This window comes from Planomonospora antibiotica (assembly GCF_014647955.1).
Lineage (GTDB): Bacteria > Actinomycetota > Actinomycetes > Streptosporangiales > Streptosporangiaceae > Planomonospora > Planomonospora parontospora.
In genome coordinates, this window is sequence record NZ_BMQE01000013.1 from 1 (window position 1) to 114571 (window position 114571).

Sequence of the window (114571 nt, forward strand, 5' to 3'; positions counted from 1 at the left end):
CTCCCGGGGGCCACCCGAACGTCCCGCTTCGCCGACCTGGAACTCGCAGCATGACCCACCACCGAATTAGACAACAGAGTCCTGAAGGCCGGGGCATCCTCCGGAGGTTCAGGTGAGCCCGGGTGGACCGCCGGACGACGGAAGCCCGGGCTTCGCGCCATTCGGGTGACAGAACGCTGTCATATGGGTACAGTGACGTTGCCGCCTCCTGCTGGGGGGAATGGAAGTGAGCCCGGGTGGACCGCCGGACGACGGAAGCCCGGGCTTCGCGTTGTCCCGCTTCAATCCACCGCAAAGCGCTCGGCATCCAGATCGCAGCCCAGCCCTTTCCAATAGGCCTCCTGCCCTGCTTCCGCCAGCAAAGCAGCACCAGCGACGATGTCCGGCAACCAGAGCAAAGGCTCCTCATCCGGCGCTTCCCAGGAAGCACGCAGCCGAGGCGCCATCGCGTGGCGACCTCTCAGCGCTTCGACCATGTCCCTGTCTCGAACATCCAGTTCACTGTGCCGGCGCTCGAAGACGACATCCCCCACATGACGTCGGCCGAGTTCCCAGAGCAGGCGCTCCATGCATTTCCTGCGGGCGCGCTCCTGGCGGCCGCGGTCCAGGCCCGTGCCGATGATGACGATGCCGCAGGGCCGGAGGGCGCCGATGGCCTCGACCAGCTGGACACGGCGCTTATCCTTCTCGTCCCGCCAGTGGAGCCGCCGCTGGTTGCGCAGGAGCAGGCCCCGCAGGACCGCCCGGTAGCCTTCCGCGCACGCCGAGGGAACCAGTACGGCCGCCATCAGGTACAGACCGGACGACACACGCATGGATTCGTCTACATAGGCGGAGTGCGGGGGATTCACGACGGATCATGCTAGTCCGATCGATGACCTAGCGTGATGGATTCATCACTCGAGGTTCGCAGTCGCATGCGACAGGCCGATGAGCAGCGGGTCCGCGCCGAATCTTCACCTCGACGGCCGCCCCGCCCTCTTGTCACTCCTATCGAATATCGATAGATTCTCATCGTTGCTCGATAGAAGGAGAGACGATGGGAAAGCTGACCGTGCACACGCTGCGCGCCGTGCTCGTGGCACTGCTCGCCGGCTCGGTGTTCGTACAGGCGGTGATGGTGCCGCTGCTCGCCTCCGACCTGGAAGGGCTGCGCCCGGAGTTCGCCTACCTGCGCCCCCCGCTGCTCGCGATCGTCTTCCTGGGCGTCGTGGCCGCCCAGGTCGTCCTGGTCTGCGTGTGGCGGCTGGTGACGATGGTGCGGCGCGGGACGGTGTTCTCGCACGCCGCCTTCCGCTACGTGGACATCGTGATCGGCGCGTTCACGGCGGCCGCCCTCCTGGTGTTCGCGCTCGGGGTCGTCCTGGCACCGGGCGACCCCGTCCCCCCGGGCGTCGTCCTGCTGATCGGCGGGGTCGGCCTGGCGGTCCTGGGGGTCGCCCTCGTCGTGCTCGTGCTGCGGATGCTGCTCGCCCAGGCCGTCGCGCGCGACGTCGAGGCGGCGCGGATGCAGGCCGAGCTGAAGGAGGTGATCTGATGCCGATCACCGTCGACATCGACGTGATGCTGGCCAGGCGGAAGATGTCCGTGGGCGAGCTCGCCGACCGCGTCGGGATCACGCCCGCCAACCTGGCGGTGCTCAAGAACGGCCGCGCCAAGGCGGTGCGCTTCACGACGCTCGAGGCGCTCTGCGAGGCGCTCGACTGCCAGCCGGGAGACCTGCTGCGCTGGGAGGCCGGGGACACCGCGTCCCAGGAGGACTCCGCGCCTCAGGAGGAGGAGGAGGCGGCCGTCGGCGACCGCTCCTGAGGAGCGCGGCCGCCGGGCGGAGCCTCCGCCCGGCGGCCGCATTCTGTTTCACCCGATCGCCCGGATTTCCCCTTTACATGGTAGATCAATCTTTTGTCCGGCGGGCCGCCCGCCGGACAGGGGATCACAGCAGGTCCACCTCCGCGTACGGCAGGCCGCCGGACAGCACGGGAAAGCCCGGCCCCCGGTCGAAGAACGGCCCCTTCTCCGGGAGCAGGCCGCGCAGCTCGGCGCGGCGGAGCCCGGTGGCCCCGGCGTCCACCTTCGGGTCGCCGGGCGGGCCGTGCAGCACCACGCCGTAGTCGTCGCGGGCACCCTCCACCGAGACCTTGCCGTCGCGGACGTCGGCGGCCACCGCCTCGGCCGGGCGGTCCAGCGGGCACCCCCAGCCCCCTCCCCCGGTGGTGCGGATCCGGATCACCTCGCCCGCGCGCACCGGCGCGTCGTCGACCAGGCCCTCCATCGGCCGCCCCTCGATCTCCACGGTGAACGGCCGCCCGGCCCGGCCGCCGTTCACACCCCAGCAGGACAGGATCGAGCGGTCGGCGACGGACATGAACGAGGCGTCGCGGAGCATCCGGATGTGCTTGTCGTAGCCGAGGCCGCCCCGGTGCAGCCCCGGGCCGCCGGAGTCGACGGCCAGGCCCAGGCGCTCGACCCGCAGCGGCCAGCGGGACTCGGCGAACTCGACCGGGATGTTGCGCGAGTCGGGCACGACGTGGATCGTGTCCTCCCCGTCGGCGTACCAGCGCCCGCCGGAGCCGCCGCCCAGGACCTCCCGCATCAGGTACGGCGCGCCGTCGGCGCCGGTGCCGTGCACGCCGGTGTAGCGGATCGTCTCCTGGTCGGCGGGCATGCGCCCGCCGGTGGCCTTGGCCAGCACCCCGGCCAGCACGCCCAGCAGCCGCAGGATCACGAACGTGCGGGCGTTGGTCGGCGCGGGGAAGACCGGGGTGAGCAGCGTGCCCTTGGCCGGGAAGCGCATCTCGATCAGCGGGACGACGCCCTCGTTGACGTCGAGCTCGGCCATCCGTTCGGGGGTCTCGGCGAGGTTGCGCAGGATCGGGGCGAGCCACTTCTTCAGGAACACCCCGTCGGCGTAGTCGCCCGCGTGGTTGATCGGCCCCCTGGCCTGCGGGGAGGTCCCGGTGAAGTCGATGACGAGGGGGCGGTCGGCGGAGTGGTCGACGGTGAGGGTGATGCGCTGGGCGTGCAGCCGGGGCGCGTCCACCCCGTCGTGCTCGGCGTAGTCCTCCCACACGTGCGTACCCTCGGGGATCCTCGCCAGCAGCTCCCGGCGGAACGTCTCGGTGGTCTTGGCCAGGATCGCCTCGAAGCAGTCCTCGACGGCCTCGCGCCCGTAGCGGTCGAACAACTCCTCCAGCCGCCGCGCGCCCATCAGGCAGGCCGAGCACTCGGCGTCCAGGTCGCCGGCGAGCGAGTCGGGCGTCCGGGAGTTGCGCGTCATGATGGTCAGGGCGGCCCGGTTGGGCACGCCCCGGTCCCAGAGTCTGATCGGCGGGACCATCAGCCCCTCCTCGAACACGCTCCGCGCGCCCGACGGCATCGACCCCGGGCAGGAGCCCCCGATGTCGTCGTGGTGCCCGAAGGCCTGCACGAACGCGACGACCTCGCCGCGGTGGAAGACCGGGACGGTGACGCACAGGTCCGGCAGGTGGCCGATGCCGCCCTCCGACAGGTAGACGTCATTGTGGAAGAACACGTCGCCCGGGTTCATCTCCGCCACCGGGAAGTCGCGGACGACCGGCTGGACCAGCGCCGAGTAGGACCGGCCGGTCAGCTTGCGCAGCCGTACGTCGTGGATGCCCGCGCGGAAGTCGTGCGCGTCGCGGATCATCGGGGAGCGGGCGGTGCGCGCGATCGCGGTCTCGACCTCCCGCTCCACCGAGGCGAGCGTGCCCTCGACGATCTCCACCAGCACCGGGTCGGCGGCCGTCATGCTCCTGCCCTCCCGTTCGGCTCGCGGCGGACCACGAGGTTGCCGCGGCCGTCGGCCGCGGCGGTGAAACCCGGGTGCACCGGGAGCGTGGAACCGTACTCCTCGACCACCGCGGGGCCGCGGACCGCGTCGCCGGGGCGCAGGTCGGCTCGGCGGAAGACCGGGGTGTCCCTACTGCCGTCCTCCCCGGGGGCCCGGTCGTCGTCGAAGTGCACGGGGCGGGTGCCGGCCGGGGCGAGGGGCGGATCGTGCGGGCCGCGCGGCGGGCGTTCGGCGATCACCGGGCGGGCGATGGGGCCGATCCCGGAGACGCGGAGGTTGACCCATTCGACGCCGTGCCGGGGATCGTCGCGGTAGCCGTACCCGTAGAGCGCGCGGTGCGCCTCGTGGAAGCGGTCCAGCACCTCGGCGCGCCAGGCCGCGTCCGGCGGCCCGGCCGGGGCGGGCACGCGGACCTCGTAGGCCTGGCCGTAGTAGCGCAGGTCGGCGCTGCGCGCGAAGACGGGGTCGGTGAAGCCCTCACGCGCCAGCGCCTCGGCCGCCCGGCCCTCCAGCTCGCCGAAGATCTCCGCGGCGGTGTCCAGGGGCAGGTCGCGGGTGACGAAGGTGCGCACGTAGTCGTTCTTGACGTCCACGGTGAGCAGGCCGAACGCCGAGACGTTGCCGGGGTCGGGCGGGACGATCACCGACGGCAGGCCGAGGATGTCGATCAGGCGGCAGACCAGCAGCGGCCCGGAGCCGCCGAAGGCCACCATCGGGAAGTCGCGCACGTCCAGGCCGCGTTCGACGGTCAGCCGCCGGATGGCGTTCGCCTGGTTGAAGGCGCTGATCTCCAGGACGCCGGTCGCCGTGCGTTCCGGGGTCAGCCCGAGCTTCGCCGCCAGCGCCTCCACGGCCCGCCGGGCGGCCCCGGCGTCGAGCGGGACCTCCCCGCCGAGCAGGTGCGCGGGGACCCGGCCGAGGAAGACGTGCGCGTCGGTGACGGTGACCTCGGCGCCGCCCCGGCCGTAGCAGACGGGCCCCGGGTCGGCGCCGGCGGAGGCCGGGCCGACCTTGAGCGCGCCCTCGGGGGAGGTCCGGGCGACCGACCCGCCGCCCGCGCCCACCGTCACGATGTCGATCATCGGGATCCTGCACGGGTAGCGGCCGACGCCGCCCTCGGTGGTGAGCGACGGCTCCCCGTCGAGCACGACCGCGACGTCGGTGGAGGTGCCGCCGCCGTCCAGCGTGATCACCGACGGGTGCCCGGCGGTGGAGGCGACCAGCGCGGCGCCGAGCGCGCCCGCGGCCGGTCCGGAGAGCACGGTGGTGATCGGCTGGTGCACGACCTCCGCGGCCGAGAGCACGCCGCCGTTGCTCTTCATCACCGAGAACGGCATGCCGAGGCGCTCGGACAGCCGGGCCAGGTAGCGGCGCATGGTCGGTTTGACCGCGGCGTCCACGAGCGTGGTGACCGACCGCTCGTACTCGCGGTACTCGCGCAGCACGTCGCTGGAGATCGAGACGACCGCCTCGGGGTGCTCGCGCTCCAGGACCTCGCGCATGCGCAGCTCGTGCGCGGGGTCGGCGTAGGAGTGCAGGAAGCACACTCCGATCGCGGTGATCCCCCGCTCCCGGAACCAGCGGGCGGCGGCGACGGCCCCCTCGGTGTCGAACGGCCGGACCTCGGCGCCGGTGTGGTCCAGTCGCCCGCCGACGGTCCTGACCCGGTGCGCCGGGACGATGCGGGGCGGCTTGACCCAGAAGTAGGAGTTGCCGTAACCGTCGGGGACGCTCTGCCGGGCGATCTCCAGGACGGACTCGAAGCCCTCGGTGGTGACGAAGCCGAGGTCGGCGATGCGGTCCTCGAGGAGCTGGTTGGTGGCGACCGTGGTGCCGTGCACCACCGCCGAGACGGCCGCCCCCTCGGCCCGGCCGAGCACCTTGCGGATGCCCGCCATGAAGCCCTCGGCCGGATCGGCCGGGGTGGAGGGGGTCTTGGTGGTGGTGATCTCACCGGTCTGCTCGTCCACCATGACCACGTCGGTGAACGTGCCCCCGGTGTCGACGCCGATACGGACGCTGCGCATGCCCCCGTGTCTACCCAGTCGCGCCGAGCCCGCAAATCGGCGCACACTGCCGAAACCCGTCCCGGTCCTTGGGCAACTCGCCGCCGCACCCGTCCGCGCTCCGCCGCACGGCCCTCCGCCGGCCGGTGCCGTACGGCGCGCACGCCGGTGCACGGCGACCGGCGGCGCACGGCGACCGGCGGCGCACGGCGACCGGCGGCGCACGGCGACCGGCGGCGCACGGTGCACGGCGGCGCACGGTGCACGGCGGCCGGGCCGCACCGGGGAACTCTCCGGCCTCCCCGATCGCTGAACAGATGACAATCCCGTACGAAACGGAAGAGGCTCCCTTCTTGCGCAGCTCGTTCTTCGGCAACCAGGACCAGGGCCAGGTCCCCGGCCACTTCACCCTGCAGACCCCCAAGATGCTGCGCGTGCAGCTGAACGGCGAGGACGTGCTGGCCCGGCAGGGCTCGATGGTCGCCTTCCAGGGGCGGATGGACTTCGACTACGAGGGCGGCGGCGTCGGCAGGTTCCTGAAGAAGATGGTCACCGGCGAGGGCGCGCCGCTGATGCGGGTGCGCGGGCAGGGCGTGCTCTTCCTCGCCGACGACGCCCAGGACGTGCACCTGTTCTACCTGGAGAACGAGGCGATCACGGTCAACGGCAGGAACCTGCTGGCCTTCGACCCGCACCTGTCCTGGGACATCAACCGGGTGCAGGGCGCGGGCATCGCCGCCGGCGGCCTGTTCAACACCACGGTCTCCGGCACCGGCTGGGTGGCGGTCACCGCGCACGGCACGCCGTCGATGCTCGACGCCGCCTGGGGGCCGACCTACGCCGACGGCCAGTCGGCGGTCTGCTGGAGCGCCTCGCTGCAGGTGGGGGTCAACCGCACCTTCAAGGCGGGAGCGCTCATCGGGCGCGGCAGCGGCGAGGCCCTGCAGCTCGCCTTCCAGGGGCAGGGCTTCGTCCTGGTCCAGGCCAGCGAGGGCCCGGTCGTCCCGCAGGCGCGGGGCTGACGCGGTCAGCAGGACCACCCGGCCGCCGCGCGGTGTCCGGTCGTCCCGCAGACGCGGGGCCGACCCCGGCCCGCCCCTCGGCACCGGCCCGCGGATGCGGACCGGTTACCGGGACGCGGGCGGCCCGTGAACCGGCGCGACGCCGGAGCGCCGCCGGCCCGGCCCGCGGATGCGGGTCCGGCCGACGGTGCTCCGGCGGTGCTCCGGCGAGGCGGATCAGCGGCGGCGGTTGCCCATGATGGAGCCGATCACCGCGTCGGCGTCGTGCGCGTGCACCTTGGCGGCCAGCCGGATGGCCATCTCGTTCGTACGGCGCAGCTCGGCCTCGACCCGGTCCTTGCCGGACTGCCCGACCTGGACGCCGAAGTAGGCTCCGATGATCGCTCCGGAGACCCCGACGAGACCGGCGAACGGCGCACCGCCGCCGCCGTCGCGCATCGCGACGACGACGAACCCGACCAGGATGACGATCAGGCCCGTCAGGACCACGTAGAACCCGTACCTCCAGCGGGCCGCCTCGGCCTTGGCCGCGACGGCCTCGTCCTCGGTCATCATCGCCGCGAGCGCGGGCGGCATCTCGCCGTGGTCCGGCGCCGCGGAGATCTTGGTCAGCGGCGCCGTGGGCGCCGCCGCCGGGGGAAGGGGTGGGGTCTTGGCGGTCGTCACAGGTGTGCTCCCATGTTTCTGTCGGCCAAAAGAATCTCCCACGCTTTGTCGGAGGCAAGCCGAGTCGGGCTTGACCTACGCGGGACCTGGCATTCCTACCAGTTGTATCCCTGCTCAAACACCATGGGCAAACCCGCTAAGCTGGCCCGTCGTGACCGAATCGTCCGCGCTCTCCCCCGTCCCCGTCCCCGTCGCGAACCGGGACGGGGTCCTGCGCTTCTACTTCGGCCCCATGGACTGCGGCAAGTCCACGCTGGCCCTGCAGATGAACTACAACCACGGCCGCCAGGGCAGGCGCGGGATGGTCCTGACCAAGCACGACCGCTCCGGCGGGCCGCGGATCACCAGCCGGATCGGCCTGGGCAGCGAGGCCGTCGAGGTCGACGACGACCTGGACCTGGTCGCCCTGGTCACCGATCGCAAGCCGATCGACTACGTGATCTGCGACGAGGCCTGCTTCTACACGGTCGCCCAGATCGAGCAGCTCGCGGACCTGACCGACGACTTCGGCATCGACGTCTACGCCTTCGGCCTGGCCTCCGACTTCCGCTCGCGGATGTTCCCCGCCGCCCAGCGCCTGTTCGAGCTCGCCGACGAGATCAGCCGGCTGCAGGTCGAGGTGCTGTGCTGGTGCGGCCGTCCCGGCCTGCTGAACGCCCGCGTGGTCGACGGCGCGCTGGTCCGCACCGGTGAGCAGGTCGTCATCGGCGACACCGGCGCCGACCCGGTCCGCTACCAGGTGCTCTGCCGCCGCCACTACCGCTCCGGCGACCTCGGCGTGAGCTGAGCGGCCGATTCCGGGCCGGGCCGTACCGCCGCGCCCCGGGTCGAGGGGTCAGCTTCTCAGCCTCCGGAACCGGCGTACGGAGAGCGGGAGGAAGACGGCGGTGAGCAGCACCGGCCACGCGACCGCCAAGAGCCCCGCGTGCTGCGCCGCCCAGGTCTCCCCCGCGAAACCCGGGTTGCCGAAGAGGTCCCGGACGGCCGAGGCCGTCGCCGAGAGCGGGTTCCACGCGGCGACGGCGCCGAGCCAGGCGGGCATCGTGGCCGGATCGACGAAGACGGCGGACAGGAATCCCACGGGCCAGACCAGGATCTGGACGGCGGTCACCGCCTCCGGCCCGCTCGCGGCCAGGCCGATGAAGATCCCGGCCCACAGCAGGGCGAAGCGGAGCAGGAGCAGCAGGCCGAGGGCGGTGAGAGCGGAACCGCGGCCCTCGTGCCAGCTCCATCCCAGCAGCAGCCCGGTGCCGGCCAGGACGGCCAGGCCGACGATCGAGTTGAGCATGTCGGCGGCGCACCGGCCCAGCACGACGGCCGAGGAACTCATCGGCAGCGAGCGGAACCGGTCGGTCACCCCCTTGGCGGCGTCCGTGGTCACCGCCATCATGGTGGTCTCCAGGCCGAAGAGCATGGCCAGGGCGAACATGCCGGGCATCAGGAACTCGAAGTAACCGCCGGGGCCGGGAGTCGTGATCGCGCCGCCGAACAGGCCGCCGAACATCAGCACGGTCATCACGGGGAAGAGCCATCCGACGATGACCGCTCCCGGCCGCAGGGCCCAGTGGTTCAGGTCGCGCAGGGTGATGGTCCAGGCGTCCATCAGTGCCCGGCCGACCCGGGACGGTGCCGGAGGGGGAGCCGGGGCGGGTGGGCGGGAGGTGTCCGCAGGGACGGTTTCCATGGGGGTTCTTCTTCCTTTCGAGGGGTCGGCGGATCGTGCGTCATGCCCGTCCGGACGCTCCCGGTGGGGTGACTCGCCGGGCGCCGTGCTCACCCGGAGGCCTCCTGCGGGGCGGCCGTGACCACGCCGGCGCCGCCCGCCGGGTCCGCGCGGCCGGCGGCCGTACCGGTGGCCGGGGTGCCGCCCGTCAGGTGGAGGAAGACCTCGTCGAGTGTCGGGCGGCGGAGCGCGAGGTCCTCCGGTTCGATCCCCGCCTCGTTCAGCTCGGTGGCCAGCCGGATCAGCGCCCGGACGCGCCCGGTGACGGGAATGCCGATCCGGTGGGCGGCCCGGTCGACGTCCGGCTCCCCGGAGGCGATCCGGGCGGCGACGGCCCGGGCCGCCTCGGTGTCCTCCGGACCGGAGAGCACCAGGTCGATCCGGTCGCCGCCGAGGGCGGACTTGAGCTCGTCGGGGGTGCCCTCCGCGACGACCCGTCCCGCCGCGAGCATGCAGACGCGGTCGGCCAGCCGGTCGGCCTCCTCCAGGTACTGCGTGGTCAGCAGCACGGTGGTCCCGGCGTCCACCAGCTCGCGGATCGCGGTCCAGACCTCCTGCCGGGCGGCGGGGTCGAGACCCGTCGTCGGCTCGTCGACGAACAGCACCGGAGGCGACACGATGAGGCTCGCCGCGAGGTCGAGCCGGCGGCGCATGCCCCCGGAGTATCCGCTCGCCGGCCTCCGCGCGGCCCCGGTCAGGGAGAACCGCTCCAGCAGCTCGTCGGCCCGCCGCGCGGCCGCCGCGGCGGGCAGGCGGTTGAGCCTGCCGAACATCACGAGGTTCCGCCGTCCTGTCAGGACCTCGTCGACCGCGGCGTACTGGCCCACCAGCCCGATGCGCTCGCGGACCTGCCGCCCCTGCCTGCGGACGTCGAACCCGGCCACGCTCGCCCGGCCCGCGTCCATGTCCAGCAGCGTGGACAGGATCCGGACCGCCGTCGTCTTCCCGGCTCCGTTGGGGCCCAGCAGCCCGCAGACGGACCCCGCCCCCACCCGCAGGTCGAACCCGTTCAGGCCCGCTCCACCCGCCGTTCCCCCGTAGTTCTTGCGCACGTCGTGCGCCGTGATCGCGCTCCCGGCGTCCGTCACTTCCGCCCTCCTCGCTCCGCGGCCGCCGGGCGGCTCCTCCCCGCGGCCCGAATATCTGGTACGGCGTACCGTACAACGTACGGAGCGATTAGGATAGGGCCGGTGACGAGGATTCGGAGTTCGTTCCCATGAGCGCGAGAAGGGCCCCCGATGCGGATCCGGCCCGCAGCCTGGCCCTGCTGTGGGGCTCGCACAGCAGGCCGGGGCGGTCGGGGCTGACCGTGCGCGCGATCGTCGAGGCCGCCATCGGGATCGCCGACGCCGAAGGGCTCGACGCCGTCTCCATGCGCCAGGTCGCCGAGCGCCTGGGGGCCGGCACCATGTCGCTCTACACGCACGTCCCCGGCAAGGCCGAGCTGACCGACCTGATGGTCGACACCGCCTACGGGCGGCTTTACGACGACGTGGACGCGCCGGCGGCGCAGCCCGGCGGCTGGCGCGGCGGGATGGAGTTCGTCGCCGCGCGCAACTGGGACCTCTACCGGCGCCACCCCTGGATGCTGCAGGTCCCCGGCGGCCGGCCCGCCCTGGGCCCGAACGCCTCGCTGAAGTACGAGGCCGAGCTGCGCCCCCTGGACGGCGTCGGCCTGTCCGACGTCGAGATGGACTCCGTCCTCGCCCTGGTCCTGACCCACGTCGAGGGCACCGCCCGGCTCCGGGCGAACATGACCCGGGCCCAGCAGGACAGCGGGATGAGCGAGAGCGAGTGGTGGACGGTCAACGCCCCGCTGCTCGACAAGGTGATGGACGCCTCCCGGTTCCCGGTGGCCTCCCGGGTCGGCGAGGCGGCGGGCCGGGAGCACCAGGGGTCGGCCGACCCGGCGCACGCCCTCGCCTTCGGCCTGGCGCGCATCCTCGACGGGGTGGCGGCGCTGATCGCGGGCAGGTGACGGAGCGGGCCCGCGGCCCCCTCCGCGGCGGGCGGCCGGATCCCGCCGCGGCCCGCCCGCCGGGACCTCCCCTGCCGGGGACGGCGCCGCTCGGCGGACGCCCGGAGGACGGTCCCGCTCGGCGGACGCCCACTCGAAGAACGGTCCCGCTCGGCGGAGGCCCGGAGGACGGTCCCGCTCGGCGGACGCCCGCTCAGGAGCCCGCGGCGATCTCCGCCAAGCGGGCGTCCAGCTGCACGGGGTCGCCGTCGACGAGCGCGGAGACCGCCCGCCACCAGGCGAACCACTCCCCGCTGCGCCACATCCAGTCGACGCGTTCGATCGCGGCGACGACGTCGCCCCTGACCCGCCACTCCGGCCCGGTCTGCGCCGCGCCGGCGCCGTGGCGCAGCGCCCAGGCGCGCAGCGTCCGGGCGGCCCCGGCGTCCACCGGCGTGCCGTACGGGCTCGGGTCCTCCCCCCCGAGGGGGTGCGGGCCGAGGCCGGCCGCCACGCCCCAGCTCCACTGGGCCTCGGCCGGACGGGAGTAGCGCAGCGAGTCGAAGTCGAGGTTGGAGCCGAGGTCGCCGTCCGGGCGGCGGACCACCACGGCGTCCAGGCGCCCGCCCGCGTCGAAGGAGAGCACGATCCTGTCGCCGGGGGCGGCACCGCCGGGCAGCGCGACGCGGTCCTCCGCCTGCCAGGAGTTCAGGTCCACGGCCGCGGCGGGCTCCCCCCACCGGCGGTCGGCGGCGTCGTCGGCGATCCAGGCGGTGAGCATCTCCAGCACGGTCAGGTCGGTCCAGGGCTCCACGGCGGTCGCGGAGCGGAGCACCTCGTCGGGGACGAGCGGCTTGCCGCCCCGGGCCCGCTCCCACCAGCGCGGTCCCAGCTCGCGCGTGCCGACCAGCAGCCCGGCCAGCGAGGCCAGCTCGGCGGACCTGCGGGTCAGCGGGGCGCCGCGGGCGAGCTCCACGCAGCGGGCGACGCGGTCGGCGCCCAGCACGGCCCCCGCCTCGCGAACCAGGGCGGCCGCGGAGAGCCGCTCCTCTCCGAGGAGATCGCGGATCAGTCGTCTGGCCTCGGTCCGGGCGTCCTCCGCACGTGCCTCGCGCATACCGCCACGTTACGCCGGAAGATCTCCCGCCGCGAGGGGCCGGTCAGCCCCTGCGGCCGGTACGGCCGAGCAGCCAGCCGATCACGGCGCTGCCGAGCGCCACGCCGGCGCCCATGCCGAACGCGGTGACGACCGCCCACACGGGCACGCCCTGCCCCTGCGGCGCGGCGGGCCGCTGGAAGACCTGGACCGGCCGCCCGTCCTCCGGCGCGGTGGGACCGGGGCCCGCCGCGCCGGACGGGACCGGGGCGGCCGTGTCCGGGGACCCGGTGACGGCGAGGGCCGTGTCGGGAGCCGGGGCGGGAGCCGTATCGGAGACCGGGGCGGGAGCCGTACCGGAGGCCGGGACGGCTCCGCCGGAGACCAGGTGCCGCTCCACGGCGGCGAAGAACTCGGCCGCGGTCCGCCTGGCCACCGTGCCGAGCATGCGCTGGCCGACGCCGCCGATCATGCCGCCGACCACGGCCTCGGCGTCGTAGTCGACCCGGGTGCCGCCGTCGGCCTCGCTGAGCCGTACCTGCACGGTGGCCTCCACCGTGCCCGGTGCCCCCTGGCCCCGGGCGCGCAGCACGAAGCGGCTGGGGGCGTCGGGGTCGCGCAGGGCGACCTCGCCCTGGTAGAGGCCCCTGATCGAGGCCACCCCGGCCGTGACCGTCATCCGGTAGGTGTCCGGTCCCGTCTCCTCCAGGCGCTCGCAACCCGGGATCGTGCGCACCAGCACGGCCGGGTCCTGGAGCGCGGACCATACGCGATCTCTGTCGGCGCCGAGCACGGCGCTGCCTGCGACCTTCACCTTCAGCACCCTAGACAGTCCCCGGCCGCGGGGTTAACAGCAACATCTGCCCGGCGGCGCGCCCGCGGGTTGTCAGTCCGCCGGGGCGCCCGCGGGTCGTCACTCCGCCGAAGCGCCCGCGGTTCGTCACTCCGCCGGGGCGCCCGCCCCGACCGTGGCCTCCGGCGGGGTGACGCGGCGTCCCGCGCGCAGCGGCGCGCCCACCGCGTGCATGTGCCGCAGCGCCTGCGCGTACGAGCGCAGCAGCCCCGTCTCGAGGTACTCCACGCCCAGTTCCTCGCAGTAGGCCCGGACGATCGGCTGGGCCCGGCGCAGGTTCGGGGTCGGCATGCTGGGGAACAGGTGGTGCTCGATCTGGTAGTTGAGGCCGCCCAGGGCGTTGTCGACCAGCCAGCCGCCGCGCACGTTCCGGGAGGTGAGGACCTGGCGGCGGAGGAAGTCGAGCTCGTCCTCACCGGTCAGCATCGGCATGCCCTTGTGGTTGGGCGCGAAGGTGCAGCCGAGGTAGACGCCGAAGACGGCCTGGTGCAGGGCGAGGAAGACCAGGGCCTTGCCCACCGGGAGCACCGCGAACACCGCGCCGAGGTAGGCGGCGACGTGCACCACCAGGAGCAGCCCCTCGACCGCGCGGTTCCGCAGCGACGGGCGGCGCAGCGCCCGGAAGCTCGACACGTGCAGGTTGAGCCCTTCCAGGGTCAGCAGCGGGAAGAACAGGAACGCCTCCCAGCGGCCGATGAACCTGGCGATCCCCCTGCTGGCCCTCGCCTGCCGCTCCGACCAGATCAGCACCTCGGGGGAGACGTCGGGGTCGTGGTCCTCGTGGTTGGGGTTGGCGTGGTGGCGGGTGTGCTTGTCCATCCACCAGCCGTAGCTCATGCCGATGACGAGGTTGCCCGCCACCAGGCCGGCGACCTCGCTGGAGCGCCTGGAGCGGAAGACCTGCCGGTGGGCCAGGTCGTGGGCGACGAGCGCGATCTGGGCGAACACCACGGCGAGGAAGACCGCCACCGGGATCTGGTACCAGGAGTCGCCGATCAGGAAGAAGGCGGTCCAGCCTCCGGCGAAGAGGGCTCCGACCAGGCCGAGCCGGACGGCGTAGTAACCGGGGCGCCGCTCCAGCAGGCCCGCCTGGACGATCCGGCGCGACAGCCCGGCGTAGTCGCTTCCTCTGGTCCGGTCTCCGGTATCGGCGGTCGTGACATCGGTCATGGCTCTCCTTCGGCGTGGTGGGTGCTGGACGGGTTCACTCTCCAGGATTTCCGGACAGCCGGGATCATGAACCCCTGCCCGCACCCCGAATGATGGTCGGGCTGGCCTCACCCCTGCCGCTCCGGAGCACCCGCGTCTCAGTCCCGGGGGACGAATCGGCGGGGCGGGGTGTGGATGTCGAAGTGGATCCGCCGCTGGGCCAGGATCGAGTGGGGTTCGGAGCCGGGCGCGGTCAGGCCCAGCCGCTCGAAGACGCCGAAGCGCGCGGACTCGGCGGACGCCACGGCGAGGTGGCGCGGGCGCATGGGCGGATGCCAGATGCCGTAGGTGCCGACGCGGCCGTCCCGGCGGCGGTACCAGCCGCGGGTGGGGTGGGTGAGCGTCTCCATCCAGTGCGCCTCGCCGGTGAAGCCGTCCAGCCGGGACGGACGCCCGGGCGCCTCGGCCGCCTCGCACCGGGCGTCGTCTCCGCTCAGCCGCCAGCGTGCCGGGGCCGCCTCCCAGTCGGCGGCGATCTCGATGCGGCTGCGGTGCCACGGCATGCCCCACAGCCATCGGGGCACGACGGCCAGCGGGTGGTCCAGGCTCGTGCCGAAGAACCAGACGCCCTGCTCGCCGCCCGCCGTCACGTAGGCGCGGTAGTTGATCTGGCCGCAGTTGATCGCCGCCGGCGGGCAGAAGCGGAAGTGGAAGTCGCGGTCGCGGAAGGCCACCGCGGAGACCAGCGCCGCGCGCCCGCCGGCGAAGGCGAACTCCACCGGGGCGAAACCGCCGGGCAGCAGCCGGGCGAGCGCCTCGGCGGGCACCCGGTAGCTGACGATCGCGAAGTCGTCCAGCTCGGTCGTGGCGTGGTACCAGCGTGGACGCGGTCGCGGGGTGCCGCTGAAGGCCACCTCAGCCCTCGCCCGGGTCCGGGTGCCGGACCTCCGGCGGGAGCGCGGGAGCGTGCCGGCCGATACGGGTCTCGTGCATACCGGAGAGATCCTTAGCGGGGTGGTCGGGACGGGCCCCGCGGGCGGGGCACGACGGGAGATCACCACGTCGATGATCCACTACAGCGGAGCCTCACCTAAGATCCACGCACTCACTCCGGATGTCAACCGGCGCCGTCCGGGAGCCGAGACGCCTGCGGCGGGGCCGGCGGGGCCGGCGGGCGGACGGGAGGCGGGGAACGGGCCGGACCGCATCCGGACGCGGAGCGGCCCGCTCCCCTGCGGGAACGGGCCGCCCCTGCCTGGAGCCCGCGATCAGTTGGCGGGCCGCTCGGCGGCGTTCAGGGCGGGCACGTGGCTGCCGGCCTCACCGGGCACCCGGTCGAGGGAGTGCTCCGGCGCGTAGCCGTGGTCGCGGTCCGACGACCGGTCGAGGTTCTGCTCGGCGTCGTCCTCCAGCTCGATGCTGTTCGGCCGGTCGATGCTGTTCGGCCGGTCGATGTTGTTCGGCCGGTCGAGGCTGCTCGGCGTGTAGCCGGAGGCCGGCGCGTGGCCGGAGATGCTCGGCAGGTAGCCGGAGGAACCGGGCCGGTCGTAGCCGGGCACGTCGTCGTAGCGGTCGGAGCGGTCGTAGCCGCCGTAACCGCCCTGGTCCGAGTCGCGGAAGTAGCGCCACGAGCTGCAGTAGGTCGGCCGGCCGCCGTTCTGGCGGACCTGGCAGATCCTGATGCGGGCCCGGCTGGCGTAATCGTTGTCGTAGTCGATCGTGCGGTAGTTGTTCGTGCCGCAGTGCCGGTAGGTCCGGCCCCGGTCCCAGCCGGTGGAGCCGCCGTAACCGCCCGAACGGTACCCCTGGATCTGCGCGTAGGCGCACATGCCGCCCTGGCCGCCGGTGCGGTAGTCGCGATCGTAGAGGTAGCCCCTCACCCGGAGCCCGCCCGACACGAGGTAGGCACCGCTGCCGCCCTCGTAGTCGACCGTGCCCCGGGCATAGGCCCTGCGGTTGCTGGAGTAGTACGGACCCCACGAGTCGGCGCGGTCCGCCGCGGCCGCGGCGGGCGCTGTGGGTGCAGCGGCCTGGGCGGCGGTCGGCGCGGTGAACGCGAGCGCTCCCGCGGTGGCGGCCACGGCCAGAAGACCAGTGGTAAGTCGCTTCATCATCATCTCCCCTTCGGCCCCCGTCCCTCGTGCCGGATCACTTCTCCGGCTCCCCCGAGGACGGGGGTCGCTGGTAACGGAATGTAGTTGCAGCCCTCCCGTGTCCCTACTTATAGCCATCCGGGTCGATATTTACACCGACCTCGCTGAACAGGAAAAACGCCCGCCTCCATGAGGAGGACGGGCGTTCCCCGGAGCAGGGATGATCACTCGGACTCGGCGGTGTACGGATACTCCCAGTCACCGCAGCGGGTCGGGTGGGAGCTGCGCAGGCCGATCTGGCAGACCTGCACGCGGACGGAGTCGACGTCGTCGGCGGCGAAGTGGAACCTCTTGTAGCCGCCCGCGCCGCAGTGCCGGTAGCTCTCCCTCTCGGCCCAGCGGCCGTGGTGGTCGTCGAACCGGTGCGCCTGGACCCTGACCAGGGCGCACTTGCCGCCCTGGCGGTAGGTGCGGTGGTCGAGGTCGTAGACCTTGCCGCGCAGGTGCACCTCGTTGGAGGTCTGGCGGCGGTTCCAGTCGACGCCGATCCATCCGCCGGCCTTGGCCTTGTGGTTGCCGGAGTAGTAGGAGCCCCAGGAGTCGTCGTAGTCGTGGCCCGACGAGCCGGCCGCGGCGGACGCGGCGGCCGGCGTGGCGGCCTGCGCGGCGGCCGGGACGGCGAGCGCGAAGGCCGCGGTGGCGGCGGCGGTGGCCAGCAGGCCGGTGGTCAGTCGCTTCATCATGATCTCTCCCTGTCGCCCTCTCGGCCCGGCTCCCCGCCGGTCCCCCCTGGGCTCTCGGGTCATTGGTACGGCCAGGCGCTTGCAGGCCCCCGTACCGCCGCTTACAGCCCCCTTGCGGGCGCTTGCAGCGGGCCCGGCCGACCGGGCCCGCCCCACCCCGCGCCGGGGCGGTCCCGGTCATGTCCGCCGCCCGGCGTACCCCCGGATCACTCCCGCGGCGGACGCGCGGGCCGTCCCCCGTGACCCATGATCGAATCAGGCGCCCGAGGGGTCCGGCGGGGCGGGAGGCCCGCCGGCGAGGAGGGAGCGCGCCCGGCCGGCGGCCGGGCGCGCTCCCGGCGCCGCAGGGGGGGGAAGCCGGCGTCGCGAACCGGAGGGGGCGATCCGGCCCGGCGGGGAAGTGCGGTCCCGGCCGGGCCATGTGACGAGGATCGCAGCGGTTCGCGGCGCCTCCCCCTCCCATTGCTCTACAAGACGTAGTACTACTAAAAGTAGAACTACAGCCTGTAGAGCTGAAGTCCCGCAGGGGGAGAGGCATGGAAGCACTGGACCTGGCCCGGTGGCAGTTCGGGATCACCACCGTCTACCACTTTCTGTTCGTACCGCTGACGATCGGGCTGGGCGTCTTCGTCGCCGGCCTGCAGACCGCCTGGCACCGCACCGGCAAGGAGCACTACCTGCGGCTGACGAAGTTCTTCGGGAAGCTCTTCCTGATCAACTTCGCCATGGGCGTGGTCACCGGCATCGTGCAGGAGTTCCAGTTCGGGATGAACTGGAGCGAGTACTCGGTCTTCGTCGGCGACGTCTTCGGCGCCCCGCTGGCGCTGGAGGCGCTGCTCGCCTTCTTCCTGGAGTCGACCTTCCTCGGGCTGTGGATCTTCGGCTGGGACCGGCTGCCCAAGCGGGTGCACCTGGCCACGATCTGGGCCGCGGTCATCGGGTCCAACCTGTCGGCCTACTTCATCCTGGCCGCCAACGCCTGGATGAAGCACCCCGTCGGCTACGAGGTGGTGGACGGCAGGGCGCGGATGACGGACCTGTGGGCCGTGCTCACCAACTCCACCGCGCTCGCGCAGGTCCCGCACGTGGTGGCCGGGGCCTTCGTGGTCGCGGGCGGGTTCGTGCTGGCGGTCTGCGGCCACCGGATCCTCGCCGAGCGCAGGGCCGACCCGGACCACACGGTCCCGATGCGCCGCGGCGCCGGGGGCGCGACCGCGATGTGGCGGACCCCGGTGCGGGCCGCGCTGGTCATGACGGCGCTCGCGGGCGCGGTCGTCGCCGGGACCGGTGACGCCTCCGGCAAGCTCCTGCACGAGCAGCAGCCCATGAAGCTGGCCGCCGCCGAAGGGCTGGAGCGCGACACCGCCGGGGCGGCTTTCTCCCCCGTGCCGGGCCTCGAGGTGCCGATGCTGCTCAGCCTCCTGGCCGCGAACGACCCGGGGGCCGTCGTCCGGGGCACCGAGGACCTGCAGGCGGAGTTCGCCCGGCGGTTCGGCCCCGGCGACTACCGGCCGAACGTCCCCGTGGTCTACCTGTCCTTCCGCGTGATGATCGTCTTCGGGCTGACCGTCGTCGCCCTGTCCGTCCTGGGCCTCTGGCTGACCCGCAGGCGCCGCCGCGCTCCGGGGCCGGAGCGCGAGCTCCCCTCCTGGCTCGCCCGGACCTTCGTGCTGGCGCTCCCGCTGCCGTTCCTCGCGATGATCGCCGGCTGGCTGCTGAGCGAGATCGGCCGCCAGCCCTGGACCGTCCAGGGCGAGCTGCTCACCGCGGCGAGCGTCTCCCCCGGTGTCGGCCTGACCGAGGTGGCCGTCTCCCTGGCGGTCTTCACCCTCCTGTACGGCCTGCTCGCCGTGGCCGAGGCCGTCCTGCTCGTCCGCCACGTCAAGGCGGGTCCCGAACCGGCGCTCCCGGCGCCGCCCGCCGGACCTCCCGCCGGCGGCGCGGGCGGCCGCGACGCCGCCGCCCCGCTCCAGCCGACCCTGATGTACTGAGAGAGATCCCATGGAACTCACGACCCTCTGGTTCGCGGTCATCGCCTTCCTCTGGACGGGCTTCTTCGTCCTGGAGGGCTTCGACTTCGGCGTCGGCATGCTGGCCCCGCTGGTCTCCCGGGGCGAGGGCGAGCGCAAGCAGGCCCTCGCCACGATCGGCCCCGTCTGGGACGGCAACGAGGTCTGGCTGATCAGCGCGGTGGGCGCCATGTTCGCCGCGTTCCCCGCCTGGTACGCGGGGCTGCTCAGTGCGTTCTACCTGCCGATCGTGCTGGTCCTGGCCGGCCTGATCGTCCGCGGGGTCGGGCTGGAGTGGCGGGGCAAGGTCACCCACTCCTCCGACCGGACCTGGTGCGACCTGGGCATCGGGATCGGCAGCGCGCTGCCCGCCTTCCTGTGGGGCGCGGTCTTCGCCGCCCTGCTGCACGACGGCGCGCTCGCCGCGCTGGTCGGCGGGGTGTTCTCGCTCTCGCTCTGCCTGCTGCACGGCGCGGTCTTCCTCGCCCTCAAGACCTCCGGCCCGGTGCGCGCCCGCGCCCGCCGCGCCGCCCTGGCCGCCTCCGCGGTGGTGCTGCCCGCCGGGATCGCGGCGCTGTCCGGCATTCCCTCCACGGCCGCCGCCGAGTGGAGCGCCGACCCGTGGCCGTGGGCGTGCGCGCTGGCCGCGATGGCGGCCCTGGCCGCCGGGGCGGCGCTGACCTGGCGCGGCCGGGACGGCTGGGCGTTCACCGCCACCGCCTCGTCCATCGCGCTGACCGGCGCCGCCCTGTTCACCACGCTCTGGCCCGCCCCCCTGCCCGGACTCACCGTCGCCGAGGCCGCCTCGGGACCGTACACGCTGGGCATGCTCACCTGGATCGGCCTGATCGCGCTCCCGTTCGTGCTGGGCTACCAGGGCTGGACGTACTGGGTCTTCCGCCGCCGCCTGACCGCCGAGGCGTCCTGAGAGCGCGGCGCTGCCGCCTCTCCCGTACACTTTGCGCGGCTCCCTCCCCGACGTCTTGACGATGAGAGTCTGGGAGACACGGATTTCACGAGTGAGGTGTACGCCGTGACAGGTCCGCGTCCGAGACGCCGGGCCCTCATCGCCGTTGCCCTCGCCTCCGTCACGATGCTGGGCGCAGCGGGGATGCTGTGGTGGGTCTCGACCGAAGGTGATCGGCGACTCGACCGGCAGGTCACGGAGGCGCTGGACCGCTATGAGCTGGCCTACCGCCACAACGGCGTCCGGGCCACCCCGACGCCTCCCCCATGGAACCCGTACGACCCTCCCAGTGGCGCGCCCTCCGTCGAGAAGGCGTCCGTCCACCGCGACGACACGACGTTGACCGTCGACTTCATCGGTGGGCCGGTCGGCGAGGGCCCCTGCGGCATGACGTACGGCGCGCGGGCGGTCGAGTCCGAGCACTCGGTCCTGGTCGTCGTGGAGGGACACGCGAATCAGGCGGGAGCGGCCTGCACCTCCGAGGGGTATCCCAGGCGGGCGACCGTACGGCTGGCACGGCCATTGGACGGGCGTGCCGTTCTGGAAGCCATGCAGGGGATGCCTGTTCCCGTCACGCCCACCGAGTGATCTCCAGCGGGTCCCGGCCCGAACGGCGAGGTGCTCCTGCACGGACACCCGGCCATCGAGGCCTTCCGGACGCCGGTGGGCAGCGAACAGCGCGGCGGGCGTCCCGCCCTAGCCGTGGCCTCGGACCTGCACTGCCGCTTCCCGATCGACATGACACTCGTCGTTCCCTTGACCACCCGAGACCGCGGCCTCTCCCGCCACGTCCTCATATCCTCTCCGACCTCAGGTCTCAGACAGCGGAGCTGGGCCCGGACCGAGGACATCACGTCGATCTCGACTCACCGCCTTGTCAGCGACGGCCCCCTGGGCTGCGCCGACGAGGGTGAGATCCGCACGGCCCAACGCTGGCTCCGGCGCCTCGTCGCCGTCTGACAGGTGCACGGCCTCACGCGCGGGGCCTCCGCGGCGTACGGCATCGGAAAGTCCCTGAAGACCGGGTCTCCACGCTGGAGGTGATCGACCAGGCCGGGTTGATTCCCTACCCGGAGTCGACCACGATGCCGGGGTGAGCTCCCCCAGTCTGTTCCGGCACCGGAACTTCATGCTCCTGTTCGGCGCCGACGTGATCAGCCAGGTCGGCACCCAGATCAGCCTGCTCGCGCTCCCGCTCGTCGCGGTGGTCGCGCTCGACGCGAGCCCGTTCGAGACCGGCCTGCTGGTGGCGGCGGAGACGGCGGCGTTCCTGCTGGTGGGGCTGCCCGCCGGGGTGTGGGTGGACCGGATGCCGCGCCGCCGCATCCTGGTCGCCGCCGACGTGGCGCGGGCCGTGCTGCTGGGGTCGGTCCCGCTCGCCTGGTGGCTGGGCGTGCTGACCCTGCCCCAGCTGTACGGCGTGGCGCTCGGCACCGGCCTGGCCACCGTCTTCTTCGACATCGCCTACCAGAGCTACCTGCCCAGCCTCGTCGAGCGCGACCGGCTGGTGGACGGCAACGCCAAGCTGGAGATCGTCCGCTCGGCGGCGGGCGTCGCCGGTCCGGGCGCGGGCGGCTGGCTGATCCAGGTGCTCACCGCGCCGGTCGCGGTGCTGGCCGACGCGGTCAGCTTCCTCGGCTCCGCGCTGCTGCTGGGCCGGATCGACGCCGCCGAGCGGGTCCCGGAGCGCGCCGAGCGGCGGGGGCTGGCCAGGGAGATCGGCGAAGGGCTCCGGTACGTGGCCGGGCACCCGATCCTGCGGATGATCACCGCGGCCACCGCCACCGCGAACTTCGCCGGCGGCATCCTCACCGCCGTCTCGATGATCTTCCTGGTCCGGGTGATCGGCCTCTCCGAGGCCGGCATCGGCCTGCTGTTCTCGGTGACGGCCGCCGGCGGCCTGGCGGGCGTGGCGCTCGTGGGGCCGCTGAGCCGCCGGATCGGCTCGGCCCGGGTCATCTGGCTCTCACCACTGGTCTTCTACCCCTTCATGCTACTGGTGCCGCTGGCCGAGCCCGGCTGGAAGCTCGGGCTCTACGCGGTCGGCATGTTCATGGACTCGATCGGCATCATCGTCTACAACGTCGGCCAGGTCAGCTTCCGCCAGGCCGTCACCCCCGAGCACCTGCTCGGCAGGATGAACGCGACCATCCGGTTCACCGTGTGGGGGGTGCTCCCCCTGGGCGGCCTCGCCGGAGGCGTGCTGGGCGAGATCGCCGGCGTCCGGGCCGCGCTCTGGGTCAGCGTGGTGCTCGGGCTGCTCTCCGCCGTGCCGCTGCTGCTCTCCCCGCTCCGCCGGATGCGCGACCTGCCCGCCGCAGAGCCGGCCGCCGAGCCCGCCGGCGACCCGGCGGACCGGCCGGCGTAGCCGTACCCGTCCCGGAGGGCCCGCGTGTCAGGGCGCCGGGAGGTCTCCGGCCGCCCGGCGCAGGTCGAACAGCTCCGACGGCGAGATCGGCATCTTCGTGATCGGGATGCCCTCGGCGTCCTCGACCGCCGAGGCGATCACCGCCGAGACCGGGATGACCCCGGCCTCCCCCGCCCCCTTGATGCCGAGCGGGTTGAGCGGCGACGGGGTCTGCAGGTGCGCGGTCTCCACGTGCGGGACCTCGGTGGCGTACGGCATCAAAAAGTCCATGAAGGAGGCGTTGAGCAGCTGGCCGTGCTCGTCGTAGACCATCCGCTCGTACAGCGCGCCGCCGACGCCCTGGGCGACGCCGCCGTGGATCTGCCCCTCGACGATCATCGGGTTGACGAGGTTGCCGCAGTCGTGGACCACGGCGTAGCGCAGGATGCGGATCTCGGCGGTCAGCGGGTCGGTCTCCACGATCGCCGCGTGCATGCCGGAGGCGAAGGTCGAGCGGATCGGCGAGTAGTAGCCGCGTCCCTCCAGGCCGGGCTCCTCGCCCTCGGCGACCGGCGGCCGGTCCGGCGGCGAGGCGCCCGCGAACTGCGTGGCGCGGGCCGCCTCGTCGTCGAAGGCGTAGCGCAGCGGGTTGGCCAGCACCGCCACGGTGGCCAGCGGGACCGAGGCGCCCGGCACCCCGGCGACGTGCACCAGCCCGTCGGTGATCTCCAGGTCGCCCGGGTCGGCCTCCAGCGCGTCGGCGGCGATCCGCAGCGCCTTCTCGCGGACCTTCCGGCAGGCCAGCGCGATGGCGTTGCCGCTCATCACCGCGGCCCGGGAGGCGAAGGTGCCGACCGCGTAGCCGAACCGGCGGGTGTCGCCGGTGACCACCGAGACCCGCTCCAGCGGCACGCCCAGCTCGGTCGCGGCGATCTGCGCGAAGACGGTCTCGTGGCCCTGGCCCTGCGAGGTCAGCCCGGTGGAGACGTGCACCCGGCCGTCGGAGGTGATCTGCACGTGGCCGCCCTCGTACGGCCCGACGCCGGTGCCCTCGACGTAGCAGCCGATGCCGATGCCCAGCCGCCGCCCCTCGGCCGCGGCCCGCTCCTTGTCCGCGGCGAAGGAGTCCCAGCCGATCAGCTCCTTGAGCAGGCGCAGCGACTCGGGGTAGTCGCCGCTGTCGTAGATCAGCGGCCGGCCGTCCTGGAAGGTCAGGCCCTGGTCGTAGGGGAACTCGTCGGGCTGGATGAGGTTGGCCGCGCGCACCACCGTACGGTCGAGGCCGAGGTGGGTGGCGATGCGGTCCATCGTCCGCTCCATGCAGAAGACCGCCTGCGGGCGGCCCGCCCCCCGGTACGGCGTGACCTGCACGGTGGTGGTGTAGACCGAGGAGAACTCGACCCGGTAGGCCCCCAGCCTGTACGGCCCCGGCAGCTGGGTCGAGGTGATGATCGGCACGATGACCCCGTACGGCGTGTAGGCGCCGTGGTCGTGCAGGATCGTCACGTCCAGGCCGAGGACGCGGCCGTCGTCGTCGAAGCCGACCCGGACGGAGTGCACCTGGGCCCGCTCGTGCGCGGAGGAGGTGAAGTGCTCGCGGCGGTCCTCGGCCCACTTGACCTCCTGTCCGAGCAGCATCGCCGCCCAGGGGACGAGGACCTCCTCCGGCCAGGGGTGCATGATCTTGACGCCGAACCCGCCGCCCACGTCGGGCGCGATCACCTCGACCTTGGGCAGCGGCAGGCCGAGCTTGGCGGCCAGGGCCATCCGCACGCTGGTGGAGGTCTGGGTGCTGGAGTAGACCCGCAGGGACGCGTCGTCGGCGTCCCAGCGGGCGTAGACCCCCCGGCCCTCCAGCGGCATGGACGCGCTGCGCTCGATGTCGAGGCGGAACTCCAGCCGGTGCGGCGCGGCCGCGATCACCTCCGCCGCCTCGCGCCCGTCCGCGGCGGGCACCGACTGCACCAGGTGCGCGCCGACGTTGCCGGGCACGTCGTCGTGGACGAGCCGCTCCCCCCGTACGGCCTCCTCCACCCCGACCACCGCGGGCAGCGGGTCGTAGTCGACGCGGATCAGCGCGCAGGCGTCCTCGGCGAGGTAGCGGTCGCGGGCGACGACCATGACGACGGGCTCGCCGACGTGCCGGACCCGGTCGCGGGCCAGCGGGCGGGCGGTGCGGCCGTGGGTGAGCGCCGGGTGCGGGATGAGCAGCGGGAGCGGCTGGGCCAGCCGCTCCGGGAGGTCCTCCCAGGTGTAGATCGCCACCAGCCCGTCCACGTCGAGCGCGTCCGACACGTCGATGTCCCGGACGACGGCGTGCGCGTGCGGGGAGCGGACGAACGCCGCGGCCAGCGCGCCCGCGCCCAGGTCGTCCAGGTAGCGGCCCCGCCCGGTGAGCAGCCGCGGGTCCTCGCGCCGCTGGACGGCCTCGCCGAAGAGCCTCGTGGTCATGCCTCCTCCACCCGCTCCTCCGCCATGATCTCGGCCGCGCGGTGCACGGCCTTGACGATGTTCTGGTAGCCCGTGCACCGGCACAGGTTGCCGGAGACGCCCTCCAGCACCTCCTCCTCGGTCGGCGCGGGGTTGTCGCGCAGCAGCGCGGTCACCGTGCACAGGAACCCCGGGGTGCAGAACCCGCACTGCAGGCCGTGGCACTCGGCGAACGCCCGCTGCACCGGCGACATGCGCGCCCCGTCGGCGAGTCCCTCGACGGTGGTGATCTCGTGCCCGTCGGCGGTGACCGCGAACATCAGGCAGGAGCGGACCGGCTCGCCGTCCATCAGGACCGTGCAGCACCCGCACACCCCGTGCTCGCAGCCGACGTGCGTGCCGGTCAGCCCCAGGTCGTGCCGGAGGCAGTCCGACAGCAGCCGCCGCCCCGGCACCCGGGTCCGCCGGACCACGCCGTTGACGGTCAGCGCGATCTCGTGCTCCGCCTCACCCATGCGAACCCTCCTGCTCCGCGGTCCCGGCGGCGTGCTCCCCGGCACGTCCCGCGGCGTTTCCCCCGGCGCCCTCCACGGCGTCCCCCACGGCGTTCTCCACGGCCGTCCGGGCGGCCTCCCGGAGCGCCCGCGCGGCCAGGACCCCGGTCAGGTGCCGCCGGTAGTCCGCGGTCGCGTGGATGTCGTCCTCCGGCTCGATCCGCTCCCGCACGGCCCGCGCCGCCGCCTCCCAGTCGGCCGCGCCGGCCGGTGCGGCCCCGCACGCGGCGGTGACGTCGACGACCACCGGGACGGGCCCGGCGCTCACACAGGCCGCCTTCGCGGCGGCGACCCGCCCGTCGCCGTCCAGCCGGACCAGGGCCGCGACCCCGGCCAGGGCGTAGTCGCCGTGCCTGCGCGACACCTCCCGGAAGGCGGTGCCCGAGCGTGCGGGCAGCGCGGGGAAGAACGCGGAGACGGCCAGCTCGCCCGGGCGGAGCGCCGACTCCAGCGGGCCGGTGAAGAACTCCCCGGCCGCCACGTCCCGCATGCCCCCGCGCCGCGCGAGCCGTACCGAGCCGCCGAGCAGCGCCAGTACGGCCGGCAGCTCGGCGGCCGGGTCGGCGTGCACGAGGCTGCCGACCGCGGTGCCGCGGTTGCGGATCACCGGGTGGGCGACCAGCCGGAGCGCCTGGCGCAGCAGCGGCTGGACGGCGGCGGCCCCGGCGGAGCGCTCCACCTGCGCGTGCCGGGCCAGCGCCCCGACCCGGACCCCGTCCGGGCCGGCCTCGACCACGGCCAGCTCGTCGAGCCGGTTGACGTCGACCAGGTGCGCGGGGGCGGCCAGCCGCATGTTCATCAGCGGGATCAGGCTCTGGCCCCCGGCGAGCACCTTGCCCTGCTCTCCGGTTCCGGCCAGGACGTCGAGCGCCTCGCCGAGGGTGCGGGGGGCGTGGTAGTCGAAGGGGGGTGGCTTCACCCGGCGGCTCCTCCCGCCACGAACGAGGCGCTGGTCCCCAGGTAGCCGGGCACCTTGCCCTGCACGATGAGCAGGAACAGGATCGTCGCGACCCCGGAGAACATGATGGCGACGTTCGGGTCCAGCCCCATGACCAGGATGAAGACGAACGTCGCGCCGAACATCGCGATGACGTACTGGGCCCCGAACCCGACCGTGCGCGGCCAAGACAGCCGCTCGTCCGGCCTAACGATCTCCCCGGGCGCGAGCGTCTTTCCGTCTCCGTGTTTCGTCCAACCTGCAACCTTGGCATCCTCCCGGGCCTGGAGGCCCGGGACTCCTTCCCTCGCGGGTCGGTGTTCCTGTTTCATCGGGCCGCGCCTCCCCGGAGAACTCCGGGACCGGTCTTACCAGCCCTCCGCAGGCGTTTCACCTCTCCGCCAGCCCGGCGGCGAGGATGTTCTTCGCGGCGTTGACGTCCCGGTCGTGGACGGTGCCGCACCGCGGGCACGTCCAGGACCGGACGTTCAGCGGCATGGCGCCGTTGACATGGCCGCATCCCGGCGTGGAACACAGCTTGGAGGAGGGGAACCAGCGGTCGACGACCAGCAGTTCCCGTCCGTACCAGGCGGTCTTGTACTCCAGCATCGTCCGCAGTTCTCGCCAGGAGGCGTCGGAGACGGCGCGGGCCAGCGAATGGTTCTTGACCATGTTGCGGACGGTCAGGTCCTCCACGGCGATCACTTGGTTCTCGCGAACAAGCCGTGTGGTGAGTTTGTGCAGGAAGTCGCGGCGACGGTCGGTGATCCGGGCGTGGACGCGGGCCGCCTTGAGCCGGGCCTTGACCCGGTTGGCCGAGCCTTTCGCCTTGCGGGCGAGGGTGCGCTGCGCCCTGGCCAGGCGCTTGCGGTCGGCCCGCTCGTGCTTCGGATTGGTGATCTTCTCGCCGGTCGACAGCGTGAGCAGGGAGGTTATCCCGGCGTCCACCCCCACCGCCTGCTCTACGGGGTCGAGCGGGCGGATCGTCTCCTCCACCAGCAGGGAGACGAACCAGCGCCCGGCCGCGTCCCGGGAGACCGTCACCGTGGACGGCTCCGCGCCCTCCGGAAGCGGACGCGACCAGACGATGTCCAAAGGCGCGTCCATCTTCGCCAGTTTCAGCGCGCCGTCCCGAAACGAGAAGGCGTTGTTCTGAAACGTCGCTGAGGCCCGGGACTTCTTGCGGGACTTGAACCGGGGGTAGCGGGCGCGCTTGGCGAAGAAGCTGTTGAACGCCACCTGCTGAGCGCGAAGCACCTGCTGCAAGGGGACGTTCGAAACGTCCTTCAGGAACTCCAGGCCGGGCTCCTGCTTCCAGGCGGTGAGCCATTTGGCTGTTTCCACATACGAGGTGGAGACGCCCTCGTCCTTGTAGCGGCGGGTGCGTTCGGCCAGCGCCCTGTTCCAGACCAGCCGCACGCATCCGAACGTCCGCGTCAGCAGTGCGGCCTGCTCGGGGGTCGGATGGAAGCGGTACCTGTAGGCGCGCTTCACGATCCGGGACACGGCTGACAGGATAAAGCATGATCGTGTTAAACATGCGGGTCCGCGCCGGCCTTACCGGGCCCCGAAGGACCGGGTTTGCGGCCTTCAACTTTCTGATCAAGCCCACCTTTCCCGGGCCGTCGGTCGGTGGCCGCCCCGCAGGCGCTCCCTCCGGCGGATCCTCACTGCCGTTGCGGGCACACTAGGCCCGTCGGCACGGCCGTGCATCAGCATGATCTGCCAAATCTGGTCCGCTGACCAGGGGAGCCCTCGCGCAGCGCCGACGGAGACGCGCGGTGAGCGGGCCGTCGCGGCCACGGGCGACGGCGGTACGGTGGAGCCTCCTCAGGCGGTTCCGGAGGCGACGACGTGGATCTCGAAGCCGTCGCCGGTGACGACCTGGCCCGCGCGGATCTTGCAGGTCTTGCGGGTCTCGACCTCGCCGTCGACCATCACGTTCCCGAGGGAGATGAGGTACTTGGCCTGACCGCCGGTGTCGGTCACGGCGCAGTACTTCAGCAGGTCGCACAGGGGGATGTAGTCGGTCTCCAGCTCAAAGGTCTCGTTCACGGCCACAGCATAGGGCCGGGCGGCGGAAGGGGCCCGCGGACGGCGCGGCGGCCGCCCTCGAAGCGGACGCCCGGACACCGCACGGACACCGCCTGGGACGGGCACGGGACGGGCACAGGACCGGCGCAGTCCTGCGTCCCCGCCCGGACACCGGTCAGATGCCGCGCATGCGCAGCACGTGCAGCGCCAGGGTCAGGTTGAGCCGCAGGTGGGCGTCCTCGGTGAAGTTGCCGAGCAGCCGCTCCAGCTTGCCGATCCGGTAGCGCAGCGTGTTGTAGTGGAAGTGCAGCCGCCGCGCCGTCTCGGCGACGTTGAGGTTGGTCTCCAGCAGCACCTGGAGCGTCCGGCGCAGGTCGGCGTTCTCGGGGTCGTCGTCGGCGGCCAGCGGGCCGAGGGTCTCGCGGACGAAGGCGTGCAGCTCGGCGGTGTCGCCGACCAGTGAGAGCAGCCGGTAGACCCCGAGCTGGTCGAAGTGGGCGACCGCGCCGGGACCGTGCAGCTGGCGGCCGACCCGGGTGGCCTTCAGCGCCTGGGCGTACGCCTCGGGGAGGGCCTCCGCGCCGGAGGCCGTACGGCTGGCGCCGGTGGAGAAGGTGGCGGGCGGCCCGTCGGCGAAGGCGGCCGCGGCGTCCCTGGCCAGGCGGACGGGGTCCACGGCGGCGTCCACGACCGCGACGACCTCGTGGGAGAACCCGGCCACCGCCCCGCGCGGGTCGTGGCGGCGCAGCGCGGCGACCCAGCAGGCGACCAGGCGGTCCTGGACGAGCCGCTCGTCCCCCTCGGGGTCGAGCTCGGCCACCAGCACCGTGACCGGGCGCCGCAGGTCCCAGCCGAAGGCCCTGGCCCGGGAGGCGACCCGGTCGGAACCGCCCGCCCGGCCGGTCAGCACGTCGCGCAGGAAGTCGGCGCGGTACTTGCTCTCGACGGCGTTGACCGCCTCCTGGCGGGTGATGACGAGGGCGGCGACGGTGGCGGCGCGCTCCAGGATGCCGACGTCGCTCTCGCCCACCTGCCCGGCGGGGCCGCACGCGACGATCCGGCCGTGGTGGTGCCCTCCCGCCACGACGGGCACGACCGTGCGGCGGCCCTCGGGCGCGGTGCGCAGTGCGGCCAGGCAGTCGGCCGGCCCCGCCGACGCCAGCATCTGCCCGGCTCCGTCGAGCACGGCCACCGCCACGTCCAGCAGCCCGGCCACCTCGGCGGCCACCTCGCGCAGCCCGCCCCCGGCCAGCACGACCGCGACCAGCGCCCGGTGCGCCTCCTCGGCGCGGGCCAGCACGGCGGCCTGCCGGTTGAGGATGTCGGTGAGGACCTGGTTGAGGATGTCGTCGAAGCCGACGTCGTCGGGGAGCAGGATCAGCGGGAAGTCCAGCCGGTCGGCCTGCTCGGCCATCTCGCCGGGCAGCTCGTCCAGGTAGCGGCCGAGCTTGATGGCGAGTGCGGCCAGGCCCCGCTCGTCCAGGTCGGCCACGAGCCGGTCGAGCGACTGCGGGGTGTTGCGCAGCGGGTAGCCGGTGGTGAGCAGCAGTTCGTGGGGCTTGACCCAGGCGAGGATGTCCGGGACCTCCATCACGTTGAGCCGCTGCACGACCCGGTCCAGCCCTCCGGCGCCCGCGATCAGGCGGGCGCCGGCCAGCGTCGAGACGCCCAGGACCTCCCCCACCGAGACGCCGTGGATGATCGTGCCGGTGCTGGCCAGGCGTACAGGGGGCTCCATGTGGCGATTGTGACCGATAGGACCGTCTGTCAGGAAGAGCCAACCTTTGAGCGGACTGTTGGCAGCTTTCTCCGTACGGGGCGATCGGGCTCCGCTCTAGCGTCGGGCTCATGGATGGGGAGGTCCGATGACCGTTGGAACGCGCCCGGGGGCGCGGCGGATCCCGGCGCGGACGTACGCGACCGGCGCGGCCAGCACGGCGCTGCGGCCGCTGCTGGAGTCGCCCCGCCGCCCGGCGCGGGTGCTGGCGGCGTTTCCCGCCGGGGTCTACCTGGAGGTGCGCACCGAGCTCGAACCGCACGTGATCGCGGTGGTCACCGGGGACGCCGTCCGGCTGCCCAACGCGATGGTCGTCACCGACCCCGTGCCGCGCGTCGCGGTGGGCGGCGAGGCCTGGGTGGGGGACGGCTCGATCGAGCTCGGACGGCTCAGCCTGCGGGTCCGCCGCTGGTGGGACCCCGCTCCGCCGCTCGGCCCGGCCGACCCGCTGCGGCTGGCGCGCGCGCTGCCCCTGCTGGCCGAACTGTGCGACGCCTCCCCCCGGCGTCCGGGGCTGGAGGGCGGCGGAGCCGCGGAGCTGCTGGCCGACGGCTGCGCGGAGGGCTCGCTGCTGCGCAGCCTCACCGCCGCCGAGCAGCTCGTCGGGCTGGGCCCCGGCCTCACCCCGAGCGGTGACGACATGCTCGCCGGGCTGCTGGTGGCGCTGCGCCACCTGGGTGCGGCCGCCGGGGTGGAGCGGGCGGTCTGGCTGGCCGGCTGGCTGGCCGCCGCGGTCACGTTCGACGCCCGCGGCAGGACCACGCCCATCTCGGCGACGCTGCTGCACTGCGCGGCCCGGGGCCAGGCCAGCGGCGAGGTGCTGGCCGTCCTGCGTGCGCTGACCGGACGGCAGCCGCTGCAGCCCGCGCTGGGCCGGCTGCTCGGGCTCGGCCACACCTCCGGCGCGGACCTGGCGTGGGGGCTGCGCATCGGGCTGGCCGCCGTCCTCTGCCTCTCAGACCGCGCGGGCCGGTCGATCTCGAAGGTGGGAGCGGGTGGAAGCTGAACGGCCGGGCACCGATCTGGTGCGGGTGCGTACCGGGGTCTACCACGATTCGGTGAGCCTGATGCGGGTCAGCCGGGCCGCGGCCGCCCTGCCCGGGGTGGAGGTCGCGGTGGTGGCCATGGCCACCGGGCTCAACCTCGGCATCGCCGCCGAGCTGGGCTTCGAGCTCCCCGCCGCCGGGCCCGCCGACCTGCTGGTGGCGGTGCGGGCCGCCGACGGGGACGCGGCCGAGCGGGCCGCCGCCGAGGTCGACGGGCTCCTGGCGGCCCTCGCCGCCCGGACCGGGGGCGCGGCCGGGGCCGAGGAGCCGGCGCGCACCGTGCGCGCCGCCGTCCGGGCCGCGGGCGGGGCCGCAGGCGGGGCCGCGACGCTGGCGCTGGTCTCCGTTCCGGGGCCGTACGCGTTCGCCGAGGCGATGGACGCGGTCGAGGCCGGGCTGTCGGTGATGGTCTTCAGCGACAACGTCCCCGTGGAGCAGGAGGTGCTGCTCAAGCGGCGGGCCGCCGAGCGCGGCGTGCTGGTCATGGGACCCGACTGCGGCACCGCCGTGGTCGGCGGGACGGGCCTCGGGTTCGCCAACGTGCTCCGGCCGGGGCCGGTCGGGATCGTGGCCGCCTCGGGGACCGGCGCGCAGCAGGTGGCGTGCCTGCTGGACCTGGCGGGCGTGGGGGTGAGCCACGTGCTCGGCGTCGGCGGGCGCGACCTGTCGGCGGAGGTGGGCGGCCTGTCCACGCTCCGCGCCCTGGAGGCGCTCGACGCCGACCCCGCGACCGAGCTGATCGTCCTGGTCTCCAAGCCCCCGGACGCGGAGGTGGCGGACGCCGTCCGGAAGGCGGCCGGCAGGCTCGCCACCCCGGTGGCGACCGCGTTCCCCGGCCGGTCGTCCGGTCGCGGGCCGGACGACCTGACCTCGGCCACCGAGGACGTGCTGCGGGCACTGGGGGTGAAGGTCCCCGAGTGGCCGTCCTGGCCCGCCGCCGGGCCGCACGCACCCGGAGCGGGCGACGCCGCGCGCTCCGGGCCGGTCCCGGACGGCGGGGCGGCCGGGACCCCGGCCCGCCCGGTCCCGGACGGCGGGGCGAGCGGGGCCTCGGCGGGCGCGGCGGACGGCGGCGCGGCGGACGGGCGGGCGCGGGCGCTGCACGGGATCTACTCGGGCGGCACGCTCTGCACGGAGGCGGCGCTGGTCGCCGGGACCGGCGGCTTCACCGACTACGGCGACGACGCCTACACCCGGGGCCGCGCCCACCCGATGATCGATCCGGCGCTCCGACTGGAGGCCCTGGCCGCGGTGCCCTCCGGCGACGCGGTCCTGCTCGACGTGGTGCTCGGCCACGGCGCCGACCCCGATCCCGCCGGGCGGCTCGCGCCCGCCGTCGCCGCCGCCGTCGCGCGCGGCGTGTCCGTGACCGTCGCGCTGGTCGGCTCCGAGGGCGACCCGCAGGGGCTGGCCGCCCAGGCCGGGGCGCTGTGCGCGGCGGGAGCGGACGTGTTCGCCTCCAACGCCCTCGCCGCCCGCCACGCGGCCCGCCTGACCGGAGGTGCCCGATGAGCCTGCCGATGCTCTCCGGCGAGCCGCACGTGATCACGGCCGGAGCCGCGGTGCTCGGGGAGGCGCTGGACGCGCAGGCCGTACCGCGCACGGCGGTGGACTGGCGGCCGCCGCTGTCCGGCACCGAGGACGACCTGGTCCGGGTGCTGGCCGATCCGCGCAGGGCCGCCGCCAACGCCCGGGCGGTGGGCAGGCTGACGTCCGCGCGGCCCCTGCTGGCCGGGGTCCGGCCGGCCGGCGAGGCACTGGACCTGCCGCCGGGCACGTTCCTGCACGCCGGTCCGCCGATCGGATGGGAGCGCGCCTCGGGGCCGATGCGCGGCGCGCTGATCGGGGCGGTGCTGCTGGAGGGGCTGGCCGGCGACGCCGGGGAGGCGGAGGAGCTGCTGGCCGCCGGGCGGGTGCGGCTGGAACCCTGCCACCACCACCGCGCGGTGGGCCCGATGGCCGGGGTGGTGAGCCCGTCGATGTGGATGTTCGAGGTGCGCGACGCCGAGCACGGCGGCACCGCCTACTGCTCGCTCAACGAGGGGCTCGGCAGGGTGCTGCGCTACGGCGCCTACGGCCCCGAGGTGATCGGGCGGCTGCGCTGGATGGGTGAGGTGCTCGGCCCTGCGCTGGCCGCGGCCCTGGAGCTGACCGGGCCGCTGGACCTGCGGTCGCTGATCGCGCAGGCCCTGCAGATGGGCGACGAGCTGCACAACCGCAACCGGGCCGCGACCTCGCTGCTGGTCCGCGAGCTGGCGCCCGCGCTGGTGGAGGCCGCCGGCGGCCGCGCGGCCGAGGTGCTGCGCTTCGCGGGCGGCAACGACCACTTCTTCCTCAACGCGGGCATGGCCGCCTGCAAGGTGAGCGCCGACGCGGCCAGGGACGTGCCCGGCTCGACGCTGGTCGTCGCGATGGCCCGCAACGGCACCGACTTCGGCGTGCAGGTCTCCGGGCTCGGCGACCGCTGGTTCACCGGCCCGGCGGGCGTGCCGGACGGGCTCTACCTCGGCGCGTACGGCCCGGCGGACGCCAACCCCGACATCGGTGACTCCACGATCACCGAGACGGCAGGGCTGGGCGGCTTCGCGATGGCGGCGGCCCCGGCGATCGTCAGGTTCGTCGGCGGCGACGTGGCGGAGGCGGCGGCGGCCACCCGGTCGATGTACGAGATCACCCTCGCCGAGCACCCGGCCTACCAGATCCCCGGCTTGGGGTTCCGGGGCACACCGGTCGGCGTGGACGTGACGCTGGTGGCCCGGACCGGCCTGCTGCCGACGGTCAACACCGGCATCGCGGGCCGGGTGGCGGGCACCGGCCAGGTCGGCGCGGGCCTGGTGAACCCTCCCGCCTCGGCCTTCACCGCGGCGCTGGCGGCCCTTGCGCGGGAGGCGCCGATCCGATAAGCCGCCGTTCCCGTTGACCCGCCGGTTCCCCGGCGAGGGTTCCGCCGCGCCCGGCCGCCCCCGCGCCCCGCCATTCCGGAGCGGGTCCGAGATCGGTTCGGGCCCGGTTCACGGCGGATTCAAGGCCGGTCCGCGGCTGGTCGACGGGCCGGTCACGTCTCGGACCGGCCTTGCTCGACAAATGCCGCGAAGACCTTTCTTTGCCCCCAACTTCCATTACCGAATACAATCCGGATATCGTGTCCAACCTCACAAATGGGCTTGGACCTGGGGGCGGGGTATGTCGGCGGACCGTCTGATCGGCAAGGTACCCCCTGGACCGGAGGTCGCGAACATCACCGGAACCGCACCGACCGGCCAGGCGGGACAGGACAGGCTGATCGGCAGGCGCTACCGCCTGCTGTCACCGGTGGGCCGCGGCGGCATGGGCATGGTCTGGCACGCCCACGACGTGCTGCTCGACCGGGACGTCGCGGTCAAGGAGCTGATCCTCCCCTACGGGCTGGACCACGCGGGCAAGCAGGTGGCGCACCGGCGCATGATGCGCGAGGCCCGCTCGGCGGCCCGGCTCAGCCACCCGGGGATCGTGACCGTCCACGACGTCGTCGAGGAGGACGGGCGCCCCTGGATCGTGATGGAGCTCGTCCGCGCCTGGTCCCTGGAGCAGGCCGTGCGGGAGAGCGGGCCGCTGCCGGTGGCCCAGGCCGCCGAGATCGGCATCCGGGTGCTCGACGCGCTGCGGCACGCCCACGCCTCGGGGATCCTGCACCGCGACGTCAAGCCCGGCAACGTGCTGCTCACCTCCGACCGCGTGATCCTCACCGACTTCGGCATCGCCGCCCTGGAGGGCGACGTCACCATCACCCAGACCGGCCTGCTGATGGGTTCGCCGGCCTACATCCCGCCGGAGCGCCTCTCCGGCCAGCCGATCACGCAGGCCGGCGACCTGTGGGCCTTCGGCGCCACGCTGTACGCCGCGGTCGAGGGCCGCCCGCCGTACGAGGGGCCCGACGCGGTGGCCGTGCTCGGCGCGATCCTCACCCAGGAGCCCGTACGGCCGCAGCGGGCCGGGGCGCTGGCCGGCGTCATCGAGGGCCTGCTCCGCAAGAACCCCGCCGACCGCATGTCCGCCGCCCAGGTCTCGGACCTGCTGGAGCAGGTCCTGCGCAGCCACGGCTCCAACACCCCCTACCGGGGTCCCAACGGCCAGGTGCCCGCGGCGATGCCGGTGCCGGGCAACTCCATGCCGATGCACCTCATGCCGCCGCTGGACCTGCCCTCGGGACCGATGCCCTCGCGGATCATCGAGACCCCCTCGGGGCCGGTGCGCGTGCCGTACGACCCGCAGCAGGACTCCCCGGGCGGCGGGGCGGGGTACGACCCGCTCTCCAGCCACTCCGGGCCGTATCCCGCCGGGCCGGCGGGCGCCCCCGGCCCGCCCGCCCCGCTGAACGTCACCATCGCGCCGTTCACCTCGCTGGACAGCATGACCGGCGGGACCCGGCGCGGCTACGACGCGCTGCGCAGCACCTCCGCCGAACTGAGCCGGGCCCCGGGGACCTCCTCCGGAGACGCCTTCTTCGACGCCTCCTTCGACGCGCTGTCCAGCTTCTCCGGCGAGGTCCCGGTCCCCGGCGCCCCGTCCGGGGACCGGCCCGCCCGCGGACGGGCCGGGACCGCCGTCCGGGAACGGGCCGGCCGGTCGGAGCCCGCCGACCGGGGCGAGCGGGCCGAGGGGCGCAGGACCTCGCGCCGCAGGGCCTCCTCCGGCGGCGGCTGGATGCGCGACGGACGCCCCACCCCGCGCCTGCTGGCCGTGGGCGGGGCCGGCGTGCTCGCCGTGGTGGCGGCCGGGCTGCTCGTGCTGACGTCCGGCGACGACTCCGGCCCCGCGCGGGAGCGCACCTCGTCCGCCTCGGTCTCCGCCCCCGCCGACGGCGGGCAGAGCCGCAGGACCGGTGAGGTCCCCGAGGGGTTCAAGCGGCTGAGCGCGGGCGGGATCGCCGGCGCCGTGCCGGAGAACTGGACGGTGAAGGAGCGCGAGGACGGCGCCGTCGTCTTCTCCGGACCGAAGAGCGGCGCGCAGAGCATCGTCGTCACCCAGGTCCCCGTGGCCGACCCGGTGGCCGCGCTCGGCAAGCTCGACAGGTCCGGGCTGGACGAGTACATCGAGGTCGGCGTGACCCCGGTCTCCTACGACGGCTGGAAGGCCGCCGACTGGGAGTACACCTACGTCCTGCCGGACAGCATCGTGCAGATGCACGGGCGGACCCGGTACGTCGTGGTCGGCGCCGACAGCGCCTACCAGGTCGCGATCGTCGTCAAGGACATCGACTGGGAGAAGAGCGCCGGGATGATCGACGCCTTCTTCGCCACCTTCGACCCGGGGGTCTGAGGCCGGGCCGGGCCCCGGAGCCCGCGGTCCCGGGACGCACGGGGTCGCGGAATATCCGCTGGGGGGATCGTCACGAGTGATGACAGACTTCACTCGTGACGACAACCCCCTTGAGTCCTGACATCTCCCCTCCGGGCCCGGATCGGGTCGCCGCCGTCCAGCGGCGGACGCTGGGCGTGCTGACCGCGGCGCAGATCACCAGCGGCATGGGCGTCGCGGTGAGCTTCACCCTCAGCTCGGTGCTGGTCGCCAGGCTCTCCGGCTCGGAGGCGCTCGGCGGGCTGGCGGGCACCGCGGGCGTGCTCGGCGCCGCGCTGCTCGCCCTGCCGACCGCCAAGGCCTCGGGCCGGGGCGGACGGCGGACGGGGCTGACCCTGGCCTACGGCTGCGCGTCGCTCGGCTGCCTGATCTCCGTGATCGCCGTCACCGCCGGGTCGTGGCCCCTGCTCCTGGCCGGGCTGGTGCTGTTCGGCGGCGGCAGCGCGGGCAACCTGGCCTCGCGCTACTCGGCCACGGACCTGTCGCCCGCCGGGCACTCCGCCCGGCACCTGTCCTGGGTGGTCTGGGCGGCCACCGTGGGCTCGGTCGCCGGCCCCAACCTCGCCGAACCGGCCGACCAGCTCGGCCAGCGGCTCGGCCTGGCCCCGGGCGCCGGCCCGTTCGTGCTCGCCCTGCTGGGCTTCCTGCTCGCACTGGGCGTCCTGACCGCGGGACTCCGCCCGGACCCGCTGGTCCTGGCGCGTTCACTCGCCGCGTCCACGCGGAACACCGCGACCGGCGCGGACGCCGCGGCCCCGGCCGGTCCCGCCGCCCCGGCCGGCCAGACCGACCCCGCCCACGGCGGCCTCGCCGCACCCTCCGCCGGGCCCCCCGCGCCCGCCGCGGAGACGGTGACCCCCGTGAAGCCTGCGGGGACCCTGCGCACCGCCTGGCGGACGCTGGTCGAGTCCCCGGCGGCGCTGCGGGCGCTGACCGCGATCGCGGTCAGCCACACCGCCATGGTCTCGATCATGTCCATGACCCCGGTCCACCTCGACCACCACGGGGCCTCCGTCTCGGTCATCGGCCTGGTGATCAGCCTCCACATCGCGGGCATGTACCTGTTCTCCCCCGTGGTCGGCTGGCTCGCCGACCGGGTCGGCCGGGTCCGGGTGCTCGTGCTCGGCATGGCCCTGCTGCTCACCGCGGCCGTCCTGGCCGGCACGGCGGGCGAGCACGACGTCCCCCGGGTCACCGCCGGGCTGGTCCTGCTCGGAGTCGGCTGGTCCTGCGGCCTGGTCTCCGGGTCGGCGATGCTCACCGACGCCGTCCCGCTGGCCCGGCGCCCCGCCGTGCAGGGGCTGTCCGACCTGGTGATGAACGTCTGCGGCGCGGCCGGCACGGTCGTCGCCGGAGTGATCGTGCAGGCCCTGTCCTACGGCGTGCTCGGCACGGCCGTGGCGGTCCTGGTCACCGCCACCGGCGCCTGGCTGGCCCTCGCCCGCCGCTGAACCCCCGCCCCCGCCGGGTCCCCGCACCGGGCCGTCCCCGGTGGAACCGTCCGCGGTGGGCCGTTCCCGGTGGAACCGTCCACGCCGCCCGCCGCGCCCCGGCTCCCGCACCGCCCGCCGGCCCCGCGTCACTTGGCGTCGGCGTAGCAGCGCACGGCGACGGCCTCCATCGGGAAGCGCACGGGGGTCGGGCCGAACAGCAGGCGGGTCGCCTCCTCCGCGGCCCGGCCGACCGCCTCGGCCACCTCGCCGGCCAGCTCCTGCGGGCAGTGCACCATCACCTCGTCGTGCTGGAAGAAGACCAGCCTGGCCGGGTCGGGCAGCAGCCCGCGCAGCACGGCCATCAGGGCGAGCGCCCACTCGGCGGCCGTCGCCTGGACCACGAAGTTGCGGGTGAACCGGCCCCGGTCGCGGGCCGCCCGGCTCCCCTCCGGCCCGGAGACCAGCTCGCGCCAGCGGGCCGAGGGCGGCGGGCAGGTGCGGCCCAGCCAGGAGCGGACCAGCCTGCCCTCCTCCCCCGCGCGGGCGGCGTCCTCCACGAACCGGTAGGCCTCGGGGAAGCGCTGGCGCATCACGGCCAGCAGCTTGGGGGCGTCCCCGCTGGTCCCGCCGTACATCGCCGAGAGCATGGCGATCTTGGCGTGGTCGCGCTCGCCGTCGAACGCCCGGGCCAGCGCCCGGTAGAGGTCGGCCTCCCCCGCCGCCCTGGCCAGGCCCCGGTCCCCGGCCATCGCGGCCAGCACCCTGGGCTCCAGCTGGGCGGCGTCGGCGACGACCAGCGTCCAGCCCTCGTCGGCCACCACGACCCTGCGCATGGCCCGATGGATCTGCAGCGCGCCGCCGCCGCTGGTCGCCCACCGGCCGGTCACCACGCCGCCCACGACGTACTCCGGGCGGAAGCGGTCGTCGCGGACCCACTGGTCGGCCCAGGCCCACCCGTGGAAGCTGTGGAACCGGGCCAGCTCCCGGTAGGCCAGCAGGGGCGCGACACCGGGATGGTCGATCTTCTTGAGCTCGTGCGCCCTGGCCGAGGAGACCGGCGTGCCGGCGGCCTTGAACGCCTTGACGATCTGCTGGATGGAGTCGGGGTTGAACGACGTGCCGAACACGGCCGCCACCTCGTCGGCCAAGGCCTGGAGCCTGGCCGGGCGCATGCCGTGCACCGGGCGCGGGCCGAGCATCTCGGCCAGCAGCGCGTCGTGCAGGTCCCGCCGCCAGGGCATGCCGTCGTGGGCCATCTCCGCGGCGATCAGCGCTCCCGCCGACTCGGCCGCGACCAGCAGCCGGAACCGGCGCGGGTCGGCCGTCGCCTCGATCCGCCGGAGCTGGTCGGCGTGGACCTCGGCGACCAGCCCGGCGTCCGGCGGGGGCGGCCGCTCCTCCTCGAACAGGACGGCCTGCCGCGCCCCGGGCCCGTGGTGGCCCGCGTGGCCCTGCTCATGGGCGTCGTGGTCGTCGGGCACCGGCAGGCCGTGCAGCCGGGCGTGCGCCGCCCGGGCCGACCGGGGCTCGCCGTACCGGCCCTCGTGGGCCAGGAGCAGGCCCTCGGTCAGCGCGAGGTCGTGGCAGCGCGCGAGCCGCACCCCGCGCTCCAGCAGCGCCGGGTAGACCTCCCGCGTGTCGGCCCAGACCCAGCGCGGGGCCCCACCGCCCGCTCCGCCGCCGCCCCCTCCGGCGCGGCCCGCGCCGTGCCCGCCCCGCCCGGCGGCCGGGTCCCCGGCGGGTCCGTCCCCCGCCCGCGCCTCCAGCTCCCGCACGGCCGCCGCCAGGTCCGCCACGGTCTCGGTCCCGCCCCCCTCGGGCCGGAGCAGACCGGACCCGCCGGCTCCCGGCACGACCACGACGTTCATGCCCCCAGCGTGCCACGCGCCACCGACGGTTTCGATCAGGCGAGCGGAATGAGGACCTCGTCTTCGAGCGGGGGTTCGATCTCCTGGGGCAGGCAGCCGGTGGCGGCGAAGCAGCGGATCCGCAGGGCCTCCGGCGTCACCGAGACGTGCAGGAAGCTCTTGAAGAACGGCGGGGTGTCCCAGTCGGACAGCTCCGACAGGTAGCGGTGGAAGACCTTGCCCACGGGCAGCCGGAACGGCAGCGGCCAGGAGCCGAGCAGCCGCGCCGCCCACCGCATCCGCCGGGTGATCCGCACCCCGCCGATCGGCCGCGGCGGGGCGTTGCCGATCCGCTGGGACATCAGGCACACGGCCTCGTCCGGCGTGAGGTAGAGCCAGCGCATGCGCAGCCGCTCGCTGTAGAGCTTGCTGTAGAACGAGAGCGAGTCGCCGCGCAGCGGGTAGCACTTGTAGTCGTCCTCGTGCACGCCGCCGACCGTGATCCGGGGGATGGTGTGGGTGGCGTGCGTGAACGCCCCCGAGCCGCCGGCCACGACGTACTGGATCGTCCGGTCGCCGACCCTGACCGGGAAGCGCTGGTAGTTGTGCACGTCCCCGCCGATGGCGGCGACGTAGTTGTGCCGGGGGTCGGTCACGATGTCGTCGATCGTGCCGCCGCCCTCCAGCTTCGACGGCTTGTACTCGTTGCGGACGTAGACGGGCTTGCCGGTGACCAGCACCTTGGGGCGCGGGTCCAGCGAGACCTCCCGGAGCCAGTCGGCCTGCTCCCGGTCGATCGTGCCGGTGATCCCGGTGTCCACGCCCACGATGAGCAGGCCCGGGGCCTCCAGCACCCAGTACGGCCCCGGCTGCACCGCCTGCTGCTCAGGGGCGGAGCGGCGCTCGCGGGCGCGGGCCAGCCGCTCCTCGTCGATCGGCTCCGGCCTGCGCCAGAGCAGTCCGCGCAGCCCGGAGGGCGAGAGCCGGAACCCCTCCCGCCGCGCCTCCAGCGCCGGGGCGTCGCAGAAGACGCGCATGAAGCCGCCGAGCCCGTCGTACCAGTCGTGGTTGCCGGGGATCGCGTAGATCGGCGCCCGGTAGTCCTGGTAGGGGCGGAAGAACTTGTCGTCGTACTCGTCGCCGGCGCCGGTGGGGTAGACCACATCACTGGCGATGACCGCGAAGTCGGTGCCCTCGCCGATCCGGAGCATGCCGGGCACCACGGCGTACTGCGAGGCGTCGCCCTCGCCGGTGTCGCCGAGGAGCAGGAAGGAGAACTCCTCCCCCACCTCCAGCGGGATCCGGAAGGAGGGGTCGGCGCCCCGCGCCCGCTGCGAGGCCGTCCAGCGCGCCCGGACCTGCCCCGACGGGTCGCCGAACAGCGCGGCGAGGATCTCGTTGCGCGAGCGCCAGAGCGTGCGCGGGTTCAGCCAGGAGAACGACTTCGCGCCCGGCGGTCTCAGCGCGTCGAACATGCCGATCTCCACGCAGTCCCAGCCCGCGCCCTCCTCCGAGATCCGCGAGGAGACCTCGCGCCCGCGCTCCGCCGCCCGCTTCACGTCGACCATGGTCATATTCTGGCCGCGATCATGCACGCGTGCGCCCGTTCGGGGAAGCCGGCCACTCCGGGAAGAGCACCCGTTCAGGGGAGGCGGCCGATCCGGAAGTCGTCGAAGTAGGTGCGGGTCTCGGTTTCACCTCCCTGCCACTTGGTGACGTAGATCCCGAACAGGGGCTTGCCGTTCGCCTTCGCCACGTCCTCGTCGACCACGTCGCCCACCAGGTGGTCGTCCACCCAGAACCTCGCCCGGATCCGGCCGCCGTCCCGCTCGCACTCCAGCCGCAGCACCGCCCCGTCCTTCTTGAAGTCCGGGATCGGGATGTCGGGGGTCAGGTTCCAGGAGGCCTCGGTGGTGCTCCTGCGGATGCGCGCGCGCCCGCCGGGGCTGACCTCCGCGACGTAGAAGAAGTAGTCCTCCTCAGGCGCGTACTGGCAGTAGACCCCGCTCCACGCGCCGGACGGGTTCCCGGCGGCGAGGGCGGCCCTGACGCTGACCAGCACGTGCTCCGGAGCCTCGGCGTTGACCGGCGCGTTGTTCGACCGGGTCGCGTTCGAGAAGTCGGTGGCCATGGTGAAGCGCCCGTCCCCGGTGTAGCCGTGGGGGACGTCGCCGCCGATGCCGCTGCTGTTGTACCAGCCGGACTTGTCGTCGCCGAAGTCGTCCTGGTACAGCACGTCGGCGCTCTCCGGCGGCCCCTGCCCGAGCATCCGGGCGCCGAGCACTCCGGCCGCCGCCAGCAGCAGCGCCCCGGCCACCGCCCCGCCCACCAGGTACGGCCGGCGCGGGAGCCGGGACCGCCTGCCGGGCTCCTCCCCGGCGGGCACCCTGGCGGTCGGCCCGGCCAGGCCGGACAGGTCGAGCCGGACCGTGCCCGCCACCCGGGCGGTGTCCTCGGCCTCCTTCCCCCCGACCAGCCCGGACAGCAGTTCCCGGGCCGTCGGCCGGGCCGCGGGGTCCTTGTCCAGGGCCGCCCCGACCAGCCCGCGCAGGCCGGCGTCGAGGAAGCCGAGGTCCGGGGTGTCGTGGACCACCCGGTAGAGCGCCTCCGGCACCGTCCTGGAGGCGAACGGCGAGGCACCGGTCGCGGCCGCGGCCACCACGCAACCCCAGGCGAAGACATCGGCGGGCGGGCCCGCGCCGCCTCCGGAGACCAGCTCCGGCGCCATGTACTCCGGCGTGCCCAGGATCGCGCCGGTGACGGTCTGCCCCCTGCCCGCGTCCAGGGCGCGGGCGATGCCGAAGTCGATCACCCGCGGGCCGAGCGGGGAGAGCAGCACGTTGGCGGGCTTGAGATCGCGGTGGACCACGCCCGCGTCGTGGATCGCGGTGAGGGCGGTCGCCACCCCGACGGCCAGCGCCTCCAGGTTGGACCCGGTCAGCGGGCCCTGCTCGCGCAGCAACCGGGCGAGGTCGGGCCCCGCGACGTACTCGGTGACCACCCAGAGCGGCTCGCCCTCCAGCCGGGCGTCCAGCACCGGGGCGGTGCAGAACCGGCTGACCCTGCGCGCGGCGGCCACCTCTCCCCGGAACCGTGCCGCGAACTCCGGGTCCGCGGCCAGGTGCCGGTTGATCACCTTGACCGCCACCGGTCCGGACGGCCCCTCGGCGAGGTAGACCGTGCCCATGCCGCCGGTGCCGAGCCGCCCGGCGATGCGGTAGGGGCCGAGCTCGACCGGGTCGGAGGGCTCCAGCGTGAGCGCGGGGGGAAATCCGTAAGCCGTCACATCGGACGATCTTAGGTTGGACAGATCATCCGATGGGCGAGAAGAGATGACATGGCACATTCTCTTCGGTAACGCACCGGCCTCCCGGAAGCCCCGGACCAGGACGGAGATCGGTGATCCACCCCCGCGCCCTCCGGCCGCCCACTCTGGAATATAGTTCTGTCCGTGTACGCGCACTGGGAGACGGTCCCCACACGGTGGAAGGACAACGACGTCTACGGCCACATGAACAACGCCGTCCACTACTCGCTGATGGACACGGTGATCAACACCTGGCTGATCAGGACGGCGGGTCTCGACATCCACGAGGGCGACGCCATCGGCCTGTGCGTGGAGTCGCACTGCGTCTACAGGGCGTCGGTCTCCTTCCCCGAGCCCGTCCGGGTCGGCCTCAGGATCGGCAGGCTCGGCCGCTCCAGCGTCCGCTACGAGCTCGGCCTGTTCCGCGAGGACGGCGAGACGGTCGTGGCCGAGGGGCACTTCGTCCACGTGTTCGTGGACCGGGAGACCCGGCGGCCCAGCGAGATCCCGGCGCCGCTGCGCGCCGCGATGGAGAAACTGGTGATCATTTAGATGAGCACGTCCACCCGCGCCGCCGTCCTCGTCGAGTCGGGCCGCCCGGCCCCGTACGCCTCGTCGCGCCCCCTGGAGGTCATGCCGCTGGCGCTCGAGGCGCCCGGCCCCGGGGAGCTGCTCATCCGGGTCCGCGCGGCGGGTCTGTGCCACTCCGACCTGTCGGTGGTCAACGGCTCCCGGCTCCGGCCGCTGCCGATGGCCCTCGGACACGAGGCCGCGGGCGAGGTCGTGGAGGCCGGCCAGGGCACCGGGTTCGCCCCCGGCGACCACGTGGTGCTGGCGTTCGTGCCCGCCTGCGGGCACTGCCCGCACTGCGCGGCGGGCCGTCCCGCGCTGTGCGGGCCGGGCGCCGCGGCCAACGGGGACGGCACCCTGCTCGGCGGCGGCCTGCGCTTCACCGCCGCCGACGGCACCCGCCCCCGGCACCACCTCGGCGTCTCGGCCTTCTCGGAGTACACCGTGGTCTCGGCCCGCTCCGCGGTGAAGATCGACCCCGAGCTGCCCTTCGAGATCGCCGCCCTGTTCGGCTGCGCCGTGCTGACCGGGGCGGGGGCCGCGTTCCACAGCGCCCGGGTCTCCCCCGGCGACGGCGTCGCGGTGTTCGGCCTGGGCGGCGTGGGACTGGCCGCGCTGCTGGCCGCCAGGGCCGCCGGGGCGTCCACCCTGGTCGCGGTGGACGTCGTGGAGTCGAAACTGGAGCTGGCGCGCAGGCTCGGCGCGACGCACACCGTCGCGGGCGGCCCGGACGCCGTCGAGGCGGTCCGGGAGATCACCGGCGGCGGGGCGGAGAAGGTCGTCGACACCACCGGGGTCGTCCCGGTCCTGGAGCAGGCCTACCGGGCCACCGCGCGGGGCGGCACGACGGTCACCGTCGGCCTGCCCGACCCCTCCCGCGAACTCACCCTGCCCGCGCTCAGCCTGGTGGCCGAGGAGCGCACGCTGCGCGGCAGCTACCTCGGCTCGTGCGTCCCGCGCCGGGACGTGCCGCGCTTCGTCGGCATGTACCGCGCCGGGGTCCTCCCGGTGGACGCCCTGCTGTCGCACCGGCTTACGCTGGATGAGGTGAACGAGGGCTTCGACCGCCTGCACACCGGCGAGGCGGTCCGCCAGGTGATCGTGATGTGACAGGGACCCCGGCCGGAAGGCGGGGGCCGCCACGCCGAAGGCGATCGATGACAGGAGGGGCGATGCAGACCTTCCTCCCCTACCCGGACTTCGACGCCACCGCGCGCGTCCTCGACCCGCTCCGCCTCGGCAAGCAGCGGGTCGAGACGCTGCAGATCCTGCGCGCGCTGACCGTCCACGGGTACGGCTGGCGCAACCACCCCGCGGTGAAGATGTGGACCGGCTACGAGGAGGCCCTGGTCCGGTACGGCCTGCAGATCTGCGGCCACTGGTGCTCCACGGGCCGGGCCGACACCTGCTCGGCCACCATGGCGGGAGAGCTGGCCGAGCGCTGCGGCGTCGCCTCCCCCCGCTCCCAGCCGGAGCTGGCGGCCGCCGGCGAGCTGCCGCCCTGGCTGGGGGACCCGGCCTTCCACCGCAGCCACCGCTCGTCGCTGCTGCGCAAGGCCCCCGAGCTGTACCGCCCCGCCTTCGGCGACGAGCCGGACGACCTGCCGTACGTCTGGCCCGCCTCCGACCGGCCCCCTTCGTGCCCGCCGGACCCGGCGGGCCCGCCCGGCTGACGGGCCGGTCTGCACCGGGCCCCTACCCGGACGGGCCTGGCGGGAGCCCTCCGCAGGACCCGGCCCGGTCCCGTGACGGGCCGGGCCGGAAGACCGGCACGACGGGCGGACCGGCGCGGTCAGGGGATCAGCACCCCGGGGTTGAGCACACCGGCGGGGTCGAGCCGCTCCTTGATCCCGCGCAGGACCTCCACGCCCAGCTCGCCGATCTCGGCGGCGTAGGCCTCGCGGTGGTCGCGGCCGACGCCGTGGTGGTGCGAGATCGTGCCGCCCGCCGCGACGATCGCCTCATTGGCCGCCCGCTTGGCCGCCGCCCACTGGGCGAGCGGGTCGCCGCTCTGCGCCGTGACGACGGTGAAGTAGAGCGAGGCGCCGGTGGCGTACACGTGGGAGATGTGGCACATCACCAGCGGCGAGCCGAGCGCGCCGTGCAGCGCCAGCCGTACGGCGTCGTAGAGGCGGGGCAGGCCGGACCAGAAGGCGGCCGTCTCCAGCGTCTCCACGGTGGCGCCGGCGGCGAGCAGCGAATCGCGCAGGTAGGGGGCGGAGTAGCGGCCGCGCTCCCAGGCGTCGCCGGGCCCGGGCCCCAGGCAGGTCCCGCCGAGGCCGGCCAGCGCCTCGGCGGCCCGGTCGCGGCGCCCGGCCGCCTCGGCCGCCTCCCCCTCGTAGCCGGCGATCACCAGGCAGCCCCCCTCGGCCGCCGCGCCGCCGATCTCACCCGGCCTGGCCAGGCCGACCATCGTCTCCGTCTCGTCGGACAGGCGCAGCACGGTGGGGACGGGACCGTCCTGGGCCAGGCGTCGCAGCGCGGCCGTGCCCTCCGCGAAGGAGGCGAACCGCCAGCCCTCGTAGATCCGGGCGGCGGGGGCCGGCCGCACCCGCAGCCGGAGCGAGGTGATCACCCCGAAGGCGCCCTCCGAGCCGAGCACCACCTGGCGCAGGTCCGGACCGGCCGCGGACTTGGGCGCGCGGCCCAGTTCCAGGGTGCCGCGCGGGGTGGCCGCGGTCAGGCCGACGACCATGTCGTCGAAACGGCCGTATCCGGCGGAGGCCTGTCCGCTGGAGCGGGCCGCGGCGAAGCCGCCCAGCGTGGCGTACTCGAACGACTGCGGGAAGTGGCCCAGTGTGAGGCCCCGGGCGGCGAGCAGCTCCTCCGCCTGCGGCGCGCGCAGGCCGGGCTCCAGCTCCGCGACCATGGACTCGGTGTCCACCGCGACCAGCCGGTTCAGCCGGGCCAGGTCGAGGGCGACCACCCCGGCGAAGCCCTCCCGGGTCGCGGTCAGGCCGCCGACGACGGAGGTGCCCCCGCCGAACGGGACCACCGCGACCCGGTGCGCGGCGCAGATCCGCAGCAGTTCCAGCACCTCGGCGTGCGAGCCGGGCAGCACCACCGCGTCGGGCGCGTCGGAGCCGTCCCCGGCGCGCAGGCGCAGCAGGTCGGGCGTGGACCTGCCCCGGGTGCGCCGGATCCTCGCCTCGTCGTCGCAGCGCACGTGGCCGGGGCCGACCGCGCCGCGCAGCTCGTCGAGGACCTCCCCGGGCAGCGCCGGGGCGGGCAGCCGCACCTCGTCCAGGCGGACCGGAGGGCTCGCGGGCGGGCGCACGCCCAGCAGGTCCGCCAGCAGGCCGCGGACCGGCTCGGGCAGGTCGGCGGCCCGGGCGGGGTCGCCCCAGCCGGACCAGAGCATCGGTTCGGCGGCGGTCTTCGGAGTCTCCACCCCTACACTGTGACATATGACGTCCAACCGTCACAACGAGACCGGCCCGGCGAAGGGCTCCACCGACGCGCTCCTCGACGCGGCGCGCGAGGTCGTGCTCGCCGTCGGGGTACGGCGCACCACGCTCACCGACGTGGCCCGCCGGGCGGGGCTGTCCCGGATGACCGTCTACCGCCACTGGCCCGACGTGCGGAGCCTGGTCGCCGACCTGATGACCCGGGAGTGGGTCGAGGTCGCGGGCCGCTTCGCCGGCGACGACCCGGTCACCGCCGCCGTCGGGTCGGTCCGGGCGCTGCGCGGCCACCCGCTCTGGCGCAAGATCGTCGAGGTGGACCCCGAGCTGCTCCTGCCGTACCTGCTGGACCGCCGGGGCTCCAGCCACGACGCCATGCTCGCCCTCGTCGAGTCGGCGATCACCCGGGGCCGGGCGGCCGGCACCGTACGGCCCGGCGACGCGCGCGCCCAGGCCAGGGCCGTGCTGCTGACCGCGCAGTCGTTCCTGCTGTCCGGCGCCACCATGCTCGACCCGGCCGTCCCGGGCGGACCTGCCCCCGCCGCCCCGGACGCGCCGGACCCGGACGCTCTGGACGGCCCCGGCCCCGCCGCGCCGGACCCGGTCACCGAGGACGCGCTGGACGCCGAACTCACCGCCCTCCTGGAGAGGTACCTGTCGCCTTGACTTCCTCCCCCGCCTAAAGGCGAGGGATTCCAGTCCTCGCGGACTGGGCTTCCTGCTTCACAGCCGACCGCACCCGGGAGGACCCGGAATGTCTTACATCAGCTCCACAGGCAGACACCGCTTGACCAGCGGCCAGGATGTTCTTCGCCGCGTTGATGTCCCGGTCGTGCCGGGTGCGGCAGGTTGGGCACGTCCAGTGCCGGGTGGAAAGCGACAGCTCGGCGAGCAGGTGCCCGCACGCGCTGCAGGTCTTGGACGTGGGGTGCCAGCGGTCAATGACGACCAGGCGGCGGCCGTACCGCTCGCACTTGTACTCCAGCAGGCGGCGGAACTCACCCCACCCGCAATCGGAGATGGCGCGGGCCAGGGACCGGTTGCGGACCATGCCGCGCACGTTGAGGTCTTCGATCGCGATCACGTCGTGGTCGCGGACCAGCCGCGTGCTGGCCTTGTGCAGGAAATCCTGCCGGGCGTCGCGGACCTTCGCATGAGTGCGGGCGACCTTGGCCTTGGCCTTGGCGCGGTTGTTCGACCCGCGCTGCTTGCGGGCCATGCGGCGCTGGTAGCGGGCCAGGTTCCGGACCTTGCGCTCCAGGTGACGCGGGTTGCGGATGCGCTCGCCGTCGCTGTTGACGGCGAAGTCCTTCACGCCCAGGTCGACGCCGACGGCCCGGCCGGTGGCGGGCAGCGGCTCCGGCTCGGCGTCGATCTCGACCGCCAGGGAGGCGTACCAGCGGCCGTCCGGGTCGCGGGAGATGGTCACCGTGGTCGGGTTCAGCGTGGTCACGTCGATGTCGGGCCAGGACCACACGAACATCAGCGGGCCGTCCATCTTGCCCAGGTGCAGCCGCCCGTCGCGCCAGCGGAACGCCGAACGGGTGTAGGTGGCCGACTGCTTGCCGTGCCGGGACTTGTAGCGGGGGTAGCGGGCGCGCCCGGCGAAGAAGTTCACGAACGCCGTGTACTGGTGCCGCAGCGCCTGCTGAAGCGGCACCGAGGACACCTCGAACAAGAACCCGTGCTCCGGCTCCCGCTTGAGCGCGGTCAGGTACCGGTCGGTCTCGGCGTAGGAGGTCTTCACGCCCTGTGTGTGGTAGCGGGCGTGCCGCCACGCCAGGACCTTGTTCCAGACCAGGCGTACGCACCCGAACGTGCGGTTGAGCACCGCCGTCTGTTCGGAGGTGGGGTAGATCCGCACCTTGTACGCCGTACGCATGTTTTCATTTTACTGAAATGCAGCATGATCCGTAAGCAAATGGGGGGACGTATGCGCGCTTCGCGCTTTGGGCTGTCCCGGCTTCGCCGGGCTGCCCCTGGCGGGGTCAGGATTCCTCCCCGGCCTGAAGGCCGGGGCATCCTCCGGAGGTCTCGGTGAACTCCTCCCTCAACGCCGCCCGCCGCTCCCGCGAGCTCGCCGAGCTGGCCGGCGGCCGGACCGTCGACGTGCTGGTGGTCGGGCTGGGCGCCACCGGCGCCGGCGCGGCCCTCGACGCCGCCTCGCGCGGCCTGTCGGTGGCCGCGGTCGACGCCTTCGACCTGGCCTTCGGCACCTCGCGGTGGAGCTCCAAGATGATCCACGGCGGCCTGCGCTACCTCGCCAGGGGGCAGCTCGGGGTGGCGCACGAGAGCGCGGTGGAGCGCGGCGCCCTGCTCGCCCGCACCGCGCCGCACCTGGTGCGGGCCCAGCCGTACCTGCTCCCGCTGACCCCGGAGGTCTCCCGACGGCAGGCGGCGACGGTGATGGCCGGCTACCGGCTCGGCGACGGGCTGCGCGCCGCCGCGCGCACGCCGCGCCGCCTGCTGCCCGGCCCGTCCCGGATCTCTACCGGACGGGCGCGCGAGCTGGCCGCCCCGCTGCGGGCCGGCGGCCTGCGCGGGGCGCTGCTGTCCTGGGACGGGCGGCTGGTCGACGACGCCCGGCTGGTGGTGGCGCTGGCCAGGACGGCCGCCGCGCACGGCGCGGCGATCCTGACCCGGTGCCGGGCGCTGGAGCTGGACGGCGCCGGGGCGCGGGTCCGCGACGAGCTCACCGGGGAGACCGCCACGATCCGGGCGCGGGCGGTGATCAACGCCGCCGGAGTCTGGGCCGCCGGGCTCGACCCGCGGATCCGGCTGCGCCCGTCGCGCGGCACCCATCTGGTGCTCCGCCCCGAGACCCTGCCGGGGCTGCGGGCCGGCCTGCACGTGCCGATCCCGGGAACGGGCAACCGCTTCGCGCTGGTCCTGCCCCAGGCCGACGGGCGGGTCTACGTCGGGCTGACCGACGAGCCGGTGGAGGGGCCGGTCCCGGACGTGCCGGAGGCCCCCGAGGAGGACGTCGCGTTCCTGCTGGACGTGCTCGACTCGGTGCTGGAGGCCCCGGTCCGGCGCCAGGACGTGGCCGGGACCTTCGCCGGGCTGCGCCCGCTGCTGGCCGCCGGGGGGCGCACCGCCGACCTGTCCCGGCGGCACGCGCTGCTCGCCTCCGCAGGCGGGGCGGTCACGGTCGTGGGCGGCAAGCTCACCACCTACCGGCGGATGGCCGAGGACGCGGTCGATCTGGCGGTGCGCTCGCGCGGCCTGGACGCGGGGCCGAGCCGTACGGCGCGGCTGCCCCTGGTCGGCGCCGTCCCGGCGGGGACCCGGCCCGCCGACCGGCTGGCCGGGCGGTACGGCAGCGAGGCCGGGGCCGTGCGCGCCCTCATGGAGCGCGACCCGGCGCTGGCCGAGCCGCTGCCCACCGGGGTCACCGGGGCCGAGCTCGTCTGGGCGGTCCGGCACGAGGGAGCGCTGGACGCGGCCGACCTGCTGGACCGGCGGACCCGGATCGGCCTGGTGCCGCAGGACCGGGAGGCGGCCCTGCCCGCCGCGCGGGCGGCGCTCGCCTATCCGGAGGAGCCGGACCGGGGCTGAGCTTTTTTCAAACCCGCCGCCATACCCTCGAAACCGTTAGGTTAGTCTTACCTAAGCCCGGATAGGGGGAGCGAGAGGGCTCGGGGAAGGGGGCACGGATGACGGCGAAGGGATGTCCGCACTCCGCGTTCAGCCATACCGCACAGATGCCGGTCCATGCCAGCGCGACGGTCGGCGCCCGCTTCTGGCTGCTCATCGAGCACTCCGGGCCCTGGGCGTCCCATCTGGAGGACTGCGACCTGCCCGAGGACGTGCGCACCCTCGTCGAACGGGCGACGAACCTCGGCGTCCGCCCCCAGCTGATCCGCCGGCCGGGCCGCCGGACGGCGCCCCCGGGACCCGGCGTCCACGTCATGGTGGGCGACGCGCGCGGCCCCGAGCCGTGGCTCGCCGAGGCCGTGATCGCAGACCCGGACGATCTTGACCTGGACGCGCTGGCGGCCGGAGTGCTCCCCAAGTCCTGCATACTGGTGAGTGAGCCGGTTTTTCTGGTCTGCACGCACGCGAAGCGCAACGTGTGCTGCGCCCGCATTGGACTTCCCCTAGCTCGTTCGCTGGCCGAGGTTTGGCCGGACAGAACATGGGAAACATCACATGTTGGCGGCGATCGCTACGCCGCCAATCTCGTGTGCTTGCCACACGGCCTCTACTACGGCAGCATGTCTCAGGCTGCTGCGATCGCAGCAGCGGACGCGTACCGGTCCGGCGAGGTTGTTCTCGACCGTTTCCGGGGGCGCGCGGGCATTCCTGAGCCACTGCAAGCTGCCGAGCATTTCGTCCGTGCCCACACGGGAGAGCTCTCGGTCGGCGGAGTGGCCGTGGAGTCCTCCAGGTCGGACGGCGAAGCCACCGAGGCCATCGTGCGCGGTAGCGACGCTCGTTTTCGGGTAGTGGTTGAACCCATGACGCTCACGGCGCCATGTGGTACGGCTTGCGCCGACACGATCACCACCTATCGGCTGGTCATGCTGGACAGGCTCACGTCTGTGCGGTACGCCACGCCCGTGCCGGCCTGATCGGGGAACATCGCGGCTGATCCACGCGTTGGCACCAAGGATGTCAAAAGCGTCCAATGCGGCAGTAACCCGAAATTCTTCTCACTAGAAGGTGGTTTTCTCATGTCTCAGGTACGTCGGCAGACCGCCCGTCCTCGGCCCAGCTGGGGCTGGCAGGATGACGCCGCGTGCCGGGGCGAGGACCTCGTGCTCTTCTTCGGTCCCGATGGCGAACGTCAGCCCGAGCGTGACATCCGCGAGCGCAAGGCCAAGGCCATCTGCGCCCAGTGCCCCGTCCGCGCCGAATGCCTGGACTACGCGCTGTCCCGTCCGGAGAAGTACGGCACCTGGGGCGGTCTGAACGAGGACGAGCGCGCCTCCGAGCGTCGTCGTCGCATGCGCCGCGCCGCCAGCGCCGGCATCAGCGCCGTCGCCTGAACACCTCCACCCGGCTTCCCCCCCGTACGTGTGATCTCGCTGATCCCCTGAACCCGCAGCGAGATCACACGTCGTCGCATCCGGGCCCGTCCCCTCGGGCCCGGATCCCTTGCGTCAGGGCCGGTTACGTCCCGGCTTCCGCATCTCCTTGTGGATGACCTTCCACTTGCTCTGCAGCTCCTTGCGGAGCCGCGCGTCGGTCCGCGAGGCCATCCAGGCGGCCTCCCGCTGGAGCTTCCGCCAACTGGCCAGCCGCCGCTCGGGGAGCGTGCCGTCCTCGATCGCCGCGACGACCGCGCAGCCCGGCTCGCTGTCGTGACCGCAGTCGGCGAACCTGCACTCCCCGGCGAGCTCCTCGATGTCGGCGAAGACCGCCTCCACGCCCTCGCCCATCTCGTACAGGCCGATGCGGCGGATGCCGGGCGTGTCGACGACGAGCCCGCCGCCGGGCAGCGGGATGAGCTCGCGGTGCACCGTGGTGTGCCGGCCCCGGCCGTCGCCCGCGCGGACCTGCTGGGTCTCCATCACCGCCTCCCCGGCCAGGGCGTTGACCAGCGTGGACTTGCCCGCGCCCGAAGCACCCAGCACCACCGCGGTGCGGGAGCCCTCCAGGTAGCCGCGGACGAGGTCCACGCCCTCGCCGGTGACGGAGCAGACGGCGTGCACGTCCACGCCCGGCGCTGCCGAGGCGACCTCGTCCATCAGGAAGCCGAGGCCGTCGCCGATCAGGTCGGCCTTGGTGACCAGGACCACCGGGTGCCCCCCGCTCTCCCAGGCCAGGGCGAGCAGCCGCTCGATCCGGCCCAGGTCGGCGGTGTCGGTGGCGTGCAGGGCGGGCTCGGCGACGAAGACGACGTCGACGTTGGCGGCCAGCACCTGGCCCCGGGAGTCACCGGACAGGCCGCCCTGCGAGGTCCGGCCCACCCCTCCCCGGACGAAGGCGGTACGGCGCGGCAGCAGCGCCTCCAGTTCGAAGCGCCCCTCGGGGAGCCGGCGGAGCGCGGCCCAGTCCCCCACGCAGGGCAGGTCGACCGGGTCGGCGGCGGCGGCCCGCCGTACGCGGGCGCTGTAGTGGGCGGTCAGCTGGCCTTCGGCGCAGAGCACCTCGGCGGCGCCGCGGTCGACGCGGGCCACCCGGGCGGGCAGCGTCCCGGAGGGGAGCCCGGCGGCGAGGGAGTCGTTCCAGCCGAGCGAGGAGAGATCGTAGAAGTCAGGAAGAACTGACGAGGACAACGTGGGTACACCCTTTGTGGAAGACCGGGTGCCCCGCGCTGTGAAGTCGGCTAGGCGGACACCCGGAGGTTGACGGACGGCGGGGTCGTCAGAAAGGCCCGCATAGTCCTCACCTCCCTCTCGTGTCGTCGCCACCCGTCATCACCGGGCGGCATGTGGCCGGGTCCACTATAACGCGGACCCGGCCGGTGTCCGCAAACGCTTTTCCGCCCGCGCGCCGCGCGGGCGGTCAGGTCACAGGCCGGGGGCCGGGAAGCGCGAGGTCAGCTCGCGCACCTCGCCCTGCACGCGGGCGACGACGTGCTCGGCCTCGTCCTCGCCCTTGGCCAGGGCGGTGACGACCTGGTCGATCCAGACGCCGATCTGCCGCATCTCGTCGGTGCCCATGCCCCGGCTGGTCACGCCGGCGGTGCCCAGCCGGATGCCCGACGGGTCGAACGGCTTGCGCGTGTCGAACGGCACCGAGTTGTAGTTGGTCTCCAGCCCGGCCCGGTCCAGGGCCTGGGCGGCGGGTTTGCCGCCGACGCCCTTGGGGGTCAGGTCCATCAGGATGAGGTGGTTGTCGGTGCCGCCGGAGACCAGGTCGAAGCCGCGGGAGTTCAGCTCCTCGGCCAGCGCCCGGGCGTTGGCGACGACCTGGTGGGCGTAGGCCTTGAACTCCTCGGTGGCGGCCTCCCTGAGCGCCACCGCGATGGCGGCGGTGGTGTGGTTGTGCGGGCCGCCCTGCAGGCCGGGGAAGACGGCCTTGTTCAGCGCGGCGGCGTGCTCGTCGGAGGTGGCCATCAGCATGGCGCCGCGCGGGCCGCGCAGCGTCTTGTGCGTGGTGGTGGAGATGACGTCGGCGTGGCCGACCGGCGACGGGTGCGCGCCGCCGGCCACCAGGCCGGCGATGTGCGCGATGTCCGCGGCGAGGACCGCGCCGACCTCGCGGGCGATCTCGGCGAAGGCCGGGAAGTCGATCGTGCGCGGGATCGCGGTGCCGCCGCAGAAGATCAGCTTGGGGCGCTCGCGGAGGGCGATCTCGCGGACCTCGTCCAGGTCCACGCGGCCGGTGTCCTTGCGCACGCCGTACCGGACCGGGTTGAACCACTTGCCGGTCGCCGAGACCGACCAGCCGTGGGTGAGGTGGCCGCCGAAGGGCAGGCCCATGCCCATCACGGTGTCGCCGGGCTGCAGGAAGGCCATGTAGATCGCGAGGTTCGCGGGCGAGCCGGAGTAGGGCTGGACGTTGGCGTGGTTCACGCCGAACAGCGACTTGGCCCGCTCGATCGCCAGCGTCTCGATCTGGTCGATGACCTGCTGGCCCTCGTAGTAGCGCTTGCCCGGGTAGCCCTCGGAGTACTTGTTCGTGAGCACGGTGCCCGTGGCCTCGAGCACGGCCTTGGAGACGTAGTTCTCCGACGCGATCAGCTTGACCGTGTCGGTCTGGCGGCGCTCCTCCGCCTTGATCAGATCGGCGATCTGCGGATCGACGCTGGAAAGAGAACCACTCATGGCGCCTTCACTCCCTGCCTACGTTGACGACACGCGGAGACCCAGGCGCGCGGCCTCCGCCGTTTTCCGCTCCCCGGTGGTTGTTCCACCAAATGCGCCAGTCGCGCTTAGACGATATCGGACCGTCCCCCGCGGCTGACCCGTCCCGTGCCGTCGGCGGGCCAGAGCCGGTCCACCTCGGCGTTGAGCGTGGCGCCGATGAGCACGGCCAGGGCCGTGATGTACAGCCACAGCAGGACAGCGATCGGGGAGGCCAGCGAGCCGTAGATGGACACCGGCGTGAACCAGTCGGCCAGCACCGCGCGCAGCACCGCGGCGCAGGCGATCCAGATGATGAGCGCCAGCACGGCGCCGGGCATCTCCCGCCACCAGCGCGTGCGGACCGGCACGCTGACGTGGTAGAGCAGGGTGAGGAAGAAGACGGATCCGACGACCACCACCGGCCAGTAGAGCACGTCCACCAGCCCTCCGTAGTCGCGCGGCAGCGTGCCGCGCAGCGCCTCGGGCCCCAGCACCAGGACCGGCATGACCAGCAGGCCGCTCAGCAGGCCCGCGAGGTAGAGCCCGAAGGACATCAGGCGGGTGCGGATGATGCCGCGCTCCTCGCCGAGCCCGTAGGCCACCGTGATCAGGTCCACGTAGACGTACAGCGCCCGCGAGCCCGACCAGAGCGCGAGCACGAAGCCCAGCGAGATCAGCGAGACCTGGTTCTCCGGTCTCAGCACGTCGTCGATGAGCGGGGTGACGACGGTGTCCACGGCGTTGTCGGTGAACAGCAGGTGGGCCTGCCGGTCGATCCAGAGGCTGACGTCCTGCACGGTCTCCGGCCCGAACACCTTGGTGAGCTGGCCGACCACGCCGATCAGGCCCAGCACGAACGGCGGGAGCGACAGCAGCGCGAAGAAGGCCGCCTCCCCCGCCAGGCCGGTGACCCGGTAGGCGACGCCCGCGTTCGTGGTGGCCACCGCCAGCGCCCACGTGCCGGTGCCGCGCACCCAGGAGAGCCCGGCCCGCAGCCTGGCGCTGTGGCGGCGCAGCCTGGAGTGGCCCCGCGGCCGTCGCCGCTTCGGTCCCGGCCGCCGCGCCGAGGCATCAGTGGACGTCATGGCATCCAACGGTATTCCCCCGCGGCCCTGTCCCACGAATCCGGCCGGCGATGATCTGCGCCCTTCCGCTGCCCGTGCGACCTGCGGAGAAACCGCCGGGAGCGGGGCGGGGGGCACCCTCCGGCCGCGCCCGCGCCGCGGGGCCTCCCGGGGCGGGGCCTCCCGGGGCGGGGCCTCCCGGGGCCGGGACGGACCCGGCGGCACAATGGAGGCATGATCTGCGACTCCTGCAAGGACCGCCGCCACGAGGACTGCCGGGGCGGGTCGTGGTGCGACTGCCAGCACCAGCCCCCCGCCGAGCCCCGGGAGTCCCCGCTGGACTGGCCCCGCCAGGGCTGAGGCCGTACCTCCGGGGGCCGGTCCCCGGCTCGAGCCAAAGCCCGGACCAAGACCACGTCCAGAGTGTGGACCCGATATTGGACATCCCGGGCCGCCAAGGTATCGTCATGGACATGCCAGCGGACCCCATGCTCGTCGTGCGACGCCACGTCGACCTCCTGCGTGTCCGCAGCGCGATCTGTCGCAACGCCCGTTGACCGTCGCCCTTCGCTGACTTCACCCAGCTCGGCGCGCGACAGGCGTTCTTCCCCGGAGTAACCGCTTCCCGCGGAGCAGAACCGGCCCCCGCACTCGACGATGAGGCGGGAGGAGCCTGTGCGTGTCCGTCACGTCTTCCCACCATCCGTAAGGACGCGCACACATGACGACCCCGGCACGCCCGGCCAACCGCCACCACAAGCGCCCGAAGGGCGAAGGCCAGTGGGCTCTCGGCTACCGAGAGCCGCTGAACAAGAACGAGGAACTGAAGAAGAACGACGACGGGCTCAACGTCCGTCAGCGGATCATCGACGTCTACTCCAAGGGCGGGTTCGACTCCATCGACCCGGCCGACCTGCGGGGCCGGATGCGCTGGTACGGCCTCTACACCCAGCGCCGGCCCGGGATCGACGGCGGCAAGACCGCGGTGCTGGCGCCCGAGGAGCTCGACGACCGCTACTTCATGCTCCGCGTCCGCATCGACGGCGGCCGGCTCAGCCTGGAGCAGCTCCGCACCATCGCCGACATCTCCAACCTCTACGGCCGCGGCACCGCCGACGTCACCGACCGGCAGAACATCCAGATCCACTGGATCGAGATCGAGTCGGTCCCCGACATCTGGAAGCGGCTGGAGGCGGTGGGCCTGTCGACCACCGAGGCCTGCGGCGACGTCCCCCGCGTCATCATCGGCTGCCCGCTCGCCGGGATCGACAGCGACGAGGTCCTCGACGCCACCGACCAGGTCCGCCGGATCTACGACGACTACGTCGGCAACCCGGACTTCTCCAACCTGCCGCGCAAGTTCAAGACCGCGCTGAGCGGCTGCCCGGCGCACTGCACCGTGCACGAGATCAACGACGTGGCCTTCGTCGGCGTCGTCAACGAGCGGGGCGAGGCGGGCTACGACCTGTGGGTCGGCGGCGGCCTGTCGACCAACCCGATGCTCGCCAAGCGCCTGGGCGTCTTCGTCACCCCCGAGCAGGCCTCCGAGGTCTACGGCGGCGTGATCGGCATCTTCCGCGACTACGGCTACCGCCGCCTGCGCCACCGGGCGCGGCTGAAGTTCCTGGTCAGCGACTGGGGCGTCCAGAAATTCCGTGAAGTTCTCGAATCCGAGTACCTCGGGTACACCCTGCCCGACGGCCCCGCTCCCGCGGCGCCGCGCAGCGAGCGCCGCGACCACGTGGGCGTCTTCCCGCAGAAGGACGGCAACTTCTACGTCGGCTTCACGCCCCGGGTCGGCCGCCTCAGCGGGGACAAGCTGCACCTGATCGCCGACATCGCCGAGCGGCACGGCTCCGGCCGGGTCCACACCACGATCGAGCAGAAGATGGTCGTCCTCGACGTCGCCCCCGACCGGGTGGACGGCCTGGTGGCGGAGCTGGAGGCCAACGACCTGCAGGTCAACCCCTCCACCTTCCGCCGCCAGACGATGGCCTGCACCGGCATCCAGTTCTGCAAGCTGGCGATCGTCGACACCAAGGACACCGCGTCCCACCTGATCGACGAGCTGGAGGCCCGGCTGCCGGACTTCACCGAGCAGCTGACCATCAACGTCAACGGCTGCCCCAACTCCTGCGCGCGCGTCCAGACCGCCGACATCGGCCTGAAGGGCCAGCTGGTGGTCAACGACGCCGGCGAGCAGGTCGAGGGCTTCCAGATCCAGCTGGGCGGCTCGCTCGGCGCCGACTCCGGCTTCGGCCGGAAGGTCCGCGGCCTGAAGGCCACCGCCGCGGAGCTGCCCGACTACGTCGAGCGGGTGCTGCGCACCTTCGAGAAGCAGCGGAACGAGGGCGAGACCTTCGCCGCCTGGGCGCGGCGGGCCGACGACGCGGACCTCAAGTGAGCGGCAGAGCGGTCCCGTTCCACTGCCCGTACTGCGGTGAAGAGGACCTGGAGCCCTACGAGGGCGACGGCGGCTGGTACTGCCGCTCGTGCGCCCGCGCCTTCAAGCTGAAGTTTCTCGGAATCGGAGTGGTGAGATGACCCTGGTGGACGTGGAGATCGGATTACGCCAGCAGCGCGACGCGCTCGACCTGCAGGACATCGTCGAGTCCGCCGCGCGGTTCCTGGAGGACGCCCCCGCCATCGAGATCATCCGCTGGGCGGCGGCGACCTTCGGCGACCGGCTCTGCCTGACCGCGTCGATGAGCGACGCGCTGATGATCGACCTGGTCAGCAGGGTCAAGCCGGGTGTGGACGTGTTGTTCATCGACACCGGCTACCACTTCGCCGAGACGATCGGCACCCGGGACGCGGTCCGGCAGGTCTACGACGTCAACGTGATCGACGTGCGGCCGTCCCGGACGGTGGCCGAGCAGGAGCGCGACCTCGGGCCTCGGCTGTTCGGCCGCAACCCCGACCTGTGCTGCTTCCTGCGCAAGGTGGAGCCGCTCAACCGGGCGCTGGAGCCGTACCTCGCCTGGGTGTCCGGCATCCGCCGCGACGAGGCCAGCACCCGCGCCGGGATCAAGGTCGTGGAGTGGGACGCCAAGCGCCAGATGGTCAAGATCAACCCGATCGCCCGGTGGACCCAGGACGACGTCGACAACTACATGGCCGACAACGGGGTGCTGGTCAACCCGCTGCACTACGACGACTACCCCTCGATCGGCTGCGCCCCCTGCACCCGCCAGGTGGCCCCCGGCGAGGACCCGCGCAGCGGCCGGTGGGCCGGGATGGGCAAGACCGAGTGCGGCATCCACACGTGAGCCGCACCCCGCTCCCGCGGGTCCGGCCGGTCCCGCTGATCGCCGTGGCGCACGGGTCCCGCGACCCGCGCGCCGCCGCGACCGTGGAGGACCTGCTGGACCTGGTGAGGCAGGCGCGACCGGGGCTCCCGGTGCGGGCCGCCTACCTCGACCACGCCCCGCCGACGCTCGCCGGGGTGCTGGCCGGGCAGGCGGAGGCGGCCGTGCTGCCGCTGCTGCTCACCGAGGCCTACCACAGCCGGGTGGACATCCCCGGCGCGCTGGCCGAGGCGGCGGCCCGGCAGCCGCGGCTGCGGGTGCACCGGGGCGCGACGCTGGGCCCGCACCCGCTGCTGACCACCGCCCTGGAGCGGCGGCTGGCCGAAGCGGGCGTGGCCGCCGGCGACCCGGAGACCGCGGTGGTGCTGGTCTCGGCGGGCTCCAGCGACCACCGGGCCAACGCGACCGTCGCCCGGATCGCCCGCGACTGGGCCCGGCGCGGCTGGTGGTCGGCGACCGCCGCCTACGCCTCGGCCGCCGCGCCCACGCCGGAGGCGGAGGTCCGGCGGCTGCTGGCCGCCGGGGCCCCCCGCGTGGTCGTGGCCCCCTACCTGCTGGCCCCCGGCCACTTCGCCGACCGGATCCGCGCGAACACCCTCGCCGCGGGCGCGAAGACCGTGGCGGACGTGCTCGGCGCGGCCCCGGAGGTCGCCTCCGTGCTGCTGGAGCGGTACGAACAGGCCCTGGGGACGGCCGAGCGCTCAATCACCGCTTAGCGGGTAGCCACCCGAAGGCGCCGGCACGGACTCGTCGGCGAACCGGCAGCCGGGACCGCTCTGACACGGCTCGCTCCGGTAGACGTCCATCGTGATCCGCATGTCGGCGCGGCTGCGGCCCGCGAGCTCCACGACCCGCTGCGCGTCGTCCCCGTCGATCAGCGGGCGTCCCAGCTTCTCGACGGAGCCGGCGGGCACCACCGCGATCTCCAGCCGTTCCCGGGACGAGACCGTCGACAGGGCGGCGGTGAACTCTTCGCCCAGCCTCTGATCGCACACGTAGACGTTGTGGTACCTCCCGCCCTCCCAGAGCAGCACCTCCGCCTCCGGCGGGCAGTACACCGTGACCCAGGTCTGCTGACTCCGCGCCTGCCCGGGGACGTCGAACCTGATCCGCCTCCCCATGTCGGAGAAGCGCTCGGACAGGACGGTCGTGGTGACCAGGCGGGCGCCGTACCGCTTCTCCGGCTGGGACATGACGCCGGTCCAGACGTCCTCGGGGACCACGTCCGTGGTCCCGGCCGGCACGGTGAAGGCCGCCGCGACGGCGAGGCCCACCGCCGCGGCCCCGCCCGCCGCGCCGAGGCGACGGCGCCTGATGCGGCGGGCCCGCCGGTCGACGTCGGCCACGGTCACGCCCCTGCAGGGACCGCCGCCGCTGTCGGTGTCGAAAAGGTCGCGCAAGTCGTTCTCAGTGATCGTCATCTCAGCTCCGAGGTGAGCGCGGCCCGGGCCGCGGGATCGACGCGCAGCTTGGCCAGCGCCCTGGCGGCCTGGCTGCGCACGGTGGCCACCGAACAGCCGAGGACCTCGGCGATCTCCGCGTCGGGCAGGTCGGCGAAGTAGCGCAGGACCAGCACGGCCCGCTGCCGGGCGGGCAGCGCCGCGAGCACCGAGCGCACCTCGTCGCGCGCCCCCAGGCCGGCCGCCGGGTCGGCCGCCGGACCCCGGGCCGCCTCATCCGGGAGCGTCTCGGTCGGGATCTCGCCCTTCCACCTCCGCCGCCACCAGGTGGCGTGGGTGTTGGCCAGGATCCGGTACACGTACGGGTCGGGGTTCTCCCCGACCCTGCGCCAGGCGAACCACGCCTTGGCCAGCGCCGTCTGCAACAGGTCCTCCGCCGTGCCCCAGTCGCGGCAGAGGAGGTACGCGGTGCGCAGCAGACGGGCCGAGCGCTGCTCGACGTAGCGCTCGAAGTCGGCCCGGTCACGCATGCGGTAGTCCTCACTGATCGGTGGCAATCACCGATCACTACCGTCCGGCCCCCGCCGGGCGTTGCACGCCGCGGTGAATCCGTGCTCAGTGCTCCGGCGGGCGCGGCGGCTCGGGGGACTGCGGCGGGTGGGGCGAGTGGGACGACCGAGGCGCCCGGGGCGGCTCCGGGGGCTGCGGCGGGTACGGCCGGCCGTACGGGTCCTGCTGCGGGTGCGCCTGCCAGTGCGGCGCGTGCCCCAGGTGCCCCTCCCAGTGCGGGGCGGGCGGCGGCAGCTGCCGGTACGGCTCGCCCGTCAGCTCCCCTCGCAGCTCGCGCCACTGCTCCCGCCAGGCGGCCCAGGCCTTCTTGGACCTCCCGGCCCGGGCGTCGCCGATCACCTTGACGTCGCCCATGAGGGCGAACGCCCTGACCCGGATCAGCGGCACGTTCGCACCGGGGGGCGCCTCGAGCACGTCGACCCGCTTGTCCCCCATGATCGCGATGCCCTCGAGCTCGACGTCCACCCCGTCCGGGACGATGACCTTCACGTCGCCCATGACCGCCGTGGCGGTGATGTCCACCACGCCGGTGCGGACCTCGGCCTCCCTCAGGTCGAGCACGACGTCGCCCATCACGGCCACCGCACCGAGCTCGCCGTCGATGCGCCACTTGCCGCGCCGCTTGGAGTCGCCCATCACCGCCACGAACCAGCGCCGCGCCCGACCGCCCTTCCCCGCGGGCGCGGGCGCGTGGGCGGGTGCCGCGAGCTGACCGGCCGGCGGCAGGTCGGAGGTGATGACGGCAAGCTCGGCCTGGGTGACGGCGCTGTAGGCCGCCTCCGTGCGCTCGGTCAGCTCGCCGAGGGTCAGGCGCCCCTCGACCGAGGCGACCCGCAGCTGCTCGACGACGGCTTCCCGCTCGTCGTCCGACGCTCGAATTCCACCCGGATCACTCACAAGTCACAACATATCGCGAGTACCCCGGGCCGGTCTCCTCCCCGAGGAGGAGTCCGCCCGTCCACCGGACGGTGCAGGCACCCGCCGGCACCGCGCCGTGCGGTCCCGCTCCACCGGCGGGGACCCCGGTCCGCCTATGATCCGGAGGCATGTACCGAGAGCTTCTGGACGCCGTTACCGCCGGCGACGCCGAGCGGGCCGAGACCCTGCTGCGCAAGGGCGCGCCCGCCGATCCGGCGGACGGCGCGGAACCCACCGCGCTCTACCGGGCGGCGGCGGCCGGCCGCGCCGGCCTCGTGCGGGTCCTGCTGGAGGCCGGGGCCGACCCGGGCCGGATCAGCGGCGGTGAGGAGGAGGGGCTGCCGCTGTGCGCGGCGGCGGCCGGCGGGCACGTCGAGGCGGTCGAGGCGCTGCTGGCCGCCGGAGCCGACCCCGCCGGGCGGGAGGCCGGCGGGTGGACGCCCGTGCTCTGGGCGGCGGCCGGCGGGCGCGACGGGGCGCTGCACGCGCTCCTGGAGGCCGGAGCCGGGGCCGAGGACGCCAACGACGACGGCGACACCCCGCTCACCCTGGCGGCCCGGCGCGGGGCGCTGGGCGCGGTGCGGGCGCTGCTGGAGGCCGGGGCGGACCCGGCCCGGCCGGACGGCGAGGGCGACACGCCGCTGTCCATCGCCTACGACTGGCTCGGCACGCAGCTGGAGAGCGCCCTGCTGGACCAGGTCACCGACCAGGCCCCCGAGGACGCGGAGTTCGTCGTGGGACGCTCCCGCGCCGAGGACGGCACCGACCTGGTGACCGTCACGGCGGTGGACGGCGAGGGCAGGCCCGCCGTCCAGCTGGAGTGCCAGCGCGGCCACGCGGCCGTCGCCACCCTCCTGGAGGGCGCGACCGGCGAGTGGCTGCCCTTCGACGAGCTGGTCGAGCGGGCGCTGCCGTACCGCGACGTCGACGAGGAGGCGGAGACCTGGTGGACGGTGGCGGCCTCGCTGCAGAAGCGCGGCGACCGCCAGACCTTCGACGACGCCGTGCGCCTGTGCGTCAGCGAGGACCCGCGCCGGCGCGAGCTCGCCGTCGACGTGCTCTCCCAGTACGGCTTCACCGAGGACGCCAGGCCCTTCCTGGAGGAGAGCCTGCCCGTGCTGCGGCGGATGGCCGCCACCGAGGGCGACGAGCGGGTGCTGCGCTCGGTGCTCGGCGCGCTCGGCCACCACGCCGACCCGCGCGCGCTGCCCGAGGTCCTGGAGATCGTCACCGCCGAGGGCTGGACCCGTACCGAGGCCGATCCGGCGGCGCTGGCCGCGGTCCTGCCGCCCGGCCACGCCGAGGGACTGGCGCTGCTCGTCTCGATGACCTCCGACCCCGACCCGGACGTGCGCGACTGGGCGACCACGGGCCTGGCCGGCCTGGAGGAGGACACCCCGCAGATCCGCGACGCGCTGGCCGCGCGGCTCGACGACGAGGACCTGGGCACGGTGGCCGAGGCCGCGCGGGGGCTGGCCCGGCGGGGCGACCCCCGCGCCCGGACGGGGATCGAGCGGGTCCTGGCCGAGAGCGACGACGACTACGCCAGGGACATCGTCACCGGCCTCTGACGGCTCCTGACGACCGTGGGGTTACCCATCAGTATCCGGACGAATAGCCTCTGTCTCGGCATGCGGCCGTTCGCATGCCGAGACAGAGGCAGACGGAACCCCCGGCGACCGGCGAGGACGGGGCCGGGCGATCTCACGCGGAGGCCGCACGTGACCCACGACGTCTTCAACCAGGTCCCCCCGCTCACCGGTCACGACGTGTCCGCCGACGCCGCCCTCACCGAGGGCCTGGCCCGCGAGGGCGCCGGCTGGGCCCTGGAGGAGCTGCGCCGGCTCGGCGCGCTCGCCGGGACGGAGCAGGCCGCCGAGTGGGGGCGGCTGGCCAACGAGCACCCGCCGGTGCTGCGCACCCACGACCGCTACGGCCACCGGATCGACGAGGTCGAGTTCCACCCCGCCTGGCACGAGCTGATGACCGTGGCGGTGGCCGGCGGCCTGCACGCGGCCCCGTGGGCCGACCCCCGGCCGGGCGCGCACGTGGCCCGGGCCGCCGGGTTCTACGTCTGGAGCCAGGTCGAGGCCGGGCACGGCTGCCCGGTCTCCATGACCTACGCGGCCGTCCCGGCGCTGCGCCACGCCCCGGAGCTGGCCGCCGAGTGGGAGCCCCGGCTGGCCTCCCGCGCGTACGACTTCGGGCTCCGGCCCGCGGCGGCCAAGCGCGGCGTGCTGGCCGGGATGGCGATGACCGAGAAGCAGGGCGGCTCCGACGTGCGAGCCAACGCCACCCGGGCCGAGCCGCTGAGCGACGGGACCTACGCCCTCACCGGCCACAAGTGGTTCAACTCCGCCCCGATGTGCGACGTGTTCCTCGTCCTGGCCCAGGCGCCGGGCGGCCTGACCTGCTTCCTGCTCCCCCGCGTGCTGCCCGGCGGCACCCGCAACGCCATGCGCCTGATGCGGCTGAAGGACAAGCTGGGCAACAGGTCCAACGCCAGCTCCGAGGTGGAGTACCACGGGGCCGTCGCCTGGCGGGTCGGCGAGGAGGGCCGGGGCGTGCGGACCATCCTGGAGATGGTCAACATGACCCGGCTGGACTGCGTGATCGGCTCGGCCGCCGGGATGCGGTACGGCCTGCGCCAGGCGGTCCACCACGCCTCCCACCGCGGCGCGTTCGGCCGCCGCCTGGTCGAGCAGCCGCTGATGCGCAACGTCCTGGCCGACCTGGCCGTGGAGTCGGAGGCCGCGACCGCGCTGATGACGCGCCTGGCCGGGGCGACCGACCGGGCCGTCGCCGGGGACTCCCCCGACAGCGCCGCCGAGGCCGCGCTGCGCCGTACCGCGCTGGCCGTCGGCAAGTACTGGGTGTGCAAGCGGGCGCCGGTCCACGCGGCCGAGGCGATGGAGTGCCTGGGCGGCAACGGCTACGTGGAGGAGTCGCAGCTGCCGCGGCTGTTCCGCGAGTCGCCGCTGAACGGCATCTGGGAGGGGTCGGGGAACGTGGCGGCGCTGGACGTGCTGCGCGCCCTGGGCCGCGAGCCGGAGTCGCTGGAGGCGTTCCTGGGCGAGGTCGCGCTCGCCTCCGGAGCCGACCGGCGCCTGGACGACGCCGCCGACCGGCTGCGCAGGTCGCTGTCCGACCTGACCGACATCGAGTCCCGCGCCCGCCGGCTCGCCGAGGACATGGCGCTGGTCCTGCAGGGCTCCCTGCTGGTGCGGCACGCGCCCGCGGCCGTCGCCGACGCCTTCTGCGCCTCCCGGCTGTCCGGTGAGGGCGGCCGGGCCTTCGGTACGCTGCCCTCCGGGCTGGATCTTGACGCCGTCATCGACCGGGTCGCACACCCCGGCGCCTGAACGGCGTATGTTCGCTCATGAACATTGATCGATCGAAAGGACATCGCCATGGCGACGACCCGTACCGCGACGACCCAGTGGAAGGGTTCCCTGATGGAGGGCTCCGGCACGGTCGCGCTGGACTCCTCCGGCGTGGGCACGTTCGACGTGTCCTGGCCCTCGCGGGCCGAGCAGCCGGGCGGCAAGACCTCTCCGGAGGAGCTGATCGCGGCCGCCCACTCGTCCTGCTTCTCGATGGCCCTGTCGCACGGGCTGGCCCAGGCGGGCACGCCGCCGCAGTCGGTGGAGACGAAGGCCGACGTGACCTTCCAGCCGGGTGAGGGCATCACCGGGATCGTCATCTCGGTCCGCGCCCACGTCCCGGGCATCAGCGCCGAGCAGTTCCAGACCGCGGCCGAGACGGCCAAGGCCAACTGCCCGGTGAGCAAGGCCCTGGCCGGCACCACGATCAGCCTCAACGCCGAACTGCTGAGCTGACCGCCGCGCTCCCGCGCTCCCGCGGTCGTGTGCGCCCCCGTGCGGGCGGCGACCGCGTTCCGCGCCCCGCCCGCCGTACCGGTCCGCCGGTACGGCGGTGCAGGGCGGAAAAGGCAGGCGCACCCTGCGCGGGAGGCCCGACTGGAGGAGAATGGGGTTACATGCGCGAAGTCTGGCCGGGAGAGCCGTACCCGCTCGGTGCCACGTGGGATGGCGTGGGCACCGGTTTCGCCCTGTTCTCCGAGGTGGCCGAGCGGGTGGAGCTCTGCCTGTTCGGTGAGGACGGGCGTGAGGAGCGCGTCGACCTGCCCGAGGTCGACGGGTTCGTCTGGCACGGCTACCTGCCGGGCGTGATGCCCGGGCAGAGGTACGGCTACCGCGTCCACGGGCCCTACGAGCCGTCCCAGGGGCACCGGTGCAACCCTGCCAAGCTCCTCCTCGACCCCTACGCCAAGGCGATCGACGGCGAGCTGTCGTGGGACGAGGCGCTGTTCTCCTACCGGTTCACCGATCCGGCCGCGCGCAACGACTACGACAGCGCCCCCTTCATGCCGAAGAACGTGGTGGTCAACCCGTTCTTCGACTGGGGCGCCGACCGGCCGCCCCGCACGCCGTACCACCAGACCGTGATCTACGAGACGCACGTGCGCGGGCTCACCATGCGCCACCCCGCGGTCCCCGAGGAGCAGCGCGGCACCTACGCCGGGCTGGCCCACCCGGCGGTCCTCGACCACCTGCTGAGCCTGGGCGTGACGGCGGTGGAGCTGATGCCGGTGCACCAGTTCGTGCCGGAGCACGCGATGGTGGCCAGGGGGCTGACGAACTACTGGGGCTACAACACCATCTCCTACCTCGCCCCGCACAACGGCTACGCCGCCGGCGGCCACCGCGGCGAGCAGGTGCTGGAGTTCAAGGCCATGGTCAAGGCGCTGCACGAGGCGGGCATCGAGGTCATCCTCGACGTGGTCTACAACCACACCGCCGAGGGCGACCACATGGGGCCCACGCTCTCCTTCCGGGGCATCGACAACACCGCCTACTACCGGCTGCACGACGGCGACCGGCGCTACTACCTCGACTACACCGGCTGCGGCAACTCCCTCAACGTCCGCTCCCCGCACGCGCTCCAGCTCATCATGGACTCCCTGCGCTACTGGGTCCTGGAGATGCACGTGGACGGCTTCCGCTTCGACCTGGCCTCCGCGCTCGCCCGCGAGCTGCACGACGTCGACCGGCTGAGCGCCTTCTTCGACCTGATCCAGCAGGACCCGGTGATCTCGCAGGTGAAGCTGATCGCCGAACCCTGGGACGTGGGGCCGGGCGGCTACCAGGTGGGCAACTTCCCGCCGCTGTGGACCGAGTGGAACGGCAAGTACCGCGACACGGTCCGCGACTTCTGGCGGGGCAACGGCTCGGCGCTGCCGGAGTTCGCCTCCCGGCTGACCGGATCGGCGGACCTGTACGCCACCTCCGGCCGCCGCCCGGTGGCCTCGATCAACTTCGTCACCGCGCACGACGGGTTCACCCTGAACGACCTGGTCTCCTACGACCGCAAGCACAACGAGGCCAACGGGGAGAACAACCGCGACGGCACCGACGACAACCGGTCCTGGAACTGCGGCGCCGAGGGCCCGGTCGAGGACCCGGCGATCGTACGGCTCCGCCGCCGGCAGCGGCGCAACTTCCTGGCCACCCTGTTCATCTCCCAGGGCGTGCCGATGCTGGTCGCCGGCGACGAGATCGGCCGGACCCAGCACGGCAACAACAACGCGTACTGCCAGGACAACGAGGTCTCCTGGATCGACTGGTCGCTGGCCGGGACCGAGGCCGACCTGCTCGGCTTCGTCCGGGTCCTGTCGGAGCTCCGGCGCGGGCACCCGGTCCTGCAGCGCCGCCGGTTCTTCCACGGCCGCCCGGCCCCGGACGGCGTGCGCGACATCGTCTGGCTCACCCCGGCGGGGACGGAGATGTCGGCGGCCGACTGGCACACCGGTTACGCCAAGTCGCTGGCGGTCTTCCTCAACGGCGACGCCATCACCGAGCCGGGCCCGCGCGGCGAGCGGATCGTGGACGACTCGTTCCTGCTGCTGATCAACGCCCACCACGGGGACATGACCTTCACCCTCCCGGACGCGCGCTACGGCTCCGCGTGGCGGACGGTGCTGGACACCGCCGACGAGGCCCTCCGGGACGAGCCGTTCCCCGACGAGTTCTGGCCGCCGGAGTCCGTGATCGCGGTGACCGCGCGCTCGATGCAGATCCTCCGCTGCGCCAGGACCGCCCCGGGGTGAGCGCCCGCACCGGGCGGGGCGGCCGGTGCGGGCCGGGCGGTTCCCGGCCGCGGCCCGTCGGACCGCGGTGGAGCTAGCGGCCCGTCGCGACCGTGGCGGTGAGCAGGACCAGTACGAACGTGGTCACCCCGGCCAGGCCGTGCAGCAGCACCGCGAGCACCGGGAAGCTCTGCTCGGCGCCGCGCGCGTGGCGGCCGCCGCCCAGCCAGCGGGTGAACATGACGAAGCCCAGCAGCGCGGCGGCCGAGAGCACGCCGAAGGAGAGCCAGGCGAGGAACCGCTGGAGGGTGAGCACGTAGGCGATCCAGCAGCCCAGCGCGGAGACCGCCAGGACCGGGTGGGCGAAGACCAGCGCCGTGGGGAACCGGGTGACCTTCGTCGCCTGCTGCCGCAGGCCGCCGCCGGACAGCCACAGGTACAGCAGGTAGATCCCGACCATCGCGGTGATCGACCATGTCACGATCGCGACCAGCCCCATGCAGCCCTCCCTGATCTTCAGGAAAATCATGTGACGGCGGGTCCCCGAAGTCACCAGGGGCGCCGAATCCGTTATCGACCGGTGGCTGTGCCAGGGTGGGGGGATGCGCCTCCTGCACCCCGCTCCCCCCTCCGGGACCGACGCCGACGCCGATCTCGCGCTCGCCTACGCCTATCCCGGACCGCGGTGCGTGCGGGTCAACATGGTGGCCAGCGCCGACGGCGGGATCTGGCTCAAGGGCCTGTCCGGCGGGTTGTCCGGCACGGGCGACCGGCGGGTCTTCGGGGTGCTGCGCGGGCTGGCCGACGTGATCCTGGCCGGGGCCGAGACCGTCCGCAGCGAGGGGTACGGCCCGGCCCGGCCGCGGGAGTCCTGGCGGGCGCTGCGCGAGGGCCGTCCCGCCGCCCCGGCGATCGCCGTGGTCACCCGGAGCCTGGAGCTGGACCTGGACTCCCCGCTGTTCACCGAGGCGGAGCCGGGCGCGCGCACGATCGTCGTCACCTGCGGGGCCGCTCCGGCGGACCGGCGCGCGCGGGCGGCCGGGCGCGCCGACGTGATCGTGGCCGGGGACGACCGGGTGGACCTGGCCGCGGCACTCGGGCAGCTCGCCGAGCGGGGGCTGGGCCGGGTGCTGTGCGAGGGCGGGGCGCGGATCAACGGCCAGCTCGCCGCGGCGGACCTGGTGGACGAGCTCTGCCTGACGGTCAGCCCGATGCTGGTCGGCGGGTCGGCCGCCCGGGTCCTGGACGGCCCGGACGTGCTCACCCGCCTCCGGCTGGCCCACGTCCTGGAGGAGGACGGCTTCCTGTTCACCAGATATGTCCGGTCTTCTTCGTGAATTCCATGGACATTACCGACTACAAACGATATATCTCGACCATGGATAGATCATCACCCGGCGACGAGCTGCGCGCGGCGGTCGAGGCCCGGCGCGAGCTCGGCCCCGAATTCGAGGACTCCCTGGTCGAGGGCTTCCTGGAGAAGATGGACGCCGAGATCGACCGGCGGGTGGACCAGCGGCTCGCGGCCCACTCCCCCGCGGTCCGCCCCTCCGTGGCCGCCGGGCAGCGGCTCGCACTCGCGATCGTCTCCCTCGCCCTGGGCGTGCCGTCGACGGTGGGCCTGGCCATCGCCCTGGACGACGTCGACTCCGTGCTCGCGATCATCTGGGTCGGCATCATCGCGGTGAACTTCGCCTTCGCCAAGAGCGGACAGCAGCGCGACCGGCGGCGGTGACCCCGGCCGCCGTCGCCTCCCTGGCCGTGGAGGAGCCGCCGACCCGGCTGGCCCGGTTCGCCTCCGAGGGCCGGCTCATGCCGTACCTGCCGGAGCCGTGACCGCTCCGCCCCGCCGTGCGGGGCGGAGGTGCGCGGACGGCCTCAGGCGCGGCGGTAGACGCGCGCGAGGTGGGCGTAGACGATCGTGTTGCCGGTGTAGCTACGGGTCTCGTGGTCGAAGGCGCCGCCGCAGGTGACGAGGCGGAGGGCGGGATAGTCCACGTCGCCGTAGACGCGGGCCGTGGGGAAGGCGTCCTTGGCGGCGAGCTCGCTCGCGTCGACCGCGAAGACGGCCACGGAGCCGTCCCGGCGCAGCACCTGGATCTGGTCGCCGCGCCTGAGCCTGCCGAGGCGGGCGAAGACGGCGGGCCCGGTGCGGGTGTCGAGATGACCCGTGATGACGGCGGGGCCGCGCTCGCCGGGAGCCGGGCCGCCGGCGTACCAGCCGGCGAGGTCCGGAGGGTGCAGGGGCGGGTTCTCGATGGCGCCCCCGGCCCCGAGACCCAGCCGCATCAACCGGGCCGTCACCCCGATCCTGGGGATGTGCACGGTCAGCGGCACGGACCTCTTCAGCGGCCGGGCGAACGTGTACGCCAGCGATCCGCCGGAGGCCACCGGCACGAGCGGGCGGCGCGACACGGCCTCCGGCGGCGCGGCCGACGACACCTCCGCCGGCGGCGCCGGCTGTCCGGCCGGCCCGGAGAGGGCGCCCTCCTCGGAGAGGATGCGGCCGACGCCGAGCCCGCACAGCAGCACCCCGGCCCCGGTGGCCAGCGCCGCCGCCCCGAGCGCCGGCCGCCGCCCGGTGGACGGCACCGGTTACGCTTCGCCCGACCGGCGGCCCCGTACGGCGAGGCCCGCCAGCCCGGCTCCCAGCAGCAGCGCCGCACCGCCCGCGGCGAGGGGCCAGTCACCGGACCGGGCCTTCGGCGCGAGGCCCCCGCCGCCCGTCTGCGGGGCGCCCTCCGGAATCCTGCGCCGCTCGTCCGCCCTGGGGTCCCACGAGGCGGGCAGGGAGGCCGGGGCCCTGGAGACCGTCTCACCCGGCACGGCGGTCCAGCTCTGGCCGGACCCGCCCGAGCCGCCCCCGCCCGGAGCGGTCGGCCAGGATCCGGTGGAGGGCGCCACCGGTTTCCCCGGCCACCCCTTCGACCCCTTCTCGGTGAAGTCCTTGTCCGTGCCCTTGTCCGTGCCCTTGCCCGTGCCCTTGCCCTTGTCCGTGCCCTTGTCCATGCCCTCGTCTGTGCCCTCGTCCGCGGCCGGCTTCCCGCCGGCGGTCTTCTCCGGCCGGGACACGCCCGAGGCCTCCTTCACCCCGCCGCCGGACGCGTCCTCGGGCCGATCGCCGTCTCCACCGGGGGCGTGCGCCTCCGACGAGGTGGAACCCGAGCCCAGCGCTCCCGCCCACACGTCGTCCTGGCGGCTCGACGCTCCCCCACCGGGACCGTGCGTCTCCCGGCCGCCGTCTCCCCGGGCCCGCCCCCCGGCCTGTCCCACCGCCTGTCCCGCGGCGCCGCCCGGCCGGGAGTCGCACGGCGGCAGGATCGTCTCGCACGTGGTCGGCACGGCCCGCCCGTCCACCGGGGACGCCTGGGCGGCGGCCGTACCGATCCCGACCGCCAGGGCGGCGCCCCCGAACGAGAAGGCCGTCACCGCGCCCACCGCCGCGAGACGTCGTGCTCCTGCGATAGCCGCCACAGTTCTGCCCCCGGTGCCGATGTGTTCCTCGTGTCTTCGATGCACGGCCGAGCTTCGCGAACCGGCGGAGGGGGAGGCAAGCGCCGCCGTCGGGAGGCGGCCCATCGTTTACCCGAATCAGACGCAGACTTTGCCGTCCGGCCCGGTTATCCGTACGGTCGGCCCGGTTATCCGTACGGTGGCGCCGGACGGACGGGTCCGTCCCGGAGTCGCCGCGGCGGCGGGACCGGGCTCTCGACGGGACGGACCGCGATCATCCGTCCCGCTCTCCGCTCCCGGGCGCTGGCGCGCCGCCCGGCCGGCGGCATTCGAACCGTCCCGTTGATCCTCGGGACGGCCGGACGGATGATCTCATCCCTCATCTGGGAGGTGAAAACCCCCCACGTCAACAAGGACGCCGGATCGGGCGTCCCAGGGTGCTTCGCCCTCCAAGATTTTTCTTCCGGCGGCGGCGTTCGCGTAGAGTCATGGCATGGACAAGGTGGTCAAGAGCGATGCCGAGTGGCGCGCCCAGCTCTCCCCCGAGGAGTTCCAGGTGCTCCGCCAGGCGGGCACGGAGCGTCCCTTCACCGGCGAGTACGTCGACACCAAGACCGTGGGCGTCTACAGCTGCCGCGCCTGCGGCGCCGAGCTGTTCCGGTCGGACACCAAGTTCGACAGCCACTGCGGCTGGCCCAGCTTCTACGAGCCCTCGGCGTCCGAGGCCGTCACCCTGATCGAGGACCGCTCCCTGGGGATGGTCCGCACCGAGGTCCGCTGCACCCGCTGCGACTCCCATCTCGGCCACGTGTTCCACGGCGAGGGCTACGCCACGCCCACCGACGACCGCTACTGCATCAACTCCGTCTCGCTCAGGCTGGAGCCCGCCGAGTAGCCGCGGCCCCGACCGGTTCTCCGGAGGACACCCGGGACTTCCCGCATTCACCCGCGCAGGCGGGTGAATGCCTGCCCTGGTGCGGGTAAAAACTACTACGCACAGTGCGCAAGGATCTCCATAGAGTGATCTTTCTCCCGAGGAGCCCCCGTGCATCTCCGCCACAGGTGGGAGATCATCGAGACCATCGGCAGGGTGGTCACCCAGCGCTGCACGATGTGCGGCAAGACCCGCGTCAGGATCCTCTGACGCCCTGCTCCGTGCGGGCGAGGAGGTGTCCGGGCGGAGCCGGGATCGGCTCTCCCGATCGGGCGGCGCGGTGCCCGCAGGCGTCGCAGGTCCGCGACGTGCGACGCGGACCTGTCCTGGCGATGCGGACGGGGGCCTTACCGGCCCGGCTTGGGGTAGGTGACCCGGCAGGTGGAGTCGTCCGGGCCGAGCACGTTGGCCAGGACCGGGTTGCCGTTCTCGCCGAACTCCGCCTGGACGAAGACCACGGGGGCGTCCTCCCCGACCTCCTCGGCGAGATAGTCGAGGCCCGTCTCGCACAGTTCGATCGCCTGCTTGGAGTTGTCCGCCGACTCCGGAAGGTCGGTGTATATCCGCAGGTATCCCCCCACCATGCGGATGTCCTTCACCCGCTTGGCCGCCTTGCTCCGCTGGAAGTACGCGACGGCCCTGGTGTCGGTGTGCTTGGACCGGCCCGCCGCCTCGACCTCCTCGGCCGACCCGCCCTTCTCGCGTTTCTCGGCCTTCTCGGACTTCCCGCCCCCGGGTTCACGGGTCCCGGGCTTCCCGGCGTCCGCCTCGCCGGCCCCGGCGGGCTTCTTCCGTTCCGAGGCCGCGCCGGTCCCGGTCTTCTCCGTACCGGGCTCCTCGGCCGCGGACTCCCGCGCCGCACCGCCCGGATCACCGGTGGGCGCACCCGAGCCCGCGCCGTCGAGTCCCGCGGTCACCATCGGGGCCCGCCGTCCGTCCGTCTCCGCCCGGCCGGGGGCCCCCGCCCGCGGGAGCGCCGCGGCCGTCTCCGGCGCCGCTCCCCCCTCCGCGGGGCCCCTCTGCGAGGTCTTCCCGCCGGCGGCCGGAGCCTCTCCGGACGACGAGCTCACGACCACGATCCCGGCGACGGCGACCGCCAGGGCCGCGGCCCCCACGGACGCCTCCCGGCTCCACCGCCGGGACCTCTTCCTGCGGTGGCCGCCCCTGTGCCGCCCGGAACGCACCAGACCTTCGCCCTTGGTCACCTTGACCTCGCACTCGGGAGATTTTTCCTGAGTATGACAAAATTTTGGCACGAGGCCGCCGGTTTCCGGCAGGGCTTTGCCTTTCACCCCGGAGTCACCGCCGGGTCACCGCGGAGCGGTTCACGGCAGGGCGTTGACCAGCTCGCTCACCGGCTTGCGGATGCCGGTGTAGAAGGGGATCTCCTCCCGGGTGTGCCGCCGGGCCTCGGCCCCGCGCAGGGTGCGCATCAGGTCGACGATGCGGTGCAGCTCGTCGGCCTCGAAGGCGAGCATCCACTCGTAGTCGTTCAGGGCGAAGCACGCGACGGTGTTGGCCCGCACGTCGGGGTAGTCGCGGGCCATCCGGCCGTGCTCGGCGAGCATCCGGCGGCGGTCGGCGTCGTCCAGGAGGTACCACTCCAGGGAGCGGACGAACGGGTAGACGCAGACGTTGGCCCGCGGCTCCTCCTCGGCGAGGAACGCCGGGATGTGCGACTTGTTGAACTCCGCCGGGCGGTGCAGCGCCATCGCCGACCAGACCGGCTCGGTCAGCCTGCCCAGGTCGGTGCGGCGGAACCGCGAGTAGGTCTCCTGCAGGTCCTCGGCGGTCGGCGCGTGCCACCAGAACATGAAGTCGGCGTCGGCGCGGAAACCGCCCACGTCGTAGACGCCGCGGGTCACGACGTCCTTCTCGGCCATCTGCGCCAGGAGGTCCTCGACCTCGCCGGCCAGGCCCTCCCGGTTGCCCGGGCAGCCGTCGCGCAGCCTGAAGACCGACCACATCGTGTAGCGGATCACCTGGTTCAGGTCACGCGCCTTGGGCCGCTGCTTCTCGTCCGTCGTCCTCACCCTCTCATCAGGAACTCTGCTTCCCCCGCCCCCCAAATCTAGCGAGGAGGACGCCCGGTCCGTCCGGCGGGGAACGGCCTCCCGGACCTCGCGCCCTTCCCCGGCCCTCCCCTCCGGGCCGCTCCCGGCCGCCTCTCAGGCGACGGAGGAACCGCTCTGCCGGGAGGCCAGGTGGTCCAGGACCCGGGCCGCCGCCGTACGCGCGGTGGCGATGCAGGCGGGAATGCCGACGCCGTCGTAGGCCGCGCCGCACAGGGCCAGGCCGGGCTGGGCCGCGACCGCCGCGCGGATGCGCGCGACCCGGTCCAGGTGGCCCACGTTGTACTGCGGGAGCGAGCCGCCCCAGCGGGTGACCCTGGAGTCCAGGGGCAGGCCCCGCACGCCCAGGATCTCGGCCGCCTCCGCCATCGCCAGGGCGACCAGCTCGGCGTCGTCGCGCTGCAGGAGCGCCTCCTCCCCGAGCCGGCCGATCGAGCAGCGCAGCACGACCAGGTTGGGGTCGGCCTCGGCCAGGTGCGGCCACTTGACCGAGCTGAACGTCGCGGCCTTGACCGGGCGGCCCTCGGCCGCCGGCACCAGGTAGCCGCTGCCGGCCGGAGCCTGCGGGAAGGCCACCCGCGGATAGGCGAGGGTGACGATGGCCATGCTGGCGTACTCGATCCTGGCCAGCTCGGCCGCGGCCTTGGGCACCTCGGCCGCGAGCAGGCGGCCGGCCGCGGGCGCCGGGGCGGCGACGACCACCGCGTCGGCCTCGATGACCTCGGGGTCGGGCACCGGCCCGGCCACCAGCCGCCAGCCGCTCCCGGCGCGGCGCAGCTCCCGGACCATCACCCCGGTCCTGATCTCCGCACCGGAGGCGGCGGCGACGGCCTCGGGCAGGCTGCCCATGCCGCGGCGCAGGGTGGCGAAGACGGGACCGGCGTCCTTGGGCGTCTCAGCGGTGATCTTCCGGGCGGCGGCGAGCAGGGAGCGCTCGGAGCGGGCGACCGCGGCGATCCGGGGCATCGTCGCGTCCAGGGAGAGGGCCTCCGCCCGGCCGGCGTAGACGCCGCCGAGGATCGGCTCGACCAGCCGGTCCACCACCTCCCCGCCCATCCGGGCGCGGACGTAGGCGGCCACCGAGACGTCGGTGGTGACGAGCGTGGCCGGCATGATCTGGTCCAGCGGCACCCTCGCCAGTCCCGCGGGGCTCAGCACGCCCGACCGGGCCAGGGCCAGCAGGTCGGACGGGACGCCCATGACCTGTCCCTTCGGCATCGGCCGCAGCACCCCGCCGACCAGCAGGGCCGCCTGGGCGTCCCCCGGGTGCCGCAGCTCCTCGCCGAGCCCGACCGACCTGGCCAGGTCCCTGCCCTCGGGCCGCCGCAGGAGCATCGCCTCGGCCCCGGCGTCGACCGCGACCCCGGCCACCTCGCTCGCGTGGAGCTTGCCGCCGATCCGCCCGGCGCCGTCGAGCACGGTCACCCGGACGTCCGCGCCGCCCTGCCGCAGGTGCCACGCCGCGGCCAGGCCGGCGATCCCGCCGCCGACGACCACCACATGGCTCCGGTTCCCTTCCATGACTCCTGACCGTACCGCTCCCCGGCGGCCGTCCGCGTCCTGCCCCGGCCGCGCCGCCCGGCGCCGCCCGCCGCTCCCCGCGGCCCGCCGCCGGGGAGAACGTGACGGCATCGTGACCCCTTCCGCCGAACCCGCGCTCCCGGATGCCCGTCTCCAGATGCATGACCAGATTCCGGTACGGCCCGCGCCTGGTGGTTCCTCTCGTGGGCCTGGCATTGTTCGCGTCGGCCTGCGGCGCGTCGGAGACGCACTCCGTGAGTGACGCCGGCGCGCCGGCGCCGGCCTCCGCCCGGGGCGGCGGCTCCGGCGAGGCGGGGTTCGACCGCGCGGAGAGCGCCGAGGCCCCCTCGCCCGCCGAGGCCGGGGGCGAGCGGCGGCAGACGGAGCAGGTGAAGGCGGTCCCGACCGAGCGGGCCATCGTCTACACCGCGCAGATGACCGTCCGCGCCGAGGACGTGGCCGCCTCGGCGGAGACGGCCAAGCGCATCGTCACCGCGGCCGGCGGCTATCTCTCCCAGGAGAAGTCGGACGCCTTCGGCGGCGGCGAGGCCTCCTCCACGCTGGTCTTCAAGATCCCGCCCGCCGGCTACCCCGGCGTCGTCGACCGGTTCGGCAAGGAACTGGGGAAGCGGGAGTCGGTCCAGCAGAACACCGAGGACGTCACCGAGGAGATCGCCGACGTCGAGAGCCGCCTGAAGTCGGCGCGGTCCGCGCTGGACTCGCTGCGCGCGCTGCTGAAGCGGGCGGACACGATCGGCCAGGTGCTCGAGGTCGAGCGGGAGATCTCCAACCGGGAGGCGGAGCTGGAGTCGCTCCAGGCCCGGCAGAAGAAGCTCGCCTCGCTCACCGGCATGGCGACGCTCACCCTGAGCCTGATCGGCCCGGTGGCCGAGGCGCCCGAACCTCCGGAGGAGGAGCCCGGCGGCTTCCTCAGCGGTCTGGAGGCGGGCTGGGACGCCTTCGTCACCACCGTCAAGGTCGGGCTGACGGTTCTCGGTGCGCTGCTCCCCTGGCTGCTCGTGATCGTCCCGGTCTGGCTGGCGATCGCCCTCGGGCTGCGCCGCAGCCGCAGGAGGCGCCCGGGACCGTCCGCGCCCTCCGGCCCGGCGTCTCCCGGCCCGGTGCCTCCCGGCCCGGTACCTCCGGACGCGCCTCGGACGCCCTCCGGCCCGGTGCCTCCCGGCCCGGCGTCTTCCGGCCCCGTACCCTCCGACCGGCCGCCGGGGGACGTCAGCGGGCCGACGCCCGGTGCACGAAATCGGTGAGGCGGGCCAGCTGGTCGGGGTCGGTGCCCGGCAGCACGCCGTGACCGAGGTTGAAGACGTGGCCCTCCGCCCCGGCTCCGCGGGCGAGGATGTCGCCCGCCCTGCGCTCGACGACCTCCCAGGGGGCGAGCAGGGTCGCCGGGTCCAGGTTTCCCTGGAGCGCCTTGCCGGGGCCGACGCGGCGGGCCGCCTCGTCGAGCGGGACGCGCCAGTCGACGCCGACCACGTCGGCTCCGGCCTCGCCGAGCAGGCCGAGCAGCTCTCCGGTGCCGACGCCGAAGTGGATGCGCGGGACGCCCAGGTCGGCCAGGCCGGCGAAGATGCGGCCGGCGTAGGGGAGGACGAACTCGCGGTAGTCGTCGGGGGCGACGGCGCCGACCCAGGAGTCGAAGAGCTGGAGGGCCGAGGCTCCGGCGGCGGCCTGGACACGCAGGAAGCCGAGGGTGATCTCGGTCAGCCGGTCCATCAGGGCGTGCCACAGCTGCGGCTCGCCGTACATCATCGCCTTGGTGTGGTCGTGGTTCTTGGAGGGGCCGCCCTCGATGAGGTAGGAGGCGAGGGTGAACGGCGCGCCCGCGAAACCGATGAGCGGCGTCGGCCCGAGCTCGCCGGTGAGCGCCCGGACGGCCTCGGTGACGTAGGAGACGTCGTCGGGCTCGATCGGGCGCAGGGTCCGGACCGCGGCGGCGTCCCTGATCGGGTCGGCGATCACCGGTCCGACGCCGGGCTTGATGTCGAGGTCGATCCCGATCGCCTTGAGCGGGACCACGATGTCGCTGAAGAAGATGGCCGCGTCCACCCCGTAGCGGCGCACCGGCTGCATCGTGATCTCCACGATCAGGTCGGGGGTGGCGCAGGCCGTGAGCATGGGCACCCCGCCGCGCACGGCCCGGTACTCGGGCAGCGAGCGGCCCGCCTGGCGCATGAACCACACCGGCGTGCGGGGGACGGGCTGGCGGCGGCAGGCGCGCAGGAACGGGGAGTCGGCAAGCTCGGGATTCACCCTCCCAGGGTGCCATGCCCCCCGGCCGGTCCGCGCACCAAGTCCCAGGTGGCGCGGCCCGGCCGAAATACCGGTCAACGAGTGACATCACCCCCGGAAAGGCCCCGGACGGACATCGGTGACCGTGCCGGGGCGGTCCTCCCCGAGCCGGGCTTCCCGTCCGCCGGGATTCGGCCGGAGTCCCGAGGAAAGCCGGCGGCCGGAGGCCTCCGATCTCGCGAGACGGCACGGAGCGATCATGTTTGCGGGTACAGTTCCTCCCATCGGCGAACCAGGGTCGGCCCCCGGCCGGTCCAAATGTTCGTCAATCACCGCGCGGCATCGATTCCGGCACCACTTTGGGGACACGCCGAGCACGTTGCGCGGAATTGTCGGCGCGACGTGCCAACGTCGGACCACGACCCGACGAAAGGCCGTGTGCGATGACCACGATGTGGAATTCACCCGAACGCCGCGGTGAGCACTGCGCTTCCTGTGCCGCCGAGCGGGTTTTCGAGCAGCCTCCCTGCCCGGACGGCCACGGGGCGGGCGAGTGCCCCGAGTGGGCCTGCTCCGCGTGCGGGCACGCACTGCTGCTCGGCTCCGCCCCAGGCCGGCCCGGGACGCCGGGGGTTCCCGTCGGCGCCGCGCACGCTCCCCACCGCCCGATGGCTTCGGTTTGATCGACTCCGATGGCTCCCACGAACACCCCGATGGTCCCCGTGCGCTCAGTTTCGACCTACGCTTCCGATATGACCGTCGGTGATGCGCCGCCCGTTCCCGCCGCCTTCCGGCGTGCGGTGGCGAGCCTCCGCCTGACCGAGGTCAGGCCGGAGATCGAGCTGGAGGACATCCCCGCACCCCAGCGCCTGGCCCCCTATTCGGCCGCCCTCGGCGCCTCGGTCTACCGCGACGACGACGAGCTCGCGGTCGGGCGCCTCATCGTGCTCTTCGACCCGGACGGCCAGCGGGGCTGGGACGGCCAGTTCCGGCTGGTCGCCTACGTCCGGGCGGACATGGAACCGGAGATCACCGAGGACCCGCTGCTCGGTCCCGTCGCGTGGAGCTGGCTCACCGAGTCGCTCGACGCGCACGCCGCCGGCTACGCCGCCGCCGGAGGCACCGTCACCCGGGCCGTCTCCGAGGGCTTCGGCAACAAGTCCGAGGACCCGGTGACCACGGAGCTCGAACTGCGCGCCTCCTGGTCCCCCCTGGAGGAGGACCTCTCCGGCCACGTCGCCGCCTGGTGCGACCTGATGTGCCTGGCGGCGGGCATCCCCCCCCTGCCCCCCGACGTGGCGACCCTGCCGCCGCGCCGTCGCGAAGATCCGGAGTCCTTCAGAACGTGACCGACGAGACGACGATCGTTCCACTGCTGGAACCTCGAGAAGGCATCCCTCCCGTCATCGAGGACCCGGCCGGCCTCGCGCGCGTCGTGCGCGCCTTCGCCGAGGGCACCGGGCCGGTCGCCGTGGACGCCGAGCGGGCCTCGGGCTACCGCTACAGCGGCCGCGCCTACCTGGTGCAGCTGCGCCGGGCGGGTGCGGGCAGCGCGCTGATCGACCCGATCCGCTGCCCCGACCTGTCGGAGCTGGACGCGGCGCTGGCCGATGCCGAGGTGGTGCTGCACGCCGCCTCCCAGGACCTGCCCTGCCTGGCGGAGCTCGGTTTCCGCCCGCGCGCGCTGTTCGACACCGAGCTCGCCGGGCGGCTGCTCGGCTACGAGCGGGTGGGCCTCGGCATGATGGTGGAGAACGTCCTCGGCCTCCGGCTGGAGAAGGGCCACTCCGCCGCCGACTGGTCCACCCGCCCGCTGCCGGAGGACTGGCTGCGCTACGCCGCGCTCGACGTCGAGGTCCTGATCGAGCTCCGGGACGTCCTGCACGAGGAGCTGAAGGCGAGCGGCAAGCTCGCCTGGGCCGAGGAGGAGTTCGCCGCGGTGCTGGCCCACCGGTCACCGGGGCCCCGCACCGACCCGTGGCGGCGCACCTCCGGGATCCACAAGGTGCGCGCGCTGCGCGGGCTGGCCGTGGTCCGGGAGCTGTGGACCCTCCGCGACTCCCTGGCCCGCGAGGCCGACCTGGCGCCGGGCCGGGTCCTGCCCGACTCGGCGATCGTCGCCGCCGCCCTGGAACTGCCCCGCACCACCAAGGCCCTCACCGACATCCCCGCCTTCACCGGTCGCAGCGCCCGCAAGCACCTGCGCGACTGGCTGGCCGCGATCACCAGGGCCCGCGCCCTGCCGGAGTCCGAACTACCTCAGCCCAGCGCCCCCGGAGACGGGCCGCCGCCCGCCAACCGCTGGATGGACCGCGACCCGGTCGCCGCCCGGCGGCTCGCCGCGGCGAGGGCCGCGATCGCCGCTCTCGCCGACGAGCACCACATGCCGACGGAGAACCTGCTGCAGCCGGAGGCCGTACGCCGACTGACCTGGGAGCCGCCCGCGGTCGTCGACGCGGAGACCGTCGCGGCCCGGCTGCGCGGGCTGGGCGCCCGGGAGTGGCAGATCGCCCTGGCCGTCGGTCCGGTGGTCGACGCGCTGGCCCGCCTGGAGGCCACCGGCGAGGGCTGACCGCCCTCTTCCAGGTCGCGCGGTGAGAGCTCTCCCGGCTCGCCGAGACCGTCACGGCTCAGCGGCGGTCGCGACGAGGGAGGGCGTCACGTGCGGCAGCTCTCGGGTGAACATCAAAGAGACCAGCGCGAGGAGCGCCGCGGCGAGCAGACCGGCCTTGAGCGACTGGATCTGGGCGTCCTGGTAGTCGTCGACGAGAGCCTCGGCGGCTGCCTGGTCGAGACCGGCCTCCTGCGCGGCGGTCCGGACCCGGTCGGTGGCGACGAAATCCACACCCGACTCGACCGCCACGCCGACCTGGGCGGAGACCTCAGGAGCGATGCGGTCGTCGGCCCGGATGTTCGAAACGAACACACCGGTCAGGCCCGCCAGCACGATCGCGCCGATGAGTGCCACCCCGAGGGAGGAGCCGAGCCGGCAGCCGGTGTATTGCAGGCCGCCGGCCTCACTCCGGCCCGTGGCGTCGACCGACGACTGCACCACGTTGCCGAGCTGTGAGACGACCAGTCCCATGCCCACGCCGAGCAGGGCCATCGAGACGGCGAAGACGGTACCGGCCAGGTCGGGCCGGACGGTGGCGAGCAGGACGAGGACGGCGACGACGGCGATCACCAGGCCGGCGACGAAGGCCCGGCGGCGGCCGACGATGTCACCGATCTTGGCGCCGGTGAGCATGAGCATGGCCATCACCAGGCAGTAGAGAGTGATCACGGCCTGGATCGTGGGGACCGTCGTGTCGAAGTCGTCCACCAGGGCGCTGATCGAGACGTTCATCACCGACTGGTCGAGGACCATGACGAACTGAGCGGCCGCCAGTGCGACCAGCGGCAACCACCGTCTCATCCGTCCTCCGTCTGCCGCCCGCGCAGGGCCCGGGCGATCCACTCAGGGGTCAGCCGGCGCGAGCCGACGTAGTAGAGCACCGCCCCGGGAGGAAGCTCGGTCCGCCAGCCGGGGTTGACCAGCAGTTCGCCGCCGGCGCGGGCGGCGAGCATGGTCGCGCCGCCCTTGCGGCCGAGCACGGTCTGGCAGTGCTCGACCAGGACCGGTCCCAACGGCTCGGGGAGCCGTACCGAGTAGGTGCCGGCGCCGTCGTGGGTCATCAGCTCGGCGTAGACCTCGGTGATACCGGGATGCTTCAGCTCTTCCGTGATCATGTGAGGGCTGTGCCACTGGACGCAGCGCACGGTCTCGTCCACGTATCTCAGGTGCCGCTCCCTGCCGAGGTCGCGCAGCGTGACGACCAGGTGGACGTGCCCGGCGACGTGGCCGACGGTCACCGCGACGGCCAGTGCCTCGTTGTCGTCGCGGACGTCCACGAGCACGCTCCGCGCCCGCTGCACCCCGGCCCGGCTCAGCACCGCGCCATCGCTCAGGTCCCCCCGGACGAACGTGGCCTTGCGGTCGGGCATGGGATTGGCGGGCACGTCGTCCCAGGCGCACAGGACGACGCGTCGGCCGTCGTCGATCAGCTCGTCCACGATGCGCTCGGTCCTGCCCGGCGTGTAGCCGAGGAGCACGACGTGACCGGAGACGTCCACCGTGACGGCACCCCGCATCCGCCTCCCCTTCGCCCGTTCCAGTGTCTTCGCCAGCTTGGTGAAGACCGTCGTCAGCGTCGCGATGCCGCCGACGATGACGTACGTGCCGACCACCCGGCCCGCGGTCGACTCCGGACGCAGGTCCCCGTACCCGACGGTGGCGGTGGTGACCACGAAGTACCACCAGTAGCCGGCCGGCGCGGCGACCGCGCTGCCCTCCGGTTCGGCGAGCGCCATCAGCGGCCAGCTCGTCACGTAGACCACCGCGAGCAGGGCGGCTGGCGTCCACCACGTCCCCAGGAGCCCTATCCGGGCGAGAAGGCGGGCGATGAAGACCGGCATGCCTCCTCCTGGCGGGACGGTCTGCGGGTTGCGGTCCGGGCCGGCCGGGAACACCAGCCCTGGGCACGACTGTAGGGCCCCGTCGCAGGCGGGTGCGGGCGGCTCGCCCGTTCCTCTTCCCACCTCTCCGGCAGGTGGTTGCCCCGGTGGTGGCGACTGCCGTACAGTGGCCTGGAAAGCGCTTTCCATAGGAGGCTCAGAGAGAATGTCCCCCCGAAGCATCGGTGTCGTGATGAACGGTGTCACCGGCCGCATGGGTTACCGCCAGCATCTGGTCAGGTCGGTCCTGGCGATCAACGAGCAGGGCGGCGTGGCACTGTCCGACGGCAGCCGCGTCCTGCTCAGGCCGGTGCTGGTGGGCCGGAACGCCGAGAAGCTCGAGAAGCTCGCCGCCGACCACGGCATCGCCGAATGGACCACCGACCTCGACGCGGCCCTGGCCTCCGACGAGAACCTGATCTACTTCGACGCCCAGGTCACCCAGGCCCGCGTCAAGGCCGTGCTCAAGGCCATCGAGGCCGGCAAGCACATCTACGCCGAGAAGCCGACCGCCGAGACCGTCGAGGAGGCCGTCGCGCTGGCCGAGGCCGCCGAGGCCCGGGGCGTCAAGAACGGCGTCGTGCAGGACAAGCTCTTCCTGCCGGGACTGCTCAAGCTCAAGCGCCTGATCGACGGCGGTTTCTTCGGCCGGATCCTCTCGGTGCGCGGCGAGTTCGGCTACTGGGTCTTCGAGGGCGACTGGCAGACCGCCCAGCGCCCCTCGTGGAACTACCGCACCGAGGACGGCGGCGGCATCGTGCTGGACATGTTCCCGCACTGGGCCTACGTGCTGGAGAACCTGTTCGGCCGCGTCCGCTCGGTCTACGCCCAGACCGCCACCCACATCCCCGAGCGCGTGGACGAGCGGGGCGAGACCTACCCCGCCACCGCCGACGACGCCGCCTACGGCGTCTTCGAGCTGGAGGGCGGGATCATCGCGCAGATCAACTCCTCCTGGAGCGTCCGCGTCAACCGCGACGAGCTGGTGGAGTTCCAGGTGGACGGCACGCACGGCAGCGCCGTCGCCGGCCTGCGCAACTGCCGCATCCAGCACCGGGCCACCACCCCCAAGCCGGTCTGGAACCCGGACCTGCCCGTCACCGCGCGGTTCCGCGACGACTGGCAGGAGGTGCCCGACAACGCCGAGTTCGACAACGGCTTCAAGATCCAGTGGGAGATGTTCGTCCGCCACGTGGTCGAGGACGCGCCGTTCCCCTACGACTTCGCCTCCGGGGCGCGCGGCGTCCGCCTCGCCGAGCTGGGCCTGCGCTCCTCCGCCGAGGGCCGCCGCCTGCCGGTGGAGCCGTGACGCGCATCGTGCTCCCCGGCGGGGAGCACACCCTGCGCGAGCCGGTGGTCTGGGAGCGGCCCGCCGGGCCGCCGCAGAGCCGGATCGTCTACGCCGCCGCCCACGTGGTCGCCGACCCGCTCGGCGACAACACCCCCGGCTCCCCCGCCGCCGTCGACTGGGACGCCACGCTGCGCTTCCGCCGCCACCTGTGGTCGTACGGCCTGCGCGTCGCCGACGCCATGGACACCGCGCAGCGCAACATGGGCCTGGACTGGGCCGCCACGAGCGAGCTCATCCGGCGCAGCGCGGCCGAGGCGGCGGAGTTCGGCGACCCGGCCGCGCTGGTGGCCTGCGGGGCGGGCACCGACCACGCCCCGGACGCCGGGACGCTGGACGAGGTGGCGGCCGCCTACACCGAGCAGATCGAGACCGTCCGCGGCGCCGGGGCCGGCGTCATCGTGATGGCCAGCCGGCAGCTCGCCCGGATCGCGCGCGGCCCGGAGGACTACCACGCGGTCTACGGCAAGCTGCTCTCGCAGACCGACCGGCCGGTGATCCTGCACTGGCTCGGCGAGATGTTCGACCCGAACCTGGCCGGCTACTGGGGCTCGCGGGACGTGGCCGAGGCCACCGCCTCGTTCCTGGAGCTGATCCGCGGGCACGCGGCGGCGGTGGACGGGGTCAAGGTCTCGCTGCTGGACGCCGAGCACGAGATCGGGCTGCGGGCGGCGCTGCCGGAGGGCGTGAAGCTCTACACCGGCGACGACTTCAACTACCCGTCGCTGATCGCCTCGGGCAGCCACGCGCTGCTGGGCATCTTCGACGCGATCGCCCCGGCGGCCTCCGCGGCCCTGGCGGCGCTCGACGCCGGGGACCTCGCCCGCTACGAGGAGATCATGGCCCCGACGGTCCCGCTCTCCCGGAAGATCTTCGAGGCGCCGACCTACAACTACAAGACCGGCATCGTCTTCCTGGCCTGGCTCAACGGCCACCAGGACGCGTTCGCCATGGTCAACGGCGCCCAGGCGGCCCGGTCGCTGCCGCACCTGGCCGAGGTGTTCCGGCTGGCCGACGCCGCGGGCCTGCTCAGCGACCCCGAACTGGCCGTGCGCCGCATGCGCTCGCTGCTGGAGGTGCACGGGCTGTGACAGGGGCTGCGACAGGGGCTGCGACACCGGCGGGGAACCGCCTGTCCCTCAACCAGTGGACGACCAAGCGCTGGTCGGTGGCCGAGGCCGTCGACGGGTGCGTACGGCACGGCGTCGAGGCCATCGGCCTGTGGCGGCAGGACGTCGCCGCGCAGGGCCTCGACGAGACCGTGAAGCTGGTGGCCGACGCCGGACTGCGCGTGTCGTCGCTCTGCCGGGGCGGTTTCCTCACCTCCGGTGACGCCGCCGCGCTGGACGACAACCGCCGGGCGATCGACGAGGCGGCCGCGCTGGGCGCCCCGTGCCTGGTCATGGTGGTCGGCGGGCTGCCCGGGGTGGTCCCCGCGGAGCCGCTCGGGGTGGTCGACCGCGATCTCGCGAGGGCCCGGGAGCGGGTCGCCGAGGCGCTGGCCGTACTGGCGCCGTACGCCGGTGAGCGCGGGGTGCGGCTGGCCCTGGAGCCGCTCCACCCGATGTACTGCGCCGACCGGGCCGTGCTGTCCACCCTCGGGCAGGCGCTGGACCTGGCCGAGCGGCACCCGGCAGAGCAGGTCGGCGTCGTCGTCGACACCTTCCACGTGTGGTGGGACCCGCAGGTGCTGGAGCAGATCGCCCGGGCCGGGGAGCGGATCGCCTCCTACCAGGTGTGCGACTTCCTGCACCCGCTCCCGCAGGACGTGCTGCTCGGCCGGGGGGTGATGGGCGACGGCGTGATCGACTTCGCGCCGCTGACCGCGGCCGTGGCCGCGGCGGGCTACACCGGCGACATCGAGGTGGAGATCTTCAACGCCGACGTCTGGGCCGCCGACCCCGACGAGGTCCTGGCCCGGGTGAAGGCCAGGTTCGGCGAGCTGGTCGGGTCCGCCTGACCTCGAGGGCCCGGGGGCGTCACCCTTACGGGATGAGGCCCCCGGTGCTCCTGCGCAGCACGACCTCGCCCGACACCCGCTCGACCCGGGGCTCCCGCGCCTCCTCCGACGGGTCGAGGGCGAGTTCCAGCGCGCGGGCGCCCATGTCGGACAGCGGGAGCCGTACCGTCGTCAGGGAGGGGACGAGGTCGCGCAGGGTGGCGATGTCGTCGAACCCGGCGACCGAGATGTCCTCCGGAACCCGGATCCCGCGGTCCCGGAACGACGCCAGCGCTCCCACCGCCATCACGTCGTTGACCGCGAACACGCAGGTGGCGCCGGTGACCTCGGCCGCCGCCCCGTAGCCGCCGTCGCGGTCGAAGGTGCCGTGCACGAGCTGCGGCGCGGGCAGGCCCAGCTCGGCGAGCGCCCCGGTGAATCCGGAGACCCGGTCCTGGGCGGTGATCAGCCAGGGCGGCCCGGCCAGCACGGCGAAGCGCCGGTGCCCGAGACCGGCGAGGGCCCGGGCGAGCTCGGCGGCGCCCTCGGCGTTGCCGGGCGCCACCGTGTCGGCGCCGAGCAGGTCCTGGCCGACGCAGGCGATCCGGCCCCCGGTCGCCCGGTAGCGGTCGAGCTCCTCGCGCAGCCGCCGGGTCACGCCGGGGTCCGCGATCCGGGACCCGGCCAGCAGCACGGCGCGCACGCGCTGCGCGTTCAGGGTCGCGACGTAGGCGATCTCCCGCTCCGGATCGCGGTGCGTGGTGGCGACCATGACCATCAGCCCCTGGTCCTCGGCCACCCGCATCGCCCCGTCGGCCAGCGCCGCGAAATAGGGGTCGGTCAGGTCGTGGACCACGAGCCCGATCACGTTGCTGGCCCCGCGGGCGAGCGTCTGCGCCGCCACGTTCGTCCGGTAGCCCAGCTGCTGGGCGGCCTGCTCCACCCTGGCCCGCAGCGACGCACCCACCTGCCGGGTGCTCCCGTTGAGCACCCGCGAGGCCGTGGCGAGCGAGACCCCCGCGTGCCTGGCGACATCTTCGAGCGTGACCACAGGCGACCTCCTGGAAAACGATTGCCAATCTTGCCAGAGAAGATCCCCGCCGCGCACCTCCGAGGGGTAGACCTCCGCTGCGGGCGCCGCGGGAGCGCTCCGGCGACGCTCCGGCGACGCTCTGGGGGACGCTGTGGGGGAGCTCACCGCGGCGCGCCCGGATCCGGTCCGCGCCGCCCGCGCCAAACGTTGTTACCGACCAGTAGCATGGTCTGCGTAGCCACCCATCAACGAGGAGCGAACCCGTGCCTTCGTCTCGTGACGTCGTATTCGTCGACGGAGTGCGCACGCCCTTCGGCAAGTCGGGCCCCAAGGGCCTGTACGCCGAAACGCGCGCCGACGACCTGGTGATCCGCGTCATCCGCGAGCTGATCCGGCGTAATCCGAATCTGCCGCCGGAGCGTGTCGACGAGGTGGCCATCGCGGCCACCACCCAGATCGGCGACCAGGGGCTGACCATCGGCCGCTCCGCCGCCGTCCTGGCCGGACTGCCCAAGAGCGTGCCCGGCTACGCGATCGACCGCATGTGCGCCGGCGCCATGACCGCGGTGACCTCGGTCGCGGGCGGCATCGCCTTCGGCGCCTACGACGTGGCCATCGCCGGCGGCGTCGAGCACATGGGCCGCCACCCGATGGGCGAGGGCGTCGACCCCAACCCCCGGTTCGTGGCCGAGCAGATCGTGGACGGCTCCGCCCTGGTCATGGGCATGACCGCGGAGAACCTGCACGACCGCTACCCGACCATCTCCAAGGAGCGCGCGGACGCCTTCGCCCTCGCCTCCCAGGAGAAGGTCGCCAAGGCCTACGCCGGCGGGAAGATCCAGCCCGACCTGGTCCCGGTGGCCGTGCGCTCGGCGGAGAGGGGCTGGGGCCTGGCCACGGCCGACGAGGCGCCCCGCCCCGGCACCACGCTGGAGGGCCTGGCCTCGCTCAAGACCCCGTTCCGGTCGCACGGCCGGGTCACCGCGGGCAACGCCTCCGGCATCAACGACGGCGCCACCGGCTGCATCGTGGCCGCCGCCGACGTCGCCGCCGAGCTGGGCCTGACCCCCAAGATGCGCCTGGTCTCCTACGCCTTCGCCGGCGTCGATCCCGAGGTCATGGGCGTCGGCCCGATCCCGTCGACCGAGCGGGCGCTGCGCCTGGCCGGGCTCTCCATCGACGACATCGGCCTGTTCGAGATCAACGAGGCCTTCGCCGTACAGGTGCTGGCCTTCCTGGAGCACTTCGGCATCGCCGACGACGACGACCGGGTCAACCCCTACGGCGGCGCGATCGCCTTCGGCCACCCGCTCGCCTCCTCGGGCGTGCGCCTCATGACCCAGCTCGCCCGCGAGTTCGGCGAGCGCCCCGACGTCCGGTACGGCGTCACCACGATGTGCGTCGGCATGGGCATGGGCGGAACGGTCATCTGGGAGAACCTCGCCTGGGAAGGTGCGAAGTGACGGATATCAAGGAACTGTTCGCCGACGAGGTCGTCACCAGAGCGGCCGTCCGCGACGTCGAGCTGCCGTACGGCGCCGGCACGATGGCCCTGATCACGCTGGACAACGGCTTCGACCACACCAAGCCGTCGACCTTCGGCCCGGCCGGCCTGACCTCGCTGAACGAGGCCGTCGACGCCGTCGCGGGCCGCACCGACCTGGCCGCGGTGGGCGTCACCGGCAAGCCCTTCATCTTCGCGGTCGGCGCCGACCTCAAGGGCGCCGCCCTGGTCTCCGAGCGCGGCCAGGCGCTGGCCATCGGCAAGCTGGGCCACGACGTGTTCCGCCGCCTCGGCGAGCTGGACGTGCCGTCGTTCGCGTTCGTCAACGGCGCGGCGATGGGCGGCGGCCTGGAGGTCGCCCTGCACTGCACCTACCGGACCATCTCCTCCGGCGTGCCCGCGGTGGCGCTGCCCGAGTGCTTCCTCGGCCTGGTCCCCGGCTGGGGCGGCACCCAGCTGCTCCCCCGCCTGATCGGCCCGGCGAACGCGCTCAAGCTGATCATCGAGAACCCGCTCTCGCAGAACCGCATGATCAAGGGCCGGGACGCCTTCGCGCTGGGCGTCGCCGACGCGATGTTCGAGCCCGCCGACTTCCTGGAGGAGTCGCTGCGCTGGGCGGCCCAGGTGCTCCGCGGCGAGGTGGAGGTCTCCCGGACCGACCACACCGCCGAGGACTGGTCGCAGGTGGTCGACGGCGCCCGCGCGCTGCTCGACATGAAGCTGCACGGCGCCAGCCCCGCCCCCTACCGGGCGCTGGAGCTGGTCGCGCTGGCCCGCACCGCCTCCCGGGACGAGGGGTTCGACGCCGAGGACCAGGCCCTGGCCGACCTCCTCATGGGCGACGAGCTGCGTGCCGGGCTGTACGCCTTCGACCTGGTGCAGCGCCGCGCCAAGCGGCCCGCCGGCGCCCCGGACAAGGCGCTGGCCCGCAAGGTCACCAAGGTGGGCGTGGTCGGCGCCGGCCTGATGGCCTCGCAGATGGCGCTGCTGTTCGCCCGCCGCCTGGAGGTCCCGGTCGTGCTGACCGACCTGGACCAGGCCCGCCTGGACAAGGGCGTCGCCTACGTGCACGCCGAGGTCGACAAGCTGCTCGGCAAGGGCCGGATCACCGGTGACCAGGCCAACCGCCTCAAGGCCCTGGTGACCGGCTCGCTGACCAAGGACGCGTTCGCCGACGCCGACTTCGTCATCGAGGCCGTGTTCGAGGACATGAAGGTCAAGCAGCAGGTGTTCGCCGAGGTCGAGGCCGTGGTCTCGGAGACCTGCGTGCTGGCGACCAACACCTCCTCGCTCTCGCTGACCGAGATGGGCTCGCAGCTGGCGCACCCCGAGCGCCTGGTGGGCTTCCACTTCTTCAACCCGGTCGCGGTGATGCCGCTGCTGGAGATCATCCGCGGCCACGCCACGGACGACGCCACGCTCGCCACGGCCTTCGCAGTCGGCAGGTCGCTGAAGAAGTCCAGCGTGCTGGTGAAGGACGCCCCGGCGTTCGTCGTCAACCGGCTGCTGACCCGCTTCATGGGCGAGGTCATCGCCGCGGTCGACGAGGGGACCCCGCTGGAGCTCGCCGAGCACGCCCTCGACGACCTCGGCCTGCCGATGACCCCGTTCGCGCTGCTGCAGCTGGTCGGCCCGGCCGTCGGCCTGCACGTCGCCGAGACCCTGCACGCGGCCTTCCCCGACCGCTTCGGCGTCTCGGAGAACATGGCGAAGCTGGTCGCGGCGGGCAAGCCCGGCGTCTACGGCGCGGACTTCTCCCTCGACCCGGAGGCGGTGGCGATCTTCTCCGGCGGCGCCTCCCCGTCCACGGCCGAGCAGGTGCGCGAGCGGGTGCTGCGGGCCCTGGCGCAGGAGATCCGGATCATGCTCGACGAGGGCGTGGTCGCCGCGGCCCAGGACATCGACCTGTGCATGATCCTGGGCGCGGGCTGGCCGTTCCACCTGGGCGGCATCACCCCGTTCCTGGACCGGTCCGGCATCGCCGCGCCGCGCTTCCTGGAGCCGGGCGTCGCCTCCGTGCCCGCCTGACGGCCCGGCCCCGCGAGGGCCCGTCCCGCGCCTCCCTCAGGGGACGCGGGGCGGGCCCTCGCCCCGTCCGCGGGCCAGGACGCTGTGGTGGTAGCCGTAGGAGAAGTAGAGCAGGACGCCGAGCACCATCCACGCCAGGAACCGGATCCACGTCTCCACCGGCAGGTTGAGCATCAGGTAGACGCAGGACAGCACCGACAGGATCGGCACCAGCGGCACCAGCGGGGTGCGGAAGGAGCGCGGCAGGTCCGGCCGGGTCCGCCGGAGGATCACCACCGCGAGCGAGACCACCACGAACGCGAAGAGCGTGCCGATGTTGACCAGCTCGGCGATCTCCGCCAGCGGGACCAGCCCGGCCAGGACGGCGACGATCACGCCCAGCAGGATCGTGATCCGGTACGGCGTGCCGTACCGCGGGTGCACCCGGGCCAGGCCCCGGGGCAGCAGGTTGTCCCGGCACATGGCGAACATCACCCGCGACTGGCCGAGCATGAGGATCATCACGACGGTGGTCAGGCCCGCCAGCGCGCCGACGCTGATCAGCGAGGCGGCCCAGGTCTGGCCCACGGCCTTGAACGCGTCCGCGAGCGGGGCGGCCTCGCTGAGCTCCCGGTACGGCTGCATGCCGACGACGACCACGGAGACGGCGACGTACAGGGCCGTGCAGACGCCGAGTGAGGCGATGATGCCGATCGGCAGGTCGCGCTGCGGGTTCCGGGTCTCCTCCGCCGCGGTGGCCACCACGTCGAAGCCGATGTAGGCGAAGAACACGATCGCGGCGGCGGTGAAGACGCCCACCACGCCGAAGGCCACCGGCGTGATCCCGAAGACCACCTGGATCAGCGGCGCCGACAGGCCCTCGACGGCGGGCGTCGACTTCGCCGGCGGGATGAACGGCGTGTAGTTGGCGGCCCTGACGAAGAACAGCCCGGCCACGATGACCAGCAGGATCACCGTGACCTTGATCGCGACGACGACGAGGTTGAGCCGTGAGGAGAGCTTGACGCCGGCGACCAGCACCGCGGTGAGGGCCAGCACGACGAGGGCCGCGGGCAGGTTGAAGACCGGGTCCTCGCCCGCCAGCGCGGCGGGCAGGCGGAGGCCGAGGGAGTCCAGCAGCGAGGTCAGGTAGCCCGACCAGCCGACCGCGACGACCGCGGCGCCGAGCATCATCTCCAGGATCAGGTCCCAGCCGATGATCCAGGCGGGGAACTCGCCCAGCGTGGCGAAGGAGAAGGTGTACGCCGACCCGGCCACCGGCACGGCGGAGGCGAACTCGGCGTAGCAGAGCGCCGCGAGCCCGCAGACGACCGCGGCGACGACGAACGACAGGGCGACCGCCGGCCCGGCCATCTCCTTGGCCACCCGGCCGGTGAGCACGAAGATGCCGGTGCCCACGATGACGCCGACGCCGAACACGGTCAGGTCGAGCGCCGTGAGGTCCTTTCTCAGCCGGTGCTCGGGCGCCTCGGTGTCCCTGATCGACTGCTCGACGGACTTCACTCGGAAAACGGCCACCGGAGCCTCCCCGTCCCGCGGATCACCTCCGGGTGCTTCCCCGCGATCGGCGGGTCATGCGGGCCGGGGAGGCCGAGTCCGCGGGGATCAGCGGGCCGGGTGGTTCTCCAGGACCGGGGAGCGCTTCGCGACCGCCTCGGTGATCTCGCGGGCGATGTCCTGGGCGGTCAGGCCGATCTCGGCGAGGATCTTCGCCCGCTTGGCGTGGTCCAGGAAGCGCTGCGGGATGCCGTAGGTGCGGACCGGGACGTCCACGTCGGCGTCGCGGAGCATCCGGGCCACCGCGTCGCCCACGCCGCCGACCCGGCCGTTGTCCTCGACCACCACGACCAGCTTGTGCACCCGGGCGGCGGCCACCAGCGCCTCGTCCAGCGGCTTGACCCACCGCGGGTCCACCACGGTGGCCGAGATGCCCTGGGCGTCGAGCAGCGCGGCGGCCTCCAGGCACGTCTCGGCCATCGGGCCGACGGAGACCATCAGCACGTCCGGGTCGCCCGCGCGCAGCACGTCCATCCCGCCGAGCCTGCCCTCGGCCTCGATCTCGGGTCCGACCGGGCCCTTGGGGTAGCGCACCACGGTGGGGCCGTCGTCGACCGCCACGGCCTCGGCGAGCAGTTCGCGCAGTCGCGGCTCGTCGCGCGGGACCGCGACGGACAGCCCCGGGACGACCTGCAGGATCGACAGGTCCCACATGCCGTTGTGGCTGGCGCCGTCGTCGCCGGTGACGCCCGCCCGGTCGAGCACGACCGTGACCGGGAGCCGGTGCAGGGCGACGTCCATCAGCAGCTGGTCGAAGGCCCGGTTCAGGAAGGTGGCGTAGACCGCCACGACGGGGTGGAGCCCGCCGAGCGCCAGGCCGGCGGCGCTGGTCAGGGCGTGCTGCTCGGCGATGCCGACGTCGTAGAGGCGGTCGGGGTAGGCCTCGGAGAACGGGATCAGCCCGGTCGGGCCGAGCATCGCGGCGGTGATCGCCACGATGTCCTGGCGCTCGGTGCCGAGCCGTACCATCTCCTGGCCGAACACGTTGGTCCAGCCGTGCGGCTTGGGCTTCTCCTCGCCGGTCAGCGGGTCGAAGACGCCGGGCGAGTGGAAGCAGTCCTCGCCGTGGTTCTCGGCCGGAGAGTAGCCGAAGCCCTTCTTGGTGAGCACGTGCACGATGACCGGGTGGCGGAAGCCGCGGGCCTTGCGCAGCGCCGCCTCGACGGCCTGCTCGTCGTGCCCGTCGACCAGCCCGATGTACTTCAGGCCGAGGTCCTCGAACATGACCTGGGGGGCCAGGACGTCCTTGATGCCCTTCTTGACGCCGTGCAGCGCGTCGTAGACCGGGGCTCCGACCACGGGGACCTTCGTCAGGTTGCCCTTGACGAACTCCAGCACGTCCTCGTAGCGCTGGGTGGTGCGCAGCGAGGCCAGGTGGTTGGCCAGCCCGCCGATGGTCGGCGAGTAGGAGCGGCCGTTGTCGTTGACCACGATGATCAGCGGCAGGTCCTTGCAGGCGGCGATGTTGTTCAGCGCCTCCCAGGCCATGCCGCCGGTGAGGGCGCCGTCGCCGATCACGGCCACGACCGTGCGGTCGCTCTCGCCGCGCAGCTTGTAGGCCTTGGCCAGCCCGTCGGCGTACGACAGGGCGGTGGAGGCGTGGGAGTTCTCGATGACGTCGTGCTCGGACTCGGCCTGGCTCGGGTAGCCCGACAGGCCGCCCTCCTGGCGGAGCGTGTCGAAGCGGTCGGCCCGGCCGGTGAGCATCTTGTGGACGTAGGCCTGGTGGCCGGTGTCCCAGAGGATGCGGTCGCGCGGCGAGTCGAAGACGCGGTGCAGCGCGATGGTCAGCTCGACCACGCCCAGGTTCGGGCCGAGGTGCCCGCCGCTGCGGGCGGTGGAGCTGACGAGCAGGTCCCTGATCTCGGCGGCGAGCACCGGCAGCTCGTCCGCGTTCAGCAACTTGAGGTCCCGTGGTCCCTTGACCGACTCCAGAAGACCGCCCAGCCGTCCGGCGCGCTCGCTCACGGAATCATCCCCTCTGTCCTGACGTAACAGAGCGAGTCTAGTTCGCCTCTAGCGCGCCGCCTGCAAGGACGGGCAATCTATACGTTTTATCCATAGTTGCCCTACCCTTTCCCTCACCATGAGCGCTCTTCCCCTCGGACCCCTGTCCTCCCTCGTCACCGCCGCCCTCTCCTTCTCCCTGGCGGCGGGGGCGGGCCAGGCGGGGGCGATCCCGCTGGCCTCCGCCCAGCCTCCCCCGCCCCCGGCCGGCACCTCCCCGATCCAGGGCAGGACCGCGGCGACCGCGAACCCCCTGTACGACTCCGGCAGGCTGCCCTCGGTGGCGTGCCCGGCGGGAAAGATCAAGGCGGGGAGCGCGGCCTCCTACCGGACCTTCATGACCCGCGTCTCCCGCTGCCTGGGGACGGCCTGGGGGATCCAGTTCGGCAAGGCCGGGCTGGACTTCACCCCGCCGAAGCTGCGCTTCGCGACCTCGCGGGTGAGCAGCCCCTGCGGGAAGTGGCCCGCCGGCGCGGGCGGCTACTACTGCTCCAGCAACCGCACCGTCTACATCGGCCTGACCCGCGCCGCCCTGAAGAACCCGTACGGTCCCAACCACGCGCAGTTCATGGCCCACGAGTACGCCCACCACGTCCAGCAGCTGGCGGGCATCCTGCCCTACTACAGCCGGGCCGTCTGGCGGGCCCGGGCCTCGGCCAGGCTCGCGCTCTCCCGCCGCCTGGAGCTGCAGGCCGACTGCCTGGCCGCGGCCTTCCTGCGCGGAGCCGCCGACGATCTGCAGGTCACACCGGAGCACTGGGAGGCCATGCTGGAGTGGACCGCCCGCAACGGGCACAAGAGCTGGCCGAAGAACGACCACGGCAGGGGCAGCAGCCAGGCCTACTGGATGAAGCGCGGCTTCGAGCGCGGGACCCCGGGCGCCTGCAACACCTTCACCGCCCCCCGCAGCGTCGTCGACTGAGCGCGCCGGCCCGCCGTCAGGAGCCGGCGCGCGCGAGGACCTCCAGGGGGTCGGCCAGGACCTGGGCGAAGGCGAGCTCGGCGGCGCCCACGAGGGTGGCGTCGTCGCCGAGGGCCGTGGTGCGCAGGCGCAGCTGCTCCCGCGACGGCGGGAGGGCGTCGAGGTTCAGCCTGCTGCGGACCTGCGCGGCGGAGCCGAGGTAGACCTCGCGCAGCATGCCGCCGAAGACGACCATCTCCGGGTTGAAGACGTTGACCAGGTTGGCCACGCCCAGGCCGAGCCAGTCGCCGACCCGGCTCAGCGCCGCCTGGGCGACGATGTCGCCGCGGTCGGCGGCCGAGACCACCGCGCGGACGGCCTCCCTGCCGACCTGGGAGCCGAAGCGCCCGGCCGCCTCCAGCAGCGCCCGCTCCCCCACCTCGGCCTCCAGGCAGCCGCGCGAACCGCAGCCGCACAGCCGGCCCTCGGGGTTGACGACCATGTGCCCGACCTCGCCGCCGAAGCCCTGATGGCCGCCGAGCAGGGCGCCGCCCGCGATCACGCCGCCGCCGACGCCCACGTCGCCGTGGAGGTAGACGAGGTCGCGGCAACCGACGCCGACGCCGCGCAGGTGCTCGGCCATCGCCGCGAGGTTGGCGTCGTTGCCGACCGCCACGGGCAGGCCGAGCGCGAGGCGGCGGGCCATCTCCTCGCCGAACGGCACGTCCACCGAGCCCATGTTCGGCCCGAACCTGACGACGCCGTCGTGCTGCGCCACCCCGCCGGAGAAGGCCGCGGCCACCCCGACGCAGACCGTGTCCGGCCGCGTCCTGCGGTGCATCTGCCGGGCGAAGGCGGCCAGCGGGCCGACGACCTCCTCCAGCGAGAAGGGACCGCGCCGCCGTACCGTCTCGCGGCGGTCGAGGACCGCCCCGCCCAGGCCGACCCGGGCGGCGACCAGCCGGTCGACCCCGACGTCCAGGGCGAACACGTAGACCCGCGCCGACTCGGGGCGGACCACCAGGGAGGGGCGTCCCGCCCGGCCGGTCTCCCGGGGGAGCTCCTCGCGGACGAGGCCGGCGGCGGTCAGGTCCGCGGTGAGCGCCATGATGGTGCTGCGGTTGAGCCCCATCCTGCTGGTGAGTTCCGCGCGCGAGGTCGGCCCGCTCAGGTGGACATGACGGAGCAGAGCGCCGAGGTTGTGGCGTCTGATCTCCTCTTGGGAGGGGCCGGCCCGCATCGCGTGGTGTTCCTTCGGGGGGTCAGAGGATCATCGATCACCTTAGACCGGCGCCGGTCACCTCATGCCGGTGGCCGCCGCGCGCTTGCGGGAGAACGCGTCCACGCTCGCCGCCAGGAGCAGGACCGAGCCGGTGACGATGTACTTCACACCGGAGCTGTAGCCCATCAGGCCCATGCCGTTCTCGATGACCGCGACCACGGCGCCGCCCAGGATGGCGTCCAGCACCCGGCCCTTGCCGCCGAACAGGCTGGTCCCGCCGATGACGGCCGCGCCCACGGCGTACAGCAGCACGTTGCTGCCGCCGGTGTTGGGGTCGACCGAGCTGGCCCGGGAGGCCGCGATGACGCCGCCGAGCGCCGCCAGGGTGGAGCAGATCATGAACGCGCTGATCTTCATCCGGTCCACGTTGATGCCCGCCCGGCGCGCGGCCTCGGCGCTGCCGCCGACCGCGTACAGGTGCCGGCCGAAGGAGGTGCGGCGCAGCACGAACGTGAGGACCAGCAGGAGCACGATGATGATCGGGACGACGATCGGCACGCCCTTGAGCGAGACGACCGCGGCGTTGCGGCTCCGCTCCAGGTTGAGGAAGTAGACGGCCAGGCCGCCGAGGACGGCCAGCGCCCCGACCCGGACCGCGATCAGCGAGATCGGGTCGGCGGTCAGGCCGCGCCCGGCCCGCTTGCGCGCGCGCAGCAGCTGCAGTCCCGCGTACGCCGCGACGCCGGCGACCAGCAGCACCCAGCCCAGCACGGGCGGCAGGTACTTGTTGGAGATCGCCAGGATCGTCTCGTCCCGGATGGAGATGTTGGTGCCGCCCTTGACCAGCAGCAGCACCAGGCCCTGGAAGCCGAGGAAGGCGGCGAGCGTCACCACGAAGGACGGGATGCCGAGCTTGGCCACCAGCGTGCCGATGACGCTGCCGATCACCGCTCCGGTGAGGATCGCCGCGGCCACGGCGACGTACCAGGGCATCCCCTGCTCGGTGAGCAGGATCGCGAGCACCGCGGCGCAGACGCCGCTGGCGAAGCCCGCCGACAGGTCGATCTCGCCGAGGAGCAGCACGAACACCAGGCCCATGGCGATCACGGTGACCGCGGCGCCCTGGGTGAACAGGTTGGCGAAGTTGCCCGAGGTCAGGAACGAGGGCCGCAGGATCGAGAAGACCGCGCAGAGCACGACCAGCCCGAACACGGCGGGCAGCGCGCCCATGTCGCCCCCGCGGACCCGCTCGACGTAGCCGCGGGCGTTGGCGGCGATCGAGGGCCCCTCGACCGGGGCGGGCTTGAGGGTGGTGGTCATGCCGGAACTCCGTTGGTGAGGCCGAGGTCCCCGCTCCGGCCAGAGGTGATCAGTTCGACGACCTGCGCGTGGGTGACGTCGGAGGTCTTCACCTGAGCCGCCATCCGGCCGAGGTAGAGCGCGGCGATCCGGTCGGACACCGCGAACACGTCGTTCATGTTGTGCGAGATGAGCACGACGGCCAGGCCCTGGTCGGCGAGGCGGCGGACCAGCTCCAGCACCTGCGCGGTCTGGGCGACGCCGAGGGCGGCGGTGGGCTCGTCGAGGATGACGACCTTGCTGTTCCAGAGCACCGCCTTGGCGATGGCGACGGTCTGCCGCTGGCCGCCGGAGAGGCTGGAGACGTGCTGCCGGATGGACTTGACGGTCCGGACCGAGAGACTCTCCAGGGTCTTGGCCGCCATCTCCTCCATGGTGTCCTCGTCGAGGACGATGCCGCGCTTATGCTCGCGGCCGAGGAACATGTTCTGGACGATGTCCAGGTTGTCGCAGAGGGCGAGATCCTGGTAGACGATCTCGATGCCCAGGGCGGCGGCGTCGCGCGGGGAGCCGACCTGGACGGGCTTGCCCTCGAAGAGGTACTCGCCGGAGTCGATGGGGTGGATGCCGCCGACGCACTTGACGAGCGTGGACTTGCCGGCGCCGTTGTCGCCGACGAGCGCCGTCACCTCCCCGGGGTAGACGGAGAAGGCGACGTCATGCAGGACCTGTACGGGACCGAAGCTCTTGTCGATCCCGCGGAGTTCCAGTACGGGGGTCATACGGTGCTCCTCGGGTGCGGGGGGCGGCCGGCCGGTCCCTCGGGACCGGCCGGCCGCTCCCTCGGCGCGTTACTGGATTCCGGCCTCGGTGCACTTGTCGGCGAACTCGCCGGTGCACAGCTCTTCCTTGGTGACGAAGCCGTCGGCCACGACGTCCTTGACGTTCTCGAAGAAGATCGCCTGCGGGTCGAGCAGGACGGCGGGCACGTCGGCGCCGCTCTCGGTGTCCTTGACCGTGCCGGTCGCCGCCGGCTTCTCGCCCTTGGCCAGGCCGATCGCGAGCTCCGCCGCCGCGTCCGCCTCCTTCTTGATCGCCTTGTAGACCGTCATGCACTGGTCGCCGGCGAGGATGTTCTGCAGGCCCTGGACGGTGGCGTCCTGGCCGGTGACCGGGACCTTGCCGTTGAGCTTGTTCTTCTTCAGCACGGTGATCGCGGCGTTGCCGAGGCCGTCGTTCGCGGCGAGCACACCCGCGATCTTCGGCTGCTCGGTCAGCATCTGCTCGAAGATCGTGCCGGCCTGGGCGTTGTCCCAGTCCGGAACCGACTGGTCCGGGCCCTTGACGTACTCGCCCGAGTCGTACTTGGGCTGCAGCACGCCGTCGTAGCCGTTCTTGAACAGCGTGGCGTTGTTGTCGGTCGGCGAGCCGTTGAGCTCGGCGACGATCGGCTTGTCGGCCTTCTTGTCGGTGAGGCACTTGACCAGGCCCTCACCCTGCAGGGTGCCGACCTTGGTGTTGTCGAAGCTGACGTAGTACGACGCGCCGCCGTTCAGGGTCAGGCGGTCGTAGTCGATCGTGGCCACGCCCTGGGCCTTGGCCTTGTCGAGCACGGCCTTGCCGGTGCCGCTGTCCAGGTTGACGATCATCAGGACGGTGGCGCCGTTGGTGATCATCTGGTCGGCGATGGTCTGGAACTGGTTCTTGTCACCCTGGGCGTTCTGGATGTCGTAGGCGACGCCCGCGGCCTTGAACGCCTCCTCCAGGTACTTGCGGTCCGCGGTCTCCCAGCGGGCCGAGGACTTGCTGTCCGGCAGGATGACGCCGACCTTCCCGGCGGCGGCCGGCTGGCTCGCGGCGCCGGAGGGAGCGGTGCTGCTCTGTGCGGAGGTGTCGCCGCCCTCGCCCCCGCAGGCGGTGAGACCGAGGGTCATCGCCGCGGCGGCGGCGGACAGGCTGAGGATCCCCTTGCGCATGGTGCACGGGTCCTTTCTTCGAGAACTTCGAGAGATGGGGGGTCGGGAAGTGCGGCATGCCGAGTTCACCGGCGCGGCTCTCCGGGTCGCGGATCACCGTGCCGTTGAATGTTGTTTGCGGCAACGTATTCCGCTGTGGCCTGGAACACCAGACCTTGTCCGGGTAAAGTTTGTTGTGGCCGGTAACAATCCAGAAACGTGGGATTAACCCAGGTTGCCGTGCAGGACCAGGGTCAGCGCGGAGAGCGCGGCCAAGCAGAGGATCCCGGTCCCGATGCGCCCGCCGTCCAGATGGCGGTGCCCGTGATCCCCGAGACGAAGCCCTCCCCCGCCCCCGCGATCGTCGCCCGGCTGCGCGGTACGGCCGCCGCCCACGCGGGAGGGCCACCGCGAGCAGCACCATCGCCCCGACCAGCGCGCCCGGCGCCCGGGTGGAGACATAGACGACCACCAGGCCGCCCAGGAGGCGGCCCGGAGCGGCTCCCGTCCGCCGGGGAGGCCCGTGACCGGTAAGGGCCGGAGGGCGCCGTCCGGCCCCGTCGGGCGCCTGCGGAGTCCCGGGAACGACGGAGCCGCCCGGCGGGATGTGGCCCGCCGGGCGGCTCTGGTCCGGGGTGTCCCCCCGATGCGGGCGGGGGCCTGCGTGCGGGCCCCCGCCCCCCTTGCTCAGCTCTTGGCGAGCAGGGAGCGCAGGACGTACTGCATGATGCCGCCGTGGCGGTAGTAGTCGGCCTCTCCCGGCGTGTCGATGCGCACGACCGCCTGGAACTCCTTGCCGTCCGCCCGCACGGTCACCGTGCGCGGCACGCCGCCGGAGTTCAGCTCCTCGACCCCGACGATGTCGAAGGTCTCCCGGCCGGTCAGGCCGAGGGAGTCGGCCGTCTCGCCCTCGGGGAACTGCAGCGGCAGCACGCCCATGCCGATCAGGTTGGAGCGGTGGATGCGCTCGTAGGACTCGGCGATGACGGCGCGGACGCCGAGCAGCGCGGTGCCCTTGGCCGCCCAGTCGCGCGAGGAGCCGGAGCCGTACTCCTTGCCGGCCAGGACGACGAGCGGGATGCCCGCGGCCTGGTAGTTGGCGGAGGCGTCGTAGATGAAGCTCTGCGGGGCGCCGTCCTGGGTGAAGTCGCGGGTGTAGCCGCCCTCCACCCCGTCGAGCAGCAGGTTCTTCAGCCGGATGTTGGCGAAGGTGCCGCGGATCATCACCTCGTGGTTGCCGCGCCGGGAGCCGTAGGAGTTGAAGTCCCTGACCTCGACGCCGTTGGCCCGCAGGTACTCCGCGGCGGGGGTGCCGACCTTGATGGCGCCGGCCGGGGAGATGTGGTCGGTGGTGACCGAGTCGCCGAGCTTGGCGAGCACCCGGGCGCCGGAGATGTCGGTGACGGGCTCCGGCCGGGCGGGCATGCCGTCGAAGTAGGGGGCCTTGCGCACGTAGGTCGAGGCCGGGTCCCACTCGAAGGTGTCGCCGGTCGGGATCGGCAGCGACTGCCAGGTCTCGTCGCCCTTGAACACGTCGGCGTAGTCCCGCAGGAACATCTCCTGGTCGATCGAGGCGCTGACGACCTCGGAGACCTCCTCCGGCGACGGCCAGATGTCGGCGAGGAAGACCGGCTCGCCGTCGGCGCCGGTGCCCAGCGGCTCGGAGTTCAGGTCGATGTCCATCGTGCCCGCGAGGGCGTAGGCGACGACCAGCGGCGGCGAGGCCAGGTAGTTCATCTTGACGTCGGGGTTGATCCGGCCCTCGAAGTTGCGGTTGCCGGACAGCACCGCGGTGACCGCGAGGTCGTTCTCCTGGATCGCGGCCGAGATCTCCTCGTCCAGCGGGCCGGAGTTGCCGATGCAGGTGGTGCAGCCGTAGCCGACCAGGTTGAAGCCGATCTTGTCGAGGTACGGCTGCAGCCCGGAGCGCTCGAAGTAGCCGGTGACGACCTGCGAGCCGGGGGCCAGGGAGGTCTTGACCCACGGCTTGCGGGTCAGGCCCTTCTCGACCGCCTTCTTGGCCAGCAGCGCCGCGCCCATCATGACGTACGGGTTGGAGGTGTTGGTGCAGCTGGTGATGGCCGCGATGGTCACCACGCCGTGGTCGATCTCGAAGCCCGTGCCGTCGGAGAGCGTGACCGGGACCGGCTTGTGCGGGCGGACACCGTTCGCGCTGGCGTTGGAGGCCGGGGCGTCGGAGGCCGGGAAGCTCTCCTCGCTCGCCTCGTCCACGCCGTCGTCCTCGAAGTCGGTGACGTAGTTGCGCACGTCGCGCCGCCAGGTCTCCTTGGCCGTAGAGAGCGCGATGCGGTCCTGCGGGCGCTTCGGGCCGGCGATCGACGGCACGACGGTGGACAGGTCCAGCTCGATGTACTCGGAGAAGACCGCGTCCTCCGCCGACGGGTCGAGCCAGAGGCCCTGGGTCTTGGCGTAGGCCTCGACCAGCGCGACCTGCTCCTCGGAGCGGCCGGTGAGCCTCAGGTAGCTGATCGTCTCGCCGTCGATCGGGAAGATCGCGCAGGTGGAGCCGAACTCGGGGCTCATGTTGCCGATGGTGGCGCGGTTGGCCAGCGGCACGCTGGAGACGCCCTCGCCGTAGAACTCGACGAACTTGCCGACGACGCCGTGCTTGCGCAGCATCTCGGTGATGGTGAGCACCAGGTCGGTGGCGGTGGCGCCGGCCGGGAGCTTGCCGGTCAGCTTGAAGCCGACCACGCGCGGGATCAGCATGGAGATCGGCTGGCCGAGCATGGCGGCCTCGGCCTCGATGCCGCCGACGCCCCAGCCCAGGACGCCGATGCCGTTCTCCATCGTGGTGTGGGAGTCGGTGCCGACGCAGGTGTCCGGATACGCCTTCCCGTCGCGGATCATCACGACGCGGGCCAGGTGCTCGATGTTCACCTGGTGCACGATGCCGGTGCCGGGCGGGACCACCTTGAACTCGTCGAACGCCGTCTGGCCCCAGCGCAGGAACTGGTAGCGCTCGCGGTTGCGCTCGTACTCCCGCTCGACGTTGCGCTGGAACGAGTCCGGCCCGCCGAAGAAGTCGACGATGACCGAGTGGTCGATGACCATCTCGGCCGGGGCCAGCGGGTTGATCCGGGCCGGGTCGCCGCCGAGGTCGCGGACGGCCTCACGCATGGTCGCCAGGTCCACGACGCAGGGCACGCCGGTGAAGTCCTGCATGATCACGCGGGCCGGGGTGAACTGGATCTCCACGCTCGGGGCGGCGGACGGGTCCCACTGGCCCAGCGCACGGATGTGGTCGGCCGTGATGTTGGCGCCGTCCTCGGTGCGGAGCAGGTTCTCCATCAGGATCTTCAGGCTGTACGGGAGGCGCGCCGACCCCTCGACGGCGTCCAGCCGGTAGATCTCGTATGCCGCGTCACCGACGCGGAGCGTGTCACGGCTGCCGAAGCTGTTCGCGGACACGATTCGCCTCCCTCATCACCAGGTCGTCTGGGTCGTCTGGCGCCCCGTAGCTCAAAGGCGCAACTGAATCCTGCCGCACCGCGCGAGTGCCCCTGTCGGTTAGGTATGCCTAACCCGCATGTCACCGATGGGTTGCAGTGGATGTCTCGATATCAAGATATCCCCAGAGATATCTCGACATCAAGTTACCCACCAGTATGATCACACCAGCAGGAAGCGCCAGTAGACGAGTCCCAGAACGACGACGGAAAGTACCGGGGCGAGAAACTTCTGCTCGAAGGCGCGGCCCGTCTTGATGCCGATCTTCCACGGCAGCAGCCAGCGCTGCTTCATCGGCCACAGCACCGGGCAGCCCTTCTCCGTGCAGCAGTCCCCCACCACGTGCACCAGGCAGCCCATCGCCACCGCCACCCCGAGCCAGGCGTACCCCACGCCGTCCGAGCGGAACACCAGGAACAGCCCGGCCGTCAGCGCGACGTTCACCATCGCCGAGGCGACCTTCTTGCCCGGCACCCCGATCCCGATGGCGCGCAGGGCCAGGCCGATCAGGAGCACGACCAGGACGTCGCGGCCGATCGGATGGGTGTTGGCCAGGTAGTGGGCGCCGAATCCGGCCGCGGCCGCGAACAGCAGCGAGTGGGTGGCGTTGCGGTGGCCGCCGGCCAGCCAGTTGACGCCCTTGCTCAGCGCCCAGGTCACCGGCCCGAAGGTCTGCGCGATCGTCGCGCTGGGATGGTCCAGGTCCGGCAGCATCGCGGCCCCGGCGCAGACCAGCGCCCCCGCGACGAACTCGGCCGGGGTCAGCGCGTTCACCATGACGCCGGTCTCGACGAACCGGGAGGACTCGGTGAGCAGCGGCAGCGCGGCCAGCGGCGGCGCGACGCCCAGCCAGGCGATCGCCCCCGTCAGCGCGTGCGTGTGCCCCATCATCGCTTGACCACCACCATCAAGATCACACCTGGTGAGCGTACGGCATGGCCGCCCCGAACGGCGGACGGCTCCATTTTCACCGGAGGGATCACACCGGGGAAGCGGTCCGGGAAGCACGCCGGAGGGGCGCGGATGCGGCGGCGGAGGAGGCGGGGAGGTGCCGAAACGGCAGACGGGACCGTTCCGCACCGAAAGCACCCCCCAGCCCTTCCGGCACGGAACGAATCCCGTCTATGTCATTTGTAACGCCTAGGTCTCGGTGCTTGTTCCGAAATCCGGCGAGAATCTCGTGATCTATCTCACTTTTTCATTGAGTGACCAGAGCATTCCTCTGCGTGACCACCCACCAAGGGCGGATTCGCGAGGATTCGGGGGTTGTCGCGAGAATGTTCTCGATATATCTTTGAAGAGTCTAGAGCGATCACAAGACGATCGCCGGAAGAGGAGGACGACATGACGTCCGCACATGCGATGGACGGGTGGCCGGGGGCCGATCCCCGGGAGATCCGCCGTGAGATGAAGCGCGCCGCCCGGGAGGCCTGGCGCGCCATGGCCGAGAGCCGGCACGAGTCCGGTCCGAGACGCGGCCACCGAGGTCCCCGCGAGGACGGGCCGCACGAGCAGCGGCACCGCGGCCACCGGGGCGGCGGCCCGTTCGGCGGAGGGGGGTTCCCCTGGGACTGGGGCCGGGGCCCCATGGGCGGCCGGGGCGGCGGCCCGTTCGGCGGGCGCCCGCCGTTCGGCCGCGGGCGCAAGGCCAAGCGGGGCGACGTCCGCGCCGCGATCCTCGCCCTGCTCTCCGAGGAGCCCCGCAACGGCTACCAGATCATCCAGGAGATCGCCCAGCGCAGCCAGGGCGGCTGGAAGCCCAGCCCGGGAGCGGTCTACCCGGCGCTCCAGCAGCTCACCGACGAGGGCCTGGTCCTGTCCGAGGAGAACGACGGCCGCAAGACCTTCCGGCTCACCGAGGCGGGCCTGGCCTACATCGCCGAGCACGCCGACGAGGTCCGGACGCCCTGGGAGGAGATGACGCCCGACGTCGACGAGGGCACCTGGGAGCTGGTGGACCTGGCCCGCCAGTCGGGTTTCGCCATGATGCAGATCCTGCAGACCGGGACCGAGGCCCAGATCCGCCAGGCCAGGCAGCAGCTGGTCGAGACCCGCCGCAGGCTCTACCAGATCCTCGCCGACGGCGACCCCGCCGAGGAGTGACGCCGGCGACCCGCGGACACGCCTCCGGACGCGGTCGCCGCACCCGCCGGGGCCGCCGCACCGGTGACGACCCGCCCGGGCCGCTCCGGCGGCGCTGTCACCCGAGGGACTCCTTGAGCCGCCGCATCTCCCCCGCGATCCGGTCCAGCGTCCAGTGCGCGTTCAGCCCGCTGGGGTTGGGCAGCACCCAGACCGCCGTACCGCCGACCCGCTCCTCCTGCGGCCCGACCGCCGCCCTGGGCCGTCCGAACGCCGTCCGGTAGGCGGTCACCCCCGCCACCGCCAGCACCCTCGGCCGGACCTCGGCGACCAGGCGCGCCAATCGTCCGGTCCCTCGCCGCGTCGAGTTCGGCCCTCGTGGGCGGTCTGCGCGCGGAGGGGCCGTCCGCGGGAGATCTGTCCGCAGAGGGGCCGTCCGCGGCAGATCTGTCCGCGGAGGACGGGTTCACAGGAGGCATGGACGTGTCCCTGACCGCTCCTGCGGCCTCCTAACCCATCTCCTCCAGTCTGCGCCCCTTGGTCTCCCGCACCTTGACCAGCACGAAGACCAGGGAGAGCGCGGCGAAGACCGCGTAGCCGACGTACGCGCCGGCCAGGCTCCACTCCGCCAGGGACGGGAACGAGACGGTGATCAGCCAGTTGGCCACCCATTGCGCGGCGGCGGCCACCGAGAGCGCGGCGGCCCTGATCCGGTTGGGGAACATCTCACCGAGCAGCACCCAGACGACCACGCCCCATGACAGCGCGAAGAACAGCACGAAGACGTGCGCGGCGACCAGGGCCACGGTGCCCTGCAGCTCCGGCAGGGTCACGGTCTCGCCCGCCGGCACGCCCGCGCTGAACGCCCACGCGGCCGTGGCCAGGGCGACCGCCATGCCCAGCGAGCCGATCATCAGCAGCGGCCGGCGGCCGATCCGGTCGACCAGCGCGATGGCGATGAACGTGCCGACGATGTTGATGATCGAGGTGGAGAAGCTGATCAGCAGCGAGTCGCTCTGCTCGATGCCGACCGACTGCCACAGCGCCGACGAGTAGTAGAAGATCACGTTGATGCCGACGAACTGCTGGAACACCGAGAGCGTGATGCCGATCCAGACGATCGGCAGCAGGCCGAACGCCGAGCCCCGCAGGTCGCGCAGGCGGGGCCGGTGCTCCAGGCGCAGCGACTGCTCGATCTCCGCCACCCGGGCGTCCAGGTCGGCGCCCTCGGCCTCGACCTCGGCCAGCACCCTGCGGGCCTGCGCGCTGCGGCCCGCCGCGACGAGGAACCGCGGCGACTCGGGGATGACCGAGGCGAAGACCAGGTACAGCAGGGCCGGGACCAGGCAGGCGCCGAGCATCCACTGCCAGGCCTGGATGCCGAGCAGCTCGTTGTTGACGTCCCCTCCCGCCTTCTGCGCGATGGCGTAGTTGACGAGCTGGGAGACCGCGATGCCCAGCACGATGGCGAGCTGCTGGAAGGAGCCCAGCCGGCCCCGGTAGGCGGGCGGCGCGACCTCCGCGATGTAGGCGGGGCCGAGCACCGACGCCATCCCGATCCCCGCGCCGGCGAGCACCCGCCAGAACGCCAGGTCCCAGATCCCGAACGGCAGTGCCTGGCCGATCGAGCTGACCGCGAACAGGACCGCGGCGACCTGCATGGTCCGGGTGCGCCCCCAGCGGTCGGCCAGCCCTCCGGCGATCCAGGCGCCGCCCGCCGAGCCGAGCAGCGCGATCGCCACCACGAAGCCGGTCACCACCGCGCCCACCTCGAAGTGGCGCTGGATGCCGGTCACGGCGCCGTTGATCACGGCGCTGTCGTAGCCGAAGAGGAAACCGCCTATCGCCGCCGCCGCGGTGATGAAGACGACGTGCCCGAGATGCTCTCTACGCGTGCCCGGAGACCCCGCAGGCCCGGAAGACGTGGTACCGACCATGACGGTCTCTTCCCCCAGCTGGGGCTTTAAGACATATTTGTCCGTTTCTTCGCACGCAGCCCCGGACCCGCCCGGCCGGTCCGGTCCGGAGCCGGATGCGCGGCGCTTTCCGGAGCCCGCACACCCGTCCGGATCGGGGCGATCAATCGTAGAATCCCCCGGGGGTGAGGGATGACCGGCCGACCGTGGATCAGCACCGCCGCGATCGCCGCTCCGGCGGTGGCGGTCTGGCTGCTCCTGGTGATGCTCCCCGAGGCGCGCCGCGGCCCGCTGTGGGCGCTCGGGGCCGTGGTGGGGGCGTCGTTCCTCGGCACGGGGATCGTGGCCTGGCGGCTCCATCCGCGCAACCGGGTCGGCCTGCTCATGGTCGCCATCGGGATCGCGTGGATCCCCCAGCAGCTCCTGATCGGCGACGGGACGCCGTCGCCGTTCGTGATCTGGCTGGGCGCCTGCGGGCTGTGGGCGGGCCTGGCCTGCCACCTGTTCCTGGCCTACCCCACCGGCCGGCTCGACGGCCTGCCGTCCAGGATCGTCGCCGGTGTCGCCTACGCCGAGTCGGTGGTGCTCCCGGGGGCGTCCGTGGCCGTCCTCACCGATCCCCCGGAGCCGCTCGGGTCGATCGCGCTCTTCGTCGACGGGGTCCGGTGGCAGACGGTCGTCATCACGGGCGCCCTGGTGGTGGGCCTGTCCGTGGCGCGGTGGCGTGAGGGGAGCGCCGCCCGGCGGCACGCGGTCACGCCGGTCGCGGCCGCCTCGCTGATCGCCACGGTCGCGTTCGTGGCCGACCACGTGGCGGCCGGCTGGGGCTGGGGAACGCAGCCGCTGTTCGTCTACGCCATGTTCGGGGCGTTCATCGCGGTTCCGCTCGCCTACCTCGGCAGCCTGATCCGGCGCGGGATCGACCGCGGCCGGGTGGCGGACCTCGTGGTGCGGCTCAGGGGCAGGAAGCAGCCCGACGGCCTGGAGAGCGAGCTGGCGGCGGTGCTCCACGACCCCACGCTGCGCGTCGGCTACTGGACGGCCGACCAGGACCGGTACGTCGACGCCGAGGGCCGCCCCGTCGAGCTCCCGCCGAAGGAGGACGGCAGGGTGATGACCCGGGTGGACCAGGGCGGAGCCCGGCTCGCCGTGCTCCTGCACGACGCCGCGCTGCTGGAGCAGCCACTGCTCGTCGAGGCGGCGTGCGCGGCCGCCTCGCTCGCGCTGGAGAACGAACGGCTCACCGCCGATCTGAAGGCGCGGCTGCGGCAGCTCGCGGCGTCGCGGGCCCGGATGCTCCGGTGGGGCGAGGCCGAACGCCGCAGGATCGAGCGCGACCTGCACGACGGCGTGCAGCAGAGGCTGCTGTCGGTGGCGATGACGCTCGGGCTAGCCGAGGCCACCGCCCACCCCGGCAGGAAGGACGCGCTGATCGGCGAGGCGAAGACCTCCGTGCTGGCGGCGCTCGACGACCTGCGCGCCGTCAGCCACGGGATCCACCCGCCGGTGCTCACCGAACGCGGGCTGCCGGGAGCGGTGAAGGAGCTCGCCGCCGTCACGCCCGTCCCCGTCGAGTGCGTGATCGGCATGGTGGAGCCGCTTCCCGCGGCGGTCGAGAGCGCGGCCTACTACATCGTCAACGAAGCGCTGGCCAACGTGACGAAGCACGCGCGGGCGGACCGCGCCTGGGTGCGGCTGGCGCGGAGCGAGGGCCGCCTCGTGGTCGAGATCGGCGACGACGGCCGCGGAGGCGCCGATCCGGCGCGCGGTTCCGGACTCCGGGGGCTCTCCCACCGCGCCGAGGCCAACGGCGGAAGTCTCCGGCTCGACAGCCGGCGGGGAGGGGGAACGGTGCTCCGGGTGACGATGCCGTGCGAGTAGCGATCTGCGAGGATTCCGCCCTCTTCCGGGAGGGCATGGCCCGGCTGCTGACCGAGGCGGGGTTCCAGGTGGCGGCGGCCGTGGACGACGCCGAGGAGCTGCTGGCCCTGGTCGGCGGGGACCGCCCCGACGTCGCCGTCCTCGACATCCGCCTGCCGCCCACGCACACCGACGAGGGGCTGCGGGCGGCGCTCACCCTGCGCCGGCACCACCCGGAGGTCGGCGTGCTCGTGCTCTCGCAGTACGTGCGGGTGAGCTACGCGGTCGAACTGCTCGACGGCGGTGTCGAGGGCGTCGGCTACCTGCTCAAGGACCGGGTGTCGGACCTCGCCGAGTTCGCCGCGGCGATCCGCCGGGTGGGCTCCGGCGGCTCCGCGCTGGACCCCGTGGTGGTCGAGAAGCTGGTGAGCCGGCACCGGCAGCCCGACGACCCGCTGATCCAGCTCACCGGGCGCGAGCGGGACGTGCTCCGGCTGATGGCGGAGGGGCGGACGAACCTGGCCATCGCCGAGCGGCTGGCCATCGCGGAGCGCACGGTGGAGAAACACTGCACGAACATCTTCGGCAAGCTCGGGCTGGAGGCCGGCCCGCACGACCACCGCCGGGTGCTGGCCGTGCTCCGCTACCTGAACGCCTAGACGGGTAAGTTCGGCTCAGGGCCCTATGTGCGCAAGGTCGCGGCGGCGATGGCGGCGGGATCCCAGTAGAACGGCCGGCATTCGAGCATGCGCCCGTTCCGTACCCGAATCAGTTGAAGGATCAGCGTGTCGATCTCCTGGCCGGTTGCACGAGCGCGGAACCGTACCCGGCTCCGTACCACCACCGTGTCCCTGTCGCCCCAGTGCTCCTGCTCCAGGAACTCCATGGATGTCCAGGTCTCGCTGAAAGCGGCCAGGAACCGCTCCAGCCCGTCACGTCCTCGCCACGTCCCCGTTCCCGTGAAGGGCAGGCCAGGGGCTTGATACAGGACGACCTCGGGGTCCAGGTATGCGGCGACCTCGTCATAGCCGGCCCTGCCGAACCCGCCCGCGGCCACATACGCGGCCTCGGCTTGGTAGAACTTCTCCATCACCGCCCAGGCGTCCTGCGACCGGTCCTCGGCAGGCGAGCCGTCGGTCTGCTTCTCGGTTGCATTCGCCGTACTCATGGCTCCAGCGTCACAGACAAGCGAAGGGCCGCGCTGGCGGTGATCGGACACCTCAGTGGGCGGCGTTCACAATGGCTTCGATCTCGAGCGGGGGTGCGTGGACCGTTCCGTTCGCAGATCGAACGAGTTCGGACTTGCTCCTCTAGGTGCGGTTAACCGCACCGGCGGGAGGGGGGCTGCCCGGCTTCCCGGGGGTCCGTCCGGGGAGCAGAATGCCATCCGACGAAAGGAGCCCGACGGTGGCTGTGGTCGGCGTGGACGTACGGCGGTTGTTGGCGGACTCGGGGGAGCCGCGGGAGTGGGTGACCCCCCGCACGGACATGGTCACGGCGTTGCTGGGAGTCTGGTTCGGCATCGGCCTGATGATCGACGCCTGGGCGCACAGCAACCTGGCGGAGCTCGAGACGTTCTTCACCCCCTGGCACGCGGTGTTCTACTCGGGGTTCGCCGCGGTCTCCGGCTGGATCATCTGGCAGGTGCTGCGCGGCACCCGGACGGGCCGGCAGGGGCTGGCGGCCGTGCCGATGGGATACCTGGTGAGCCTCGTCGCGGTGCCCGCGTTCGCCGCCTTCGGCTTCGCCGACATGATGTGGCACACGTTCCTCGGCATCGAGACGGACATCGACATCCTGTTCAGCCCCTCCCACCTGGGACTGATCGCGACGATGTCGCTCATCATCACCACGCCGCTGCGCTCCGCCTGGCGCGCCCCCGACGTGGGTGAGCGCCCCTCGCTCGGCAGGCTGCTGCCCGCACTGCTCGGCCTGGCGTTCGCCGCCACCCTGGTCTCGCTGTTCGTGTCGTACGGCAACGCCATGCAGTACGGCGCGGCCCACGTGGTGAAGGCGTTCTCCACCACGGACGGCGGAGGCGCGAGCGACCTGGCGGCCTCGATGGTCATCACCAACGTCGTGCTGCTCGCCCCCGTGCTGCTGCTGGTCCGCAGGTGGCACCTGCCCTTCGGCAGCGTGACCGTCCTGTTCACGGTGGGCGTCCTGATGCCGGGAGCGCAGACCTCCTTCGAGAACCTGCCGATCCTGCTCTCCTTCGTCGCCGCGGGTGTCGCGAGCGACCTGCTGATCCGGTGGCTGCGCCCGTCGGCGGAGCGGCGGGCCGCCTACTGGGCGTTCGCCGGGCTGTCGGCCCTGGTGACCTGGTCGCTGTTCATCGCGGTCGCGTCCGCGGCGGGCGGCGGGCTGCCCGCCGTACCCGAGCTGTGGACCGGTGCGCCGGCCGTGGCCGGGCTGATCGGCCTGGCGCTCGGGGTGCTGTTCCTGCCCGAGGCACGCCGGACGTGACGCGGCCGGACCCGGTGCGGGCCCGCCGGGCACACCTGTCCCCGGTGCGGGCCCGCCGGGCGCACCTGTCCCCGGGGCGGGCTCGCGCGGCGCGCCTGCTCCCGGTGTGGATCGCCTGCCTGGCCGCCGTCCTCGTGCTGGTGCGGCCGGTTCCGGCCGAGGCCCACGTCGTGGCGGCCGGGGCGGACCTGCGGGTGGCCCAGACGATCGCCGGCACCGAGCTCACCGTGGTGGTCAAGGGGGTGGAGCGGGTGCCGGGCGAGTTGCGGATCGGCGTCGTCGCCTACCAGCCGGTCACCGGCCTGCCCGTCGGCCTGGAGCTCCGCTCGGTCGCCGACGGCCGTACGGTGACCGGTACGGCGCACGCGGGGCGGGAGCCCCGGTACACGGCGCTCCGGGTGGAGCGCGCCGGCCCCCACGAGCTCCGGCTGCGCGCCGGCGGCGAGGCCGCCGTGGTGCCTTTCCGCGTCCTGGTGGAGCGCGCGTCGGCCTGGGAGGCGCTGATCTACGGGGGGCTGTTCACGGCGGGGCTGCTGCTGGTGGGCGGCCTGCTCACCGGGGCGCTGTCCCGGCCGGGACCGGCGATGCTGCTGGCCGGCGGCGCCGCGGCGGGGCTGACGCTCGCCTTCACGTTCGTCGTGCTCGAACCGGGCCTGCCGCCGCGCCCGCCGGACGGCGCCGCCCCCACGGCCGAGACCGGGCCGCAGGGGCGCCCGTTCGCGCAGGGACGGGTGGCGACGATCCCAGCCCGCCCGGCGGCGGGGCAGGAGTTCATCCTGCGGATCGACCTCGTCGACGGGTCCACCGGTCTGCCGGTGGACGACCTGGCCGTACATCATGAGGCACTGGCCCACCTGGTCGTCACCAGCGAGGACGGACGGGCCTTCCACCACGTGCATCCGCTGCGGACGGCCCCCGGGCGGCTGGAGGTCAGGATGCGGGCGACGCGGCCGGGCCGCCATCTGGCCTACGCCGAGCTGGAGCGTCAGGACTCCGGCGGGCAGCTCGTCACCGGCGAGTTCACCGTCGGCGGCGAGCCCTCCCCAGCCGGACCCGCCTCCGCGGCCACCGAACCCTCCCCGGCCGAATCCGCCGGACCCGGACCCGCCTCCGCAACCGCCGCCGGCGAACCCTCCCCGGCCGGATCCGCGGACCGGCCGGACCCGCCGCGGCTGCACCCGGCCGTTCCCGTCGCCGGGCGCCCCGCGACGATCGAACTCGAGACCTCGGGCGCCGTGCGCCCCTGGCTCGGCATGGCGGGCCACCTGATCGTACGGAGCCACGACGGCGCCTTCCTGGGGCACGTGCACGAGATGGGGTCGGCCGGGACCGGCAGGCTCCGCTTCACCTTCGGCTTCCCCGCCGCGGGGCATTACCTCGCCTGGGCGCAGTACGCCACCGGCGACCGGATCGTCACCGTGCCGTTCACCGTCGACGTCGCGGCACCGGAGGCGGTCCGATGAGACGTGCCCTCGTCGCCGCCGTCTGCCTGGTGACGGCCGCCGCGGCGTTCTTCGTCCTCGGCCGGGGCGGCGACGAGCCCCTCCGGCTGACCGTCGCGGGGACGCGCTACGCCGTGACCGTGCTGATCGGCGAACCGGTGGCCGGCAGGGGGGTGGTCGAGGTGGTGCTGGACTCGGGTGACGCCGACACCGTCGTGCTGTCGGCCGTGATGCCCGAGATGGGACACGCCACGCCGGAGGTCGTCGCGCGGGAACCGGAGCCCGGCCGCTTCCTGGCCGAGGGCGGGCTCTTCTCCATGGCCGGGGTCTGGGAGCTCGCGATCCGCCTGACCGGGCCCCCGGGCGAGGAGGTGCTCACGGTCAAGGCATTGATCACGGGATCGGCCGCGGAGCCGGGAGCCTGAGATCCCTGCCGATCCCCGGCCCGCCCCGGGGCCCCGAGCACGGAATACCCCTGCAGCCCGGGGCCCCGGCCCACTCGGGACCCCCGGGCGCGGAACGCCTCCTACAGCCGGGGGTCCACCGGCTCGGACTCCAGCGCGAGGACGGCGAAGACCGCCTCGTGGACCCGCCACAGCGGCTCTCCTCCGGCCAGCCGGGACAGCGCCTCCAGCCCGAGCGCGTGCTCGCGCAGCGCCAGGGAGCGCTTGCGGCCGAGGAACCGGTGGCGCAGCACGTCCAGGCTCTCGGTGTAGTCGGGACCGTAGATGATCCGCAGGTACTCCCGCCCGCGCACCTTGATCCCCGGCTGGACCCGGCCCGGACGCGCCTGCTCCCGCCGCGGCTTCTCCCCGAAGTCCGCCTCGGAGTCCGGGGCGGGCTCCGTCCCGGGATCCAGAGCGGAGTGCAGGGCGGGCTCCGTCCCGGGGGCCGCGGCGCTCCCGGATCCGGTCTCCCCGGCCCGGTCCGGCGGCCCGGCGGGCACGGTGACCGGCTTGACCACCATGCCCTCGCCGCCCTCGGCGGTCAGTGCCGACCACCACGCGGTCGCCGCCTCCCTCGACTCCGCCGAGTCCAGGTCGGCGTAGACGTGCCGGGTGGGCGCGATCAGCGGGTCGTCCAGCCGCGACAGCATCTCCAGGTGCCACGGGTGCGGTTCGGTGACGGCGGTCGCCCGGCCCTCGCAGGCCAGGATCTGGAACGGGGCCAGGCGGATGCCGTCCAGCCCCGCCACCGGCCAGCAGTAGCGCGCGTAGGCGTCCCTGAACCGGGCGGCGTTCTCCAGCCGCCGCCGGGTGCGCTCCAGCACCCCGCCCACGTCCAGGCCGCGTCCGGCCGCGGCCTCCAGCGCCGCGACCGCCTCCGGCAGCGCGGTGCGGGCCGCGGCCCCCACCGACGCGTACTGGCTGCGGATCAGCCCCTCGGCCTTGGCCGACCACGGCAGCAGCTCGCCGTCCAGGACCAGCCAGTCCGAGCCCAGCTCGTCCATGAGCGGCGCGCACGCCCGACGGAGCCGGTCCACCAGCTCCCCGGCGACCGCGGGGTCGCTGAAGAACGGCCGGCCGGTCCGGGTGTGCACGGCGCCCGAGCTGCCGTCCGCGACGCCGAAGCGCGCCGCCGCGACCTCGGGCGT

At 73.4% G+C, this 114571-nt stretch carries 101 protein-coding genes, 1 pseudogene and 1 riboswitch (1 of these 103 cut by a window edge); of the genes and pseudogenes, 50 read left to right on the forward strand and 52 right to left on the reverse strand.

Features of this window, described 5'->3' with window-relative positions; translation table 11 throughout:
- Nucleotides 1–281: 281 nt before the first annotated feature.
- On the reverse strand, nt 282–851 hold the full coding sequence (locus IEZ06_RS14440) for a hypothetical protein (protein ID WP_189237211.1): 570 nt from the start codon (nt 849–851) through the stop codon (nt 282–284).
- Nucleotides 852–1039: 188 nt separating this feature from the next.
- Here IEZ06_RS14440 and IEZ06_RS14445 point away from each other — a divergent pair, with 188 nt between their 5' ends.
- Nucleotides 1040–1537, forward strand: a complete 498-nt coding sequence (locus IEZ06_RS14445) for a DUF2975 domain-containing protein (RefSeq protein WP_189237212.1) — start codon at nt 1040–1042, stop codon at nt 1535–1537.
- Entirely contained in the window at nt 1537–1809 is a 273-nt protein-coding gene (locus tag IEZ06_RS14450; protein ID WP_189237213.1) for a helix-turn-helix domain-containing protein, read from the forward strand. The genes IEZ06_RS14445 and IEZ06_RS14450 overlap by 1 nt, the downstream gene beginning before the upstream one ends.
- Nucleotides 1810–1933: 124 nt before the next feature.
- On the opposite strand, the gene IEZ06_RS14455 is transcribed toward IEZ06_RS14450, so the two are convergent.
- Both IEZ06_RS14455 and IEZ06_RS14460 read right to left on the reverse strand, forming a co-directional pair.
- Nucleotides 1934–3769, reverse strand: coding sequence for a hydantoinase B/oxoprolinase family protein (locus tag IEZ06_RS14455; protein WP_189237214.1), 1836 nt, complete (start codon nt 3767–3769; stop codon nt 1934–1936).
- Entirely contained in the window at nt 3766–5838 is a 2073-nt protein-coding gene (locus IEZ06_RS14460; protein ID WP_189237215.1) for a hydantoinase/oxoprolinase family protein, read from the reverse strand. Before IEZ06_RS14460 ends, IEZ06_RS14455 begins: the two co-directional genes overlap by 4 nt.
- A gap of 332 nt (nt 5839–6170) precedes the next feature.
- Here IEZ06_RS14460 and IEZ06_RS14465 point away from each other — a divergent pair, with 332 nt between their 5' ends.
- Nucleotides 6171–6839: an AIM24 family protein gene (locus tag IEZ06_RS14465; RefSeq protein WP_189237216.1), complete on the forward strand. Its 669-nt coding sequence runs from the start codon at nt 6171–6173 to the stop codon at nt 6837–6839.
- 216 nt (nt 6840–7055) lie between these two features.
- On the opposite strand, the gene IEZ06_RS14470 is transcribed toward IEZ06_RS14465, so the two are convergent.
- On the reverse strand, nt 7056–7505 hold the full coding sequence (locus IEZ06_RS14470; protein ID WP_189237217.1) for a hypothetical protein: 450 nt from the start codon (nt 7503–7505) through the stop codon (nt 7056–7058).
- A 151-nt stretch (nt 7506–7656) separates the two neighbouring features.
- Between IEZ06_RS14470 and IEZ06_RS14475 the strand changes: the two genes are divergently transcribed.
- Nucleotides 7657–8292 carry a thymidine kinase gene (locus IEZ06_RS14475; RefSeq protein ID WP_189237218.1) on the forward strand — a complete coding sequence of 212 codons (636 nt, stop codon included), beginning with the start codon at nt 7657–7659 and terminating at the stop codon, nt 8290–8292.
- Between the two features lie 48 nt (nt 8293–8340).
- On the opposite strand, the gene IEZ06_RS14480 is transcribed toward IEZ06_RS14475, so the two are convergent.
- Both IEZ06_RS14480 and IEZ06_RS14485 read right to left on the reverse strand, forming a co-directional pair.
- The gene (locus IEZ06_RS14480; RefSeq protein WP_189237219.1) at nt 8341–9189 is read right to left on the reverse strand and encodes an ABC transporter permease; all 849 of its coding nucleotides are present in this window, start codon (nt 9187–9189) and stop codon (nt 8341–8343) included.
- An 89-nt stretch (nt 9190–9278) separates the two neighbouring features.
- Entirely contained in the window at nt 9279–10316 is a 1038-nt protein-coding gene (locus tag IEZ06_RS14485; protein ID WP_189237220.1) for an ATP-binding cassette domain-containing protein, read from the reverse strand.
- 128 nt (nt 10317–10444) lie between these two features.
- On the opposite strand from IEZ06_RS14485, the gene IEZ06_RS14490 reads away from it, so the two are divergent.
- On the forward strand, nt 10445–11206 hold the full coding sequence (locus tag IEZ06_RS14490) for a TetR/AcrR family transcriptional regulator (protein WP_189237221.1): 762 nt from the start codon (nt 10445–10447) through the stop codon (nt 11204–11206).
- A 193-nt stretch (nt 11207–11399) separates the two neighbouring features.
- Here IEZ06_RS14490 and IEZ06_RS14495 read toward each other — a convergent pair whose 3' ends face one another.
- From IEZ06_RS14495 to IEZ06_RS14520, 6 genes are all read right to left on the reverse strand, one after another.
- Entirely contained in the window at nt 11400–12302 is a 903-nt protein-coding gene (locus IEZ06_RS14495) for a hypothetical protein (protein ID WP_189237222.1), read from the reverse strand.
- A 43-nt stretch (nt 12303–12345) separates the two neighbouring features.
- Nucleotides 12346–13095 (reverse strand): SRPBCC family protein, encoded by a 750-nt coding sequence (locus IEZ06_RS14500; protein WP_189237223.1) that lies wholly within the window; start codon nt 13093–13095, stop codon nt 12346–12348.
- A 126-nt stretch (nt 13096–13221) separates the two neighbouring features.
- On the reverse strand, nt 13222–14304 hold the full coding sequence (locus IEZ06_RS14505; RefSeq protein ID WP_189237224.1) for a fatty acid desaturase family protein: 1083 nt from the start codon (nt 14302–14304) through the stop codon (nt 13222–13224).
- Between the two features lie 137 nt (nt 14305–14441).
- Nucleotides 14442–15197 carry a DUF2071 domain-containing protein gene (locus tag IEZ06_RS14510; RefSeq protein ID WP_189237225.1) on the reverse strand — a complete coding sequence of 252 codons (756 nt, stop codon included), beginning with the start codon at nt 15195–15197 and terminating at the stop codon, nt 14442–14444.
- A 354-nt stretch (nt 15198–15551) separates the two neighbouring features.
- On the reverse strand, nt 15552–16397 hold the full coding sequence (locus IEZ06_RS14515; protein WP_189237226.1) for a hypothetical protein: 846 nt from the start codon (nt 16395–16397) through the stop codon (nt 15552–15554).
- Between the two features lie 203 nt (nt 16398–16600).
- A complete protein-coding gene (locus tag IEZ06_RS14520; protein WP_189237227.1) occupies nt 16601–17119 on the reverse strand; it encodes a hypothetical protein in 519 nt (172 codons plus the stop codon).
- 536 nt (nt 17120–17655) lie between these two features.
- Between IEZ06_RS14520 and IEZ06_RS14525 the strand changes: the two genes are divergently transcribed.
- The 5 genes from IEZ06_RS14525 to IEZ06_RS14545 all read left to right on the forward strand — a co-directional run bounded on the left by IEZ06_RS14525 (nt 17656) and on the right by IEZ06_RS14545 (nt 22463).
- Nucleotides 17656–19110, forward strand: coding sequence for a cytochrome ubiquinol oxidase subunit I (locus IEZ06_RS14525; protein ID WP_189237228.1), 1455 nt, complete (start codon nt 17656–17658; stop codon nt 19108–19110).
- Nucleotides 19111–19120: 10 nt separating this feature from the next.
- Entirely contained in the window at nt 19121–20056 is a 936-nt protein-coding gene (gene cydB, locus IEZ06_RS14530; protein ID WP_189237229.1) for a cytochrome d ubiquinol oxidase subunit II, read from the forward strand.
- A 105-nt stretch (nt 20057–20161) separates the two neighbouring features.
- A complete protein-coding gene (locus IEZ06_RS14535) occupies nt 20162–20683 on the forward strand; it encodes a hypothetical protein (protein WP_189237230.1) in 522 nt (173 codons plus the stop codon).
- A gap of 75 nt (nt 20684–20758) precedes the next feature.
- Nucleotides 20759–21055, forward strand: a complete 297-nt coding sequence (locus tag IEZ06_RS37640) for a type II toxin-antitoxin system PemK/MazF family toxin (RefSeq protein ID WP_373293859.1) — start codon at nt 20759–20761, stop codon at nt 21053–21055.
- 133 nt (nt 21056–21188) lie between these two features.
- Entirely contained in the window at nt 21189–22463 is a 1275-nt protein-coding gene (locus IEZ06_RS14545) for an MFS transporter (protein ID WP_189237232.1), read from the forward strand.
- 27 nt (nt 22464–22490) lie between these two features.
- On the opposite strand, the gene cutA is transcribed toward IEZ06_RS14545, so the two are convergent.
- From cutA to IEZ06_RS14580, 7 genes and pseudogenes are all read right to left on the reverse strand, one after another.
- A complete protein-coding gene (gene cutA, locus IEZ06_RS14550; protein ID WP_189237233.1) occupies nt 22491–24893 on the reverse strand; it encodes an aerobic carbon-monoxide dehydrogenase large subunit in 2403 nt (800 codons plus the stop codon).
- Entirely contained in the window at nt 24890–25387 is a 498-nt protein-coding gene (locus IEZ06_RS14555) for a (2Fe-2S)-binding protein (RefSeq protein WP_189237234.1), read from the reverse strand. Before IEZ06_RS14555 ends, cutA begins: the two co-directional genes overlap by 4 nt.
- Nucleotides 25380–26345 (reverse strand): FAD binding domain-containing protein, encoded by a 966-nt coding sequence (locus IEZ06_RS14560; RefSeq protein WP_189237235.1) that lies wholly within the window; start codon nt 26343–26345, stop codon nt 25380–25382. The genes IEZ06_RS14555 and IEZ06_RS14560 overlap by 8 nt, the downstream gene beginning before the upstream one ends.
- 5 nt (nt 26346–26350) lie before the next feature.
- Nucleotides 26351–26578: pseudogene (locus IEZ06_RS36290) on the reverse strand (solute carrier family 23 protein); the annotation flags it as partial.
- 175 nt (nt 26579–26753) lie between these two features.
- A complete protein-coding gene (locus IEZ06_RS14570; RefSeq protein ID WP_189237236.1) occupies nt 26754–27869 on the reverse strand; it encodes an RNA-guided endonuclease InsQ/TnpB family protein in 1116 nt (371 codons plus the stop codon).
- 324 nt (nt 27870–28193) lie between these two features.
- Nucleotides 28194–28418, reverse strand: coding sequence for an RNA-binding S4 domain-containing protein (locus tag IEZ06_RS14575; RefSeq protein WP_189237237.1), 225 nt, complete (start codon nt 28416–28418; stop codon nt 28194–28196).
- Between the two features lie 154 nt (nt 28419–28572).
- On the reverse strand, nt 28573–30135 hold the full coding sequence (locus tag IEZ06_RS14580) for a PucR family transcriptional regulator (protein ID WP_189237238.1): 1563 nt from the start codon (nt 30133–30135) through the stop codon (nt 28573–28575).
- Between the two features lie 127 nt (nt 30136–30262).
- Between IEZ06_RS14580 and IEZ06_RS14585 the strand changes: the two genes are divergently transcribed.
- From IEZ06_RS14585 to IEZ06_RS14605, 5 genes are all read left to right on the forward strand, one after another.
- Nucleotides 30263–31180 carry an oxamate carbamoyltransferase subunit AllH family protein gene (locus IEZ06_RS14585; protein WP_189237239.1) on the forward strand — a complete coding sequence of 306 codons (918 nt, stop codon included), beginning with the start codon at nt 30263–30265 and terminating at the stop codon, nt 31178–31180.
- Nucleotides 31170–32732 carry an AllF/FdrA family protein gene (locus IEZ06_RS14590; protein WP_229798141.1) on the forward strand — a complete coding sequence of 521 codons (1563 nt, stop codon included), beginning with the start codon at nt 31170–31172 and terminating at the stop codon, nt 32730–32732. The genes IEZ06_RS14585 and IEZ06_RS14590 overlap by 11 nt, the downstream gene beginning before the upstream one ends.
- Nucleotides 32729–34123 carry a YlbE family protein gene (locus IEZ06_RS14595; protein WP_189237240.1) on the forward strand — a complete coding sequence of 465 codons (1395 nt, stop codon included), beginning with the start codon at nt 32729–32731 and terminating at the stop codon, nt 34121–34123. The genes IEZ06_RS14590 and IEZ06_RS14595 overlap by 4 nt, the downstream gene beginning before the upstream one ends.
- A 280-nt stretch (nt 34124–34403) precedes the next feature.
- Complete coding sequence (locus tag IEZ06_RS36295) at nt 34404–36518, forward strand: serine/threonine-protein kinase (RefSeq protein ID WP_203871927.1); 2115 nt, start codon at nt 34404–34406, stop codon at nt 36516–36518.
- Nucleotides 36519–36613: 95 nt separating this feature from the next.
- The gene (locus tag IEZ06_RS14605) at nt 36614–38008 is read left to right on the forward strand and encodes an MFS transporter (protein ID WP_229798143.1); all 1395 of its coding nucleotides are present in this window, start codon (nt 36614–36616) and stop codon (nt 38006–38008) included.
- Between the two features lie 128 nt (nt 38009–38136).
- Here the strand turns inward: IEZ06_RS14605 and IEZ06_RS14610 are convergent, their stop codons facing one another.
- The 3 genes from IEZ06_RS14610 to IEZ06_RS36300 form a co-directional block, all read right to left on the reverse strand.
- Nucleotides 38137–39858 carry a bifunctional 3'-5' exonuclease/DNA polymerase gene (locus IEZ06_RS14610; RefSeq protein WP_203871928.1) on the reverse strand — a complete coding sequence of 574 codons (1722 nt, stop codon included), beginning with the start codon at nt 39856–39858 and terminating at the stop codon, nt 38137–38139.
- 35 nt (nt 39859–39893) lie between these two features.
- The gene (locus IEZ06_RS14615; RefSeq protein ID WP_189237241.1) at nt 39894–41405 is read right to left on the reverse strand and encodes a metallophosphoesterase family protein; all 1512 of its coding nucleotides are present in this window, start codon (nt 41403–41405) and stop codon (nt 39894–39896) included.
- Between the two features lie 74 nt (nt 41406–41479).
- The gene (locus tag IEZ06_RS36300) at nt 41480–43123 is read right to left on the reverse strand and encodes a serine/threonine-protein kinase (protein ID WP_229798147.1); all 1644 of its coding nucleotides are present in this window, start codon (nt 43121–43123) and stop codon (nt 41480–41482) included.
- A 165-nt stretch (nt 43124–43288) separates the two neighbouring features.
- Here IEZ06_RS36300 and IEZ06_RS14625 point away from each other — a divergent pair, with 165 nt between their 5' ends.
- The 3 genes from IEZ06_RS14625 (at nt 43289) to IEZ06_RS14635 (ending at nt 45387) form a co-directional block, all read left to right on the forward strand.
- Complete coding sequence (locus tag IEZ06_RS14625; protein WP_189237242.1) at nt 43289–43696, forward strand: acyl-CoA thioesterase; 408 nt, start codon at nt 43289–43291, stop codon at nt 43694–43696.
- Nucleotides 43697–44824, forward strand: coding sequence for a zinc-binding dehydrogenase (locus tag IEZ06_RS14630; protein WP_189237243.1), 1128 nt, complete (start codon nt 43697–43699; stop codon nt 44822–44824).
- 62 nt (nt 44825–44886) lie between these two features.
- Nucleotides 44887–45387: an MSMEG_6728 family protein gene (locus IEZ06_RS14635; RefSeq protein ID WP_189237244.1), complete on the forward strand. Its 501-nt coding sequence runs from the start codon at nt 44887–44889 to the stop codon at nt 45385–45387.
- Nucleotides 45388–45506: 119 nt separating this feature from the next.
- On the opposite strand, the gene IEZ06_RS14640 is transcribed toward IEZ06_RS14635, so the two are convergent.
- The gene (locus tag IEZ06_RS14640; RefSeq protein ID WP_189237325.1) at nt 45507–47075 is read right to left on the reverse strand and encodes an FAD-binding oxidoreductase; all 1569 of its coding nucleotides are present in this window, start codon (nt 47073–47075) and stop codon (nt 45507–45509) included.
- A gap of 46 nt (nt 47076–47121) precedes the next feature.
- Here IEZ06_RS14640 and IEZ06_RS14645 point away from each other — a divergent pair, with 46 nt between their 5' ends.
- Nucleotides 47122–47784 carry a TetR/AcrR family transcriptional regulator gene (locus tag IEZ06_RS14645; RefSeq protein ID WP_203871930.1) on the forward strand — a complete coding sequence of 221 codons (663 nt, stop codon included), beginning with the start codon at nt 47122–47124 and terminating at the stop codon, nt 47782–47784.
- A 13-nt stretch (nt 47785–47797) separates the two neighbouring features.
- Here the strand turns inward: IEZ06_RS14645 and IEZ06_RS14650 are convergent, their stop codons facing one another.
- Nucleotides 47798–49000, reverse strand: a complete 1203-nt coding sequence (locus IEZ06_RS14650) for an RNA-guided endonuclease InsQ/TnpB family protein (protein WP_189237245.1) — start codon at nt 48998–49000, stop codon at nt 47798–47800.
- A 155-nt stretch (nt 49001–49155) separates the two neighbouring features.
- Here IEZ06_RS14650 and IEZ06_RS14655 point away from each other — a divergent pair, with 155 nt between their 5' ends.
- The 3 genes from IEZ06_RS14655 (at nt 49156) to IEZ06_RS14665 (ending at nt 52109) form a co-directional block, all read left to right on the forward strand.
- A complete protein-coding gene (locus tag IEZ06_RS14655; protein WP_189237246.1) occupies nt 49156–50676 on the forward strand; it encodes a glycerol-3-phosphate dehydrogenase/oxidase in 1521 nt (506 codons plus the stop codon).
- A gap of 98 nt (nt 50677–50774) precedes the next feature.
- Nucleotides 50775–51692: a sucrase ferredoxin gene (locus tag IEZ06_RS14660; protein WP_189237247.1), complete on the forward strand. Its 918-nt coding sequence runs from the start codon at nt 50775–50777 to the stop codon at nt 51690–51692.
- A gap of 102 nt (nt 51693–51794) precedes the next feature.
- A complete protein-coding gene (locus IEZ06_RS14665; protein WP_012893126.1) occupies nt 51795–52109 on the forward strand; it encodes a WhiB family transcriptional regulator in 315 nt (104 codons plus the stop codon).
- A 114-nt stretch (nt 52110–52223) separates the two neighbouring features.
- Here the strand turns inward: IEZ06_RS14665 and rsgA are convergent, their stop codons facing one another.
- The 3 genes from rsgA to IEZ06_RS14680 all read right to left on the reverse strand — a co-directional run bounded on the left by rsgA (nt 52224) and on the right by IEZ06_RS14680 (nt 55942).
- On the reverse strand, nt 52224–53342 hold the full coding sequence (gene rsgA, locus IEZ06_RS14670; RefSeq protein WP_189237248.1) for a ribosome small subunit-dependent GTPase A: 1119 nt from the start codon (nt 53340–53342) through the stop codon (nt 52224–52226).
- Nucleotides 53343–53576: 234 nt separating this feature from the next.
- Nucleotides 53577–54836 carry a serine hydroxymethyltransferase gene (gene glyA, locus IEZ06_RS14675; protein WP_189237249.1) on the reverse strand — a complete coding sequence of 420 codons (1260 nt, stop codon included), beginning with the start codon at nt 54834–54836 and terminating at the stop codon, nt 53577–53579.
- A 32-nt stretch (nt 54837–54868) separates the two neighbouring features.
- Nucleotides 54869–54951, reverse strand: a riboswitch (ZMP/ZTP riboswitch).
- Nucleotides 54944–55942 (reverse strand): YihY/virulence factor BrkB family protein, encoded by a 999-nt coding sequence (locus tag IEZ06_RS14680; protein WP_229798149.1) that lies wholly within the window; start codon nt 55940–55942, stop codon nt 54944–54946. Its footprint overlaps the riboswitch before it by 8 nt.
- A gap of 213 nt (nt 55943–56155) precedes the next feature.
- Here IEZ06_RS14680 and IEZ06_RS37170 point away from each other — a divergent pair, with 213 nt between their 5' ends.
- From IEZ06_RS37170 to IEZ06_RS14700, 6 genes are all read left to right on the forward strand, one after another.
- Nucleotides 56156–56281, forward strand: coding sequence for a hypothetical protein (locus IEZ06_RS37170; RefSeq protein WP_268245601.1), 126 nt, complete (start codon nt 56156–56158; stop codon nt 56279–56281).
- 113 nt (nt 56282–56394) lie between these two features.
- A complete protein-coding gene (locus IEZ06_RS37645; protein WP_373293860.1) occupies nt 56395–56478 on the forward strand; it encodes a putative leader peptide in 84 nt (27 codons plus the stop codon).
- A 164-nt stretch (nt 56479–56642) separates the two neighbouring features.
- Complete coding sequence (locus IEZ06_RS14685) at nt 56643–58325, forward strand: nitrite/sulfite reductase (RefSeq protein WP_189237251.1); 1683 nt, start codon at nt 56643–56645, stop codon at nt 58323–58325.
- Entirely contained in the window at nt 58322–58465 is a 144-nt protein-coding gene (locus tag IEZ06_RS14690) for an Insertion element protein (RefSeq protein ID WP_068895933.1), read from the forward strand. Before IEZ06_RS14685 ends, IEZ06_RS14690 begins: the two co-directional genes overlap by 4 nt.
- Nucleotides 58462–59190: a phosphoadenylyl-sulfate reductase gene (locus tag IEZ06_RS14695; RefSeq protein WP_189237252.1), complete on the forward strand. Its 729-nt coding sequence runs from the start codon at nt 58462–58464 to the stop codon at nt 59188–59190. The genes IEZ06_RS14690 and IEZ06_RS14695 overlap by 4 nt, the downstream gene beginning before the upstream one ends.
- Nucleotides 59187–59945, forward strand: a complete 759-nt coding sequence (locus IEZ06_RS14700; RefSeq protein WP_229798151.1) for a sirohydrochlorin chelatase — start codon at nt 59187–59189, stop codon at nt 59943–59945. Before IEZ06_RS14695 ends, IEZ06_RS14700 begins: the two co-directional genes overlap by 4 nt.
- Here IEZ06_RS14700 and IEZ06_RS14705 read toward each other — a convergent pair.
- The 3 genes from IEZ06_RS14705 to IEZ06_RS14715 all read right to left on the reverse strand — a co-directional run bounded on the left by IEZ06_RS14705 (nt 59931) and on the right by IEZ06_RS14715 (nt 62096).
- Nucleotides 59931–60650 carry a hypothetical protein gene (locus IEZ06_RS14705; protein ID WP_189237253.1) on the reverse strand — a complete coding sequence of 240 codons (720 nt, stop codon included), beginning with the start codon at nt 60648–60650 and terminating at the stop codon, nt 59931–59933. The genes IEZ06_RS14700 and IEZ06_RS14705 overlap by 15 nt on opposite strands.
- Entirely contained in the window at nt 60647–61159 is a 513-nt protein-coding gene (locus IEZ06_RS14710; RefSeq protein WP_189237254.1) for a SigE family RNA polymerase sigma factor, read from the reverse strand. The genes IEZ06_RS14705 and IEZ06_RS14710 overlap by 4 nt, the downstream gene beginning before the upstream one ends.
- Nucleotides 61160–61244: 85 nt before the next feature.
- Entirely contained in the window at nt 61245–62096 is an 852-nt protein-coding gene (locus IEZ06_RS14715) for a DUF1707 SHOCT-like domain-containing protein (RefSeq protein ID WP_189237255.1), read from the reverse strand.
- Nucleotides 62097–62245: 149 nt separating this feature from the next.
- Between IEZ06_RS14715 and IEZ06_RS14720 the strand changes: the two genes are divergently transcribed.
- The 4 genes from IEZ06_RS14720 to glgX all read left to right on the forward strand — a co-directional run bounded on the left by IEZ06_RS14720 (nt 62246) and on the right by glgX (nt 68247).
- On the forward strand, nt 62246–63688 hold the full coding sequence (locus tag IEZ06_RS14720; RefSeq protein ID WP_189237256.1) for an ankyrin repeat domain-containing protein: 1443 nt from the start codon (nt 62246–62248) through the stop codon (nt 63686–63688).
- A 150-nt stretch (nt 63689–63838) separates the two neighbouring features.
- On the forward strand, nt 63839–65479 hold the full coding sequence (locus IEZ06_RS14725; RefSeq protein WP_229798153.1) for an isovaleryl-CoA dehydrogenase: 1641 nt from the start codon (nt 63839–63841) through the stop codon (nt 65477–65479).
- 48 nt (nt 65480–65527) lie between these two features.
- Nucleotides 65528–65956, forward strand: a complete 429-nt coding sequence (locus IEZ06_RS14730) for an OsmC family protein (RefSeq protein ID WP_068895948.1) — start codon at nt 65528–65530, stop codon at nt 65954–65956.
- Between the two features lie 161 nt (nt 65957–66117).
- Nucleotides 66118–68247 carry a glycogen debranching protein GlgX gene (gene glgX / locus IEZ06_RS14735; RefSeq protein WP_189237258.1) on the forward strand — a complete coding sequence of 710 codons (2130 nt, stop codon included), beginning with the start codon at nt 66118–66120 and terminating at the stop codon, nt 68245–68247.
- A gap of 73 nt (nt 68248–68320) precedes the next feature.
- Here the strand turns inward: glgX and IEZ06_RS14740 are convergent, their stop codons facing one another.
- Entirely contained in the window at nt 68321–68755 is a 435-nt protein-coding gene (locus IEZ06_RS14740) for a hypothetical protein (protein WP_229798155.1), read from the reverse strand.
- A 73-nt stretch (nt 68756–68828) separates the two neighbouring features.
- Here IEZ06_RS14740 and IEZ06_RS14745 point away from each other — a divergent pair, with 73 nt between their 5' ends.
- On the forward strand, nt 68829–69563 hold the full coding sequence (locus IEZ06_RS14745; RefSeq protein ID WP_189237259.1) for a dihydrofolate reductase family protein: 735 nt from the start codon (nt 68829–68831) through the stop codon (nt 69561–69563).
- Between the two features lie 41 nt (nt 69564–69604).
- Nucleotides 69605–69961 carry a hypothetical protein gene (locus tag IEZ06_RS14750; protein ID WP_189237260.1) on the forward strand — a complete coding sequence of 119 codons (357 nt, stop codon included), beginning with the start codon at nt 69605–69607 and terminating at the stop codon, nt 69959–69961.
- Nucleotides 69962–70104: 143 nt separating this feature from the next.
- Here the strand turns inward: IEZ06_RS14750 and IEZ06_RS14755 are convergent, their stop codons facing one another.
- Entirely contained in the window at nt 70105–70818 is a 714-nt protein-coding gene (locus IEZ06_RS14755) for a class F sortase (protein WP_189237261.1), read from the reverse strand.
- A gap of 3 nt (nt 70819–70821) precedes the next feature.
- Nucleotides 70822–71700 carry a hypothetical protein gene (locus IEZ06_RS14760; RefSeq protein WP_189237262.1) on the reverse strand — a complete coding sequence of 293 codons (879 nt, stop codon included), beginning with the start codon at nt 71698–71700 and terminating at the stop codon, nt 70822–70824.
- A 472-nt stretch (nt 71701–72172) separates the two neighbouring features.
- Here IEZ06_RS14760 and msrB point away from each other — a divergent pair, with 472 nt between their 5' ends.
- The gene (gene msrB, locus IEZ06_RS14765) at nt 72173–72574 is read left to right on the forward strand and encodes a peptide-methionine (R)-S-oxide reductase MsrB (protein ID WP_189237263.1); all 402 of its coding nucleotides are present in this window, start codon (nt 72173–72175) and stop codon (nt 72572–72574) included.
- Nucleotides 72575–72960: 386 nt separating this feature from the next.
- Here the strand turns inward: msrB and IEZ06_RS14770 are convergent, their stop codons facing one another.
- From IEZ06_RS14770 to hemG, 3 genes are all read right to left on the reverse strand, one after another.
- Nucleotides 72961–73728, reverse strand: coding sequence for a hypothetical protein (locus IEZ06_RS14770; protein WP_189237264.1), 768 nt, complete (start codon nt 73726–73728; stop codon nt 72961–72963).
- Nucleotides 73729–73938: 210 nt separating this feature from the next.
- Entirely contained in the window at nt 73939–74646 is a 708-nt protein-coding gene (gene hemQ / locus IEZ06_RS14775) for a hydrogen peroxide-dependent heme synthase (protein WP_068895965.1), read from the reverse strand.
- A 135-nt stretch (nt 74647–74781) separates the two neighbouring features.
- Nucleotides 74782–76206 carry a protoporphyrinogen oxidase gene (gene hemG / locus IEZ06_RS14780; protein WP_189237265.1) on the reverse strand — a complete coding sequence of 475 codons (1425 nt, stop codon included), beginning with the start codon at nt 76204–76206 and terminating at the stop codon, nt 74782–74784.
- A gap of 254 nt (nt 76207–76460) precedes the next feature.
- Here hemG and IEZ06_RS37175 point away from each other — a divergent pair, with 254 nt between their 5' ends.
- Nucleotides 76461–77471, forward strand: coding sequence for a DUF4349 domain-containing protein (locus IEZ06_RS37175; protein WP_268245602.1), 1011 nt, complete (start codon nt 76461–76463; stop codon nt 77469–77471).
- Here the strand turns inward: IEZ06_RS37175 and hemE are convergent.
- Nucleotides 77437–78474, reverse strand: a complete 1038-nt coding sequence (hemE, locus tag IEZ06_RS14790; RefSeq protein WP_189237267.1) for a uroporphyrinogen decarboxylase — start codon at nt 78472–78474, stop codon at nt 77437–77439. The two genes, IEZ06_RS37175 and hemE, sit on opposite strands and share 35 nt — an antisense overlap.
- Nucleotides 78475–79205: 731 nt before the next feature.
- Between hemE and IEZ06_RS14795 the strand changes: the two genes are divergently transcribed.
- Together IEZ06_RS14795 and IEZ06_RS14800 are read left to right on the forward strand one after the other, a co-directional pair.
- Nucleotides 79206–79802 (forward strand): DUF3000 domain-containing protein, encoded by a 597-nt coding sequence (locus IEZ06_RS14795; protein ID WP_189237268.1) that lies wholly within the window; start codon nt 79206–79208, stop codon nt 79800–79802.
- Nucleotides 79799–81025, forward strand: coding sequence for a ribonuclease D (locus IEZ06_RS14800; RefSeq protein ID WP_189237269.1), 1227 nt, complete (start codon nt 79799–79801; stop codon nt 81023–81025). Before IEZ06_RS14795 ends, IEZ06_RS14800 begins: the two co-directional genes overlap by 4 nt.
- Nucleotides 81026–81076: 51 nt before the next feature.
- Here IEZ06_RS14800 and IEZ06_RS14805 read toward each other — a convergent pair whose 3' ends face one another.
- Together IEZ06_RS14805 and IEZ06_RS14810 are read right to left on the reverse strand one after the other, a co-directional pair.
- Nucleotides 81077–81868 carry an MFS transporter gene (locus IEZ06_RS14805; protein ID WP_189237270.1) on the reverse strand — a complete coding sequence of 264 codons (792 nt, stop codon included), beginning with the start codon at nt 81866–81868 and terminating at the stop codon, nt 81077–81079.
- Entirely contained in the window at nt 81865–82908 is a 1044-nt protein-coding gene (locus IEZ06_RS14810) for an ion channel (protein WP_189237271.1), read from the reverse strand. The genes IEZ06_RS14805 and IEZ06_RS14810 overlap by 4 nt, the downstream gene beginning before the upstream one ends.
- Before the next feature lie 205 nt (nt 82909–83113).
- Between IEZ06_RS14810 and IEZ06_RS14815 the strand changes: the two genes are divergently transcribed.
- From IEZ06_RS14815 to IEZ06_RS14825, 3 genes are read left to right on the forward strand one after another with little or no spacing between them, the layout of a single operon-like run.
- A complete protein-coding gene (locus IEZ06_RS14815) occupies nt 83114–84256 on the forward strand; it encodes a Gfo/Idh/MocA family protein (RefSeq protein WP_189237272.1) in 1143 nt (380 codons plus the stop codon).
- Entirely contained in the window at nt 84253–85386 is a 1134-nt protein-coding gene (locus tag IEZ06_RS14820; RefSeq protein ID WP_189237273.1) for a dihydrodipicolinate synthase family protein, read from the forward strand. The genes IEZ06_RS14815 and IEZ06_RS14820 overlap by 4 nt, the downstream gene beginning before the upstream one ends.
- A complete protein-coding gene (locus IEZ06_RS14825; RefSeq protein WP_189237274.1) occupies nt 85383–86255 on the forward strand; it encodes a sugar phosphate isomerase/epimerase family protein in 873 nt (290 codons plus the stop codon). Before IEZ06_RS14820 ends, IEZ06_RS14825 begins: the two co-directional genes overlap by 4 nt.
- A gap of 25 nt (nt 86256–86280) precedes the next feature.
- Here the strand turns inward: IEZ06_RS14825 and IEZ06_RS14830 are convergent, their stop codons facing one another.
- The gene (locus IEZ06_RS14830) at nt 86281–87285 is read right to left on the reverse strand and encodes a LacI family DNA-binding transcriptional regulator (RefSeq protein ID WP_189237275.1); all 1005 of its coding nucleotides are present in this window, start codon (nt 87283–87285) and stop codon (nt 86281–86283) included.
- A 245-nt stretch (nt 87286–87530) separates the two neighbouring features.
- Between IEZ06_RS14830 and IEZ06_RS14835 the strand changes: the two genes are divergently transcribed.
- A complete protein-coding gene (locus IEZ06_RS14835; RefSeq protein ID WP_189237276.1) occupies nt 87531–88730 on the forward strand; it encodes a thiolase family protein in 1200 nt (399 codons plus the stop codon).
- Nucleotides 88727–90799 carry a 3-hydroxyacyl-CoA dehydrogenase NAD-binding domain-containing protein gene (locus tag IEZ06_RS14840; protein ID WP_189237277.1) on the forward strand — a complete coding sequence of 691 codons (2073 nt, stop codon included), beginning with the start codon at nt 88727–88729 and terminating at the stop codon, nt 90797–90799. The genes IEZ06_RS14835 and IEZ06_RS14840 overlap by 4 nt, the downstream gene beginning before the upstream one ends.
- 36 nt (nt 90800–90835) lie before the next feature.
- On the opposite strand, the gene IEZ06_RS14845 is transcribed toward IEZ06_RS14840, so the two are convergent.
- Both IEZ06_RS14845 and dxs read right to left on the reverse strand, forming a co-directional pair.
- Complete coding sequence (locus IEZ06_RS14845) at nt 90836–92317, reverse strand: amino acid permease (RefSeq protein ID WP_189237278.1); 1482 nt, start codon at nt 92315–92317, stop codon at nt 90836–90838.
- Nucleotides 92318–92404: 87 nt separating this feature from the next.
- The gene (dxs, locus tag IEZ06_RS14850) at nt 92405–94324 is read right to left on the reverse strand and encodes a 1-deoxy-D-xylulose-5-phosphate synthase (protein WP_229798157.1); all 1920 of its coding nucleotides are present in this window, start codon (nt 94322–94324) and stop codon (nt 92405–92407) included.
- A gap of 118 nt (nt 94325–94442) precedes the next feature.
- Here dxs and IEZ06_RS14855 point away from each other — a divergent pair, with 118 nt between their 5' ends.
- Nucleotides 94443–95285 carry a neutral zinc metallopeptidase gene (locus IEZ06_RS14855; RefSeq protein ID WP_189237279.1) on the forward strand — a complete coding sequence of 281 codons (843 nt, stop codon included), beginning with the start codon at nt 94443–94445 and terminating at the stop codon, nt 95283–95285.
- 16 nt (nt 95286–95301) lie between these two features.
- Here IEZ06_RS14855 and IEZ06_RS14860 read toward each other — a convergent pair whose 3' ends face one another.
- The 6 genes from IEZ06_RS14860 to IEZ06_RS14885 all read right to left on the reverse strand — a co-directional run bounded on the left by IEZ06_RS14860 (nt 95302) and on the right by IEZ06_RS14885 (nt 104102).
- A complete protein-coding gene (locus tag IEZ06_RS14860) occupies nt 95302–96504 on the reverse strand; it encodes an ROK family transcriptional regulator (protein WP_189237280.1) in 1203 nt (400 codons plus the stop codon).
- Nucleotides 96505–96561: 57 nt separating this feature from the next.
- Nucleotides 96562–97806 carry a sugar ABC transporter permease gene (locus IEZ06_RS14865; protein WP_189237281.1) on the reverse strand — a complete coding sequence of 415 codons (1245 nt, stop codon included), beginning with the start codon at nt 97804–97806 and terminating at the stop codon, nt 96562–96564.
- Nucleotides 97803–98567, reverse strand: a complete 765-nt coding sequence (locus IEZ06_RS14870; protein ID WP_189237282.1) for an ATP-binding cassette domain-containing protein — start codon at nt 98565–98567, stop codon at nt 97803–97805. Before IEZ06_RS14870 ends, IEZ06_RS14865 begins: the two co-directional genes overlap by 4 nt.
- Before the next feature lie 69 nt (nt 98568–98636).
- Nucleotides 98637–99761, reverse strand: coding sequence for a sugar ABC transporter substrate-binding protein (locus IEZ06_RS14875; protein ID WP_189237283.1), 1125 nt, complete (start codon nt 99759–99761; stop codon nt 98637–98639).
- A 666-nt stretch (nt 99762–100427) separates the two neighbouring features.
- Entirely contained in the window at nt 100428–103172 is a 2745-nt protein-coding gene (acnA, locus tag IEZ06_RS14880) for an aconitate hydratase AcnA (RefSeq protein ID WP_189237284.1), read from the reverse strand.
- Nucleotides 103173–103373: 201 nt separating this feature from the next.
- The gene (locus IEZ06_RS14885) at nt 103374–104102 is read right to left on the reverse strand and encodes a metal-dependent hydrolase (protein WP_189237285.1); all 729 of its coding nucleotides are present in this window, start codon (nt 104100–104102) and stop codon (nt 103374–103376) included.
- 453 nt (nt 104103–104555) lie between these two features.
- On the opposite strand from IEZ06_RS14885, the gene IEZ06_RS14890 reads away from it, so the two are divergent.
- Nucleotides 104556–105314 carry a PadR family transcriptional regulator gene (locus IEZ06_RS14890; RefSeq protein WP_189237286.1) on the forward strand — a complete coding sequence of 253 codons (759 nt, stop codon included), beginning with the start codon at nt 104556–104558 and terminating at the stop codon, nt 105312–105314.
- 97 nt (nt 105315–105411) lie between these two features.
- Here the strand turns inward: IEZ06_RS14890 and IEZ06_RS14895 are convergent, their stop codons facing one another.
- Together IEZ06_RS14895 and IEZ06_RS14900 are read right to left on the reverse strand one after the other, a co-directional pair.
- Nucleotides 105412–105738, reverse strand: coding sequence for a uracil-DNA glycosylase family protein (locus IEZ06_RS14895; protein ID WP_373293861.1), 327 nt, complete (start codon nt 105736–105738; stop codon nt 105412–105414).
- A gap of 64 nt (nt 105739–105802) precedes the next feature.
- A complete protein-coding gene (locus IEZ06_RS14900) occupies nt 105803–107230 on the reverse strand; it encodes a sugar porter family MFS transporter (protein ID WP_189237287.1) in 1428 nt (475 codons plus the stop codon).
- Nucleotides 107231–107401: 171 nt separating this feature from the next.
- On the opposite strand from IEZ06_RS14900, the gene IEZ06_RS14905 reads away from it, so the two are divergent.
- Both IEZ06_RS14905 and IEZ06_RS14910 read left to right on the forward strand, forming a co-directional pair.
- The gene (locus tag IEZ06_RS14905; protein WP_189237288.1) at nt 107402–109090 is read left to right on the forward strand and encodes a sensor histidine kinase; all 1689 of its coding nucleotides are present in this window, start codon (nt 107402–107404) and stop codon (nt 109088–109090) included.
- Nucleotides 109081–109728 carry a response regulator transcription factor gene (locus IEZ06_RS14910; RefSeq protein WP_189237289.1) on the forward strand — a complete coding sequence of 216 codons (648 nt, stop codon included), beginning with the start codon at nt 109081–109083 and terminating at the stop codon, nt 109726–109728. The genes IEZ06_RS14905 and IEZ06_RS14910 overlap by 10 nt, the downstream gene beginning before the upstream one ends.
- A 23-nt stretch (nt 109729–109751) precedes the next feature.
- Here the strand turns inward: IEZ06_RS14910 and IEZ06_RS14915 are convergent, their stop codons facing one another.
- Complete coding sequence (locus IEZ06_RS14915; protein ID WP_189237290.1) at nt 109752–110237, reverse strand: nuclear transport factor 2 family protein; 486 nt, start codon at nt 110235–110237, stop codon at nt 109752–109754.
- Nucleotides 110238–110476: 239 nt separating this feature from the next.
- Between IEZ06_RS14915 and IEZ06_RS14920 the strand changes: the two genes are divergently transcribed.
- Genes IEZ06_RS14920 through IEZ06_RS14930 form a run of 3 tightly spaced genes read left to right on the forward strand, consistent with a single transcriptional unit; the run spans nt 110477 to nt 113402 of the window.
- A complete protein-coding gene (locus IEZ06_RS14920) occupies nt 110477–111535 on the forward strand; it encodes a hypothetical protein (RefSeq protein ID WP_229798159.1) in 1059 nt (352 codons plus the stop codon).
- Nucleotides 111532–112998, forward strand: a complete 1467-nt coding sequence (locus IEZ06_RS14925) for a DUF8832 domain-containing protein (protein WP_189237291.1) — start codon at nt 111532–111534, stop codon at nt 112996–112998. Before IEZ06_RS14920 ends, IEZ06_RS14925 begins: the two co-directional genes overlap by 4 nt.
- Nucleotides 112995–113402, forward strand: a complete 408-nt coding sequence (locus IEZ06_RS14930; RefSeq protein WP_189237292.1) for a hypothetical protein — start codon at nt 112995–112997, stop codon at nt 113400–113402. Before IEZ06_RS14925 ends, IEZ06_RS14930 begins: the two co-directional genes overlap by 4 nt.
- Before the next feature lie 101 nt (nt 113403–113503).
- On the opposite strand, the gene IEZ06_RS14940 is transcribed toward IEZ06_RS14930, so the two are convergent.
- Nucleotides 113504–114571: the end of a polynucleotide kinase-phosphatase gene (locus IEZ06_RS14940; protein WP_268245603.1), read on the reverse strand. The gene runs 1596 nt beyond the window's last position; the window shows 1068 of its 2664 coding nt (coding positions 1597–2664); its start codon lies beyond the right edge, outside the window; the stop codon is at nt 113504–113506.

Coding starts and splice junctions, on each gene's coding strand:
- IEZ06_RS14445 (WP_189237212.1), top strand. CDS start 1,040: ATGGGAAAGCTGACCGTGCACACGCTGCGCGCCGTGCTCGTGGCACTG.
- IEZ06_RS14450 (WP_189237213.1), top strand. CDS start 1,537: ATGCCGATCACCGTCGACATCGACGTGATGCTGGCCAGGCGGAAGATG.
- IEZ06_RS14455 (WP_189237214.1), bottom strand. CDS start 3,769: ATGACGGCCGCCGACCCGGTGCTGGTGGAGATCGTCGAGGGCACGCTC.
- IEZ06_RS14460 (WP_189237215.1), bottom strand. CDS start 5,838: ATGCGCAGCGTCCGTATCGGCGTCGACACCGGGGGCACGTTCACCGAC.
- IEZ06_RS14480 (WP_189237219.1), bottom strand. CDS start 9,189: ATGGAAACCGTCCCTGCGGACACCTCCCGCCCACCCGCCCCGGCTCCC.
- IEZ06_RS14490 (WP_189237221.1), top strand. CDS start 10,445: ATGAGCGCGAGAAGGGCCCCCGATGCGGATCCGGCCCGCAGCCTGGCC.
- IEZ06_RS14495 (WP_189237222.1), bottom strand. CDS start 12,302: ATGCGCGAGGCACGTGCGGAGGACGCCCGGACCGAGGCCAGACGACTG.
- IEZ06_RS14505 (WP_189237224.1), bottom strand. CDS start 14,304: ATGACCGATGTCACGACCGCCGATACCGGAGACCGGACCAGAGGAAGC.
- IEZ06_RS14515 (WP_189237226.1), bottom strand. CDS start 16,397: ATGATGAAGCGACTTACCACTGGTCTTCTGGCCGTGGCCGCCACCGCG.
- IEZ06_RS14520 (WP_189237227.1), bottom strand. CDS start 17,119: ATGATGAAGCGACTGACCACCGGCCTGCTGGCCACCGCCGCCGCCACC.
- IEZ06_RS14525 (WP_189237228.1), top strand. CDS start 17,656: ATGGAAGCACTGGACCTGGCCCGGTGGCAGTTCGGGATCACCACCGTC.
- cydB (WP_189237229.1), top strand. CDS start 19,121: ATGGAACTCACGACCCTCTGGTTCGCGGTCATCGCCTTCCTCTGGACG.
- cutA (WP_189237233.1), bottom strand. CDS start 24,893: ATGACCACGAGGCTCTTCGGCGAGGCCGTCCAGCGGCGCGAGGACCCG.
- IEZ06_RS14555 (WP_189237234.1), bottom strand. CDS start 25,387: ATGGGTGAGGCGGAGCACGAGATCGCGCTGACCGTCAACGGCGTGGTC.
- IEZ06_RS14580 (WP_189237238.1), bottom strand. CDS start 30,135: ATGGAGCCCCCTGTACGCCTGGCCAGCACCGGCACGATCATCCACGGC.
- IEZ06_RS14585 (WP_189237239.1), top strand. CDS start 30,263: ATGACCGTTGGAACGCGCCCGGGGGCGCGGCGGATCCCGGCGCGGACG.
- IEZ06_RS14595 (WP_189237240.1), top strand. CDS start 32,729: ATGAGCCTGCCGATGCTCTCCGGCGAGCCGCACGTGATCACGGCCGGA.
- IEZ06_RS36295 (WP_203871927.1), top strand. CDS start 34,404: ATGTCGGCGGACCGTCTGATCGGCAAGGTACCCCCTGGACCGGAGGTC.
- IEZ06_RS14610 (WP_203871928.1), bottom strand. CDS start 39,858: ATGAACGTCGTGGTCGTGCCGGGAGCCGGCGGGTCCGGTCTGCTCCGG.
- IEZ06_RS14615 (WP_189237241.1), bottom strand. CDS start 41,405: ATGGTCGACGTGAAGCGGGCGGCGGAGCGCGGGCGCGAGGTCTCCTCG.
- IEZ06_RS14630 (WP_189237243.1), top strand. CDS start 43,697: ATGAGCACGTCCACCCGCGCCGCCGTCCTCGTCGAGTCGGGCCGCCCG.
- IEZ06_RS14635 (WP_189237244.1), top strand. CDS start 44,887: ATGCAGACCTTCCTCCCCTACCCGGACTTCGACGCCACCGCGCGCGTC.
- IEZ06_RS14640 (WP_189237325.1), bottom strand. CDS start 47,075: ATGCTCTGGTCCGGCTGGGGCGACCCCGCCCGGGCCGCCGACCTGCCC.
- IEZ06_RS14645 (WP_203871930.1), top strand. CDS start 47,122: ATGACGTCCAACCGTCACAACGAGACCGGCCCGGCGAAGGGCTCCACC.
- IEZ06_RS14650 (WP_189237245.1), bottom strand. CDS start 49,000: ATGCGTACGGCGTACAAGGTGCGGATCTACCCCACCTCCGAACAGACG.
- IEZ06_RS14660 (WP_189237247.1), top strand. CDS start 50,775: ATGACGGCGAAGGGATGTCCGCACTCCGCGTTCAGCCATACCGCACAG.
- IEZ06_RS14665 (WP_012893126.1), top strand. CDS start 51,795: ATGTCTCAGGTACGTCGGCAGACCGCCCGTCCTCGGCCCAGCTGGGGC.
- glyA (WP_189237249.1), bottom strand. CDS start 54,836: ATGAGTGGTTCTCTTTCCAGCGTCGATCCGCAGATCGCCGATCTGATC.
- IEZ06_RS14680 (WP_229798149.1), bottom strand. CDS start 55,942: ATGACGTCCACTGATGCCTCGGCGCGGCGGCCGGGACCGAAGCGGCGA.
- IEZ06_RS37170 (WP_268245601.1), top strand. CDS start 56,156: ATGATCTGCGACTCCTGCAAGGACCGCCGCCACGAGGACTGCCGGGGC.
- IEZ06_RS37645 (WP_373293860.1), top strand. CDS start 56,395: ATGCCAGCGGACCCCATGCTCGTCGTGCGACGCCACGTCGACCTCCTG.
- IEZ06_RS14685 (WP_189237251.1), top strand. CDS start 56,643: ATGACGACCCCGGCACGCCCGGCCAACCGCCACCACAAGCGCCCGAAG.
- IEZ06_RS14695 (WP_189237252.1), top strand. CDS start 58,462: ATGACCCTGGTGGACGTGGAGATCGGATTACGCCAGCAGCGCGACGCG.
- IEZ06_RS14705 (WP_189237253.1), bottom strand. CDS start 60,650: ATGACGATCACTGAGAACGACTTGCGCGACCTTTTCGACACCGACAGC.
- IEZ06_RS14710 (WP_189237254.1), bottom strand. CDS start 61,159: ATGCGTGACCGGGCCGACTTCGAGCGCTACGTCGAGCAGCGCTCGGCC.
- IEZ06_RS14720 (WP_189237256.1), top strand. CDS start 62,246: ATGTACCGAGAGCTTCTGGACGCCGTTACCGCCGGCGACGCCGAGCGG.
- IEZ06_RS14730 (WP_068895948.1), top strand. CDS start 65,528: ATGGCGACGACCCGTACCGCGACGACCCAGTGGAAGGGTTCCCTGATG.
- glgX (WP_189237258.1), top strand. CDS start 66,118: ATGCGCGAAGTCTGGCCGGGAGAGCCGTACCCGCTCGGTGCCACGTGG.
- IEZ06_RS14740 (WP_229798155.1), bottom strand. CDS start 68,755: ATGATTTTCCTGAAGATCAGGGAGGGCTGCATGGGGCTGGTCGCGATC.
- IEZ06_RS14745 (WP_189237259.1), top strand. CDS start 68,829: ATGCGCCTCCTGCACCCCGCTCCCCCCTCCGGGACCGACGCCGACGCC.
- IEZ06_RS14750 (WP_189237260.1), top strand. CDS start 69,605: ATGGATAGATCATCACCCGGCGACGAGCTGCGCGCGGCGGTCGAGGCC.
- msrB (WP_189237263.1), top strand. CDS start 72,173: ATGGACAAGGTGGTCAAGAGCGATGCCGAGTGGCGCGCCCAGCTCTCC.
- hemG (WP_189237265.1), bottom strand. CDS start 76,206: ATGGAAGGGAACCGGAGCCATGTGGTGGTCGTCGGCGGCGGGATCGCC.
- IEZ06_RS14795 (WP_189237268.1), top strand. CDS start 79,206: ATGACCGTCGGTGATGCGCCGCCCGTTCCCGCCGCCTTCCGGCGTGCG.
- IEZ06_RS14805 (WP_189237270.1), bottom strand. CDS start 81,868: ATGAGACGGTGGTTGCCGCTGGTCGCACTGGCGGCCGCTCAGTTCGTC.
- IEZ06_RS14810 (WP_189237271.1), bottom strand. CDS start 82,908: ATGCCGGTCTTCATCGCCCGCCTTCTCGCCCGGATAGGGCTCCTGGGG.
- IEZ06_RS14815 (WP_189237272.1), top strand. CDS start 83,114: ATGTCCCCCCGAAGCATCGGTGTCGTGATGAACGGTGTCACCGGCCGC.
- IEZ06_RS14855 (WP_189237279.1), top strand. CDS start 94,443: ATGAGCGCTCTTCCCCTCGGACCCCTGTCCTCCCTCGTCACCGCCGCC.
- IEZ06_RS14860 (WP_189237280.1), bottom strand. CDS start 96,504: ATGCGGGCCGGCCCCTCCCAAGAGGAGATCAGACGCCACAACCTCGGC.
- IEZ06_RS14865 (WP_189237281.1), bottom strand. CDS start 97,806: ATGACCACCACCCTCAAGCCCGCCCCGGTCGAGGGGCCCTCGATCGCC.
- IEZ06_RS14870 (WP_189237282.1), bottom strand. CDS start 98,567: ATGACCCCCGTACTGGAACTCCGCGGGATCGACAAGAGCTTCGGTCCC.
- IEZ06_RS14875 (WP_189237283.1), bottom strand. CDS start 99,761: ATGCGCAAGGGGATCCTCAGCCTGTCCGCCGCCGCCGCGGCGATGACC.
- IEZ06_RS14885 (WP_189237285.1), bottom strand. CDS start 104,102: ATGATGGGGCACACGCACGCGCTGACGGGGGCGATCGCCTGGCTGGGC.
- IEZ06_RS14890 (WP_189237286.1), top strand. CDS start 104,556: ATGACGTCCGCACATGCGATGGACGGGTGGCCGGGGGCCGATCCCCGG.
- IEZ06_RS14900 (WP_189237287.1), bottom strand. CDS start 107,230: ATGGTCGGTACCACGTCTTCCGGGCCTGCGGGGTCTCCGGGCACGCGT.
- IEZ06_RS14905 (WP_189237288.1), top strand. CDS start 107,402: ATGACCGGCCGACCGTGGATCAGCACCGCCGCGATCGCCGCTCCGGCG.
- IEZ06_RS14915 (WP_189237290.1), bottom strand. CDS start 110,237: ATGAGTACGGCGAATGCAACCGAGAAGCAGACCGACGGCTCGCCTGCC.
- IEZ06_RS14930 (WP_189237292.1), top strand. CDS start 112,995: ATGAGACGTGCCCTCGTCGCCGCCGTCTGCCTGGTGACGGCCGCCGCG.